This window comes from Streptomyces spinosisporus (genome assembly GCF_022698145.1).
GTDB lineage: Bacteria > Actinomycetota > Actinomycetes > Streptomycetales > Streptomycetaceae > Streptomyces > Streptomyces spinosisporus.
The window spans coordinates 225,327-337,385 of record NZ_JALDAX010000010.1; the positions used below are offsets into that span (position 1 = coordinate 225,327).

General features: G+C 69.4%; 112 protein-coding genes, 1 tRNA gene and 1 pseudogene (2 of these 114 running past the window's edge). 71 read left to right on the plus strand and 43 right to left on the minus strand.

Annotated features, from left to right (window positions below):
* The 4 genes from MQN93_RS25765 to MQN93_RS25780 form a co-directional block, all read right to left on the minus strand.
* A protein-coding gene (locus MQN93_RS25765) for an SH3 domain-containing protein (RefSeq protein WP_242711429.1) crosses the window boundary here: on the minus strand, positions 1-204 show its start. Its footprint begins 243 nt before the window's first position; the window shows 204 of its 447 coding nt (coding positions 1-204); the start codon lies at positions 202-204; its stop codon lies beyond the left edge, outside the window.
* Between the two features lie 114 nt (positions 205-318).
* The gene (locus MQN93_RS25770; protein ID WP_016437988.1) at positions 319-1,557 is read right to left on the minus strand and encodes an ATP-binding protein; all 1,239 of its coding nucleotides are present in this window, start codon (positions 1,555-1,557) and stop codon (positions 319-321) included.
* Entirely contained in the window at positions 1,554-2,333 is a 780-nt protein-coding gene (locus tag MQN93_RS25775; RefSeq protein WP_242711430.1) for a hypothetical protein, read from the minus strand. Before MQN93_RS25775 ends, MQN93_RS25770 begins: the two co-directional genes overlap by 4 nt.
* A 69-nt stretch (positions 2,334-2,402) precedes the next feature.
* The gene (locus MQN93_RS25780) at positions 2,403-2,909 is read right to left on the minus strand and encodes a protein-tyrosine phosphatase family protein (protein WP_242711431.1); all 507 of its coding nucleotides are present in this window, start codon (positions 2,907-2,909) and stop codon (positions 2,403-2,405) included.
* 99 nt (positions 2,910-3,008) lie between these two features.
* Between MQN93_RS25780 and MQN93_RS25785 the strand changes: the two genes are divergently transcribed.
* Complete coding sequence (locus tag MQN93_RS25785) at positions 3,009-3,812, plus strand: nuclease-related domain-containing protein (protein WP_242711432.1); 804 nt, start codon at positions 3,009-3,011, stop codon at positions 3,810-3,812.
* 193 nt (positions 3,813-4,005) lie between these two features.
* Here the strand turns inward: MQN93_RS25785 and ligD are convergent, their stop codons facing one another.
* Entirely contained in the window at positions 4,006-4,887 is an 882-nt protein-coding gene (ligD, locus tag MQN93_RS25790; RefSeq protein ID WP_242711433.1) for a non-homologous end-joining DNA ligase, read from the minus strand.
* A 62-nt stretch (positions 4,888-4,949) separates the two neighbouring features.
* Here ligD and ku point away from each other — a divergent pair, with 62 nt between their 5' ends.
* Positions 4,950-6,005 carry a non-homologous end joining protein Ku gene (gene ku, locus MQN93_RS25795; protein WP_443064711.1) on the plus strand — a complete coding sequence of 352 codons (1,056 nt, stop codon included), beginning with the start codon at positions 4,950-4,952 and terminating at the stop codon, positions 6,003-6,005.
* Here ku and meaB (MQN93_RS25800) read toward each other — a convergent pair.
* The 4 genes from meaB (MQN93_RS25800) to MQN93_RS44255 form a co-directional block, all read right to left on the minus strand.
* Entirely contained in the window at positions 6,002-7,024 is a 1,023-nt protein-coding gene (gene meaB, locus MQN93_RS25800; RefSeq protein WP_242711435.1) for a methylmalonyl Co-A mutase-associated GTPase MeaB, read from the minus strand. The two genes, ku and meaB (MQN93_RS25800), sit on opposite strands and share 4 nt — an antisense overlap.
* Positions 7,025-7,029: 5 nt before the next feature.
* Positions 7,030-9,192, minus strand: a complete 2,163-nt coding sequence (gene scpA / locus MQN93_RS25805; protein ID WP_016437995.1) for a methylmalonyl-CoA mutase — start codon at positions 9,190-9,192, stop codon at positions 7,030-7,032.
* A complete protein-coding gene (locus tag MQN93_RS25810) occupies positions 9,192-11,009 on the minus strand; it encodes a methylmalonyl-CoA mutase subunit beta (protein WP_242711436.1) in 1,818 nt (605 codons plus the stop codon). The genes scpA and MQN93_RS25810 overlap by 1 nt, the downstream gene beginning before the upstream one ends.
* 223 nt (positions 11,010-11,232) lie before the next feature.
* Complete coding sequence (locus MQN93_RS44255) at positions 11,233-11,535, minus strand: hypothetical protein (RefSeq protein ID WP_308404407.1); 303 nt, start codon at positions 11,533-11,535, stop codon at positions 11,233-11,235.
* On the opposite strand from MQN93_RS44255, the gene MQN93_RS44260 reads away from it, so the two are divergent.
* Positions 11,501-11,743, plus strand: a complete 243-nt coding sequence (locus tag MQN93_RS44260; protein ID WP_308404406.1) for a DUF3761 domain-containing protein — start codon at positions 11,501-11,503, stop codon at positions 11,741-11,743. The genes MQN93_RS44255 and MQN93_RS44260 overlap by 35 nt on opposite strands.
* Before the next feature lie 47 nt (positions 11,744-11,790).
* On the plus strand, positions 11,791-12,153 hold the full coding sequence (locus MQN93_RS25820) for a hypothetical protein (RefSeq protein WP_242711438.1): 363 nt from the start codon (positions 11,791-11,793) through the stop codon (positions 12,151-12,153).
* A gap of 25 nt (positions 12,154-12,178) precedes the next feature.
* Here MQN93_RS25820 and MQN93_RS25825 read toward each other — a convergent pair whose 3' ends face one another.
* Both MQN93_RS25825 and MQN93_RS25830 read right to left on the minus strand, forming a co-directional pair.
* The gene (locus MQN93_RS25825; protein WP_242711515.1) at positions 12,179-12,472 is read right to left on the minus strand and encodes a DNA-binding protein; all 294 of its coding nucleotides are present in this window, start codon (positions 12,470-12,472) and stop codon (positions 12,179-12,181) included.
* A gap of 158 nt (positions 12,473-12,630) precedes the next feature.
* The gene (locus MQN93_RS25830; protein WP_242711439.1) at positions 12,631-13,137 is read right to left on the minus strand and encodes a hypothetical protein; all 507 of its coding nucleotides are present in this window, start codon (positions 13,135-13,137) and stop codon (positions 12,631-12,633) included.
* 328 nt (positions 13,138-13,465) lie between these two features.
* Here MQN93_RS25830 and MQN93_RS25835 point away from each other — a divergent pair.
* Positions 13,466-14,322: pseudogene (locus tag MQN93_RS25835) on the plus strand (nuclease-related domain-containing protein).
* Between the two features lie 386 nt (positions 14,323-14,708).
* Entirely contained in the window at positions 14,709-15,635 is a 927-nt protein-coding gene (locus MQN93_RS25840; RefSeq protein ID WP_242711440.1) for a phosphotransferase family protein, read from the plus strand.
* Between the two features lie 16 nt (positions 15,636-15,651).
* On the opposite strand, the gene MQN93_RS25845 is transcribed toward MQN93_RS25840, so the two are convergent.
* Positions 15,652-17,016, minus strand: coding sequence for an NsdA family TPR-like regulatory protein (locus MQN93_RS25845; protein ID WP_505016695.1), 1,365 nt, complete (start codon positions 17,014-17,016; stop codon positions 15,652-15,654).
* Between the two features lie 288 nt (positions 17,017-17,304).
* Between MQN93_RS25845 and MQN93_RS25850 the strand changes: the two genes are divergently transcribed.
* The 3 genes from MQN93_RS25850 to MQN93_RS25860 are packed head-to-tail and all read left to right on the plus strand — an operon-like array spanning position 17,305 to position 18,500.
* Entirely contained in the window at positions 17,305-17,865 is a 561-nt protein-coding gene (locus tag MQN93_RS25850) for a bifunctional DNA primase/polymerase (protein ID WP_242711442.1), read from the plus strand.
* On the plus strand, positions 17,855-18,175 hold the full coding sequence (locus MQN93_RS25855) for a hypothetical protein (protein WP_242711443.1): 321 nt from the start codon (positions 17,855-17,857) through the stop codon (positions 18,173-18,175). The genes MQN93_RS25850 and MQN93_RS25855 overlap by 11 nt, the downstream gene beginning before the upstream one ends.
* A 4-nt stretch (positions 18,176-18,179) precedes the next feature.
* A complete protein-coding gene (locus tag MQN93_RS25860; protein ID WP_242711444.1) occupies positions 18,180-18,500 on the plus strand; it encodes a hypothetical protein in 321 nt (106 codons plus the stop codon).
* Between the two features lie 292 nt (positions 18,501-18,792).
* On the opposite strand, the gene MQN93_RS25865 is transcribed toward MQN93_RS25860, so the two are convergent.
* Entirely contained in the window at positions 18,793-20,391 is a 1,599-nt protein-coding gene (locus MQN93_RS25865; RefSeq protein ID WP_242711445.1) for a restriction endonuclease, read from the minus strand.
* Positions 20,392-20,587: 196 nt separating this feature from the next.
* Positions 20,588-20,710, minus strand: a complete 123-nt coding sequence (locus tag MQN93_RS44580) for a DUF3761 domain-containing protein (protein ID WP_505016696.1) — start codon at positions 20,708-20,710, stop codon at positions 20,588-20,590.
* Positions 20,711-20,788: 78 nt separating this feature from the next.
* Here MQN93_RS44580 and MQN93_RS25870 point away from each other — a divergent pair, with 78 nt between their 5' ends.
* On the plus strand, positions 20,789-21,106 hold the full coding sequence (locus tag MQN93_RS25870) for a hypothetical protein (RefSeq protein ID WP_242711446.1): 318 nt from the start codon (positions 20,789-20,791) through the stop codon (positions 21,104-21,106).
* 551 nt (positions 21,107-21,657) lie between these two features.
* Here MQN93_RS25870 and kilB read toward each other — a convergent pair.
* Complete coding sequence (gene kilB, locus MQN93_RS25875) at positions 21,658-22,122, minus strand: plasmid transfer protein KilB (RefSeq protein ID WP_242711447.1); 465 nt, start codon at positions 22,120-22,122, stop codon at positions 21,658-21,660.
* 617 nt (positions 22,123-22,739) lie between these two features.
* On the opposite strand from kilB, the gene MQN93_RS25880 reads away from it, so the two are divergent.
* On the plus strand, positions 22,740-23,456 hold the full coding sequence (locus tag MQN93_RS25880) for a DUF8453 domain-containing protein (protein WP_242711448.1): 717 nt from the start codon (positions 22,740-22,742) through the stop codon (positions 23,454-23,456).
* A 51-nt stretch (positions 23,457-23,507) separates the two neighbouring features.
* Here the strand turns inward: MQN93_RS25880 and MQN93_RS25885 are convergent, their stop codons facing one another.
* The 4 genes from MQN93_RS25885 to MQN93_RS25900 all read right to left on the minus strand — a co-directional run bounded on the left by MQN93_RS25885 (position 23,508) and on the right by MQN93_RS25900 (position 29,062).
* Entirely contained in the window at positions 23,508-24,074 is a 567-nt protein-coding gene (locus tag MQN93_RS25885; RefSeq protein WP_242711449.1) for a hypothetical protein, read from the minus strand.
* A 1,681-nt stretch (positions 24,075-25,755) separates the two neighbouring features.
* Positions 25,756-26,733, minus strand: coding sequence for a RelA/SpoT domain-containing protein (locus MQN93_RS25890; RefSeq protein WP_242711450.1), 978 nt, complete (start codon positions 26,731-26,733; stop codon positions 25,756-25,758).
* The gene (locus MQN93_RS25895; RefSeq protein ID WP_242711451.1) at positions 26,714-27,823 is read right to left on the minus strand and encodes a nucleoid-associated protein; all 1,110 of its coding nucleotides are present in this window, start codon (positions 27,821-27,823) and stop codon (positions 26,714-26,716) included. Before MQN93_RS25895 ends, MQN93_RS25890 begins: the two co-directional genes overlap by 20 nt.
* 498 nt (positions 27,824-28,321) lie before the next feature.
* Positions 28,322-29,062 (minus strand): GntR family transcriptional regulator, encoded by a 741-nt coding sequence (locus tag MQN93_RS25900; RefSeq protein ID WP_242711452.1) that lies wholly within the window; start codon positions 29,060-29,062, stop codon positions 28,322-28,324.
* A gap of 202 nt (positions 29,063-29,264) precedes the next feature.
* On the opposite strand from MQN93_RS25900, the gene MQN93_RS25905 reads away from it, so the two are divergent.
* The 9 genes from MQN93_RS25905 to MQN93_RS25945 all read left to right on the plus strand — a co-directional run bounded on the left by MQN93_RS25905 (position 29,265) and on the right by MQN93_RS25945 (position 35,641).
* Positions 29,265-29,612 (plus strand): SCO3933 family regulatory protein, encoded by a 348-nt coding sequence (locus MQN93_RS25905; RefSeq protein ID WP_242711453.1) that lies wholly within the window; start codon positions 29,265-29,267, stop codon positions 29,610-29,612.
* Entirely contained in the window at positions 29,612-30,931 is a 1,320-nt protein-coding gene (locus MQN93_RS25910) for an FtsK/SpoIIIE domain-containing protein (RefSeq protein ID WP_242711454.1), read from the plus strand. Before MQN93_RS25905 ends, MQN93_RS25910 begins: the two co-directional genes overlap by 1 nt.
* Positions 30,932-30,943: 12 nt before the next feature.
* Positions 30,944-31,138 (plus strand): hypothetical protein, encoded by a 195-nt coding sequence (locus tag MQN93_RS25915; RefSeq protein ID WP_108014878.1) that lies wholly within the window; start codon positions 30,944-30,946, stop codon positions 31,136-31,138.
* A gap of 32 nt (positions 31,139-31,170) precedes the next feature.
* Positions 31,171-31,461, plus strand: a complete 291-nt coding sequence (locus tag MQN93_RS25920) for a hypothetical protein (protein WP_242711455.1) — start codon at positions 31,171-31,173, stop codon at positions 31,459-31,461.
* Positions 31,462-31,565: 104 nt separating this feature from the next.
* Complete coding sequence (locus tag MQN93_RS25925; RefSeq protein WP_242711456.1) at positions 31,566-31,826, plus strand: hypothetical protein; 261 nt, start codon at positions 31,566-31,568, stop codon at positions 31,824-31,826.
* Positions 31,823-33,193 carry a replication initiator gene (locus tag MQN93_RS25930; RefSeq protein ID WP_242711457.1) on the plus strand — a complete coding sequence of 457 codons (1,371 nt, stop codon included), beginning with the start codon at positions 31,823-31,825 and terminating at the stop codon, positions 33,191-33,193. Before MQN93_RS25925 ends, MQN93_RS25930 begins: the two co-directional genes overlap by 4 nt.
* Positions 33,183-33,395: a helix-turn-helix transcriptional regulator gene (locus tag MQN93_RS25935; RefSeq protein WP_242711458.1), complete on the plus strand. Its 213-nt coding sequence runs from the start codon at positions 33,183-33,185 to the stop codon at positions 33,393-33,395. Before MQN93_RS25930 ends, MQN93_RS25935 begins: the two co-directional genes overlap by 11 nt.
* Positions 33,392-34,777, plus strand: a complete 1,386-nt coding sequence (locus MQN93_RS25940) for a tyrosine-type recombinase/integrase (protein ID WP_242711459.1) — start codon at positions 33,392-33,394, stop codon at positions 34,775-34,777. Before MQN93_RS25935 ends, MQN93_RS25940 begins: the two co-directional genes overlap by 4 nt.
* 147 nt (positions 34,778-34,924) lie before the next feature.
* Positions 34,925-35,641 (plus strand): 8-oxoguanine DNA glycosylase OGG fold protein, encoded by a 717-nt coding sequence (locus MQN93_RS25945; protein ID WP_242711460.1) that lies wholly within the window; start codon positions 34,925-34,927, stop codon positions 35,639-35,641.
* A gap of 159 nt (positions 35,642-35,800) precedes the next feature.
* Here MQN93_RS25945 and MQN93_RS25950 read toward each other — a convergent pair.
* Positions 35,801-35,872 (minus strand) — tRNA-Arg (locus tag MQN93_RS25950).
* Between the two features lie 525 nt (positions 35,873-36,397).
* On the opposite strand from MQN93_RS25950, the gene MQN93_RS25955 reads away from it, so the two are divergent.
* The 25 genes from MQN93_RS25955 (at position 36,398) to MQN93_RS26075 (ending at position 62,633) form a co-directional block, all read left to right on the plus strand.
* Complete coding sequence (locus MQN93_RS25955; protein WP_372504458.1) at positions 36,398-36,847, plus strand: response regulator; 450 nt, start codon at positions 36,398-36,400, stop codon at positions 36,845-36,847.
* A gap of 145 nt (positions 36,848-36,992) precedes the next feature.
* Complete coding sequence (nrtL, locus tag MQN93_RS25960; RefSeq protein WP_242711462.1) at positions 36,993-38,009, plus strand: ArgS-related anticodon-binding protein NrtL; 1,017 nt, start codon at positions 36,993-36,995, stop codon at positions 38,007-38,009.
* Between the two features lie 129 nt (positions 38,010-38,138).
* Positions 38,139-39,530, plus strand: a complete 1,392-nt coding sequence (gene lysA / locus MQN93_RS25965; protein ID WP_016438256.1) for a diaminopimelate decarboxylase — start codon at positions 38,139-38,141, stop codon at positions 39,528-39,530.
* Between the two features lie 165 nt (positions 39,531-39,695).
* Complete coding sequence (locus tag MQN93_RS25970; RefSeq protein ID WP_037783806.1) at positions 39,696-40,988, plus strand: homoserine dehydrogenase; 1,293 nt, start codon at positions 39,696-39,698, stop codon at positions 40,986-40,988.
* A 6-nt stretch (positions 40,989-40,994) separates the two neighbouring features.
* Positions 40,995-42,053 carry a threonine synthase gene (gene thrC / locus MQN93_RS25975; RefSeq protein WP_242711463.1) on the plus strand — a complete coding sequence of 353 codons (1,059 nt, stop codon included), beginning with the start codon at positions 40,995-40,997 and terminating at the stop codon, positions 42,051-42,053.
* A gap of 288 nt (positions 42,054-42,341) precedes the next feature.
* The gene (gene thrB, locus MQN93_RS25980; RefSeq protein ID WP_016438253.1) at positions 42,342-43,259 is read left to right on the plus strand and encodes a homoserine kinase; all 918 of its coding nucleotides are present in this window, start codon (positions 42,342-42,344) and stop codon (positions 43,257-43,259) included.
* Positions 43,260-43,673: 414 nt separating this feature from the next.
* On the plus strand, positions 43,674-45,707 hold the full coding sequence (gene rho, locus MQN93_RS25985; RefSeq protein ID WP_242711464.1) for a transcription termination factor Rho: 2,034 nt from the start codon (positions 43,674-43,676) through the stop codon (positions 45,705-45,707).
* A 340-nt stretch (positions 45,708-46,047) separates the two neighbouring features.
* A complete protein-coding gene (locus MQN93_RS25990; protein WP_016438251.1) occupies positions 46,048-47,187 on the plus strand; it encodes an LCP family protein in 1,140 nt (379 codons plus the stop codon).
* Between the two features lie 148 nt (positions 47,188-47,335).
* Positions 47,336-47,557 (plus strand): 50S ribosomal protein L31, encoded by a 222-nt coding sequence (gene rpmE / locus MQN93_RS25995; protein ID WP_016438250.1) that lies wholly within the window; start codon positions 47,336-47,338, stop codon positions 47,555-47,557.
* A gap of 103 nt (positions 47,558-47,660) precedes the next feature.
* Entirely contained in the window at positions 47,661-48,737 is a 1,077-nt protein-coding gene (prfA, locus tag MQN93_RS26000; RefSeq protein WP_016438249.1) for a peptide chain release factor 1, read from the plus strand.
* A 39-nt stretch (positions 48,738-48,776) separates the two neighbouring features.
* Positions 48,777-49,622: a peptide chain release factor N(5)-glutamine methyltransferase gene (gene prmC, locus MQN93_RS26005; RefSeq protein WP_016438248.1), complete on the plus strand. Its 846-nt coding sequence runs from the start codon at positions 48,777-48,779 to the stop codon at positions 49,620-49,622.
* A gap of 52 nt (positions 49,623-49,674) precedes the next feature.
* On the plus strand, positions 49,675-50,322 hold the full coding sequence (locus MQN93_RS26010; protein ID WP_016438247.1) for an L-threonylcarbamoyladenylate synthase: 648 nt from the start codon (positions 49,675-49,677) through the stop codon (positions 50,320-50,322).
* A complete protein-coding gene (locus tag MQN93_RS26015; RefSeq protein ID WP_242711465.1) occupies positions 50,319-50,999 on the plus strand; it encodes an arsenate reductase/protein-tyrosine-phosphatase family protein in 681 nt (226 codons plus the stop codon). The genes MQN93_RS26010 and MQN93_RS26015 overlap by 4 nt, the downstream gene beginning before the upstream one ends.
* A gap of 91 nt (positions 51,000-51,090) precedes the next feature.
* On the plus strand, positions 51,091-52,332 hold the full coding sequence (glyA, locus tag MQN93_RS26020) for a serine hydroxymethyltransferase (protein ID WP_016438245.1): 1,242 nt from the start codon (positions 51,091-51,093) through the stop codon (positions 52,330-52,332).
* 150 nt (positions 52,333-52,482) lie between these two features.
* Positions 52,483-53,787: an MraY family glycosyltransferase gene (locus MQN93_RS26025; protein WP_016438244.1), complete on the plus strand. Its 1,305-nt coding sequence runs from the start codon at positions 52,483-52,485 to the stop codon at positions 53,785-53,787.
* 341 nt (positions 53,788-54,128) lie between these two features.
* Complete coding sequence (locus MQN93_RS26030; protein ID WP_016438243.1) at positions 54,129-54,581, plus strand: hypothetical protein; 453 nt, start codon at positions 54,129-54,131, stop codon at positions 54,579-54,581.
* A 294-nt stretch (positions 54,582-54,875) separates the two neighbouring features.
* Entirely contained in the window at positions 54,876-55,682 is an 807-nt protein-coding gene (gene atpB, locus MQN93_RS26035; RefSeq protein ID WP_016438242.1) for a F0F1 ATP synthase subunit A, read from the plus strand.
* Positions 55,683-55,766: 84 nt separating this feature from the next.
* Positions 55,767-56,012: an ATP synthase F0 subunit C gene (gene atpE, locus MQN93_RS26040; RefSeq protein WP_016438241.1), complete on the plus strand. Its 246-nt coding sequence runs from the start codon at positions 55,767-55,769 to the stop codon at positions 56,010-56,012.
* A gap of 37 nt (positions 56,013-56,049) precedes the next feature.
* Positions 56,050-56,595: a F0F1 ATP synthase subunit B gene (locus tag MQN93_RS26045; protein WP_037783816.1), complete on the plus strand. Its 546-nt coding sequence runs from the start codon at positions 56,050-56,052 to the stop codon at positions 56,593-56,595.
* Positions 56,592-57,407, plus strand: a complete 816-nt coding sequence (locus MQN93_RS26050) for a F0F1 ATP synthase subunit delta (RefSeq protein ID WP_016438239.1) — start codon at positions 56,592-56,594, stop codon at positions 57,405-57,407. The genes MQN93_RS26045 and MQN93_RS26050 overlap by 4 nt, the downstream gene beginning before the upstream one ends.
* 149 nt (positions 57,408-57,556) lie before the next feature.
* The gene (gene atpA, locus MQN93_RS26055) at positions 57,557-59,149 is read left to right on the plus strand and encodes a F0F1 ATP synthase subunit alpha (protein WP_016438238.1); all 1,593 of its coding nucleotides are present in this window, start codon (positions 57,557-57,559) and stop codon (positions 59,147-59,149) included.
* 21 nt (positions 59,150-59,170) lie between these two features.
* Positions 59,171-60,112 carry a F0F1 ATP synthase subunit gamma gene (locus MQN93_RS26060; RefSeq protein WP_016438237.1) on the plus strand — a complete coding sequence of 314 codons (942 nt, stop codon included), beginning with the start codon at positions 59,171-59,173 and terminating at the stop codon, positions 60,110-60,112.
* Positions 60,112-61,548 (plus strand): F0F1 ATP synthase subunit beta, encoded by a 1,437-nt coding sequence (atpD, locus tag MQN93_RS26065; RefSeq protein ID WP_016438236.1) that lies wholly within the window; start codon positions 60,112-60,114, stop codon positions 61,546-61,548. Before MQN93_RS26060 ends, atpD begins: the two co-directional genes overlap by 1 nt.
* Positions 61,549-61,658: 110 nt before the next feature.
* The gene (locus MQN93_RS26070; RefSeq protein ID WP_016438235.1) at positions 61,659-62,033 is read left to right on the plus strand and encodes a F0F1 ATP synthase subunit epsilon; all 375 of its coding nucleotides are present in this window, start codon (positions 61,659-61,661) and stop codon (positions 62,031-62,033) included.
* A 153-nt stretch (positions 62,034-62,186) separates the two neighbouring features.
* Positions 62,187-62,633: a DUF2550 domain-containing protein gene (locus MQN93_RS26075; RefSeq protein ID WP_016438234.1), complete on the plus strand. Its 447-nt coding sequence runs from the start codon at positions 62,187-62,189 to the stop codon at positions 62,631-62,633.
* A 14-nt stretch (positions 62,634-62,647) separates the two neighbouring features.
* Here MQN93_RS26075 and MQN93_RS26080 read toward each other — a convergent pair whose 3' ends face one another.
* From MQN93_RS26080 to MQN93_RS26090, 3 genes are all read right to left on the minus strand, one after another.
* The gene (locus tag MQN93_RS26080) at positions 62,648-64,474 is read right to left on the minus strand and encodes a glycoside hydrolase family 18 chitinase (protein WP_242711466.1); all 1,827 of its coding nucleotides are present in this window, start codon (positions 64,472-64,474) and stop codon (positions 62,648-62,650) included.
* 123 nt (positions 64,475-64,597) lie between these two features.
* Entirely contained in the window at positions 64,598-65,248 is a 651-nt protein-coding gene (locus tag MQN93_RS26085) for a response regulator (RefSeq protein WP_242711467.1), read from the minus strand.
* Positions 65,245-66,417 (minus strand): sensor histidine kinase, encoded by a 1,173-nt coding sequence (locus tag MQN93_RS26090; RefSeq protein WP_242711468.1) that lies wholly within the window; start codon positions 66,415-66,417, stop codon positions 65,245-65,247. The genes MQN93_RS26085 and MQN93_RS26090 overlap by 4 nt, the downstream gene beginning before the upstream one ends.
* 161 nt (positions 66,418-66,578) lie before the next feature.
* Here MQN93_RS26090 and MQN93_RS26095 point away from each other — a divergent pair, with 161 nt between their 5' ends.
* From MQN93_RS26095 to MQN93_RS26115, 5 genes are read left to right on the plus strand one after another with little or no spacing between them, the layout of a single operon-like run.
* A complete protein-coding gene (locus tag MQN93_RS26095) occupies positions 66,579-67,157 on the plus strand; it encodes a hypothetical protein (RefSeq protein ID WP_242711469.1) in 579 nt (192 codons plus the stop codon).
* An 11-nt stretch (positions 67,158-67,168) separates the two neighbouring features.
* Complete coding sequence (locus MQN93_RS26100) at positions 67,169-67,861, plus strand: response regulator transcription factor (RefSeq protein WP_242711470.1); 693 nt, start codon at positions 67,169-67,171, stop codon at positions 67,859-67,861.
* Between the two features lie 7 nt (positions 67,862-67,868).
* A complete protein-coding gene (locus tag MQN93_RS26105; RefSeq protein WP_242711471.1) occupies positions 67,869-69,347 on the plus strand; it encodes a sensor histidine kinase in 1,479 nt (492 codons plus the stop codon).
* Between the two features lie 55 nt (positions 69,348-69,402).
* The gene (locus MQN93_RS26110) at positions 69,403-69,810 is read left to right on the plus strand and encodes a hypothetical protein (protein ID WP_016438227.1); all 408 of its coding nucleotides are present in this window, start codon (positions 69,403-69,405) and stop codon (positions 69,808-69,810) included.
* Positions 69,810-70,028, plus strand: coding sequence for a hypothetical protein (locus MQN93_RS26115; RefSeq protein ID WP_242711472.1), 219 nt, complete (start codon positions 69,810-69,812; stop codon positions 70,026-70,028). Before MQN93_RS26110 ends, MQN93_RS26115 begins: the two co-directional genes overlap by 1 nt.
* A 6-nt stretch (positions 70,029-70,034) precedes the next feature.
* Here MQN93_RS26115 and MQN93_RS26120 read toward each other — a convergent pair whose 3' ends face one another.
* From MQN93_RS26120 to MQN93_RS26130, 3 genes are read right to left on the minus strand one after another with little or no spacing between them, the layout of a single operon-like run.
* Positions 70,035-70,607, minus strand: coding sequence for a cob(I)yrinic acid a,c-diamide adenosyltransferase (locus tag MQN93_RS26120; protein WP_242711473.1), 573 nt, complete (start codon positions 70,605-70,607; stop codon positions 70,035-70,037).
* A 13-nt stretch (positions 70,608-70,620) separates the two neighbouring features.
* Positions 70,621-71,370, minus strand: a complete 750-nt coding sequence (locus MQN93_RS26125; RefSeq protein WP_242711474.1) for an ABC transporter permease — start codon at positions 71,368-71,370, stop codon at positions 70,621-70,623.
* A 44-nt stretch (positions 71,371-71,414) separates the two neighbouring features.
* The gene (locus MQN93_RS26130; RefSeq protein WP_242711475.1) at positions 71,415-72,197 is read right to left on the minus strand and encodes an ABC transporter ATP-binding protein; all 783 of its coding nucleotides are present in this window, start codon (positions 72,195-72,197) and stop codon (positions 71,415-71,417) included.
* An 81-nt stretch (positions 72,198-72,278) separates the two neighbouring features.
* Here MQN93_RS26130 and MQN93_RS26135 point away from each other — a divergent pair, with 81 nt between their 5' ends.
* From MQN93_RS26135 to MQN93_RS26150, 4 genes are all read left to right on the plus strand, one after another.
* Positions 72,279-72,920 (plus strand): TetR/AcrR family transcriptional regulator, encoded by a 642-nt coding sequence (locus tag MQN93_RS26135; protein WP_242711476.1) that lies wholly within the window; start codon positions 72,279-72,281, stop codon positions 72,918-72,920.
* A gap of 134 nt (positions 72,921-73,054) precedes the next feature.
* A complete protein-coding gene (locus MQN93_RS26140; protein ID WP_016438221.1) occupies positions 73,055-73,903 on the plus strand; it encodes a 3-hydroxyacyl-CoA dehydrogenase family protein in 849 nt (282 codons plus the stop codon).
* A gap of 170 nt (positions 73,904-74,073) precedes the next feature.
* Positions 74,074-74,397: an STAS domain-containing protein gene (locus tag MQN93_RS26145; protein WP_016438220.1), complete on the plus strand. Its 324-nt coding sequence runs from the start codon at positions 74,074-74,076 to the stop codon at positions 74,395-74,397.
* A gap of 267 nt (positions 74,398-74,664) precedes the next feature.
* Positions 74,665-77,208 carry an ATP-binding protein gene (locus tag MQN93_RS26150; protein ID WP_242711477.1) on the plus strand — a complete coding sequence of 848 codons (2,544 nt, stop codon included), beginning with the start codon at positions 74,665-74,667 and terminating at the stop codon, positions 77,206-77,208.
* 212 nt (positions 77,209-77,420) lie between these two features.
* On the opposite strand, the gene nucS is transcribed toward MQN93_RS26150, so the two are convergent.
* A complete protein-coding gene (gene nucS / locus MQN93_RS26155; RefSeq protein WP_016438218.1) occupies positions 77,421-78,092 on the minus strand; it encodes an endonuclease NucS in 672 nt (223 codons plus the stop codon).
* A 277-nt stretch (positions 78,093-78,369) separates the two neighbouring features.
* Between nucS and MQN93_RS26160 the strand changes: the two genes are divergently transcribed.
* Positions 78,370-78,762 carry an SCO5389 family protein gene (locus MQN93_RS26160; protein ID WP_016438217.1) on the plus strand — a complete coding sequence of 131 codons (393 nt, stop codon included), beginning with the start codon at positions 78,370-78,372 and terminating at the stop codon, positions 78,760-78,762.
* Between the two features lie 82 nt (positions 78,763-78,844).
* Here MQN93_RS26160 and MQN93_RS26165 read toward each other — a convergent pair whose 3' ends face one another.
* Positions 78,845-79,876, minus strand: a complete 1,032-nt coding sequence (locus MQN93_RS26165; protein WP_242711478.1) for an LLM class flavin-dependent oxidoreductase — start codon at positions 79,874-79,876, stop codon at positions 78,845-78,847.
* Between the two features lie 223 nt (positions 79,877-80,099).
* Between MQN93_RS26165 and MQN93_RS26170 the strand changes: the two genes are divergently transcribed.
* Complete coding sequence (locus tag MQN93_RS26170; protein WP_242711479.1) at positions 80,100-80,441, plus strand: Rv1322 family protein; 342 nt, start codon at positions 80,100-80,102, stop codon at positions 80,439-80,441.
* A gap of 16 nt (positions 80,442-80,457) precedes the next feature.
* Here the strand turns inward: MQN93_RS26170 and MQN93_RS26175 are convergent, their stop codons facing one another.
* The 7 genes from MQN93_RS26175 to mce form a co-directional block, all read right to left on the minus strand.
* The gene (locus MQN93_RS26175) at positions 80,458-81,333 is read right to left on the minus strand and encodes an ABC transporter permease (protein ID WP_016438214.1); all 876 of its coding nucleotides are present in this window, start codon (positions 81,331-81,333) and stop codon (positions 80,458-80,460) included.
* Positions 81,330-82,556, minus strand: coding sequence for an ABC transporter ATP-binding protein (locus MQN93_RS26180; RefSeq protein ID WP_242711480.1), 1,227 nt, complete (start codon positions 82,554-82,556; stop codon positions 81,330-81,332). Before MQN93_RS26180 ends, MQN93_RS26175 begins: the two co-directional genes overlap by 4 nt.
* Before the next feature lie 113 nt (positions 82,557-82,669).
* Complete coding sequence (locus MQN93_RS26185; RefSeq protein WP_242711481.1) at positions 82,670-83,440, minus strand: ABC transporter permease; 771 nt, start codon at positions 83,438-83,440, stop codon at positions 82,670-82,672.
* Positions 83,437-84,429 (minus strand): ABC transporter ATP-binding protein, encoded by a 993-nt coding sequence (locus tag MQN93_RS26190; protein ID WP_016438211.1) that lies wholly within the window; start codon positions 84,427-84,429, stop codon positions 83,437-83,439. The genes MQN93_RS26185 and MQN93_RS26190 overlap by 4 nt, the downstream gene beginning before the upstream one ends.
* Positions 84,430-84,579: 150 nt before the next feature.
* Positions 84,580-85,515 carry a coiled-coil domain-containing protein gene (locus tag MQN93_RS26195; RefSeq protein ID WP_016438210.1) on the minus strand — a complete coding sequence of 312 codons (936 nt, stop codon included), beginning with the start codon at positions 85,513-85,515 and terminating at the stop codon, positions 84,580-84,582.
* 183 nt (positions 85,516-85,698) lie between these two features.
* On the minus strand, positions 85,699-89,544 hold the full coding sequence (gene scy, locus MQN93_RS26200) for a polarized growth protein Scy (RefSeq protein ID WP_242711482.1): 3,846 nt from the start codon (positions 89,542-89,544) through the stop codon (positions 85,699-85,701).
* A 211-nt stretch (positions 89,545-89,755) separates the two neighbouring features.
* The gene (mce, locus tag MQN93_RS26205) at positions 89,756-90,196 is read right to left on the minus strand and encodes a methylmalonyl-CoA epimerase (RefSeq protein ID WP_016438208.1); all 441 of its coding nucleotides are present in this window, start codon (positions 90,194-90,196) and stop codon (positions 89,756-89,758) included.
* 149 nt (positions 90,197-90,345) lie between these two features.
* Between mce and MQN93_RS26210 the strand changes: the two genes are divergently transcribed.
* From MQN93_RS26210 to MQN93_RS26220, 3 genes are all read left to right on the plus strand, one after another.
* Positions 90,346-91,548, plus strand: coding sequence for an acetyl-CoA C-acetyltransferase (locus tag MQN93_RS26210; protein ID WP_242711483.1), 1,203 nt, complete (start codon positions 90,346-90,348; stop codon positions 91,546-91,548).
* Between the two features lie 35 nt (positions 91,549-91,583).
* Positions 91,584-92,540, plus strand: a complete 957-nt coding sequence (gene meaB, locus MQN93_RS26215) for a methylmalonyl Co-A mutase-associated GTPase MeaB (protein ID WP_016438206.1) — start codon at positions 91,584-91,586, stop codon at positions 92,538-92,540.
* Between the two features lie 156 nt (positions 92,541-92,696).
* On the plus strand, positions 92,697-93,938 hold the full coding sequence (locus MQN93_RS26220) for an MFS transporter (protein WP_242711484.1): 1,242 nt from the start codon (positions 92,697-92,699) through the stop codon (positions 93,936-93,938).
* A gap of 410 nt (positions 93,939-94,348) precedes the next feature.
* Here the strand turns inward: MQN93_RS26220 and MQN93_RS26225 are convergent, their stop codons facing one another.
* On the minus strand, positions 94,349-94,963 hold the full coding sequence (locus MQN93_RS26225) for a PepSY domain-containing protein (protein ID WP_242711485.1): 615 nt from the start codon (positions 94,961-94,963) through the stop codon (positions 94,349-94,351).
* A 116-nt stretch (positions 94,964-95,079) separates the two neighbouring features.
* Between MQN93_RS26225 and MQN93_RS26230 the strand changes: the two genes are divergently transcribed.
* Positions 95,080-95,745, plus strand: a complete 666-nt coding sequence (locus MQN93_RS26230; RefSeq protein WP_037783811.1) for a response regulator transcription factor — start codon at positions 95,080-95,082, stop codon at positions 95,743-95,745.
* Positions 95,742-97,244, plus strand: a complete 1,503-nt coding sequence (locus MQN93_RS26235; RefSeq protein WP_242711486.1) for a sensor histidine kinase — start codon at positions 95,742-95,744, stop codon at positions 97,242-97,244. Before MQN93_RS26230 ends, MQN93_RS26235 begins: the two co-directional genes overlap by 4 nt.
* On the opposite strand, the gene MQN93_RS26240 is transcribed toward MQN93_RS26235, so the two are convergent.
* From MQN93_RS26240 to MQN93_RS26255, 4 genes are all read right to left on the minus strand, one after another.
* Positions 97,241-97,717 (minus strand): MarR family winged helix-turn-helix transcriptional regulator, encoded by a 477-nt coding sequence (locus MQN93_RS26240; protein ID WP_016438201.1) that lies wholly within the window; start codon positions 97,715-97,717, stop codon positions 97,241-97,243. The genes MQN93_RS26235 and MQN93_RS26240 overlap by 4 nt on opposite strands.
* A 94-nt stretch (positions 97,718-97,811) precedes the next feature.
* Positions 97,812-98,606, minus strand: coding sequence for an AIM24 family protein (locus MQN93_RS26245; RefSeq protein ID WP_242711487.1), 795 nt, complete (start codon positions 98,604-98,606; stop codon positions 97,812-97,814).
* Between the two features lie 2 nt (positions 98,607-98,608).
* Complete coding sequence (locus MQN93_RS26250; RefSeq protein WP_242711488.1) at positions 98,609-99,259, minus strand: AIM24 family protein; 651 nt, start codon at positions 99,257-99,259, stop codon at positions 98,609-98,611.
* Between the two features lies 1 nt (position 99,260).
* Entirely contained in the window at positions 99,261-99,893 is a 633-nt protein-coding gene (locus MQN93_RS26255) for an AIM24 family protein (protein WP_037783801.1), read from the minus strand.
* A 205-nt stretch (positions 99,894-100,098) separates the two neighbouring features.
* On the opposite strand from MQN93_RS26255, the gene MQN93_RS26260 reads away from it, so the two are divergent.
* On the plus strand, positions 100,099-100,443 hold the full coding sequence (locus MQN93_RS26260; RefSeq protein ID WP_016438197.1) for a DUF3817 domain-containing protein: 345 nt from the start codon (positions 100,099-100,101) through the stop codon (positions 100,441-100,443).
* Positions 100,440-100,733: an MTH1187 family thiamine-binding protein gene (locus MQN93_RS26265; protein WP_242711489.1), complete on the plus strand. Its 294-nt coding sequence runs from the start codon at positions 100,440-100,442 to the stop codon at positions 100,731-100,733. The genes MQN93_RS26260 and MQN93_RS26265 overlap by 4 nt, the downstream gene beginning before the upstream one ends.
* Before the next feature lie 218 nt (positions 100,734-100,951).
* Here the strand turns inward: MQN93_RS26265 and MQN93_RS26270 are convergent, their stop codons facing one another.
* Positions 100,952-101,935: an ArsR/SmtB family transcription factor gene (locus MQN93_RS26270; RefSeq protein WP_242711490.1), complete on the minus strand. Its 984-nt coding sequence runs from the start codon at positions 101,933-101,935 to the stop codon at positions 100,952-100,954.
* An 85-nt stretch (positions 101,936-102,020) separates the two neighbouring features.
* Between MQN93_RS26270 and MQN93_RS26275 the strand changes: the two genes are divergently transcribed.
* The 4 genes from MQN93_RS26275 to icmA all read left to right on the plus strand — a co-directional run bounded on the left by MQN93_RS26275 (position 102,021) and on the right by icmA (position 106,014).
* Positions 102,021-103,304, plus strand: a complete 1,284-nt coding sequence (locus MQN93_RS26275) for an MFS transporter (protein WP_242711491.1) — start codon at positions 102,021-102,023, stop codon at positions 103,302-103,304.
* Between the two features lie 10 nt (positions 103,305-103,314).
* Positions 103,315-103,824, plus strand: a complete 510-nt coding sequence (locus MQN93_RS26280; protein ID WP_016438193.1) for a MarR family winged helix-turn-helix transcriptional regulator — start codon at positions 103,315-103,317, stop codon at positions 103,822-103,824.
* 43 nt (positions 103,825-103,867) lie between these two features.
* Positions 103,868-104,206, plus strand: a complete 339-nt coding sequence (locus MQN93_RS26285; RefSeq protein ID WP_016438192.1) for a DUF3817 domain-containing protein — start codon at positions 103,868-103,870, stop codon at positions 104,204-104,206.
* Positions 104,207-104,313: 107 nt separating this feature from the next.
* Entirely contained in the window at positions 104,314-106,014 is a 1,701-nt protein-coding gene (gene icmA / locus MQN93_RS26290) for a coenzyme B12-dependent isobutyryl-CoA mutase large subunit (RefSeq protein ID WP_242711492.1), read from the plus strand.
* Between the two features lie 22 nt (positions 106,015-106,036).
* Here icmA and MQN93_RS26295 read toward each other — a convergent pair whose 3' ends face one another.
* A complete protein-coding gene (locus MQN93_RS26295; protein ID WP_242711493.1) occupies positions 106,037-106,666 on the minus strand; it encodes a TetR/AcrR family transcriptional regulator in 630 nt (209 codons plus the stop codon).
* Between the two features lie 209 nt (positions 106,667-106,875).
* On the opposite strand from MQN93_RS26295, the gene MQN93_RS26300 reads away from it, so the two are divergent.
* From MQN93_RS26300 to MQN93_RS26315, 4 genes are all read left to right on the plus strand, one after another.
* On the plus strand, positions 106,876-107,856 hold the full coding sequence (locus MQN93_RS26300) for a tetratricopeptide repeat protein (RefSeq protein ID WP_242711494.1): 981 nt from the start codon (positions 106,876-106,878) through the stop codon (positions 107,854-107,856).
* Positions 107,857-108,502: 646 nt separating this feature from the next.
* Positions 108,503-109,135 (plus strand): DUF6230 family protein, encoded by a 633-nt coding sequence (locus MQN93_RS26305; RefSeq protein WP_016438188.1) that lies wholly within the window; start codon positions 108,503-108,505, stop codon positions 109,133-109,135.
* A gap of 131 nt (positions 109,136-109,266) precedes the next feature.
* A complete protein-coding gene (locus MQN93_RS26310; RefSeq protein WP_016438187.1) occupies positions 109,267-109,824 on the plus strand; it encodes a DUF6114 domain-containing protein in 558 nt (185 codons plus the stop codon).
* Positions 109,814-111,133 (plus strand): hypothetical protein, encoded by a 1,320-nt coding sequence (locus tag MQN93_RS26315; RefSeq protein ID WP_242711495.1) that lies wholly within the window; start codon positions 109,814-109,816, stop codon positions 111,131-111,133. Before MQN93_RS26310 ends, MQN93_RS26315 begins: the two co-directional genes overlap by 11 nt.
* A gap of 108 nt (positions 111,134-111,241) precedes the next feature.
* Here MQN93_RS26315 and pyk read toward each other — a convergent pair whose 3' ends face one another.
* Positions 111,242-112,059: the 3' portion of a pyruvate kinase gene (gene pyk, locus MQN93_RS26320; RefSeq protein WP_016438185.1), read on the minus strand. The gene runs 610 nt beyond the window's last position; the window shows 818 of its 1,428 coding nt (coding positions 611-1,428); its start codon lies beyond the right edge, outside the window — the gene reads right to left on this strand; it ends in the stop codon at positions 111,242-111,244.

Sequence of the window (112,059 nt, forward strand, 5' to 3'; positions counted from 1 at the left end):
GTGGTCACCGCCCTGGTTCCAGTCACCTGACTGCCCGGAGTCGCCCTGGTTCCAGTCGCCGGACTGCCCGGAGCCGGGGTCGCCGCCGTCGCCGCCACCGCCCCAGTCGTCGTCCGCGAGCGCGGGCGCGACGGCCACGGAGGTGATCAGGGCGCCGGCGGCGGTGGTTATCGCGAGTCGGGTGAGAGCGGAGCGCAGTGACATGGCCGATACCTCCACGAACGGGGGTGAAGCTGACTATCCGCCACGTTAGGAGCAGTACCGGGGCGTCGCTCGTCCGGTTGGGCCAGTGGAGCGCCCCGAAGAGGGGCGGGGAACCTAACCGAGCGTCAGCACGGCGACGGCCCCGCCGTCCGCCGCGTTCGCGAACGTCAGGCGGGCGCTCAGTACCTCCGCCTGCCCGACCGCGATGGTCAGCCCGAGCCCGTGCCCCTTCGCACCGCCCTCGGTGCGGAACCGCTGCGGCCCGTGCTCCACGAGATAGTCCGGATACCCGTCCCCGTGGTCCCGGACGGTCACCACCGGCCCGTCGACCGTCAACGACACCGGCGGGCGCCCGTGTTTGTGCGCGTTCGCGACGAGATTGCCCAGCACCCGCTCCAGGCGCCGCCGGTCCGTCTCCACCCGCGCGTCCCGCAGCACGACGACCGCGGTGTCGGTGCCGGACGCGCGCACCACGCGCTCCGCCAGCGCGGCCAGCCCCTCCGCGTCGACCTCCAGCCGCTCGCGTCCGGTGTCGAGGCGGGAGATCTCCAGCAGATCCTCGGTGAGCGTGCGCAGCGCGGCCACCCGGTCCTGCACCAGCTCCGTCGGCCGCCCCGGCGGCAGCAGCTCGGCCGCCGCGTGCAGCCCGGTCAGCGGGGTGCGCAGCTCGTGCGCCACGTCCGCGGTGAACCGCTGCTCGCTCAGCAGCTTGCCCTGCAGCGAGGCCGCCATGGAGTCCAGCGCGGCGGCGACCGCGGCCACCTCGTCCTGGGGGTGCGTCGGGTCCTTCGTACGGGGATCGTCGACGCGCGCGTCCAGGTCGCCGGCGCTGATCCGCCGGGCCACCTGCGCCGTGGCCTGCAGCCGCCGGGTCACCCGGGTCACCGCGAACGCGCCCACCAGCAGCGTCACGCCGATCGCGAGGCCCGACGACCACAGGATCGCCCGGTCGAGTCCCGCGATCGTGCGGGACTGCTGCGAGTAGTCGACCTCGACGGCCAGCGCCCGGCCCCGGTCGGCCGGGCCCGCGGCCCACATCGTGGGACGCCCGTGGCGGTCGGAGACCATGGTGCCGCGGCTCCCGGACCGCGCCAGCCTGCGCAGGTCGTCCGGCAGCTCCGGGGGATCGACGCCCGTGCCCGGCAGCAGCGTGTCCCCGGCCTCGTACGCCTTCGTCGCGTCCGACAGCCGGGACAGCGCGAGATCGCGGGCCTGGCCGACGGTCTGGTTCGTCACCGAGACATGCACCAGCACACCGAGCATCGCGGCCAGCGCACAGCACATGACGGTGATGAAGACGGCGGCCTTCACGGCGAGCGTGCCGGCCCACTGGGGCAGCCCGAGCCTCGTCATGGGGTCGCCGAGGGGGAGAGGGAGGGAGAGGCGCCGGTGGTCGTGGAGGGCGATGTGCCGGCGGACGCGGAGGGCGATCCGGACCGGCTTGCCGACGGCCGCTTCGGCGGCTGCTCACGCTTGCCGTTGTGCAGCATCTCGTCGTGGGTGAGCAGCATGACCTTCTGCTCCGGGTCCCAGGTCCACTGGAAGCGGTACTCGTAGTCCGACAGGTCGGACGGCGCGTGGATGATCACCGAGCGCCCGGCCAGCTCCACCCCGCTCACGGCGTCGTTGTTGGACATGACCTGCACGACCCGGTTCCCCTCGACCGTGTAGACGCGCACGGCGGTCTGGTTCCCGGGCAGCAGCCGGAAGCCCAGCGTGAGGTCGGGGTGCCCGTCGCCGGTGATGTCCCGGTAGTAGGGCCTGAGCAGGGGGCACTTCGCGTCCGCCGGGCGTTTGCCGCAGGAGTCCATCCGGCGCACGGTCTCGCGGTACGGCGCCTTCGAGCCGGCGTAGTCGTCCGCGTGCTGGGCGATCTCCGCCCGCACCAACCTCGCCGGATCCACCTTGCGGATGTCGCCGCCCGGAGCGGTGACGCCCTTCATCGTCTCGGACTCGCCGTTGTCGTAGTTCCAGGCGGGGCTGGACGCGGGCGTCAGGCTCGGCCACAGCTTGGCCGGGCTGGTCGCGGTCGGGGTGGACCCCGCGCCCTGCAGCCCGCCCGCGTCACCGCAGCCCGCCACCAGGGCGAGCGCGGCGAGGGCGGTGCGTGCGGCGCGGGAGCGGGGCACTGTACTCCTGTGACTGAGAACGATCGGTGACCCGGTACACCCTATTCGTCCGGGGAAACGATCACCTTGCTACTCCGCCAGCTCCTCCAGCAGCCGGGCCGTCGGCAGCCCGGCCCGCAGATAGTCCACGAAGAGGTCGTTGTGCAGTGCCCAGGGCGAGCGGCGGGAGCGGATGAGGCGGATCGCCTGCTCGGCGGAGTGGCCCCGGCGCACCAGGGTGTGCGCGACCACGAGCCCCGAGCGGTTGTACCCGTGGTAACAGCGGACGAGGACCTTGCGGCCCTCGTCCAGTGCCTCGCCCGCGGCCCGTGCCAGACGGATCACGCCCGCGAGCTGGGTGCCGTCCAGCGGGCCGTCGGGGATCGGCCACACATGGTGCTCCACGCCCGGGTCGGGGCCGTGTCCCGGCAGTCTGAGCAGGGTCTGCACAAGATCGAACTCGTCGCGCACCACAGCGAACTCCAGATCACCGGTGCCGTTCCTGAACTGGTGTCCGCCCATCCACAGTCCGGGCACGATCTCGCTCCATGGACTGGCCGGAGCCGGTACATCGGGTTGCTTCCTGCGGGTACGCAACGACGCCTCCCCAAGTGCCCTCCCAACTCCTCCCAAAGGTAACCGTCTTCTTGCCTGGGGAGCACCCCGCCTGTTCCCATGGTCAAGGGGTGATGGCGCATGACCGGACTGCGAGTCATACCGTCCTGGCGGCACGGCCAGGAGCGGCTCTACGTTTGCCACAGGGACGGGCGCAACGTCGCCTGGTACGACCGCGAGGCCGCACGGGTCAACCTGCTCAACGACAGCGAGGAGGAGCGCGTACTGAAGGCGCTCGGCCCCTTCCTCACCGGCCCGGTCACCGTCGGCCCGCCGCCGGTCCCGACCCCGGCCGAGCTGGCCCGGCTCTCCCTCCACCCCGACGACGACCTGGCGCCCAACCGGCCCGGCGAGGCGCTGCTGATCGCCCTGGACCGGGAACCGGGCCCCTCCCACCGGCTGCGTCCCGACCCCCGGCGCAGGGCGCTGACGGCGGAGCAGACGATCGGTGAGGCCCTCGACCGCCTCGACGGCGCGGGCTGGCACACCCTGCACTCGGTGCCGCTGCCCGGCGGCGACCGCATCCACCACCTGACGATCGGCCCGGGCGGCCTGTTCGCCGTCCACACGCTCTACGCCCGCAAGCAGAAGGTGACGATCACCGACCCCATGGTCACGCTCGGCCGCCGCGAACCCCAGCCCCTGCTGCGCCGCGTCCGCGCCGACGCCGACCGCGCCTCGTACGCCCTGACCGCCGAGGTCCACCCGGTCCTGGCCCTCCTGGAACCCACGGACGTCACGATCCCGACCCCACTCCGCGAGGTCCGCGTCATGAAGGACACGGACTTCGACGACCTGACACGACTCGGCGGCGTCCTGAAACCGGCGGACGTGGAGGCACTGCACGCCATGGCACGGGATCGGGGGACGTGGGGGCGGGTGTGATGCGCCGGGGGCGCGTGCTGGATGCGTTCAGGGGAGTGGGCCGGGTGCCCTGCTGAGCCGTCTCCAGGGGAGCGGGCCGGGTACCTGCTGAGCGGGTTCAAGGAGGGGGGCCGGGCTGCCCGCGGAGCGTGTTCAAGGAGGGGGCCCGGGCTGCCCGCCGAGCGTGTTCCAGCGGGCGTACTGAGTGTGTTGTTCAGGGAAGTGCCCCAGCGTCCTCCGCGTCGAGCAGTGGCGACAGCAGGTCGCCGTAGTCCTGTACGCGGGGGGCGAGGTCGGGGGCTCTGAAGGTGAGTTGGTCGGGGGCGCCGCACTCCTCGACCTCGCTCCAGGTCACCGGGGCGGAGACGGTGGGCTCGCTGCGGGCGCGGAGTGTGTAGGGCGCGGCGGTGGTCTTGCGGGCCGCGTTCTGGCTCCAGTCGACGAACACCTTGCCGGGCCGCAGACTCCGCGTCATCCGGTGCAGAACCAGCCGGGGCATGGCCCGCTCGGCCTCCACGGCGAGCTCCTTGGCGTACTCACTGACCCGGTCGGACGGGGTCGGCCGTACGGCGGCGAGCAGATGCAGCCCCTCGGACCCGGAGGTCTTGGCGCAGGCCCGGATGCCGTCGGCGGCGAGCCGCTCCCGCAGCCAGAGCGCGACCTCGCAGCAGTCGACGACGCTCGCGGGCGCGCCGGGGTCGAGGTCGAAGACGATCCGGTCGGCGACGCCCGGGTCGGCGATGACCCACTGGGGCGTGTGCAGCTCGGTGACGAGATTGGCCGCCCACATCAGACTCGGCAGGTCCTGCACGAACACCATCCGCGCCGGCCCCTCCACCCGCGGCACCTCGGCGGTCGTGACCCAGTCGGGCGTACCGGGCGGCACGTTCTTGGTGAAGAAGACCTGACCGTCCGGCCCGTCGGGATACCGCAGGAACGACACGGGACGATCCCGCAGGTGGGGCAGCAGGACCTCGGCGGTGGTGGCGTAGTAGTGCAGCACCTCGCCCTTGGTGAACCCGGTGGCGGGATAGAGCACCTTCCCCAGGTTGCTGAGGGCGAGACGTCTCCCCTCCACCTCCGTGATCGGCGTCATACGATGAGAATCTCACGCAAACCGCAAAGGAGCGGAGCAAACCGGGTGAAAGGGTGCTACACGTGCGATCCATATGGAACGGCGCCATCTCGTTCGGTCTGGTCAGCATCCCGATCAAGCTGGTGAACGCCACCGAGAGCCACTCGATCTCCTTCCGCCAGATCCATGTGGAGGACGGCGGCCGCATCCGCTACCGCAAGGTCTGCGAGCTGGAGGAGAAGGAGGTCAGCGGCGCGGAGATCGGCAAGGCCTACGAGGACGCCGACGGCTCGATGATCCCGATCACGGACGAGGACCTGTCCCATCTGCCGCTGCCCACGGCCAGGACGATCGAGATCGTGGCCTTCGTCCCGGCGGACCGCATCGACCCGCTCCAGATGGACGCGGCGTACTACCTCGCGGCGGGCGGGGCCCCGGCGGCCAAGCCGTACACCCTGCTGCGCGAGGCGCTCAAGCGCAGCAACAAGGTGGCCGTCGCGAAGTTCGCCCTGCGCGGCAAGGAGCGCCTGGGGATGCTGCGGGTGGTCGGAGACGCCATCGCGATGCACGGCCTGCTGTGGCCGGATGAGGTGCGCGCCCCCGAGGGCGTCGCCCCCGACACGAACGTCACCGTCAACGACAAGGAACTCGACCTCGCGGACGCCCTGATGGACACCCTCGGCGAGATCGACATCGAGGAGCTGCACGACGAGTACCGCGAGGCCCTGGAGGAGGTCGTCGCCGCGAAGGCCGCCGGCGAGGCACCCCCGCAGAGCCCCGAACCGGCCCGCGGCGGCAAGGTGCTCGACCTCATGGCGGCCCTGGAGAAGAGCGTGAAGGCCGCGAAGGAGTCGAGGGGCGAGGAGGCCGCCGAGGAGGACGGCTCCCAGGAGGACGCCGAGGTCACCCACCTCCCGGCCCGGAAACGGACGGCCAAGAAGACCGCCGCCAAGAAGTCGACGGGCAAGAAGACCGCTGCCAAGAAGACCACGGCCTCGTCCTCGTCCTCGGCCAAGAAGACGGCATCGAAGTCGTCGCAGAGCACGAAGAAGACGGCGGCCAAGAAGTCGACGGCGAAGAAGACCACCACCAAGCAGCAACCGGCGAAGAAGCCGGCGTCACGCAAGCGCTCGGCCTAGATCGCCGCGTCCCCGAACCGCGTGCTCGCGTCCCCGTCCGCCCCGCGGAACGCCTCAAGAATCCGCTCCGCCGCCAGCGTCGCCGTCAACTCACCCTCCCTGACCTGCTGTTCGAGGGACGGCGCGAGGGCGCGTACGGCGGGATCGTGGTGGAGGCGGTCGAGGAGTTCGTCGTGGACCATGCCCCAGGTCCAGTCGACCTGCTGGGTGCGGCGCTTCTCCGCGAGACGCCCGGTGGTGTCGAGGAGGGCGCGGTGCTGTTCCAGGCGCTCCCAGACGGAGTCCAGGCCGGACGACTCGCGGGCGCTGCAGTGCAGGACCGGCGGGGTCCAGAACGCGTCCTTGCCGTGCATCAGCCGCAGCGCGCCCGCCAACTCCCGTGCGGCGGCGCGGGCGTCGCGTTCGTGCGGTCCGTCCGCCTTGTTGACGGCGATCACGTCGGCCAGCTCCAGGACGCCCTTCTTGATGCCCTGCAACTGGTCGCCGGTGCGCGCCAGCGTCAACAGCAGGAAGGAGTCGACCATGTTGGCCACCGCGGTCTCCGACTGCCCGACACCGACCGTCTCCACGAGGATCACGTCGTAGCCCGCCGCCTCCATGACGACGATCGACTCCCGGGTCGCCTTGGCGACACCCCCCAGCGTCCCCGCCGTGGGGGTGGGGCGGATGAACGCCGCGGGGTCCACGGCCAGGCGCTCCATGCGCGTCTTGTCGCCGAGGATGGAGCCGCCGGTGCGGGTGGACGAGGGGTCCACGGCCAGCACCGCGACCCGGTACCCGAGCCCCGTGAGCATCGTCCCGAACGCGTCGATGAAGGTCGACTTCCCGACGCCCGGCACCCCGCTGACCCCGATCCGCCGCGCCTTCCCGCTGTGCGGCAGCAGCTCGGTCAGCAACTGCTGCGCCAGCACCCGGTGTTGAGGCCGGGTCGACTCGACGAGCGTGATGGCGCGCGCGACGATCGCCCGCTTCCCGTCGAGCACGCCCTTCACATACGTGTCGAGTTCGATCGCTGCCATGGCCGCTACAGCTCGTGCCCGAGGCCGGCCGCCAGCCGTCGTACGAGATCGTGGGCCGCGTCCGGGATCACCGTCCCCGGCGGGAAGACCGCCGCCGCACCCATCTCCAGCAGCGTCGGCACGTCCTGCGGCGGGATCACTCCGCCCACCACGATCATGATGTCCTCGCGCCCCTCCTCGGCCAACTGCTCACGCAGCGCAGGTACGAGGGTGAGGTGCCCGGCCGCCAGCGACGACACCCCGACGATGTGCACGTCCGCCTCGACGGCCTGCCGCGCCACCTCGGCCGGCGTCTGGAACAGCGGGCCGACGTCCACGTCGAAGCCGAGGTCGGCGAACGCGGTCGCGATCACCTTCTGGCCCCGGTCGTGGCCGTCCTGGCCCATCTTGGCTACCAGGATGCGCGGACGGCGCCCCTCGGCCTCCTCGAAGTCGGACACGAGCGCGCGGGTGCGCTCCACGGACGGGGACTCGCCGGCTTCGTTGCGGTACACGCCGGTGATGGTACGGATCTGGCTCGCGTGCCGCCCGTACACCTTCTCCAGGGCGTCCGAGATCTCGCCCACGGTCGCCTTCGCGCGAGCGGCGTTCACCGCCAGCTCCAGCAGGTTGCCCTCGCCGCCGGCGGCCCGGGTGAGCGCGTCCAGCGCGTCCTGGCAGGCCCGCTCGTCGCGCTCCGCCCGCAGCCGCCGCAGCTTCTCGATCTGCTGCGCCCGTACGGAGGAGTTGTCGACCTTGAGCACGTCGATCTGCTCGTCACTGTCGACGCGGTACTTGTTGACGCCGATGACGGGCTGACGCCCGGAGTCGATGCGCGCCTGGGTCCGGGCCGCGGCCTCCTCGATGCGCAGCTTGGGGATGCCCGCGTCGATCGCCTTGGCCATGCCGCCCGCCTGCTCGACCTCCTGGATGTGCTGCCAGGCCCGCCGGGCGAGGTCGTACGTCAGCTTCTCGACGTAGGCGCTGCCGCCCCACGGGTCGATGACCCGGGTCGTGCCCGACTCCTGCTGGATCAGCAGCTGCGTGTTGCGCGCGATCCGGGCCGAGAAGTCGGTGGGCAGCGCGAGCGCCTCGTCGAGCGCGTTGGTGTGCAGCGACTGCGTATGGCCCTGGGTGGCCGCCATCGCCTCCACGCACGTGCGCGTGACGTTGTTGAACACGTCCTGCGCGGTGAGCGACCAGCCCGAGGTCTGCGAATGGGTGCGCAGGGAAAGGGACTTGGCGTTCTGCGGGTCGAACTGCTTCACCAGCTTCGCCCACAGCAGCCGCGCCGCCCGCAGCTTGGCGACCTCCATGAAGAAGTTCATGCCGATCGCCCAGAAAAAGCTGAGGCGCGGCGCGAACGCGTCCACGTCCAGGCCCGCTTCACGGCCCGCGCGGATGTACTCCACCCCGTCCGCGAGCGTGTACGCCAGCTCCAGATCGGCCGTCGCACCCGCCTCCTGGATGTGATAGCCGGAGATGGAGATGGAGTTGTAGCGCGGCATCCGCTGCGAGGTGAAGGCGAAGATGTCGGAGATGATCCGCATCGACGGCTTCGGCGGATAGATGTAGGTGTTGCGGACCATGAACTCCTTGAGGATGTCGTTCTGGATGGTCCCGGCCAACTTCTCGGGCGCCACGCCCTGTTCCTCGGCCGCCACGATGTACAGCGCCAGCACCGGCAGCACGGCACCGTTCATCGTCATCGACACGGTCATCCGGTCCAGCGGAATCCCGTCGAACAACTGCCGCATGTCGTAGATGGAATCGATGGCCACGCCCGCCATGCCGACGTCGCCCGTCACCCGCGGGTGGTCGCTGTCGTACCCCCGGTGCGTGGGCAGGTCGAAGGCGACCGACAGGCCCTTCTGACCGGCCGCCAGATTGCGCCGGTAGAAGGCGTTGGACTCCTCGGCCGTGGAGAAGCCCGCGTACTGACGGATCGTCCAGGGCTGGTTGACGTACATCGTCGGGTACGGCCCGCGCAGATACGGCGCCATGCCCGGGTACGTCTCCAGGAAGTCCAGGCCCTCCAGGTCACGGCCGGTGTACAGCGGCTTGACCGCGATGCCCTCCGGGGTCTCCCAGAAGGTTCCGTCGTTCCCGGCCGCCTTGCGCCAGTCGTCGAGGCCGGCGTCGGTCCTCGGCTCCCCGAGCTCGATCCCGGAGAAGTCGGGGATTCCCATCAGGACACTCCCATGCGGTCGAGGGTGGCGGACAGCACGGCGACGGCGTCACAGCCCGCGAAGACGTAGGCGTCGACACCCGTGTACTGCCCGGGGCGGCCCGCGAGGAACACGTGCGTGGCGCCCGCCGACCTGAACTCGGCGGCCACGGATTCGGCCTGCTCCTCGTAGAGAGCGTCACTGGAACACAGACACACCTCGCTGGCGCCGCTCTCGGCGAAGGTGCCCTCCGTGACGGGCTCGATGCCGCCCGCCTGGAACAGGTTCGACGCGAAGGCCAGGCGCGCGGTGTGCGCGGCGGCCGGACCGAGCGCGGCCAGGAAGACACGGGGCCGGGAGCCGGTCGCGGCCAGATGCGCGTCGGACCGGGCACGCAGGGCCTCGTACGCCTCGTCCCGCCGGACGCGAGGAAGGCCGCCGGACGGAGGCGCGGGGGCGGGCTCCCGCTCCACGGCCGGCTCGGCGAGATTCGGGAACTCGCTGACACCGGTGACGGGTTCGCGCCGCTTGGCGAGCTTGGTGGTGCGCGCTTGCCAGGTGTCGGTGAGGGTTCGGCTCAGCTGCCCGGAGCGGAGGGCGGCGGCCTGACCACCGGCGCGCTCGATCTGCTGGAAGAACTCCCAGCCCGCATGGGCGAGTTCGTCCGTGAGCCGCTCCACGTACCAGGAGCCGCCCGCCGGATCGATCACCCGCGCCAGGTGCGACTCCTCGACGAGGATGGTCGAGGTGTTGCGGGCGATACGTCGCGCGAACGCGTCCGGCAGGCCGAGCGCGTGGTCGAAGGGCAGTACGGTCACGGCGTCGGCGCCGCCGACCCCGGCGGCCAGCGTGGCGATCGTCGTCCGCAGCATGTTCACCCAGGGGTCCCGGCGCGTCATCATCACCGGCGAGGTGACGACGTGCTGCACCTGGGCGCCGGGCGCCCCGCACACCTCGGTGACCCGCGCCCACAGCCGGCGCGCGGCGCGCAGCTTGGCGACGGTCAGGAACTGGTCGGCGGTGGCGGCGTAACGGAACTCCAGCTGGGCGAGGGCCTGTTCGACGGTCAGTTTTCCGGTACCGGCGCCCGCTTCTGTGAGCTCGCGCAGATAGGCGACTCCGGTGGCGAGCGAGCAGCCGAGCTCCTGGGCGGCGGACCCCCCGGCCTCGTGATAGGGCAACGCGTCGACGGTGAACGCGCGCAGCCCCGGGTACTGCTCGGCACACAGCCGGGCGAGGGGGACGAGGGACGCGAAGCCGAGCGCGCGACCCGTACGGGCCTCATGCCCGAGCGGATCGGCCCCGAGATTGCCGCGAACGGCATCGTGGGCGACCCCGCGCTCGTCATGGATCCGCATCAACTCGCGCGCAGCGGCCTCTACTTGCTCTCCGGCATCGAGAACGACAGGAGCAAGGTCAAGATAAACACCGTCGAGAGCTCGCCCGAGTTCGGAGACCGGGATGCCGCCCTCGCCGAGGACCAGCCACAGCGAGGTGACGCCGTTCTCCAGGTCGGCGAGCACGACCCCGTCGGAGGCCGAGGTGTGCCGCTGCCGCAGATCCCAGCCGCCACCGGTGTTGCCCTCGGGGCGCCCGCCGCGGACGTACGGGGCGAACCCGGGCAGCCCGGGATCGGGCGCGGCGTCGTGCGCGGTGTAGAGGGGGCGGGTGCGCAGCCCGTCCTCGAGCGCGGTGGACAGGGCTTCTTCCGCAGCCGACCCCGAGACGTCCTTGCCCGACTTCCGCAGCACACCCTCCACAAGGTGTTGCCACTGTTCACGAGTCGCGTCAGGGAACTCGGCGGCCAGCGAGAGCCCGTCGTCAGGCAGGACCGTCATGCTCGGATGCTAGGCCAGAGGTCCAAAGGAGCAGCAGGGGGAAGGGCTGTGACCTTGTTCTCTTGGGGGTTGTGATGTGGGTCTCGGGGCTTTCGACCGAGGTAGTTGAGTCTTGCAGTATTACAACTCAATCACCATCTCCATCAATCCATCACATCCGGCGTGCCCGCACGGATAGTTTCACCCCCCACGTACCGCTAGACCCGGGGGATCCCATGAGCCACTACCCGCCCCAGCCGTCGCCGTGCTCGCCGCCGCCCGGACCGCCGGCCACCCGCCCCGCACCCAAGTGGGCCCGCAAGCGCTTCGTACTCCCCGCCCTGGTCCTCGCGTTCGCCCTGGGCGCGGCAGGCGCCGGCGCGGACAGCGGGAACACGAACACCGACACGACGAAGACGACCGCCGCCGACAAGGCCGAGCCGGCGGCCACAGCCACGGTCACCGCAACAGCCACGGCAACGGAAACCGCCAAGCCCGAGCCCGCCCCGACGGTGACGAAAACGGTCAAGGTAAAGGTCACGGTCACGGCTCACGCCGCATCCTCCGGTTCCGGATCGAGCGGCAGCGGAACCTCCGGCGGCTCGTCATCCAGCGGGGGCTCCACCTCATCAGGGGGCTCCACCTCCGCAGGCAACGGCGCAACAGCCCGATGCAACGACGGCACGTACTCGTACGCGGCCCACCACCAGGGAGCTTGCTCGCATCATGGGGGTGTGGCGGTCTTCTATCGGTGAGCGGGCCTTCGGGCAGGCTGAGCAGTGTCCACGCGGGGGGGGGAACAGTGAGGATCAAGGACCCGGAATACCCGGCAGCGGTCGAACTGGCGGTAGAGATCCTGCAGAAGCGGGCCCGGGAGGGGCAGACCATCACGTACGGAGAGCTGAGCGCCGAGCTGAAAAAAGGAGGCTACGACTCCATCCCACCTCACCGCGGGATCATGACGTACCTGCTCAAGGACGTCTGCCTCCACCGCAACGAAGACGGCCGAGCACCGATGCTCTCGGCAATCGTCGTGAACCAGGCCAGCAGGGAGCCATCCGGCCAGTTCTCCAGCCTCGCCAGAAGCCTGCCCTTCTCCCATCCGGAGAACTGGAGTTGGCAGGACGAGCAACAGCGGGTGTTCGCTCGGCACCGCGAGGGGTGACGTCGTTACGGCGTAACGACTGGGGTCAGACCTTGATGACGATGGCGCGTGTTCCGCACAGGGCCGCGAGATCTTCGGGGTCCGAGGTGAGCACGGTGACGGGCCCCGGGGCGGCGAGGGCCGTCGCGCTGAGCACGGAGTCGATGGCGTACTTGTGCCCGCGCAGGCCGGCATCGGTGAGCAGGGCGGCAGCATAGCGCGCGACCGCGTCGGTGACCGGCTCCACGACGAGACGGGAGAGCGTCCACTCCAGGGCCGGGCGGTTGATGCCAGGGCGGACGGCCTCCACCAGAGTGGCCGACGACGTGATCACACGCAGGTCATCGGGCCCAGCAAACGGGCTCGGACCCCGACCTCACCGAAGCTGCGGGCGTGGTTCTCTCGGCACTCGTAGGCCCCTACTGGCGGGTGCGTTGGTTGAACGCGAGGGTGCTCATCTCTGAGGTGGCCCTTTCAGGTTGCCCTCTTCGACTGCGTCTACTTCTTGCCGACTCGCGCTAGAGAGGCGCTTTGGTAACTGCCAAGGTCGTTCTTGATGTGGGTGGACATCCCAGGTCCATAGCCAGGGCCGCCGTACACACTCTGCCTGATCTTGTGGGTGAGGTCTCGCGGGACCTCAGCGCCGGGCTGGGTGATTTCCATGGCCTGGTAGAGGTCGGAGCGCAGCTCGTAGAACTTCGCGTAGACGGGCTGGGAGAAAAAGACGCCACCTTCCAGGTTGAAGTCCATGAGTTCTTGGGCGTACTGCTCAGCCCATTCGCGGGTCTTGGGCTGACCTGAGAGAGTCCAGTTGGTTTCGTAGCGAATGTGGATCTTCCAAAGCTTGGGGTAATACTCGATCCGCCTCTTGATGATCTCTTGGAACTGTGTCTGGACTGCTGCGTTGTGGTTGGTCTGCACGGTGGCGCGGACAGTTAAGAGGGTTCCGACCACGGACACCACTGCCGCTATGAGAGCGACGGCCGCTGGAGAGTTGAGATCCATGGGCACCTTCTATCTCGGGTGCTGCGCCCTTGCCGCTGGTTTGGAGGATTCACCTCGTCGATTTCGCCCGCGGGCGAGTCGCGTCGGCTGGTGGCGCTCAGCTCTTGCTCCGGGGGCGGCGAGTGAAGTGGCGTTGCGGCCACTGCACTTGGTGCCTGCGCCGACCCCTTCTGTTCCCGATCGCTCTGTTGGAGATGATCCACTACCACCGCTGACCCGCTAGGCGCAGGAGCGAGCGGAGCCATGCGGCTTGTTCTGCCTTCTTGTGGCCGTATCTCGCTTGCTGCTGCCATGGCGGAAACGCCGGCGCGAAAGTACAGGGGGCCTTGTGGAGCTGCACATCACGCGCTGGAAGCGGTACGGACATGACCGTCTGTACGCCAACCTGCCTGAGGGCCCTGCGGTCGGTTGGGCGGACGTCACGTCAGGGGAGATCACGGTCTTGCGGGCCGAGTACCGCGATGACGTAACCGCTGTGCTGACACAGCACTTACAGAAGCTCGACGAGACAGCCCCGCCAAACAGGACGCCCGAGACAACAGCGCGTCGTCCGGTGCTGCCGCCTCTGACTGAGGCCGACGATCTGGCCGTGAACCCTCCCGGGGCTGCCTTGCGTGATCTGCTGGACGAAACCGGTCCGGGACTCGTGGAGCGAGGGGTCTCACGCCTTCTTCGACGGCCCACGGAGTGGGACACCTGGCGCAAGGGGTTGGCGGGAGAGCGGCGCGTGGGCGCCGAGCTGAACCGATTAGCGCGCCACGGTTGGCACGTCCTGCATTCCGTTCCCTCGGCCAACCAAGTGGACATCAATCACTTACTGATCGGGCCTGGTGGGGTGTTCAGCATCAATACGAAGCATCACCACAGGAAAGCCGTATGGGTCGGCGACGATTCCGTGAAAGTCGACCACGGAAAACCGGCGCCTACGCACGCAAGCGCCGGGCGGAAGCCAAGCGAGTAGCCCGAGTGCTCGCGTACTACTGCGACTTTCCAGTGCCGGTGGAACCGGTGCTCGTCTTCGTCGGCGTCACCGACCTGAAGGTCGTGGCCACGCAGCTCACCGTGCGGGTGTACAAGGAACGCCAGGTATCGGCCCTGGCGCCGCTCTCAGGCGTACTGACAGTCGACCAGGTTGAGCAGGTGTACAGCGTCGCTCGCCACCGTCAGGCCTGGAGCCAGGCCTGAGCCGCGGCGCTCGGCCTTCGACGCCCGACGTCGGCGTGAGCCTCGTCATCCGAGAGCTCACCTGGGGCGATGCCTCAAGATCCCGTCCACGCCTCGTCCACAGGCCCCGACATACGGCCGCTTCGGGCCGCATACGGCTGCACATACGCGAAGACCCCGGCCTCAGCGTTTCCGCTGGTGACGGGGTCTTTGGGCACCTCATGCTGGGTGCCCCCGGCAGGATTCGAACCTGCGCACACGGCTCCGGAGGCCAGGGGAGACCGTTGCGCCATTTGGGAGCTGACCTGCACGGGAAGGGTGGTCTCGGTTGCGGTGGGTGAAGATCATTACGCCCCTATTACGCGGGCGGCCTGTCGGGCGGTGGGCCCGGCCCGTATGGTCGAAGCATGATCTCGGGCAGCAGCGGGGGAGCGGACGGCGGCGCGGAGTTCACGGCGGAGGGCCTGGAACCTGTCCTTCGCGAGGCATGCGCAATGGTCGAACTCGACTCCCGCGGTGCCGAGTTGCTGCGGCTAGGCTCGAACGCGGTCTACCGCCTGGCGTCCTTGCCGGTCATCGCCCGCATCGCGCGTGATCCGGCGGTGCTCGGCGAGATGGAACGGGCAGTGAGCGTGGCCCGCTGGCTTGAGACGCAGGACTTCCCGGCCATGCGCGTGCCGGCGTCGGTCGCTCAACCGCTCGTTGTCGGCGGCCTGGTGGTGACCCTCTGGGAGAGCGTTCAGGAGAACGAGGAGTACGGGACGGTTGGGGAACTCGCGGATCTCCTCCGTCGCTTGCACTGGCTTGAAGAACCCGAGTCTCTGCACTTGCCGTACTTCGACCCGTTGGCCAAGGTGGCGGCGTCCCTCGAAGGGTTGGACGGCATCTCGGCGGAGGACCGAACGTTCCTCGAAGAACGAGCATCGAGCCTAGGTAAGGACTACGACCGGCTGGACTTCGTCCTTCCCTTCGGCATGATCCACGGCGATGCCAGTATCGGAAACATCCTCCGTCACCGAGACGGGCACGCAGTGCTCATCGACCTGGACGGTTTCGCTCTGGCGCCGCGTGAGTGGGACCTAGTTCAGACGGCGATGTTCTACGAGCGGTATGCGTGGCACAGCAAGGCGGAGTACGCAGAGTTCGTGCACCGGTACGGCTTCGACCTGATGAACTGGCCCGGGTACGAGACGCTCGCTGACCTGCGTGAGCTGATGATGGTCGCCTGGCTCGGTCACCAGGTCACGAGCAGCGACCGGGCCGCCACCGAGTTCGCTCGGCGAGTGGGGTCCCTTCGTACTGGTGAGGGCCGAGACGAATGGGGCCCGTTCTGACCGAGACGTTGGCGCGTCAGGAATCGGCCTGACCGCCAGCGGCGAGCCACAATCTGTGGTCTCTGACCTGATCGGTGAGGGTCTGTACGTCCCTGTTGCTACCGACACCTGCAAGGTTCTGCCGGAACTCCGCGAGGTAGCTGATGCAGCGAGCCGACTTCAGTTGCTCGCCCAGGTCGAGGGCATCAAGGGCGACACGACAGGCTTCCTCGACGTCGCCGGCGCGCAGGTGGGCGTCCGCCAGCACCATGGTCGCGAAGAAGTCGCTTCGTACGTGGCTTCCGCTCATGGCATTCTCGGCGTGGGCGACGGCCTTTCGGGCGCTGTTGACGTCGCGGAAGCAGTGGGCGGCCTCGGCAGCAAGTTCAGCCTCGTCGAAGTAGCTGATCCATTCGGGCTCGTCGTCGCTGTTCCGGCTCTCCAGCGCCTTCGTGGCTGCGGTCAGGGCCGCTTCGCATGCCCGAACGTCGCCGGTGCGGGCAAGTGCGCGAGCCTCCATGGCATGAAACTGGGCACGCAGTGTCGGCGTGGCCACGGGGGAGATGCCCATGAGCGCCGCGCGGGCGAGCGTCGCGGCCTGCGTGTAGCGACCGAGGAACGTCGCCTGGTGGCTCATGGCGGACAGGATGCTTCCGGCGAGCCGACGATCGTTGGCGTCCTGGGCCAGCCGGAGGGCCTGGAGGAAGTACCGCTGCGCCAGACCGTGGCGGCAGGCGTCGTAGGACATCCAACCTGCCAGGAGGGTCGCCTCTGCCACAGTAGAAAACAGCGCTCGACCCACCTGCTCTCTGTACTGCCCGCGTAGGAGTGGCGTCACTTCCGTGCTGAGGTACTGCACGGCTGCATGCCGAGCGTGGTCGCCTCCGAACCGGTCGTCTAACTCGGCGAACATGTCCGCCGTGGTCTTGACGGCGGCGACGTCTCCGAAACCGACGCGCATTCCGTCTCGACGCTGCCTCGGAACGGCCGGCTCGGGCGCGACCAGCCAACGAAGCGAGGCTTCGTTCCACGCGGGCTCGGACGGCTCGGCATGCAACAGGGGCTCGTACCGGTTGAGATCAGCGCGCCACAGCTGACCGACCGTATCGATCGCGCCCTCGGGGCTCGCCGGATAGCTGGCGTCCAAGAGCCCGGTGTCGCGCTCCCCCTCGTGGTTCAGCCCCAGCTCGGCGGCGCTGAGGGTGTACGCCTCGCACAGCAACCGACCGTAGAAGTCGTCCGGCGCGCTGTGGCCGTTCTCCCAACTGGCGATACGACGCTTCACGCTGGCGTCTGACGGGAGTTGGTGGCCGCGGCCGAGCGCAACCTGACGCAGCTCGCGTACCAACCTCGGCTGACTCCAGCCTCGGCCCGTACGGGCTTGCCGTAAGCGAACGCTGATCGGCTCTAGCGAAGACGTGACCGTTCCCTCCCCACCTGAGCACGGGTGCGACTTCTGGGGCGCACGACTCTTCGGCTTCACGATCGAATGTACGCGCAGTTCTTTGCCGCGCGCTGCAAGTAACCGTAGATCGAGGGTTGTTGATCGGTGACGGGGGATGACGCGTCCGCGCCTGACCCGTCATCCCCCGTCACCTCTCGTCATCTGCCCTGGCCAGGGTGGTGTCCCCGAGCCTGGACACAGGGCGGCATCGCGGCCGCAACCCAGTCTCGACCGAGGTGAGATGGCGTGCAGAGGATGACCAGGAGCGGCATGCAATGGCTGTCGGCGGCAGCGGACAACCCCATTGAGTGCCGGCAGGTGTGGGCGGACGATCCCCGCATGCCGTGCCTGCTGCCGACCGGCCGCTACTTCGACGTGCTGAGCGTGGAACAGCGCCTCGGGATGGAGATGTTCGATCGTCTCTTGCGGAGCGCGATGCCGTTCGGACCAACGGTCGTCGACCGCAAGGCACAGCGAGTCGGATTCTTCCTCTCCTCGCGGAGCCGCGAGACCTTCACGCACTACCTCGAACGCGAAACGTCCTCGCCACCGCCGTACCGATACCTGAGCAAGGACTGTGCCGTCGTCGTGCCGGGCCCCATCTCGCTGGCCGACGACCGCTATCAGTGGCTCCGCGCGCCTACGCGTCGGCCGGAAGCCAATCCATTGCGTCCCGTCGCCCTGGCCACTGCGCTGGTCGCTTCCGCGGAACTGCTGGCAAGGATCGACCGCTTCGACGAGCAGTACCCGACGCCGTACGCGGCGGTCGCCGCGCTCCCCGAGGAGTCGAACACGGATGCCGAATGAGCCGACCGACGGGCGCGACGCTGCCGCGTGGTCGCCGCTTGACAGCGACGGCTGGTACGCGGCCCGAAACGCCACCACCGCACTGCGAGACGTCCTCGTGCGCGCCGGCCTGGAGAAGGGCTTCCCCTACCTGCGCGCGGACTTGAACGCCTTCGGACACGGCCTTGTCGAGCTGGGCCGAGTGTCTCCCGCCACGGCCGAGCGCATCGCAGAGCTCCTGCGCCTGGCCCTGGCAAGCGGATTCGGCCGAGACCATAACGACGACGGCGACGAACCGACCGTCGCTGAAGAACGCCAGGGAAGGGCCTGACATCATGACCGACCGGCGCGGAGTAGTGGCCAAACGAGCGGAGAACCTGTCGCCGGGCGTCCCGTACGTGCGCGGCTGGAACCGCGCACGACAAAGCGCCGGCGCTCTGGCTGATCAGCTTGTGCTGCTCGGGCTGGACTCGGACTTCCCCGACCTGGTCGCCGACGTCAACGTTTTCGGTGACGGGCTGGTGCAGCTCGGGGCCGTTCGTCCTGAGGCGGCTGAGCTGCTGGCGAGGCTGATCACGGCCGGACTAGCGGCGGAATCGGCGGACACGACGACGAACGTGCCCCCGCTCCCTCCCCAGGAAGCGCCTGCGGCTTGAACCGCTCCTCGGCGTCCTGTTGCCCTGCCGCTCGGCCGGGACCGGCGCCCCAGCGCCGCAGCCCGGACGAACGGCAGGGCAACCGGCATCAACTTGGGAAGCTGCGGGCATTTGAGGCCGGTTCTGGTGCTGGCCTGGGCGAACGGCCGAACGTGGGGCTCGGTAGCTTGGCTGCTTTCACCGTGATTCCGCCGTCCCCGCTGGATCTGGTGCGTTTGTGGTGCGGCAGCCATCGAAGGACGAGGCATCGGCCGGCATATGCGGCCCGGGTTCGCCGGCCTGGAGCGCGTTGTCAGGCGCGACGCTTTGGTGGAACCGGCCCCGGAATCACGTCCTTTCCGAGGTGCTCTTTGATGAGGTACTTCAACTCGGGACCTTCGATGAGCTGAAGGCGGCCGTGCTGCCGGGCGAACTCGTGGCTTGCCCTGCCGAACCACGACGTCGTGATCAGGACACCCTTCGCGGCTCGCTTGTGTTCCACGACCCCGGCAAGGGCCTGGACGGATTCCACTCCGACGAGCTTGCTGTAGCGCTTCGCCTGGATGATGCACTCACCGTTGAAGACGGGGTCCTTGCTGACGGCTACGGCGTCGACGCCTTCGTCCTTCGACGCCTGGGTGTTCCAAGCCTCCATGCCGATCGCTTCGAAGAGCTGGCGGATCAGGTGCTCGAACTCGGTCGGCGACAACTGCACGAGTACCGGCCTGCTGTCGAGGCCCGCGACGACGTCCATGCTGTCCATCAGCCTGTACTTCGACAGGTCGAACTCGATGATGGGCCGGACAGGCTCCAGATCGTACGGATTCGGCGACACCAGGGCGTTGAGATGCTTCAGACAGTGGACCGGGTCAACCTGGCTCAGTCTCAGAGTCGCGAACTGATCTCTGCTCGTACTGAGCGTGATTAGGCAGGGGGATACCTCTTGCCCAGTGGCGCGGTCGACAGTCTTCACATGACCATTGAGCGTTACACCAGTGATGATCTTGTCCGTGTCACTGGCCAAGACCTCGTGCACGGTGCGCAGCGCGATTTGGGCGAGCACCGACGCGTACGTTTCTTTGCGCTCCTTCTCCGGACGTGGCACCGCCGTCGTTTCATCACGAGACTTGATGTACTTGTAGCCTCGTGCGGCCGGAACGCACTCCTCCAGGGGCAGCTGAATCTCGATTAGTACGTCACCGGTTGCTGCGCGGAACGCAATGCGATGCCCCCTTGGGAATCCTGCTGGATATGTGGAGGCGTCCAGCACCTCTCCCAGAAACCATTCAACTGCCTCGGCATCCCCAGTGCGGTATCTCTCGCGCCGCTGGCCTAAAGCCTCGTTGAACTCCTGAGCCTCTCGAGCCGCCTGAACCTCCCTCAGGTCGTGCGCGACCCGCTTACGCTCCAACGCGGTGCGTCGTTTCTCCTCCGCGCGCTGATGGTGCTCCTGTGCCTCACGGAAGCGTTCCTGAGAAGCTGCCAGTTCGGTGTCATATCTCTTCTTGCCCAGCCCGAGGAGCGCTGACAGCTTCCCCGGCTCCGGTGGGGCGAAGTCTTCCCACCGCGGCGCGAGTTCCGGGCGAGACCAGGGACGCTCATCGAACGCCATCGGTGTGTGCACGCGACGGAGCCGCTCGAAGGAGGTCGGCGCATCACCTACCAGGGCGTCGCGCAGCAACTGTCGTAACTGCTCCGCTTCATGCTCGACACCGATGGTTCGAGCCTGCGCAAGCTCTGCTTGCCGCTGCTCGTAGGCGACCTTCTGCTCCCGCTCCCGCCGTTTACGATCCGCCTCAGCGGCCTTGCGTGCCCGCTCAGCCTGCTGTTCCTGCTGACGCTGTGCGCGCTGCATCGCCTGCTGCTGCCGCTGATACTCACTGTGCCAATTGTTGTTCCGACGCTGAGCCATTGGACCCCTCCCCCTAGCTGCCGACCACCATGGGTCACGCTGTGCATTCCCGCAGGAAGGCAGAGAATCACCAGCAACTCGCGACCACCTTGGAGCTGTCAAGCAGGGCCCTGCACCACACTGCTTTCTGATCTTCAGATCCCTAGCCATACAGAGATCCGTCCTTGAAGGTCATGTGGGCTACCGCCGTGAGCGATCAGTCGAAGAACAGGGTGGCCCATGGGCGTGCGTCGACGACGCCGCCGTGATGCGAGCATGCACCTTGTCGGCCGATAGAGCTGGACGGCCACCCGTCGCTGCAGTGAGCGGGTGACGGCATCTCCACCCTGCTGACCTCGGTAGGCGCTTGGTCTATAAGGGAAGCCTCGGCGATGAAGTCTGAGTCGAAGCACTCCCGGTGATCGAGAACGATTCGTGCAGCCTGTCCAGCAAGGTCGCGCTTCTCGGAGTATGCCGTCGATATGTCCAACTCAGTGGCGGATGCGGCGCCGATGCTTCCGAGGGGATCGTCGGGGAGTTTGCCCCCGAGTTGCAGGATGCTTACGGTCGCGTCTCCGGCGAAGACGAGGGGAATTCGCACCGCCTGGGCTTTGTCACTCAGCGCCAGAGCATGAGTTCGGTATGGACGGCACCCAGCCTCGTGCTGATCTTCTTTCCAGGCGTTCCAGGTGCAGGACCCCAGGCCGGCCAGCAACGTCAGGGTGACGAGAACTAGTCCGGCACGGATCGTCCGCTGTTTCCGTTCCGCCCGTTGTCTCGCTCTTTCGGCCCGCGCCCGCACCGCCTCGGCGGCGGCTTCGCGCTCAGCCCGGGTGGCGTGATGGCGGCACCCTCGGCCGATTTCCTTGGGCAGCTTGCACGGCGTCCCCTTCTTGGTAGGACGTCCGCAGCGGAGCGTTGTTGAGCGTCTTCGAGGGCGGCGGTACCTGGACGGCATACCGCGCATTGTGAACCATCTACTCATACCGCTGTAGGGAGAACGACTGATAGTGGTTCGACAACACACAACCCCCGGTCAATGACCTGGAGGTTCACAGTGGAACGTGTGGCGAGAATCGAACTCGCGCTCTCGGCTTGGGAAGCTGCGGGCGTTCGGGGCTGGTTGGGGCGCTGACCTGGGCGAACGGCTGGCCTGTGTCCTCGTCGAGCCTAGGCCTTCACCGTGATTCCCCGCTGTTCCCCGCTCAATCTGGTGCGGCTGTAGTGCGAGCGGTCTGGGAGCGGCATGGGCGGGCTGGTCGCACAAACAGGCGTGTCGACGCCGATTCAGAGGTGTTGCCTGGCCGACCTGATGAGTCGTCTGATGGTGATACGGGTCCGTTCTCTCAGGTCTTCGAGCTCGTTTCTGCTCTCGGCCATGGCTAGGGCGTTGACGTCGTCGAGTAGGGAGTCCGCAGCCTGGCTCAGCGTCTCGTCGTCCGTGAGTATCTGGACCTTGAACAGTGCCTCTTGCGCGCTGGTACGCAAACTATAGGCGCGGATCCGCACCGTCTCGGGGTCCTCAAGCGGCGGTTGCTCGTGCTCGCAGAACCAGAGATGTATCAAGCAGCGGCGATAGTTGATCAGCACCCCACCGTAGGCGGAGTAAGCGTCGAGTCGTTCTTGGCGGACCTTCTCATCGCGGGTGAACTGGTGGCTTCTGTCAGTGGCGCGCTGCTGAAACGCCAGGGTGAGTCCCGCGCCGAGTAGGGTTCCCAGGACAGCTAAGACACTGGCGATGATGGTTGCCATCCACCAAGCGGAGCACGCATCGGCGCCGTTGGAAGGTCTCCAGGCCCAACTTGGCACCTCCAACACGCTTTCCAACTGTGGTGGTGGCTCCTGAGGCCGCGTCCGGGGGCGTTCACCTGGGTTCATGGGCGGCCCGCTCGTGGGCTGTGTCCGGCTCCTGGTCCCGCCTGAACGGCCGTGAACGGGGCTGAATGAGACGGAAACTGAGACGGATCTCGCTGGACCTGGAGCGAGACCAACGGGGCTACAGACGCCGAAGCGCCTCGTACAGATCGTCGTAGGCGCTCCAGCAGTCGACACTGGTCGTTCAGAGTGCCCACGTACCAGTCCTCATCGTCGACCGACTTCACCAGACACAGCCCATGGAACCCCAGGAAGAACTCGGGGTGGAGCCGTTCGTCTTCCCTAGGCCGGCCCACCCACGTCACGACGCGGCGGTGGGACGGTTGCCCCACCTACACCCAGACCTGTTGGTTGAAGCAGCTGCAGACCACACGGCGAGTTTGGCTGTCGTCTTCCTTGCGGCAGCAGAGTGCAATGCAAGGGTGCAGCGGACGGGTGGCCCAGATTTTCTACTTTCTGCTGTATCCGCCGTCGCTCCGTTCTAACGTGTCGCTATGGATGCGCTGCCTGTTGCTGCTCTCGCGGTTTCCACTCTCGGGCTTGTTATCTCCGGGGGGGCCGCAACCTTCGCTCGCCAGCAGGCAAGGTCGGGGCGTGAGCAAGCGAAGGCGGCGAGCGATCAAGCCAAAGCGGCAAGCGATCAGGTGGTGGCAGCTCAGCAGCAAGTCGTCGCAGCGCAACAGCAGGTGTCCGCTGCCAATCAACAGATCGATGTTGCGAGGCAGCAGTTGGCAGCCGCCGAGAGGGCGCAACGCGAAGCCACTGAGCCGTACGTGGTCGTGGATATTCGCGCGCGTGTACCGGGCTCTCAGCTTCTTTGGTTTGTTGTTGAAAACATTGGACCTACCCTTGCTAAGGATGTCCGGATCGCTGTTACGCCACCCCTGGCTACCAGTCGCGGTGACGAAGCTACGGCGAAGCTGAATGCTGCCGCTTCGCGTGTGATCCCAGTAATCCCGCCCGGTCGGATGTTCGGTTACACGATGGATGTCGGGTCCGGTTTCTTTGCAGACCCTGAACTGCCGCGGGTGTACACGGTGACTGTCGACGCGAAAGGGCCGCGTGGCCCGGTCGAGACTCTCACATATGTAATTGACCTGAATATTCTTGCAGACAGTGCCCTGAATGCTGACTCCATTGAATGGAGCACGAAGAGAATTGCAGACGAGCTCAAAAGGATGAGAGAGTTTCAGGCGAAGAATCGCCACTAAGTTCTTTCTTTGGTGTCAAGAGCTGATGTTAGGGCATCGGAGTGCCATCAATCAGTTTTCATCTCCTGGGGCAGAACCATCAGAACCGAGATTCAAGTCACCACTTTGAATCAAACGGTACAAACGTTCCGTCGACAGGCGCCGCTGTATTTGCGCATGCGTGAAGACGTCATCGCGGGAGACCTGAAGGACTGAGCCAGGGTCGAGCAACCACCTCGCAAGGTCGTGGTCGTCGCGACGGACGGCGTCCTCAACCTGTTGCTGCAGCCGCCTCATCAGGTCGCCAAACGACCCATAGAAGAAGTCATCGTTAGATGTAGGTGGGATCTTCGCCATCGCTCGATAGGCGGATTCCCTCAACTCATCGGCTCGGGCCGTGAACGCTGGCTCATCAACGCGCTGGCCGTCAGCTAGCCGTGCGCATGTGCGCAGGAGGTATTCAATCCACGCCTGCCCTGTGGCCCGGATCTCCCCAACCAATTGGGCGTCCCGCGCCTTGCGAGCCATGTTGGCCTCAGCAGCGTTCTTCCTCACCTTCCACACCTGAACGGCCGAGGCCGCTCCTCCCACGGCGAGACCAGCCGCTCCGCTGACGATCGCGGTCATGAGTTCACTCACGAGGGGAGTCTGACATGTAACGACCGATGGCCGTAGACAGCAGAAGGGGTGAGGGCTTTGAACCTGGGCGTTCGTAGTGGAACGGGAGATGAGCATCGAGCTCTCAGCTTGGGAAGCTTGGGTTCCTTAGCGGTGATCGACGGGTTGACCTGGGGTGGAAGGACCTTCCAGTCTCGGCGGATCAGCTGTTTGGTCTCCGCTGTTCCCCGTGAGTCCCCGCAGGGTCTGGCACGCGGATGGCACGACCTCGGCCCTTCGTCCCGAATCGCCGCGGGGGCTGGGGCTCGTAGGGCGCCATCCCGCCGTGGCCTACCTAGCCTGCCGAGTCAACAGGCGGTGTATCCGCGGCGGGTGGCAGCTCGCGGCTGCCCTCCAACGCCTGGCCGAAGCTCTTGCAGAACTCTGTGAAGCTCCACTGGGCGCCGGGAGCCGGTGCAAACGAAGCGAACGATCCAACGCGCTCACCTCCCACTGCTACGTCCAAGGTGCCTTGCTCGCCGATGCGTGCGCTCGGACACTCCCGAAGCTCCTGGGCGAACATGGGTTTGGTCTGTCTCCCCTGTCCTAGCCATGCACCCCAGTAGATGGTCCGGTCGGTGAGGAAGAGGACGCCATCCTGAGGACCGTCCCACAGGTTTCGCGCGGGCGAACTGGCAATTCTCCGTTCGCCAGGGCCAAGCACGGGTTCAATGCTCTGCCAGTACTCCGCCTGCGCTTTGTCGTAGCGCCGCTGTGCCCAGCGTCTAAACATGGCCATGGTCCCCTCCCTCAAGTGCGTCCAGTATGCAGCCCTTTATGGCGTCCGTCCCTGGGTTCGATTGATATCGCGACCGGCCTCGTAGGGACGAGCGCCGGCTGGGGAAGGTGCTTGCGGTGCCCGGCTATGGCTCGTCTGCCACCGTGGGTCGCTGTTGAGTGGTCTCAAGGTAGCCTCGCACAGCCCAGAGACGGCCCAACACTGCCCAGCACTAGTACTGCACGGTCCACTGCCAGACGCTACCAACGGAGTAAAACTCCGGGCTCTACAGCCAGAGCATGCCGTAATGGGCGCTACTTGCACCGGAGGGCTGGTGAGGGTGGGCGCGATGGCCTCTAATTGCTTGGCGTCGCGATTGGGGTAACGCGAGCGGAGACTATGTCGCTTTGCAGCTTGATTTGTTTGTACGAGCTCTTCACTATGCTTTTCCAGGAAAAGAACGAACCCGCAGTCAATGCGATCCCAAGAATGGTGACGACTGTCATAGACGCGACAATATTAAGCTTGTCCCCATGCCGGATAAGGTTACCGTCGGCAGCCAATGTCAACAAGGCCCCATTAACTACCCAACCGCGACAGACTCGCATGCGGCTTCTAGCGTACTCTGTACGCGCCAAAAAATAGGGAACTGTGGAAATGCGTTCGCGGGCAACCGTGTAGTCGCGGGAGTTCGGGAAATAGGTCGCCTTGTATGTCTCGCTAAGAGGCTTAAGGAGCAGGTCCGCCGCACGATCAAGAACTATTCCTGCCGCGTATGAAAGGGTAAGGCCACAGGACAATATGAAGCCTGTATCAGCTTCTAGTATCTTAGAAATCGTTTGCCCGTCGAGTGCGCAAAACAAAAATCCGACGCTAGCCAGAGTCGCTCCAATGCCAATGACTAGCACCTCTGCGAAAAGGGCAGTAACCGATATGCCCGACCCCTCATTCAAAAGCTACTCCCCACACGCTTGAAAGCTCGTCTAGCCAGTCGTCGGGTAACGCTTGACGCCATGCAGCCGCGAGGCGAAGCGGCATCTCTTCGAGTAGCTGGAAAATGATTACACTTTCGGGCTGACCTACCAAAACATACTGTCCCGATTGGCCGACCTCACTCATTGGTCCGTACTCTCGGAAAGTGTCATCCAGCTTAGCGAACCGGTGGCGCGAAAAGTCAACCAATCTATTCCCGTAGGATTCAGTGTCCTCGATCAACGAGGTTAGTACAGGCATAATCTCCTCTGAAATGGAGATTTCATAGTCAGACGCCACGAAAAGATGAAATACTCGTTCGGCGTGACGCAGTAGTTGGACCTCTCGAAAATCTGGATTGGACTCCATTTCTTCGACCCCCCGGGCCACTTCCGAGTCGTACAACTCGACCAGTGCTAGGAGACGATACAGGGAGCGTCTGACAACGGGCGTGGACGGAACGGCTGGTTTGTAGAGAAGAGTATGCGACATGCGGGACCAGAGATCCTGTGCCCGAGTCCTGACTTGAATCTCACATTCCAGCGGTGAAGTATCACTTGCCGGATCATGACTGGGGTCGACGATCTGCAGGTGGATCTTGGGATAGATCAAACGCGATTCGTTTTCAGGCTGATCGCGCTCATCTTCTTCATGCAATACAGTGAAGGCGGCTCGGATTACTTCGAGCACTTCATCAACGTCGTTGCTGTGCTCAAGTATCACTCGAACCCCGGCTTTATCGGTTATCTCTTCCCAGGGGTTCGCATATCTTTTTTTGAGAGCCTTTCTAACGAAACTTGCTACGTCCTTGCTTCGCCCCTGAACCTCGCATGTGATCCCATTGGCGGCCGCCTCGGTGCGTATAAGCTCTGTTACGTTCGACGCTAGAGTGTCGAATATGGATTTTTCTCTTATGTACCTGAGTCTCGCCTCATTCTGGACCTGATCCATCAGAGCTTTCCAGATCGCGCGGCCTGTTTGATCGGCGTCCGCCGCTGCCTCGGCTCTTCATCTCCTTGAGATGGTCAAGAACCTCGATTCGACTCAGACCATCGTCGTCGTCGACAACGTGAACTATTCCTTCCGTGAGCGCGGATGGCGGGACAATTACTACTGTTCCGCTATCGAAGGTGTACTGAATCTTGGCAAGCTTACTTTCGACAAGGTAAAGATCCTTCTCAAATGGCGTCTTGGGTACACCCGATTCACTCATCAAGTGAACGTAAGCGTCACGATCTTCTTCGTCGAGATGGGAATTGGCGAATCCGCGCATGGAAATGCTTCGACGGTTGCTTTGAAGTTCAGACAGCAATGCAACCGTGTACCTCGTTTGTTTTTCTGAACTAGTACTGAAGGAGTCTATCCATTTGCCCGATGATTCGAAAAAGCGCAGCGTCAGCTCTTCTGGCTGTTCTTTCGGGCGGCATCCAAGATAATCCTGGAGGAAGAATCCAGCAATGCGAGAGCCGGGAGTCTGTTTGTCTGAGACGAACCCTTCGAGTGCGTGCTCGTCATCCTGAGGCTGTAGAAAAAGTCCCGCCTTGTAGACCTGAGCTTTTCCCGCGAATAGTAGGTCGTTCAGGTATACGACCTGAAAGGTGTCCTTTCCGTTAACCGAGTCAAACGTTGCACGCATCCCATTTTCGTTTGCCAGTTTCACGATTAGTAGCGCACGTTTTTCCGCAATGGAGGCGCTGGCCACCAAGAGCAAGCCGCCTGAATTGGCGCCATCTTGGGATGCCCTGAGTGCTTCGGCAAGGTCCTGCGAAACGAGAACGAAATCGGATTCGTCGCCGTCTAGGTAATCGCGTACGATGTCTGGTACTTTGGAGGAGCGTGGGGAGTCCTCTACGATTTCCCGCCCGGAGTGGGCCAAATCCCCCCGAAATTTCACCTGTAAGTTTTTGAGAACCTCAGGCGTTAGAGGGCTAGATACCTGACTCAGGCGCAAGGGGGCGGGATTGGTCTCGCGCCTGAAGACCTTGGGGACCTCGTGAACAATCACTTCTCGGATTTTGAGCAACCCAAAATCGATACTCATAACGCCCCCCTGACCACTCGGCTCCAACCCGTGAGCCGGTAAGCACTCCATGTTACGACAGCGAATAGGGTGCTGCTAGGGGGAGCTCAGGTCAAGTTCCCTGCGGAGATTGGCTCTTCGTCGAAGAGGTCGGCGGAGCGGGTTTGGCCGGTGGCCTGCCCGGTCTGGGGTCGAGCATGACCAGGGGGCCGTACGCTGGTTGGCAACTCGGGCAGGCTTTGGGCCTGACCGCAATGTGCACGAGTGGCCCCCTGGTCTTGCTCGACGCGGGACCCGGACCGGGGAGGTGGCTAAAGCCGTGGAGCCGACCGCCCCAGCCACGATGTACCCCTTCTCTGGCATCAGGTCACTGATTGCTGTGCGCGCGGTACGGGCGCCGGCCGGGCTGGAGCGGGGCGGAGACAGGAGCGCAGGCCCGGCCGGGGGCCGGGCCGCGCGCGGTGAGCGGAGCGAGCCGCCTTGATTACGTGAAGAAACTCTGAGCCAACTCGGGTACGGCTACAGCCTGAACGACAGCTCCAACTCGTCGCCTGGCAGGTGGAACTCTTCCAGGGCCAAGGGCTTGTCCGCCGCCGCGAGCGTCACGCGGATGACGTGCAGGAGAGGCACACCATCCGCGAGTCGGAGGGCCTGGGCCTGGTCCGGTAGAGGCATGCGGGTGCGAACGTACTCCGTGAAGCGGAGTTCGTGGCCCAGGTCTGCGAGTGCCGTGTAGAGCTCCGGCGCCGGCGGCGGTGCCTCCTCCTCGTACTTGGTGTCGATCAGGACGGAGAACGGCACGTACGTCCGGTGGAGTTGGCGGAGATGGCCGTGGTCTGCCGTTTGTAGGGCGTCGTACGTGAACATCGGCTCGCCCGGCGGGATGCGGAGTAGGTCCGCCAGGGCCAACGGGGCGTCGGTGCGAGTGGCCACGGGGGGCTCGGCGTCGGTCCAGCGGATGCCGTCGGCCTCGATGTAGCGGCCGTCGGGTGCCCTGCGTACGCCGCGCGGGCGCGTGTGGCTGGGGCGGCCATGAGGTGAGCGGGCGAAGGTGCCGCGGCCCATGATGGCCTCGACGAGACCGGACGCCCGTAGCTCGGAGAGGCCCTGACGGACTGTGGGGCGCGTCACGCTGAACTGCTTCGCCAACGCCTCCTCGGACGGGAGCGGTTGGCCGGCCGGGAAGGTGCCGTCCAAGATGCCATCGCGCAGGTAGTCGGCGATCTGCCGATACTTCGGCTGCGTGTCCTTCGGCGGCATGCGGGCCCTCCACGGCAGGGGTTGTTGCTTCTTCCTTCCATGGATGGAAGTTCCATCCGCGGACGGAAGTAGCTTCTCCCACTCGAAGGCGGTTGACAACCCGTACTACGGGTTGCACTCTTGTCCGCGTCACCCGTACTACGGGTGGTCTAGCAATCCGGAGGATCGGCCTTCGGGTGCCAGAGATGAGGAGATCCGAACAGTGGCAAGCCTTCCGATCGACACCGCGAAGTACACGGGGATCATCTGCGCCGTACCCCCGACTCCGCGGGTCGCCAACCGTGAGACAGGTCAGCTCCGCGTCGACCGCGACACGGGCAAGACCATGTATCAGGTCGGACTCTGCTTGATGGCAGGGTCGTCGGCCGACGTCGTGAACGTGAGCGTGGCCGGTGAGCCGGCCGGTGTGCAGCTCGGCATGCCCGTGGCCGTGCGGGACCTGGTCGCCACGCCGTGGGAGAACGAGGGGCGGCACGGAATCGCGTTCCGTGCTGCGGAGATCCGGCCCCTGAACACTCCCGCCCCGGCGGGCAAGGGGGCCGCGCAGTGATGAACCTGGCCTCCACCACTTCGGCCCATGCGACCGGGCCGAATTGGGTCCTGGTGGTGGCCGCAGCGCTGGTCTCGGGCCTGCTTCTCGCGGGCCCGGCCCTGCGCCGCCGCTACCCCGTCGCCGGGTGGCTGTTACTCGGCTTCCCGGTCGCCGCCTTCCGTGTCATGCAGACCTGGCGGCAGCTCATGGCCGGGTGTGGACTCGCCGTGAGTCGCCGGCCCGCGCTGACGGTCGTGTCCGGGCTCATCGGCAACGGGGCGCCCCCGCCTCAGCCGCGGATGCCGCGTCGCGGGCTCATACGCCCTACCTCCGGCGGCTTCGTACTGCTGGCACGGCTGTTACCGGGCCAGGTGCCGGAGGACTTCGTCAAGGCTGCGCCTGCCATGGCGGAGGACTGGCAGGTCCACGCGGTGCGGGTGACCTCCTGGAAGCCGGGGGTCGTGCGGATCGTCGCATCGGCGGCTGACCCGTTGGCGGATCCTCGGATACCGAAGCAGCGGGGCCCTGGTCATCTGCTCCGGGTGACGGTGGGCGCGCTGGAGACCGGGGCCGCGTGGGTGCTCGACCTGCGGCGCATACCGCACTGGCTGATCGTCGGGGCTACCCGTTCAGGCAAGTCCACGCTGATCAACGCCCTCGTGGCGGGCCTGGCTCCGCAACCCGTCGCCCTGGTCGGCATCGACTGCAAGGGCGGCATGGAACTGTCCCTGTACGGGCCGCGGTTGTCCGCCCTCGCGACGAACCGTGAACAGGCGGTCCGACTGCTGGCCGCGCTCGTAGATCTGACCCTCGACCGCATGACCGTCTGCCGGGCGGCTCGCGTGCGCAACATCTGGGGTCTGCCGGACAAGGAACGCCCGGTCCCCGTCGTCGTGATCGTCGATGAGCTCGCGGAACTGTTCCTCGTCGCGAGCCGGAGCGAGAAGGACGAAGCTCAGGCGGCCGGTACGGCGTTGATCCGGCTGGCCCAACTCGGCGCGGCCCTCGGGGTGTTCCTCGTAGTCGCCGGCCAACGCGTCGGCTCCGACCTGGGGCCCGGCGTCACAGCGCTGCGGGCCCAGCTCGGTGGTCGGGTCTGTCATCGCGTGGCCGACCCCGGTACGGCCGAGATGGCGCTCGGCGACCTCAATCCTGACGCGCTCAAGGCGGCGCAGGCCATCACGCCCGAACAGGCCGGTACGGCCGTCCTCGCTTCCGGGGACGGCTGGGAACGGGCCCGCTCACATCTGATCACGGAGACCGAGGCGGAAGCCGTTGCCGCCGAGTACGCGCACCTGACTCCCGTCCTGTCCGAACTGCACGTCGAAGCGCCGTGAAAGGGGCCTGCCGTGCTGGTGTCCATGTCCGCCGTCCTGCTACTGGGCCTGCTGATCTGGTTCCTGCTGCGCATCCGGTACCTGCGGTGGGCCGACGCGCTGCTCTGCGGAGCCTTCGGCTTCCTGCTCTCCAAGACCGTGGCCGCGCCGTTCGCTCAGGCATTCCTCGACGGCGTGAACGGCTTCCTCGGCCAACTCCGCTTCTGAAACGACCCGTTGACCCGAGAGGGGTACATCCCGTGTCCGCATACGTCATCCGCTCCGGTGACCGCGCCGCGTTCCTGGCAGGTCTGCGGGAGCTGGTCGACTTCCTCACCGCCAACCCTGCAGTCGTCGTACCGCACCGCGCATCCATCGCCGTCCTGGTCGACGCACCTGACTCCGCCACTCGTCGCGAGGGAGTGGAGTCCGTCGCCGCTCCGCTCGGCGTGCCAACGGAAGACCTCGGACAGGGCTACTTCGACGCACGCCGCGAATTCGGGCCGATCGCATACGTAGCCGTCGCCGTTCCGCCCAAGGACCGGCAGTGATCGCCCGTACGAAGGGCTCCCGACGGGGCGCGAAGTCGCCAAACCCGACCCCGTCAGGAACCCACTCCATCCGCCACATGAGCAGTGAAAGGAGCACTCACACTTTGTCCAACGCGCATCATTCGCGCAAATCCCCGCTGCCCGACTGCGAACTCAGGCAGCGCGACCCGGACGTCTCGACTTGCGCCGGCCGGGAACAGGTCGTCCTCGTCGGGCTCGACGACACCGAGCAACGCCTGTGCCCTGCGCACGCCGCGGCGCTCTGGCTCACCGACCCAACGCTTCGCTTCAGCGCCAAGACCCGGCCCGAGGGCATCTCGGCCGTGATGGCGCACGCGTTCGGCGGCGGGGGTGGTCACCGATGACCACGACCCTCATGAAGGACTCTGCTGCCCTGATCGCCAGGGCGTCAGAGTCGGAGTTCGCGGCCTGGCGTCGGAACATCGTCCGTCTCGGCGGCTGCACCAACCCGATCCACCTGGTCGGCGCGGCGACCGTCTACGACACGACTACGGGCGCGGCCTTGCTCTCCTACGGGTCGGACGTCTACGGCGGTCGCCTGCTTGTCGCGTGCGGCAACCGGCGCGCGACGGTCTGCCCGGCCTGCTCGGGCTTGTACCGAGCAGACACGTATCACCTCGTCCGGGCCGGACTCGTCGGCGGCAAGAATGTCACGGAGGCGGTGAGCGGGTACCCACGCGTGTTCGCCACGCTCACCGCTCCCGGCTTCGGCCTGGTGCACACACGGCGGGAAGACGGCGGGCGGGTACGGGCCTGCCGCCCCCGCCGGGCGGGGGAGTCCTGCCCCCATGGCCGGCCAACCGGATGCCGCGAGCGTCACTCGACGGACGATCTCCGTCTTGGCGAACCGCTCTGCCCGCGCTGCTACGACTACGCGGGCGCCGTCCTCTGGCACGCGTTCGCCGGTCGGCTCTGGCACCGGTTCGGCCTGGAGCTGCGACGGGAGGTCGCACGCCGTGCCGGGCTGTCGCGTACGGAGTTCGCGGAAGTCGCGCGGCTCTCGTACGCGAAGGTCGCCGAGTACCAGCGGCGCGGCCTGGTCCACTTCCACGGCGTGATCCGACTCGACGGACCGGACGGACCCGACTCGCCCCCGCCCGGCTGGGCGACTGTCGCGCTCCTGATGGACGCCGTACGGACGGTGGCCGGTCGGGTGCGGCTGTCCGCTCCGGGGGCGAACGTGGTCGGCCCGCGGGAGCTCCGCTTCGGTACGCAGGTCGACGTACGGCCGGTCACCTCGTACCGGCGGAATGCGGGGGAGCGGCCTGCCTTCGCGGCGGCCGTGGCGGGCTACATCGCCAAGTACGCCACCAAGGGAGCCGAGTCCGCCGGCGCGGTCGACGGCCGGATCCACCACGCGCGGGACATGGTCATGTTGCCTGTACGTGCACACGTGCTGCGCATGATCGGTACGTGCTGGTGGCTCGGCGGCCTGCCGGAGTTCGAGCCACTCGGGCTGCGTCGTTGGGCTCACATGCTCGGGTACGGCGGGCATTTCTCCACCAAGTCACGCCGCTACTCGACAACGCTGACCGCGCTCCGGCAGGCGCGCGCCGATCACCGCGCGGAACAGCAGCGGGCGTCGCTCGGTCTGGTCGACGGTCCGACGGTGACGGTTGGCCAGTGGCGGTACGCGGGTCGCGGCTACTCGCCGGCGGCTGCGCTCCTGGCCGCATCCGTGCGGGAGGGCGGTGGTCTCCATGGCGCGTGACAGCCGCGCGAAGACGGCCGAACTGCTCACGGTCCGCCAGGTGCTCGACGAACTGGGCGGCATCTCCCGACGCACCTTCTACCGCTGGCGGGAACTGCGCATCGCGCCACCCTGCATCCGGCTGCCGAACGGGGAGCTCCGGGTTCGGCGGGACGTGCTCAACGACTGGTTGGAGGACCGGGCAGAGGGGGCTGCGTCGTGAAGTCGTACAAAGTCTCCGTCTGGAAGATCTCGGTCAACAAGACAACCAAGAAACCGACGTACCTCGTGCGCTGGGTCGTCGACGGGCAGCCGTTCAGCGAGTCGCACAAGACCAAGGCGCTTGCCGACCGCTTCCGGGCCAAGCTGATGCGGGCACTCGACAAGGGCGAGCCGTTCGACACGGTCACGGGTCTGCCCGACTCGCTACGCGGGGGCAAGGCTGCCTTGTCGTTCCTCGACTTGGCGGTGAAGTACCTGGACGCGCGTTGGCCGGAGGCGTCGGCCAAGCAACGGGACAGCATGACCGATGCGCTGGCGACGGTCGTTCCCGTCGTGGTCAAACCGGCACGGGGGCGGCCTGCTCCGGAGGTGCTTCGGAAGGCGTTGCGCTCGTACGTCCTGCCGGTTCCGCGAAGGGAGCGGGAGCAGCCTGAGGAGATCGCCACGGCCGTGCGGTGGATAGAGAAGGCGTCGCTTCCGGTGGGGGAGCTTCAGGAGATTGTCCGGGTGCATGAGCTGATCGATGCGCTCGGCCGGAAGCTGGACGGTAAACCGGCTGCGACTCAGACCTACCGGCGACGGCGCGCGGTGGTGTTCAACGCTCTTGAGTACGCAGTGGAGTTGGAGCACCTTACGTCGAATCCACTGACGCGGGTCCGGCGCAAGCGCGGGAAGAGGGCGGTGCAGGAGGTTGACCGGCGAGTGGTGGTCAACCCTCGGCAGGCTCGGGAGCTGCTGACGGCGCTCACGTATGTAGGCGGCTACGAACGGGCGAGCGGTCGGAGGCTCCGGGCGTTCTTCGGGTGCCTGTACTACGCGTCGATGCGACCGGGGGAGGCGCTGGGGCTCCGCCGCTCCGACTGCACGCTTCCGGCCTCCGGTTGGGGCCGCATCGAGCTGGCGGAAACCCGTCCCACGGCGGGCAAAGCCTGGACGGACTCCGGAGAGGCTCACGATCGGCGCGGCCTGAAACAGCGAGCCCAGGGCGAAGTGCGCATCGTGCCGATACCCCCTCCGCTCGTGCGCCTGCTCCGTGAGCACCTGAAGGAGTTCGGTACGGCGAAAGACGGCCGGCTGTTCTCCAGCGAGCGGGGCAACGTGATCGCGGCCTCGTCGTACTCGCGTGTGTGGAAACAGGCTCGGGAGCTGGCGCTCATCCCGGATCAGGTCTCGTCGGTCCTGGCCTTCCGGCCGTACGACCTCCGTCACGCGGGCGTGTCCCAGTGGCTCAACTCCGGCGTTCCCGCCCCGGAGGTCGCCGCTCGGGCCGGTCACTCGGTGGATGTCCTTCTGAAGATCTACGCCAAGTGCATCGACGGCCAGGAGAAGGAGATGAACGACCGGATCATGCAGGGCCTGGGGGAGGAGGGCGCCAACGGATAGCGTTTCGGTCCGATGGACTGTGAGCGCTGTGGGCCCCGGAGCGATCCGGGGCCTTCGTCATGCTCTCCGGGTACCTGAAATCGATGGTCGACGACGAAACCATCAGATCGATGAACATAGGCTGATCAGGTACGGAATGCTGGGGCCATGAATCCGCCGACACCGCTGCCGGAAGGGCTGTGCCCTCTTGTCGATGAGCACCGTGAGCGTCGGCAGGAACCTGTGCGCTTCCGGCCTGAGATTTGGCGTGTCCGGCTCGAACCGCATGGGGTGGCCGGTGTCCTGGAGATAGGCAGGGCTGGGTCCAAGGCCGGGGAGCGATTGATCAGTCGTGAGGATCTGGCACGCCTGCGCGATGAGGTCGGTGCGGATCCGGACGGTCTTCGGGGGCTGTTCGCGGCTGTGATGATCTGGGGTTCGGGCACGACGAATGGGCGTGGACCGCGCTACACCGAGGCGGCCCTGGACGACCGTCAACGACTCCTTTCGGCGCTCGTCGGTACGCGCGCCAAGGTGTGTGCGGGTGATCTGGATGGCGCATACCGGGGATTCCGGGTCAATGGCGTGGGACGTTCGTTCTTCACGAAGTGGTTCGCGGTGGTGGACGACGGCTCGGCCGAGGAGCGGGCGCTGATCTTGGATGACCGGGTCTTCCAGACGCTGAACGCTCTTGGGTGGGTGAGTTGGCGAGCCGCAGGTACTCGGAACAGGGCTGCCCGCTACGTGGCGTACGTGCGGGACATGCATTCGTGGGCGAAGACGCTCGACGTAGCACCAGCCTGGCTGGAGTGGCTCATGTTCGACCTCAGTGGCAATGTGCGGCCACAGGGAGGATCTCGGACTGCTGCGGCGGAAGACGATTAAGGGCTGCTGACCTGCTGCAAGGCCCCTCAAGATCAACACGCTATTACAACGTGATCACTGGCAAACGGCTGCTTCCGGCAGCATCCGCCTGCACATACGCGAAGACCCCGCACTCAGCGAATGCGCTGGTGGCGGGGTCTTTAGGCACTTCATGCGAAGTGCCCCCGGCAGGATTCGAACCTGCGCACACGGCTCCGGAGGCCGTTGCTCTATCCCCTGAGCTACGGGGGCGTGTCGGCTGCGCTGTGTGCGCGGCGACGGGTAGAACCCTACCAGCTGATCCAGGGTGTTCATGAACGGGTTTTGTGGGGTCGTCCCGAGGGGCATCGCCTGGCTGCGGCGCCCGTGTTGCCCGGTTCGGGTTCCCTGTTGGTGGGGTGCGCTGTGCGTTCGTCCCCCGCCTTGTTGCCGGCTGTGCTGTGGAGTCCGTTCGTCCCCGCCCGCGCCTCACTCAACCTGCCTCCTGGCATCCAGTGCCGTCACTGGGGGTCCTGGTCCCCCGTCCTGCCGCCCACATCCCGCCAACCCGTTGCGCCCCCTTCGCCCCAGCAGTTCGCGTTCGTCCCCTCAACCCGCAACTCCATCGTCCCGTCGGCGCCCGCAGACCCCCGCACCACCGAATCCCGTGCCCCCGCTGCCGTCACCCCCCACCCCCGCCCCCACCCCTGTCCCCCGCGCGGGCCAGAAGTGGGGAAAAGCCGGACGCGGTGGCCGGTGTCGACCTACTCTCGAGTTGTGCCAGGCGCGTCGGGTCGGGTGCTTGTTGTGGACGACAACAAGGTCATCCGGCAGCTGATCAGGGTCAATCTCGAGCTGGAGGGTTTCGAGGTGGTGACCGCGGCTGACGGTGCCGAGTGTCTGGATGTCGTTCATCAGGTGCGGCCCGATGTGGTCACCCTCGATGTCGTGATGCCCCGGCTTGACGGACTTCGTACCGCCGCCCGGCTGCGCAGCGATCCACGTACCCGTGATCTTCCCCTCGCCATCGTCAGCGCCTGCACCTCGTACGAGATCGACGCCGGGCTCGACGTCGGCGTCGACGCCTTCCTCGCCAAGCCCTTCGAGCCTGCCGAACTCGTGCGTCTCGTGCAGCAGTTGGTCGAGCGGAAGAGGGGTGGGGGGAGCCGCGACGAGGACGACGACTCCGAGCTGGGGAGCGTTCTCGGGGTCGGTGAGGCCGAGCGGGCCGGGCGTGCCGGCGCCTGAACCCGGCAAACCTGACAGCAACCTGACAGCAATCTGACAGCAACAGGCCTCACCGCGGCGGCGCCGTAGTCCCCCCCGTCCACATCCCGGACCCCCACCCCCACCGACTCGCCTCCCCACCCCCCTCCTCCCATACGCTTGACCCGTGACCCCCGTAGAGCTCTCCCGCACCGTGCTGCGCGCGGTGTGTCGTGCTGTGGATGAGGGGGAGCTGAGGGTGGCCGTGCCGGGGAGGGTTGTCGTGGCGCCGCCCGGTCCTGGGGGCTGCGGGGACTACGCCACCAACATCGCGCTGCAGCTCGCCCGGCCCGCCGGGCAGCCGCCGCTGCGGGTTGCCGAGATCATCAAGGGGCATCTCGCCGACGCGGACGGTGTCGCCGACGTCGTCGTCACCGGACCCGGCTTCCTCAATATCAGCCTGCAGCCCGCGGCGGCATCCGCGGCCGCCCTGACCCGCGAGATCCTCGACGCCGGCCCGGCCTACGGGCACGGCGACTCCCTCGCCGGGCAGGTCGTCGAACTGCGCATCCCGTACGAGGTCCGGGCCGAAGTCGTCGCGGACGCGCTCGTGCGGATCGTCGGTTCACAAGGGGGGCGTGTCGAGGTCGACCACCGCGAACCCGTGAACCTCCGGCCCGTCCCGGCCCCGGACGACCCCGCCCCGCTCGGCCCCGACGCCGCCCGCTGGGCGCTGCTGCACCCCGCCGCCCACGACCGGCCCCGTATCACCGCCGATCATCTGGTCCAGCGCGGGAGCAACCCTCTCTTCCGCGTCCGTTACGCCCACGCCCGCACCCGGGCCCTCCGCCGCAACGCCGCCGCCCTGGGCTTCACCCCCGCCCCCGGTGACGTAGACGAACACGTTCATGGCGGACACCTGCCAAGGGACCCGCACACCACCTGGTCCCCCCTCCTCACCCCCCTCACCGACCACCCCCGCATCCTCGCCCGTGCGGCAGCTGACCGCGCGCCCGACCGTCTCGCCCGGCACCTCGTCACCGTCGCCGATGCCGTGCTCCCCGTCCTGCCTACCGTGCTCCCGCGCGGCGACGAGAAACCCTCGGCCGCCCACCGCGCCCGGCTCGCGCTCGCCGAAGCCGCCGGGACGGTGCTGGCCGGCGGCCTCTCCCTGCTCGGCATCCACGCCCCCGATCACCTGTGAGGCAGCGGGCCCCCCGCCACCGGTGGCGCAAGACGCACCTCACCCCGGTGACACACGACGCACCGCATCACCGGTGACGCAGGAACCGCCCCACTGCCCGTGACGCACACAGAAAGCCACTCCGAACCCATGAGCCGTTCCGCACACCCCGCCGGCCCCCGTCACGCCGACGTCCTCCCCGAGGGCCACTACTCCGCCCCGCCCGCCGACCTCAACGCCCTCGACCCGAAGGTGTGGGCGCAGACGGTCACCCGCGACGTGGACGGGGTGGCCACCGTCGGCGGCTTGGACGTGAAGACGATCGCCGAGCAGTACGGCACCCCTGCCTATGTCCTCGACGAGGCGGACTTCCGGGCCCGGGCGCGGGCCTGGCGCAGTGCCTTCGGGGCCGATGCCGATGTCTTCTACGCCGGCAAGGCGTTCCTGTCCCGTGCTGTCGTGCGGTGGCTGCACGAGGAGGGGCTCAATCTCGACGTCTGCTCCGGCGGCGAACTCGCCACCGCCCTGTCCGCTGGCATGCCCGCCGACCGCATCGCCTTCCACGGCAACAACAAGTCCGTCGCCGAGATCCACCGCGCCGTCGAGGCCGGTGTCGGCCGTATCGTGCTCGACTCCTTCCAGGAGATCGTGCGCGTCGCCCACATCGCTCGGGAACTCGGCCGACGGCAGCGCGTGCAGATCCGGATCACGGTCGGTGTGGAGGCGCACACCCACGAGTTCATCGCCACCGCGCACGAGGACCAGAAGTTCGGCATCCCGCTGGCCGGCGGGCAGGCCGCCGAGGCCGTGCGGCGGGCCCTGCAGCTCGACTCGCTCGAGCTCATCGGCATCCACTCCCACATCGGTTCGCAGATCTTCGACATGTCCGGCTTCGAGGTCGCCGCGCACCGCGTGGTCGGGCTGCTCAAGGACGTCCGGGACGAGCACGGTGTCGAACTGCCCGAGATCGACCTCGGCGGTGGCCTCGGCATCGCGTACACCAGCGACGACGACCCCCGCGAGCCGCACGAGATCGCCAAGGCGCTCACCGAGATCGTCACGCGTGAGTGCGAGTCCGCCAGGCTGCGCACTCCGCGCATCTCCGTCGAGCCCGGGCGCGCCATCGTGGGCCCCACCGCCTTCACGCTCTACGAGGTCGGCACCATCAAGCCCCTCGACGGACTGCGGACGTACGTCTCCGTCGACGGCGGCATGTCGGACAACATCCGGACGGCGCTCTACGACGCCGAGTACAGCGTCGCGCTCGTCTCGCGCACCTCGGACGCCGAGCCGATGCTCGCCCGGATCGTCGGCAAGCACTGCGAGAGCGGGGACATCGTGGTCAAGGACGCGTTCCTGCCCTCCGACCTGGCGCCCGGCGACCTGGTCGCCGTGCCCGCCACCGGCGCCTACTGCCGCTCCATGGCGAGCAACTACAACCACGTCCTGCGCCCGCCCGTCGTCGCCGTGAACGACGGCGAGGCCCGCGTCATCGTGCGCCGCGAGACGGAGGAGGACCTCCTGCGCCTCGACGTCGGCTGAACCCCAGGGCGAAGAAAAAGAGGCCCGGCAAAAGGGCGGAAGATCTCCTGTCCTCCACCCCGGTACAAATGAAATCGATGTCTCACGATCCGGACATGGCATAGAAACTCCGGTCCGGTGAGTGAGACTGGTCCAACCGTAGACGGTATGAGGAAACGAGGTCGGATGATGCGTACGCGTCCGCTGAAGGTGGCGCTGCTGGGCTGTGGGGTCGTCGGCTCAGAGGTGGCGCGCATCATGACGACGCACGCCGCCGACCTCGCCGCCCGGATCGGCGCCCCCGTGGAGCTCGCGGGCGTGGCCGTACGCCGTCCCTCCAAGGTCCGCGAGGGCATCGCGCCCGAGCTCGTCACCAGCGACGCCACCGCTCTCGTCAAACGCGGCGACATCGACGTCGTGGTCGAGGTCATCGGCGGCATCGAGCCGGCCCGCTCGCTCATCACCACCGCCTTCGAGCACGGCGCCTCCGTCGTCTCCGCCAACAAGGCGCTGCTCGCCCAGGACGGCGCCGCTTTGCACGCCGCCGCCGAGGAGCACGGCAGGGACCTGTATTACGAGGCCGCCGTCGCGGGTGCGATTCCGCTGATCCGGCCGCTGCGCGAGTCCCTCGCCGGCGACAAGGTCAACCGCGTGCTCGGCATCGTCAACGGCACCACCAACTTCATCCTCGACAAGATGGACTCGACCGGCGCCGGGTACCAGGAGGCGCTCGACGAGGCCACCGCCCTCGGGTACGCCGAGGCCGATCCCACCGCCGACGTCGAGGGCTTCGACGCCGCCGCCAAGGCCGCGATCCTGGCCGGCATCGCCTTCCACTCCCGAGTGCGCCTCGACGACGTCTACCGCGAGGGCATGACCGAGGTGACAGCGGCGGACTTCGCCTCCGCCAAGAACATGGGCTGCACCATCAAGCTGCTCGCCATCTGCGAGCGGGCCCAGGACGGCGGCTCGGTCACCGCGCGCGTGCACCCCGCCATGATCCCGCTGAGCCACCCGCTCGCCTCCGTCCGCGGCGCGTACAACGCCGTGTTCGTCGAGTCCGACGCGAGCGGACAGCTCATGTTCTACGGCCCCGGCGCGGGCGGCGCGCCCACCGCCTCGGCCGTGCTGGGCGACCTGGTCGCCGTCTGCCGCAACCGGCTGGGCGGGGCGACCGGCCCCGGTGAGTCGGCGTACGCCGCGCTGCCCGTGTCGGGCATGGGCGAGGTGGTGACGCGCTATCACATCAGCCTCGACGTAGCGGACAAACCGGGTGTTCTCGCCCAGGTTGCGACCGTGTTCGCCGAGCACGGGGTGTCGATCGATACCGTTCGGCAGCAAGGCAACAACGGCGAGGCCTCCCTCGTCGTCGTCACCCACCGCGCGTCCGACGCCTCCCTGTCCGGGACCGTCGAGGCGCTGCGCAAGCTCGACACCGTGCGGGGTGTCGCCAGCATCATGCGGGTTGAAGGAGAGTAACCAGCAATGACCCACCAGTGGCGCGGAATCATCGAGGAGTACCGGGACAGACTGCCCGTCTCCGACACCACGCCGGTCGTGACGCTCCGCGAGGGCGGCACGCCCCTCGTGCCCGCGCAGGTGCTCTCCGAGCGCACGGGCTGCGAGGTCCACCTCAAGGTGGAGGGTGCGAACCCCACCGGTTCCTTCAAGGACCGCGGCATGACCATGGCCATCACCAGGGCCAAGGAGGAGGGCGCCAAGGCGGTCATCTGCGCCTCCACCGGCAACACCTCGGCGAGTGCGGCCGCCTACGCCGTGCGCGCCGGCATGGTTTCGGCCGTTCTCGTGCCGCAGGGCAAGATCGCGCTCGGCAAGATGGGCCAGGCGCTGGTGCACGGCGCCAAGATCCTCCAGGTCGACGGCAACTTCGACGACTGCCTCACCCTCGCCCGCTCGCTGAGCGAGAACTACCCCGTGGCGCTGGTGAATTCGGTCAATCCGGTGCGTATCGAGGGCCAGAAGACGGCCGCCTTCGAGATCGTCGACATGCTGGGCGACGCCCCCGACATCCATGTCCTCCCGGTCGGCAACGCGGGCAACATCACGGCCTACTGGAAGGGCTACCGGGAGTACGCCGCCGACGGCCCGGCCACCCGCACCCCCCGGATGTGGGGCTTCCAGGCGTCCGGCAGCGCCCCGATCGTGCGCGGCGAGATCGTCAAGGACCCCTCGACCATCGCCACCGCGATCCGTATCGGCAATCCCGCCTCCTGGCAGTACGCACTGGCCGCGCGGGACGAGTCCGGCGGCTTCATCGACGAGGTGACGGACCGTGAGATCCTGCGCGCCTACCGGCTGTTGGCCGCCCAGGAGGGTGTCTTCGTCGAGCCGGCGTCCGCCGCGTCCGTGGCGGGACTGCTGAAGGCCGTCGAGCAGGGCAAGGTCGACTCGGGCCAGCGCATCGTGTGCACGGTGACCGGAAACGGCCTGAAGGACCCCGACTGGGCCGTCGCCGGCGCCCCGCAGCCGGTCACCGTCCCGGTCGACGCCGTGGCCGCGGCCGAGCGCCTCGGTCTGGCCTGACGCCGAGCGCCTCGGTCCGGCCCGAGGGTCCGGCCCGACGGGAACTCCCGCCAAGGGGTGCACGGGGGGCTTGCGGTACGCATCGTGCGCCTCCTGTGCGCCCTATGTCGCCACAGAAGCATCCTTCGATAGGCTGTACCGAACCCGCCCGCCGCATATGCCTCCGCACATGGAGCATGTGGTCGGTGCCGCGCCGCGCCCGAACGGCCCGAGGGTCTCCGCGTACGTATCCGGTGTCGTATCGAACGTCTTCGACCATCACGCAGCTCTAAGGAGAGTCATCGAGAGATGGCCGGTCCCGCATTCCGCGCCGCAGCCGTAAGGGTGCGCGTCCCCGCCACCAGCGCCAACCTCGGCCCCGGCTTCGACGCCCTCGGCCTGTCGCTGGGGCTCTACGACGACGTCGTCGTCCGGGTCGCCGACACCGGGCTGCACATCGACATCGCGGGCGAGGGCAGCGAGACGCTGCCGCGTGATGAGAACCACCTGCTCGTACGGTCCCTGCGCACCGCCTTCGACCTGCTCGGCGGGCAGCCGCGCGGCCTTGAGATCGTGTGCGCCAACCGCATCCCGCACGGCCGCGGCCTCGGCTCCTCCTCGGCCGCCATCTGCGCGGGCATCGTCGCCGCGCGCGCCGTGACCATAGGCGGGGAGTCGAAGCTCGACGACACGGCCCTGCTGGAGCTCGCGACCGAGATCGAGGGCCACCCCGACAACGTGGCGGCCTGTCTGCTCGGCGGTTTCACCCTGTCCTGGCTGGAGGCCGGCGCCGCACGGGCGATCAGGATGGACGCCGCCGATTCCATCGTTCCGGTGGTTTTCGTGCCCGGGAAGCCGGTCCTCACCGAGACCGCGCGCGGCCTGCTCCCGCGCACCGTGCCGCACGTCGACGCCGCCGCCAACGCGGGCCGTGCCGCCCTGCTCGTCGAGGCCCTCACCCGGCGCCCCGAGCTGCTGCTGCCCGCCACAGAGGACCGTCTCCACCAGGAGTACCGTGCGCCCGCCATGCCGGAGAGCGCCGCGCTGGTGGAGCGGCTGCGGGCCGACGGAGTCCCGGCAGTCATCTCCGGAGCAGGACCCACCGTGCTCGCGCTGGCCGACGCCGACAGCGCCGACAAGGTGGCCGATGTGGCAGGCGAGGGCTGGGCCGCGAACCGGCTCGAGCTCGACGCCCAGGGGGCGAGCGTGCTGCCGCTCGCCACCTGACACACGGTTGCCGGATTTCGAGAGGGGGAATGTTTGTTGGATCCGGTAGTGTTAACCTCAAGTCTGCACCCGACCCCACCATGGCGAGGTGCTTCGTGTCCCAGTCCGGGACAGACATTCTTCCGGGAGCCTCCCAAGCCACTCTGTGTTCCGTACGACGTATGTGGGCAGTACGTCGTACGCGGGCGCTGAGCGACTTGCCGGGCACGCTCCGGAATCGGTGCTACCGAGCCACGTGACACTGACACCGGGTGCCACGGCCCAGGTTCCGGGAAGCGCCATCCCAGATATTGCCTCCGCCGCCATGTGGCGGACCACCGCCCCGGCACGGTCCAGACAGCAAGGGCCGAAGTCGGAAGCACAACCGGTCGCCGAGCCAGACAGGCCGACGTCCGCTCCAGGGAAGGACCCTTCGTGAGCGACACCACCGATCTGATGGGCGCACGTGTCGAGGAGACTGCTGCCGCGCCCGCCACGGACGCCTCCGCGCCTGCCACCGGTGCAGGCTCCCGGCGGCGCCGCGGTACCGGCCTCGACGGCATGGTGCTGGCCGAGCTGCAGCAGGTCGCATCCGGCCTCGGCATCAGGGGCACGGCGCGTATGCGCAAGAGCCAGCTGATCGAGGTCATCAAGGAGGCGCAGGCCGGGGGAGGTGCCGCCGCTCCCGCCAAGTCCGCGGACGCCGCCGCCGACACCAAGCCCAAGCGCCGCGCCACCTCCAGGTCCCGCACGGGCGACGACGCGGCCGACGCCGCGGAGAAGAAGGCGGCCGCCCCGGCCGAGAAGGCCACGGCCCAGCAGCAGATCGAGATTCCCGGCCAGCCGGCCGGCGGCCCCTCCCGCGACGCGTCGGAGGACGCTCCCGCCGAGCGCCGCCGCCGTCGCGCCACCGCCGAGGCGGGCAGCCCCGAGACGGTCACCGCCGAGGCCAAGAGCGAGCCGAAGGCCGAGACGCCCGCCCCGCAGACGCAGGGCGAGAGCAGGGGCGACGCCGGCGGTGACGGCGAGGGCCGTGGCCGCCGCGACCGCCGTGACCGCGGCCGGGACCGTGACCGCGGGGACCGCGGCGATCGCGGTGACCGTGGCGATCGCGGTGACCGCCGTGGCAACAAGGGCGACGACCAGCAGGGCCAGCGCGGCCAGCAGAACCAGCAGGGCGGCGGCCGTCAGGACCGCCAGCGCGACAACGGCCCGCAGGACGACGACGACTTCGAGGGCGGCCGCCGTGGCCGTCGCGGCCGCTACCGCGACCGTCGTGGCCGTCGCGGCCGTGACGACATGGCCGGCGAGCCGCAGATCTCCGAGGACGACGTCCTGATCCCGGTCGCGGGCATCCTGGACATCCTCGACAACTACGCGTTCATCCGGACCTCCGGCTACCTGCCGGGCCCGAACGACGTGTACGTCTCCCTCGCCCAGGTCCGCAAGAACGGTCTGCGCAAGGGCGACCACATCACCGGTGCGGTCCGCCAGCCCAAGGAGGGCGAGCGCCGCGAGAAGTTCAACGCGCTGGTGCGTCTCGACTCCGTCAACGGCATGGCGCCCGAACACGGCCGCGGCCGCCCGGAGTTCAACAAGCTGACCCCGCTCTACCCGCAGGACCGCCTCCGTCTGGAGACGGACCCGGGCGTGCTGACAACCCGCATCATCGACCTCGTGTCGCCGATCGGTAAGGGCCAGCGCGGTCTGATCGTGGCCCCGCCGAAGACCGGCAAGACCATGATCATGCAGGCGATCGCCAACGCGATCACGCACAACAACCCCGAGTGCCACCTGATGGTCGTCCTCGTCGACGAGCGTCCGGAAGAGGTCACCGACATGCAGCGGTCGGTCAAGGGCGAGGTCATCTCCTCGACCTTCGACCGCCCGGCCGAGGACCACACCACGGTCGCGGAGCTCGCCATCGAGCGCGCCAAGCGCCTGGTGGAGCTGGGTCACGACGTCGTCGTACTGCTCGACTCCATCACGCGTCTGGGCCGTGCGTACAACCTCGCGGCGCCCGCCTCCGGCCGCATCCTGTCCGGTGGTGTCGACTCGACCGCCCTGTACCCGCCGAAGCGCTTCTTCGGTGCGGCCCGCAACATCGAGGACGGCGGCTCGCTGACCATCCTCGCCACCGCGCTGGTGGACACCGGGTCCCGTATGGACGAGGTCATCTTCGAAGAGTTCAAGGGCACGGGCAACGCCGAGCTCAAGCTCGACCGCAAGCTCGCCGACAAGCGGATCTTCCCGGCGGTGGACGTCGACGCGTCCGGCACCCGCAAGGAGGAGATCCTGCTCGCCAGCGACGAGCTCGCCATCGTCTGGAAGCTGCGCCGGGTGCTGCACGCCCTCGACCAGCAGCAGGCGGTCGAACTGCTCCTCGACAAGATGAAGCAGACCAAGTCGAACGCCGAGTTCCTGATGCAGATCCAGAAGACGACCCCGACGCCGGGCAACGGCGACTGAGCCTCGGCTTCTGTCGAAAGGGCGCTCCCGTGACGGGGGCGCCCTTTTGCGTGGTCCTTTGCGTCACCGACTCGCGAGATCTTTGCCACAAGAGTCCTGGTGGGCGGCGTTTCCGGCAGTGCGACCACGGTGGCTGAAACCGCAGGTGAGAAAGTTACAGCCGTAAACATATGTGACGTTCTGTGCCCAGGCGTCCACGGTATGGGCACAGTGCGCTGTGCAACCCTTTCTCGGGTTTCTCCGTCTGACCGGATGGAGTGACGATGGTGCGATACGACCCGTATCGACCGGCCTGACCCAGGCTTCAGGGGGTAATCGACCGTACGAGAACGAGGAGCACATGTCCGCCGAGAGCACGCCGGGACCCGGCATACCGGGAACCCCCGGCACCAACGGCCCGCGCAACAGCGCCAAGGGCCGTCGCCGCAAGCCCCGCAGCAGGCGCCAGAAGGGCCTCATGATCACGGCCTGGGTCGCGGCGGGGATCGTCGTGCTCGGCGGTACGGGCGCGGGGTACGTGTACTTCAAGCTCAACGGCAACATCAAAAGCGTCGACATCGACTCGGCGCTCGGCACGTCCCGCCCGACGAAGGTCGACAACGGCTCGGAGAACATCCTCGTGCTCGGCTCGGACTCCCGCGCCGGCGGCAACAAGAAGCTCGGCGGCGGCGCGGACGACGGCTCGGCCCGCTCCGACACCGCGATGGTCGTGCACGTGTACAAGGGCCACAAGAGGGCCAGCGTGGTCTCCATCCCGCGCGACACCATCATCGACCGCCCCGAGTGCACCGACACCCACGGCGACACGCATCCCGCCGCCCAGGGCGTGATGTTCAACTCCGCCTATTCCACGGGCGGTGCGGCCTGCGCGGTCAAGACCGTCGAGTCCCTCACGGACATCCGCATGGACCACTATCTCGAGGTCGACTTCAAGGGCTTCGAGAAGCTCGTCGACGAGCTCGGCGGCGTCCCGGTCACCACGACCAAGGACATCAAGGACCCCGAGAGCCATCTGGACCTCAAGGCCGGCACCCACACGCTCGACGGCGAACAGGCCCTCGGTCTGGTCCGCACCCGGCACGGCGTCGGCGACGGCTCCGACCTCGGCCGCATCCAGCTCCAGCAGGCCTTCATCAAGGCCCTGGCCGACCAGGTCAGGCACCTCGGCGTCTTCACCAACCCGAAGAAGCTCTACGACCTCGCCGACACCGGCACCAAGACCGTCACCACCGACTCCGACCTGGGCTCGGTCAACTCCCTGATGTCCTTCGCGAACGGCCTCAAGGGCATCAGCTCGTCGAAGATGACCATGGTCACGATGCCGGTCCAGTACGACCCGGCCAACCGCAACCGCGTCATCGTCGAGCAGACCAAGGCCGACCAGGTCTGGACGGCCCTGAAGCACGACCGGGCCATCCCGAGGTCGGCGACCGAGGGCACGGCCACGGGCGATGCGAAGGGCGTCGTCGACGCCGGCTGAGGGCCCCTGCGGGCCGTACGGAATAGAACACCCGAACCCCCGGTTTTGGGGGATGGCCCCAGTCCTGGCAGACTGGTACGTCGGCTCCGGTTCACGTGGCAGCAATCCGCGGCTGCGACCCGGCGCCCTCCCGAAACTAGGAGACACCTTGAAGCGCGACATCCACCCCGAATACGTCGAGACGCAGGTCAGCTGCACCTGTGGCGCGTCGTTCACCACCCGCAGCACGATCTCCAGCGGCACCGTCCGCGCCGAGGTCTGCTCCGAGTGCCACCCGTTCTACACGGGCAAGCAGAAGATCCTCGACACCGGTGGCCGTGTGGCCCGCTTCGAGGCCCGCTTCGGCAAGGCTGCCGGCTCCAAGAAGTAGCGAGCTCCAATCCGCCGGTCCACGGCCGCGCCCTTCACAGGCGTGCCGGGACCGGCGTTTTTGGTCGCCCGCCTTTCCGCCGTACGTATTTCAGGAGCCCAAGATGTTCGAGGCCGTCGAGGAACTCATCGGTGAGCACGCCGACCTGGAGAAGAAGCTCGCCGACCCGTCGGTCCACGCCGACCAGGCCAACGCGCGCAAGCTGAACAAGCGCTACGCCGAGCTCACCCCGATCGTCGCCACGTACCGCTCCTGGAAGCAGACCGGCGACGACATCGAGACCGCGCGCGAACTCGCCGCCGACGACCCGGACTTCGCCGCCGAGGTGAAGGACATGGAGAAGCAGCGCGAGGAGCTCACCGAGAAGCTGCGCCTGCTGCTGGTCCCGCGCGACCCCAGCGACGACAAGGACGTCATCCTGGAGATCAAGGCCGGTGCCGGCGGTGACGAGTCCGCGCTCTTCGCCGGGGACCTGCTGCGCATGTACCTGCGCTACGCCGAGCGCGTCGGCTGGAAGACCGAGATCATCGACGCCACCGAGTCCGAACTGGGCGGCTACAAGGACGTCCAGGTCGCCGTGAAGACCAAAGGCGGCCAGGGCGCCACCGAGCCCGGACAGGGCGTGTGGGCCCGACTGAAGTACGAGGGCGGCGTGCACCGCGTGCAGCGGGTGCCGGCCACCGAGTCCCAGGGCCGTATCCACACCTCCGCCGCGGGCGTCCTGGTGACCCCCGAGGCCGAGGAGGTCGACGTGGAGATCAACCCCAACGACCTCCGCATCGACGTCTACCGCTCCTCCGGGCCCGGCGGGCAGTCCGTGAACACCACCGACTCCGCCGTGCGCATCACGCACATCCCGACCGGAGTCGTCGCCTCCTGCCAGAACGAGAAGAGCCAGCTGCAGAACAAGGAGCAGGCACTGCGTATCCTGCGCTCCAGGCTGCTCGCGGCGGCGCAGGAGGAAGCGGAGAGGGAGGCAGCGGACGCCCGCCGCAGCCAGGTCCGCACCGTCGACCGCTCCGAGAAGATCCGCACGTACAACTTCCCGGAGAATCGCATTTCGGACCACCGCGTGGGCTTCAAGGCGTACAACCTTGACCAGGTCCTCGACGGCGACCTCGACGCGGTCATCCAGGCCTGCGTCGACGCGGACTCGGCGGCGAAGCTGGCCGCCGCATAACGTCCGTACGCACGACCCAGTACGACACGGAGGACTTGCGTGAACCTGCTGCTCGCAGAGGTGGCACAGGCCACCCAGCGGCTGGCCGACGCCGGCGTGCCCTCGCCGCGCAACGACGCGGAGGAGCTCGCCGCGTTCGTGCACGGCGTGAAGCGGGGCGAGCTGCACTCCGTGAAGGACGCGGACTTCGACGCCCGCTACTGGGAGGTCATCGCCCGGCGCGAGCAGCGTGAGCCGCTGCAGCACATCACCGGGCGGGCCTACTTCCGCTATCTGGAACTCCAGGTCGGCCCGGGCGTGTTCGTGCCGCGGCCGGAGACCGAGTCCGTGGTCGGCTGGGCCATAGACGCCGTGCGCGCCATGGACGTCGTGGAACCCTGCATCGTCGACCTGTGCACCGGCTCCGGCGCCATCGCGCTCGCCCTCGCCCAGGAGGTCCCGCGCTCGCGCGTGCACGCCGTGGAGCTGTCCGAGGACGCCTTCGGCTGGGCCCGCAAGAACGTGGCGGGCTCCAGGGTCGACCTGCGCCAGGGCAACGCCCTCGACGCCTTCCACGACCTCGACGGCCAGGTCGACCTGGTCGTCTCCAACCCGCCGTACATCCCGCTGACCGAATGGGAGTACGTCGCCCCCGAGGCCCGGGACTACGACCCCGAACTCGCCCTGTTCTCGGGGCCGGACGGGCTCGAACTCATCCGCGGTCTGGAGCGGACCGCACACCGGCTGCTGCGCCCGGGCGGCGTCGTCGTCATCGAGCACGCCGACACCCAGGGCGGCCAGGTGCCGTGGATCTTCACCGAGGAGCGGGGCTGGGCCGACGCGGCCGACCACCCCGACCTCAACAAACGCCCCCGGTTCGCGACCGCCCGCAAGGCGCTGCCGTGACCGCCCCGCAGACCCTTTCCCGGATGTACGTGTACGAGGAGGCCCGCTAGACATGGCTCGGCGATACGACACCAACGACGCGACCGACCGCACCACCGGTCTGCGCGAGGCCGCGTCCGCCGTGCGCCGGGGCGAACTCGTGGTCCTCCCGACCGACACGGTGTACGGCATCGGCGCGGACGCCTTCTCCTCGGAGGCCGTCGTGGACCTGCTGGAGGCCAAGGGCCGCGGCCGCAACATGCCCACCCCGGTGCTGATCGGCTCCCCGAACACCCTCCACGGTCTGGTCACGGACTTCTCCGAGATGGCCTGGGAGCTGGTCGACGCCTTCTGGCCGGGCGCGCTCACCCTCGTCGCCAAGCACCAGCCGTCGCTGCAGTGGGACCTGGGGGACACCCGGGGCACGGTCGCCGTGCGCATGCCACTGCATCCGGTCGCCATCGAGCTGCTCACCGAGGTCGGGCCGATGGCCGTCTCCTCCGCCAACCTCTCCGGGCACCCGGCGCCGGAGGACTGCGACGCCGCGCAGGAGATGCTCGGCGACTCCGTCTCCGTCTACCTCGACGGCGGCCCGACCCCCGGAAACGTCCCGTCGTCCATCGTCGACGTCACGGGCCGGGTGCCGGTGCTGCTGCGCGAGGGCGCACTGTCGCCGGAGGAGCTGCGCAAGGTCGTACCCGACCTCGAGGTGGCCAATTGACAGCCCCTGACGCGGGGCGTGGCATAGGCAACGGGGAACGGGCGACGGAGATCACGACAACGTTTGTCGGACTCCCACGCGACTGCTTCCGCATCCTCCACGTCAGCACCGGAAACGTGTGCCGCTCGCCCATCACCGAGCGGCTGACCCGGCATTACGTGACGCAGCGCCTCGGCGTCCTGGGCGGCGCGCTGATCGTGGAGAGCGCGGGCACCTGGGGCCACGAGGGCGCGCCCATGGAGACCAACGCGGAGCGGGTGCTCGCCGAGTTCGGCGCGGACGCGACCGGCTTCACCGGCCGTGAGCTGCTCGACGAGCACGTCATCATGGCCGACCTCGTCCTGACGGCGACCCGCGACCACCGTCAGCAGGTCATCTCCATGGGCCACTCGGCGGGCCTGCGCACCTTCACCCTGAAGGAGTTCACCCGCCTGGTGCGGGCGATCGACCCCGCGACCCTGCCCCCGCTGGAGGACGGCGTGGTCGCGCGCGCACGCGCCCTGGTCCGCGCCGCCGCCGCTCTACGCGGGTGGCTGCTGGCCCCGACCGCCGAGGCGGACGAGGTCTACGACCCCTACGGCGCCCCGCTGACCTTCTTCCGCTCCATCGGCGACGAGATACACCAGGCACTGGATCCGGTCGTCACGGCGCTCACCGGCGTACGCGCAAGGATGTAACAACCGCGCGGCACCAGGTTGACGGGCCTACATTGGTCGTACGTCACCACGGAGGCGAACCGCCCGCAATCCCCGTCGCCGGGAGCCCACCATGCCGGTCACCCACGCCCCTGAGACCGCCGACGCCCTGCTGCGGCAGGACCCCGAGCTGGCCGAGATCCTGCTCGGGGAACTCGACCGGCAGTCGACGACGCTGCAGCTCGTCGCCGCCGAGAACTTCTCCTCGCCCGCGGTCCTCGCAGCCCTCGGCTCCCCGCTCGCCAACAAGTACGCCGAGGGCTATCCGGGCGCCCGGCACCACGGCGGCTGCGAGATCGTCGACGTGGCCGAGCGCCTGGCCGTGGAGCGGGCGAAGGCCCTGTTCGGCGCCGAGCACGCCAACGTCCAGTCGCACTCGGGCTCTTCGGCCGTCCTCGCCGCCTACGCGGCGCTGCTGCGGCCCGGCGACACCGTCCTCGCCCTCGGCCTGCCCCACGGCGGCCACCTCACGCACGGCTCGCCCGCCAACTTCTCCGGCCGCTGGTTCGACTTCGTCGGCTACGGCGTCGACGCCGAGACCGGGCTCATCGACTACGACCAGATGCGCACCCTCGCCCGCGCCCACCGCCCCAAGGCGATCGTGTGCGGGTCCATCGCCTATCCGCGCCACATCGACCACGCCTTCTTCCGCGAGGTCGCCGACGAGGTCGGGGCGTATCTCATCGCCGACGCCGCGCACCCCATCGGCCTGGTCGCCGGGGGAGCGGCGCCCAGCCCGGTGCCGTACGCCGATGTCGTGTGCGCGACCACGCACAAGGTGCTGCGCGGGCCGCGCGGCGGAATGATCCTGTGCGGCGCCGAGCTCGCGGAGCGGGTCGACCGGGCCGTCTTCCCGTTCACCCAGGGCGGCGCGCAGATGCACACCATCGCCGCGAAGGCCGTCGCGTTCGGCGAGGCGGCGACGCCGGACTTCGTGACGTACGCCCATCAGGTGGTCACCAACGCACGGGTGCTCGCGGCCCGGCTCGCGGCGGAGGGCCTGGTCGTCACCACCGGCGGCACCGACACCCATCTGATCACCGCCGACCCGGCGCCCCTGGGCGTGGACGGGCGCACCGCGCGCGGGCGGCTCGCGGCGGCCGGAATGGTGCTCGACTGCTGCGCGCTGCCGCACGGCGACGCCCGCGGCCTCAGGCTCGGCACGGCCGCGGTGACCACCCAGGGGATGGGAGAGGAGGAGATGCAGTGGATCGGCGCCCTGTTCGCAGCGGTGCTGCGGGGCGAGACGGAGACCCAGAAGGCGCGCGACGAGGTGCGTGAGCTGACCGGTAGATTTCAGCCGTACACCAGCTGAGCGAGGGTATGCGCACCTGTGTGCACCCGGGTGCAGCCTGCGTGCACAGGCACGCGTGCAACCATCGTCGCTACCCGGAAGTCCCCACTCATATGCGTCCCTCGCTAGGGTGTGGGGCTGAGATGGCCAGCGAGACCTGTGGGGAAGCCTGTGCGTGAATACCTGCTGACGCTCTGCGTCACGGCCGCGGTGACCTACCTGCTGACAGGGCCGGTACGGAAGTTCGCGATCGTGGCCGGAGCCATGCCGGAGATCAGGGCCCGTGACGTGCACCGGGAACCCACTCCGCGCCTCGGCGGTATCGCGATGTTCTTCGGCCTGTGCGCGGGCCTGCTGGTCGCGGACCATCTGACCAACCTCAGCGAGGTCTTCGAGAAGTCGAACGAGCCGCGGGCGCTGCTCTCCGGAGCGGCGCTCATCTGGCTGATCGGCGTGCTGGACGACAAGTTCGAGATCGACGCCCTGATCAAGCTCGGCGGCCAGATGATCGCCGCCGGCGTCATGGTCATGCAGGGCCTGACGATCCTGTGGCTGCCCATCCCGGGCGTCGGCAGCGTGGCGCTCACCCAGTGGCAGGGCACCCTGCTGACGGTGGCGCTCGTCGTCATCACCATCAACGCGGTCAACTTCGTCGACGGCCTCGACGGCCTCGCCTCCGGCATGGTGTGCATCGCGGCCTGCGCGTTCTTCCTGTACGCCTACCGGATCTGGTACTCGTACGGCGTCGAGGCGGCCGCTCCGGCGACGCTGTTCGCCGCGATCCTCATGGGCATGTGCATCGGCTTCCTGCCGCACAACATGCACCCCGCGCGGATCTTCATGGGCGACTCCGGCTCGATGCTGATCGGCCTGGTGCTGGCGGCCGGCGCGATCTCCATCACGGGACAGGTCGACCCGGACGCCCTGAAGCTGTTCGTCGGATCCGAGAAGGCGGCCGTGCACCAGACGGTGCCCGTCTACATCCCGCTGCTGCTGCCGCTGACGATCATCGCGGTGCCGACCGCGGACCTGGTGCTCGCCATCGTGCGCCGCACCTGGCGCGGCCAGTCGCCGTTCGCGGCCGACCGCGGGCATCTGCACCACCGGCTGCTGGAGATCGGCCACTCGCACAGCCGGGCCGTGCTGATCATGTACTTCTGGTCGGCGCTGATCGCGTTCGGCGCGCTCGCCTATTCGGTCAACTCGGCGTCCATGTGGATCGTCCTGGGCGTCGTGATTCTCAGCGCGGTGGGCCTCGCCCTGCTCCTGCTGCCCCGCTTCACGCCGCGCGCCCCGCGCTGGGCCGAGCACTTCGTGCCCCCGCGCTACCGCCGCAGCACGGCGGTGGCGGACCCCGAGCCGGAGCCGGCGCAGGCCGCCGAGTCCGAGGAGGAGCGCGCCCCGGTGGCCGCGGGGGTGGCCTCAGTCAACGGAGCGACGGCCCTGGGCCGGCGGAATGCCGGAACCTCGCGCTGACTTCGGCGTCGACTCGGCAAGGTAAGAATCTGACTAGAGCATTGCCAAGTCGTGGGGGAGCAAAGTTCCCTAATACCAGACAAAGCACCCCGGTTTCTGCACAGACGCGCGCTATCACTCTCATGTGTGACAGCTGGCACACCTTCTAGGTAAAGACCGCATCAAATAGTTTGTGATAGCGTTCACTACCAGTTGAAGGAAGCGCCGAAAGGCCTTGGCGGAACGGTCCTTTGGCCCGAAGCGCCCACACCTCCTCGCGTTAGCCTCTGCACTGCACCGGGTGACCGACCAGTGACACCCGGTCACCAGTCTCGACCCCCACTTCCGTTGGAGCCGTCCGCATGCAGCCAAACGACGTCCGGATCCTCCGGGGAGCAGCGATCATCGCCGCCCCCGTGGGCATCGTCGCCACCGTTGTCAGCGCGGTCGTCGCCGGTGAGAAGGGTCTCGTCGGCGGACTGGTGGCCCTCGCGGTGGTGGCCGGCTTCTTCGGACTCGGCTCCGCCGCCCTGATGCGCCTCACGCAGGACAAGCCCCAGGTGGCGATGACGGCCGGACTGCTCGTCTACACCGTGCAGATGCTGCTCATCGGTGTCTTCGTCATCGCCTTCAGCGACACCACGTTGTTCAACGGCCGGGCCTTCGCCCTGAGCCTGCTGGCCACCGCCCTGGCGTGGGTCGGCGGACAGGTGAAGCAGAGTCTCACCAGCCGCATGCTCTACGTGAACCCCGAGCCGTCCGTGCCTGCCAAGGAGGCGGACCCGGTCAAGGCGGAGTCGCGTGATGCGGCGTAGGGGGCACGTAAAGGCGATACATGCCTATCTGCTATCGTCCGGAAGCGCTTCCGGTGGGGGGTCCTTCCGCTTCTCGAGCGGGGCAGGACACAGCCTCCACGGCCGCCGGCGCACTCGGACCGTCAGCTGTGATGACAGCACGGAATCCGAGCGGCCGGGCCCTCGGCGGATGCGCCCCACGGACTGCGGCGGCACCGTCACACCACCACGTCCCCAGTGCCGATCAGCGGCCTCACCAGCCGCGCTGACACACAAGGTTGCCGTTACTTATGCGTCACGACGAAGGAGTCACGGGTGAGTGCCCACATGCTGCTCGCTGAAAGCGGCTGCCACATCAATGCTGACTGTGCCTTCCCCGCGCCGGGCCTTCACTCGTTCAACTTCGAGCCGATCTTCAGCGTCGGCGGCTTCGACTTCACGAAGCCGATGCTCCTGACGATCATCTGCATGCTGGCCGTGATCGGCTTCTTCGCCGCCGCGTTCCGCAAGCCGAAGCTGGTCCCCGGGAAGATGCAGCTCGTCGGCGAGATCGGTTACAACTTCGTCGCCCGCAGCATCGCCCTCGAAGTGATCGGCAAGAAGGGCAGCAAGTACGTCCCCTTCCTCACGTCGGTCTTCTTCTTCGTGTGGATCATGAACGTGATGTCCATCATCCCGCTGGCGCAGTTCCCGGCGACCTCGCGCTTCGCGTACCCGGTCGTGCTCGCCGCGCTGGTCTACGTCACGTACATGTTCCTGACGTTCAAGACGCACGGGTTCAAGGGCGGCGTCAAGAACCTGGTCTGGCTGGACGGTCTGCCCAAGCCCCTCATCCCGCTGATCGTCCTGCTCGAGTTCTTCTCGAACGTGATCCTGCGCCCGTTCACCCTCGCGGTGCGGCTGTGGGCCAACATGTTCGCCGGCCACATGCTGATCGTGATGTTCAGCGTGGCGACCTGGTACCTGCTCACTCCGTCGATCATGTCGGCCGTCGCCGGTGGTTCGTTCCTGCTGGCGCTCGCCATGACCACCCTGGAGGTTCTGATCCAGTTCCTTCAGGCGTACATCTTCACGCTCCTCGCCTCGATCTACATCCAGGGAGCGCTGGAAGAGGGTCACTGACCCGCACTGCATCCCCGTATCACCGCCGCTGGGAAGCCCTCCCAACGGACCGCATCGCACACATCACAAAAGGAAGACAGGGAAATGTCTGCCGAGCTCGTTAACCTTGCTGCCGCTTCCGTCGCGGGTCGTATGGGCGCCATCGCCTACGGTCTCGCCGCCATCGGCCCCGGTGTCGGCATCGGTCTGGTCTTCGGTCACTCCATCGAGGCCATGGCCCGTCAGCCCGAGGCCATGCCGATCATCCGCACCAACATGTTCCTGGGCTTCGCGCTCTGCGAGGTGCTGGCACTGCTCGGCCTGGTCGTCCCCTTCGTCTTCAGCAGCTGACGACCAGTAGCCACTCTCGACGAAAGGTTCAGACATGATGGCCTTCCTGGCTGCGGAGGGAGCGGAGAATCCGCTCATCCCCGCCACCCCGGAATTGATCGTCGGCCTGATCTGCTTCTTCATCGTCTTCGGCGTCCTCGGCAAGAAGCTCCTGCCCAACATCCAGAAGACCCTGGAGGAGCGGCACGACGCGATCGAGGGCGGCCTGGAGCGTGCGGCGGAGGCGCAGGCCGAAGCCACGCAGATCCTTGAGCAGTACCGGGCTCAGCTGGCCGAGGCCAGGCACGAGGCCGCACGCCTGCGCCAGGAGGCGACCGAGCAGGGCGCCACGATCATCCAGGAGATGAGGGCGGAAGGCCAGCGGCAGCGCGAGGAGATCATCGCCGCCGGGCACGCCCAGATCGAGGCGGACCGCAAGGCCGTGGTGGCCGCGCTCCGTCAGGACGTGGGCAAGCTCGCCACGGAGCTGGCCGGCAAGCTGGTCGGTGAGTCCCTCGAGGACCACGCCCGGCAGAGCCGTACGGTCGACCGCTTCCTCGACGGTCTCGAGGAGAGCGCGGCGAAGGCCGAGGCCAGGCCATGAACGGAGCTAGCCGCGAAGCGCACGCAGCCGCGCGAGAGCGTCTGGAGGCGCTGACCGACTCCTCGTCGGTCGACGCCGGGCAGCTCGCCGAGCAGCTGGCCGCCGTCACCGAGTTCCTCGACCGCGAGGTCGCCCTGCGGCGCGTCCTGACCGACCCGGTGCAGTCCGGCGAGGCCAGGGCCGAGCTCGCGACCCGGCTGCTGACCGGCCACGTCGACGGCCCCGCCCTCGACCTGGTCACCGGCATGGTCCGGGCCCGCTGGTCGCGCTCGCGCGACCTCGTCGACTCGGTGGAGGAGCTCGCTGCCTCCGCCGACCTGACGAAGGCTCAGCAGGGCAACACGCTCGACGACGTCGAGGACGAGTTGTTCCGGTTCGGCCGGATCGTCCAGTCCAGTGCCGCACTGCGTGCCGCGCTGACCGACCGGGCGGCCTCGACCGAGGCCAAGAGCGAGCTGCTGCACAGCCTGCTCGGCGGCCGGGCCAACCCGGTCACGGAGCGCCTGGTCGTGCGCCTTGTGACTCGGCCGCGGGGACGTAGCCTGGAGGCAGGCCTCGAGGCCATGTCCAAGCTCGCCGCGGCGCGCAGGGACAGGGCGGTGGCCGTCGTCACCTCGGCGGTTCCGCTCACGGACGGACAGAAGCAGCGTCTCGGCGCTGCGCTGGCGAAGCTGTACGGACGCCAGATGCATCTGAACCTGGACGTGGACCCCACGGTCCTCGGCGGGATCTCCGTACGGGTCGGCGAAGAGGTCATCGACGGCACGATCACGGAACGCCTCGCGGAGGCGTCCCGGCGGTTGGCCGGCTGACGGCCACCCGACCGACAAGAAGAACAGCGGCCCGGTTGGGTCGTGCAGAAATTGCAGAAGATTGCTGGGGGCCCGCGGCACAGCCGCTGAGGGAAACAGCCCCAGACCCCCAAAGACTTCGGGCCCAACAAGGAGAGCAGGGAACCCAGATGGCGGAGCTCACGATCCGGCCGGAGGAGATCCGGGACGCGCTGGAGAACTTCGTCCAGTCGTACAAGCCGGACGCGGCCTCGCGCGAGGAGGTCGGTACGGTCACCCTTGCCGGCGACGGCATCGCGAAGGTCGAGGGCCTTCCCTCGGCCATGGCCAACGAACTGCTGAAGTTCGAGGACGGCACCCTCGGTCTTGCGCTGAACCTGGAAGAGCGTGAGATCGGTGCGGTCGTCCTCGGTGAGTTCAGCGGCATCGAGGAGGGCCAGCCGGTGCAGCGCACCGGTGAGGTGCTCTCGGTCGCCGTGGGCGAGGGCTACCTCGGCCGCGTCGTCGACCCGCTCGGCAACCCGATCGACGGTCTCGGCGAGATCGAGACCAGCGGTCGCCGCGCCCTCGAGCTGCAGGCCCCCACGGTCATGCAGCGCAAGTCGGTGCACGAGCCGATGGAGACGGGCTACAAGGCCGTCGACGCGATGACCCCGATCGGCCGCGGCCAGCGTCAGCTGGTCATCGGTGACCGCCAGACCGGCAAGACCGCCCTGGCCGTCGACACGATCATCAACCAGCGCGACAACTGGCGTACCGGCGACCCGTCGAAGCAGGTCCGCTGCATCTACGTCGCCATCGGTCAGAAGGGCTCCACGATCGCCTCCGTGCGTGGCTCCCTCGAAGAGGCCGGCGCGCTGGAGTACACGACCATCGTCGCCGCCCCGGCGTCCGACCCGGCCGGCTTCAAGTACCTTGCGCCGTACACCGGTTCGGCCATCGGTCAGCAGTGGATGTACGAGGGCAAGCACGTCCTGATCATCTTCGACGACCTGTCGAAGCAGGCCGACGCCTACCGCGCCGTGTCCCTGCTGCTGCGCCGCCCGCCGGGCCGTGAGGCCTACCCCGGTGACGTCTTCTACCTGCACTCCCGTCTGCTGGAGCGCTGCGCGAAGCTCTCCGACGACATGGGCGCCGGCTCGATGACCGGTCTGCCGATCGTCGAGACCAAGGCCAACGACGTCTCGGCGTTCATCCCGACCAACGTCATCTCCATCACCGACGGCCAGTGCTTCCTGGAGTCCGACCTGTTCAACGCCGGCCAGCGCCCGGCCCTGAACGTCGGTATCTCGGTCTCCCGAGTCGGTGGCTCCGCCCAGCACAAGGCGATCCGCCAGGTCTCCGGCCGACTCCGTGTCGACCTCGCCCAGTTCCGTGAGCTGGAGGCGTTCGCCGCCTTCGGTTCCGACCTGGACGCCGCCTCCAAGGCCCAGCTGGAGCGCGGTCAGCGCATGGTCGAGCTGCTCAAGCAGCCGCAGTACCAGCCGATGGCCACCGAGGACCAGGTCATCTCCATCTGGGCCGGCACCACCGGCAAGATGGACGACGTCCCGGTCGGCGACATCCGCCGCTTCGAGAAGGAGCTCCTCGAGTACCTGCACCGCAAGGAGCAGGGCCTGATGACCTCCATCAAGGAGGGCGGCAAGATGTCGGACGACACCCTGCAGGCCATGGCCGACGCGGTCGCGGAGTTCAAGAAGCAGTTCGAGACCGCCGACGGGAAGCTGCTCGGCGAGGACGCTCCTGCCGCTGCCGCCAAGTGACGTAAGGAAGGGACCTGACTCATGGGAGCCCAGCTCCGGGTCTACAAGCGTCGCATCCGATCCGTCACCGCGACCAAGAAGATCACCAAGGCGATGGAGATGATCGCCGCCTCGCGCGTCGTCAAGGCGCAGCGCAAGGTGACCGCCTCCACGCCCTACGCGACCGAGCTCACCCGCGCGGTCACGGCCGTCGGTACGGGTTCGAACACCAAGCACCCGCTGACCACGGAGGTGGAGTCGGCGAGCCGCGCCGCGGTGCTGCTCCTGACGAGCGACCGTGGCCTGGCCGGCGCCTTCAACTCCAACGCCATCAAGGCGGCGGAGCGCCTCACCGAGCGTCTCGAGGCCGAGGGCAAGCAGGTCGACACGTACATCGTCGGCCGCCGCGGCATCGCCCACTACAACTTCCGCGAGCGCGCGATCGCGCACACGTGGACCGGTTTCACGGACGAGCCCTCGTACGCGGACGCGAAGGAGATCGCGGGGCCGCTCATCGAGGCCATAGAGAAGGACACGGCGGAGGGCGGCGTGGACGAACTCCACATCGTCTACACCGAGTTCGTCTCGATGATGACGCAGACGGCGGTCGACGGCCGCCTGCTGCCGCTCCGCCTCGAGGACGTGTCCACCGAGTCGTCGGCGGCCACCGGCACGGAAGCGCCCGCCAAGGGCCAGCCCCGTCCGCTCTACGAGTTCGAACCGTCGGCGGAGGACGTCCTCGACGCCCTGCTGCCGCGCTACGTCGAGAGCCGTATCTACAACGCGCTGCTCCAGTCGGCTGCCTCCAAGCACGCCGCCACCCGCCGCGCGATGAAGTCGGCGACCGACAACGCGGGCGAGCTGATCAACACGCTCTCCCGCCTTGCCAACGCGGCCCGCCAGGCCGAAATCACCCAGGAAATCAGCGAGATCGTCGGTGGCGCCAGCGCCCTGGCCGACGCGACCGCGGGGAGTGACAAGTAATGACGACCACTGTTGAGACGGCCGTTGCCACGGGCCGCGTCGCCCGGGTCATCGGCCCGGTCGTCGACGTGGAGTTCCCCGTCGACGCGATGCCGGAGATCTACAACGCGCTGCACGTCGAGGTGGCCGACCCGGCCAACGCCGGCGAGAAGAAGACGCTGACCCTGGAGGTCGCCCAGCACCTGGGTGACGGCCTGGTCCGCACCATCTCCATGCAGCCCACCGACGGTCTGGTCCGCCAGGCCACGGTGACCGACACCGGCTCGGGCATCAGCGTCCCGGTCGGCGACTTCACCAAGGGCAAGGTGTTCAACACCCTCGGTGAGGTGCTGAACGTCGACGAGTCCTACGACGGCGAGCGCTGGTCCATCCACCGCAAGGCCCCGGCGTTCGACCAGCTCGAGTCCAAGACCGAGATGTTCGAGACCGGTCTGAAGGTCGTCGACCTGCTGACCCCGTACGTCAAGGGCGGCAAGATCGGTCTGTTCGGTGGTGCCGGTGTCGGCAAGACCGTGCTGATCCAGGAAATGATCATGCGTGTCGCCAACCTCCACGAGGGCGTCTCCGTCTTCGCGGGCGTGGGCGAGCGCACCCGTGAGGGCAACGACCTCATCGCGGAGATGGAAGAGTCCGGCGTTCTGGACAAGACCGCGCTGGTCTTCGGTCAGATGGACGAGCCCCCGGGCACCCGTCTGCGCGTCGCGCTGGCCGGCCTGACCATGGCCGAGTACTTCCGTGACGTCCAGAAGCAGGACGTGCTGTTCTTCATCGACAACATCTTCCGCTTCACGCAGGCCGGTTCCGAGGTCTCCACGCTGCTCGGCCGTATGCCGTCCGCGGTGGGTTACCAGCCGAACCTGGCCGACGAGATGGGTCAGCTGCAGGAGCGCATCACCTCCACGCGTGGTCACTCGATCACCTCGATGCAGGCGATCTACGTCCCCGCGGACGACCTGACCGACCCGGCCCCGGCCACCACCTTCGCCCACCTCGACGCGACGACGGTGCTCTCCCGTCCGATCTCCGAGAAGGGCATCTACCCGGCCGTGGACCCGCTGGACTCCACGTCCCGCATCCTGGACCCGCGCTACATCGCGCAGGACCACTACGACGCCGCCATGCGCGTCAAGACGATCCTGCAGAAGTACAAGGACCTCCAGGACATCATCGCGATCCTCGGTATCGACGAACTGGGCGAGGAGGACAAGCTCGTCGTCCACCGTGCCCGTCGTGTGGAGCGCTTCCTGTCCCAGAACACCCACGCCGCCAAGCAGTTCACCGGCGTCGACGGGTCGGACGTCCCGCTGGACGAGTCGATCGCCGCGTTCAACGCGATCTGCGACGGCGACTACGACCACTTCCCCGAGCAGGCGTTCTTCATGTGCGGTGGCCTGGAGGACCTCAAGGCCAACGCCAAGGAGCTGGGCGTCTCCTGAGCCGCAGGCTCACTGGAGGGGGCGGGCGCGTCCCGCCCCCTCTGTCACGCCCACTAGACTTGTAACCGACACCCGGCGAAACCGCCGGGTGGTGACCAGAGGAGCCACCCTTGGCTGCTGAGCTGCACGTCGAGCTGGTCGCTGCCGACCGCCAGGTCTGGTCCGGTGAGGCCCGTCTGGTCGTCGCTCGCACCGCGTCCGGCGACATCGGAGTCATGCCCGGTCACCAGCCGCTGCTCAGCGTGCTGGAGTCGGGCCCTGTGACCATCCGTACGAGTGATGGTGGAACGGTCGTTGCCGCGGTGCACGGCGGTTTCATCTCGTTCGCGGACAACAAGCTGTCGCTGCTGGCGGAGGTCGCCGAGCTCGCGGACGAGATCGATGTCCAGCGTGCCGAGCGGGCGCTCGACCGCGCGAAGTCGGATGCCGACGCCTCCGCCGAGCGTCGCGCGGACGTCCGACTGCGGGCGGCGACGGCGCGCTGATACCGCTGCAGGTGTGAACACATCACTCAGCCGCGGCCGGCCCGGAGCAATCCGGTGCCGGCCGCGGCTGAGGCAGATGTAGGTGTCTTTTCCGTTTCATTACCTAGTGTCGAACGTAGTTCCACTACCTGGGAGACGAGGAGGTCGGTGTCGATGGTCCTCGCTCTGACTGTGTGCGGAATCGTCGTGGCCCTGGTGGTGCTGGGGCTGTTCGTCTTCGGCCTGCGCCGCAGACTCATCCAGCGCTCCGGCGGCACCTTCGACTGTTCGCTGCGCTGGGACGTCCCGGAGAAGCCCGACACCAGCGGAAAAGGCTGGAGTTACGGCGTCGCCCGCTACAACGGCGACCGCATCGAGTGGTACCGCGTCTTCTCCTACGCCTACCGCCCGCGCCGCACCCTGGAGCGCGCCGCCATCGAGGTCGTCGGCCGCCGTCTGCCGGAGGGCGAGGAGGAGCTGGCGCTGCTCTCCGACTCCGTCGTCCTGACCTGTCTGCACCGGGGCACGCGCCTCGAACTCGCCATGAGCGACGACGCGCTGACCGGTTTTCTCGCGTGGCTCGAAGCAGCCCCGCCCGGTCAGCGCGTCAACGTCGCCTGAGAGCCGTAACTCCCTTACGACAGACCGCTGTTGATGGCGCTCACCAGCTCGCCGTTGCTGGTGTCACCGCTGAACTCCCAGAAGAACGCGCCGCCGAGGCCCTGGGACTTGGCCCAGCTCATCTTCCCGGCGATCGTCGACGGGGTGTCGTAGGACCACCAGTTGCTGCCGCAGTGCGCATACGCCGTTCCCGCGACCGTGCCGGTGGCCGGGCAGGACGTCTTGAGCACCTTGTAGTCCTCGATGCCCTGCTCGTACGTGCCGGCCGCCGGACCCGTCGCCGTGCCGCCCGGGGCGTCCTGGGTGACGCCGGTCCAGCCGCGGCCGTAGAAGCCGATGCCGATGAGCAGCTTCTTCGCGGGCACGCCGATCGCCTTGAACTTGGCCATCGCGTCGGCCGTGGTGAACCCGGCCTTCGGGATGCCGGAGTACGAGGTGAGGGGGGAGTGCGGGGCGGTCGGGCCCTGCGCGTCCCAGGCGCCGAAGAAGTCGTACGTCATGACGTTGTACCAGTCGACGTACTGGGCGGCGCCCGCGTAGTCCGCGGCCTCGATCTTGCCGCCGGCCGAGCCGTCCGCGGTGGTGGCCGCGGTGACCAGGTTGTTGGAGCCGAACTTGGCGCGCAGCGCCTGCATCAGGTTCTTGTAGGCCGCGGCGCCGCTGGTGTCGCAGCTCAGGCCGCAGGCGTTGGGGTACTCCCAGTCGATGTCGATGCCGTCGAAGACATCGGCCCAGCGCGGGTCCTCGACCAGGTCGTAGCAGGACTGGGCGAAGGCGGCCGGGTTCTTCGCGGCCTCGCCGAAGCCGCCGGACCAGGTCCAGCCGCCGAAGGACCACAGCACCTTGATGTTCGGGTACTTGGCCTTGAGCTGGCGCAGCTGGTTGAAGTTGCCGCGCAGCGGCTGGTCCCAGGTGTCGGCGACGCCGCTGACGGACTGGTCGGCGGTGAAGGCCTTGTCGTAGTCGGCGTAGGAGTCGCCGATCGCGCACTTGCCGCCGGTGACGTTGCCGAAGGCGTAGTTGATGTGGGTGATCTTCGCGGCCGAGCCGGACGTCACCAGATTCTTGACGTTGTAGTTGCGGCCGTAGATGCCCCACTCGGTGAAGTAGCCGAGCTTGACCTTGTCGCCGGTGGTGGGCGGCGGGTCGGTGGTGCCGCCGGTGGTGTGCACGGCGACGGCGCCGCTCGCCGGGCCGGTCTGGTCGGCGGTGTCACGGGCCCGGACCGTGTAGGAGTAGTCGGTGCCGGCGGTGAGGCCGGTGTCCGTGTACGAGGTCGTGGTGACCGTGGCGACCTTGGCTCCGTCGCGCAGGACGTCGTAGTTCTTGACGCCCTTGTCGTCGGTGGCCGCGCTCCAGGAGAGCTTCACCGAGGTGTCGGTGACGGAGGAGGCGGTGGGGGTGCCGGGCGCGGAGGGTGCCGCGTCGCCGGGGACCGTGGTGCCGTCACAACTGTCGCCGTTGAGCTTGCAGTTGGAGGGGGAGCCGGAGCCGGTGCCGTTGAAGCCGAAGGAGACGGAGGCACCGGGTGCGAGGGTGCCGTTGTAGGACTTGTTCTTGGCGGTCCAGTGGGTGCCGGAGCTCGTGACGTCCGCGTCCCACGCGGAGGTGACGGCCGTACCGGAGGGGAAGTCCCACTCGACGGTCCATGAACTGATGCTGCTGGTCCCGGTGTTCTTGACGGTCCACTGACCGCCGAAGCCGGTGCCCCAGTCCTGGGTCTTGGTGTAGGTGGCGGTGGCGTTCGCCGCGGCCTCGGCTGGGCTCGCGAGGCCGACCAGGCCCGCCAGGGGGAGCAGCAGGGTCGCGAACCCTGCCGCGGCTCTGTGTCTGAAGCGCATACTGCGCCTCCCTCGTGTAAGGGGATGAGGGCGCAACTGAGCCTTCGCGCCCACGGTGCCGCGAGAATAGAAAGGTCTGGACCACCGGTCAATAGGTCTGTACCAATTGACGGATGTATCGCGTCAGATCCCCAATTCCTGGGCCAGCACCGCCGCTTGCACCCGGCTGCGCAGCTCCAATTTGCCGAGCAGCCGACTGACGTGCGTCTTCACCGTGGCCTCCGCCATCTCCAGGCGTACCGCGATGTCGGCGTTGGACATCCCCTCGCCCAGGCAGGACAGCACCTCGCGCTCGCGCCGGGTGAGCGACTCCAGTACGGCGGGATCGGCGGCCGGCTTCCGCGCCGGCCGGGCGGCGAACTCGGCGATGAGGCGTCGGGTGACGGCCGGGGCGATAAGGCCCTCGCCGCGCGCGACCGTACGGACCGCCGCCAGCAGGTCCTTCGCGTCGGTGTTCTTGAGCAGAAAGCCCGCGGCCCCCGCGCGCAACGCCCCGAACACATACTCGTCGAGGTCGAAGGTGGTCAGCACGAGAACGTCCGCGAGGCGCTCCTCGACGACCTTCCGGGTCGCCGACACCCCGTCCAGACGCGGCATCTGAATATCCATCAGGACCAGGTCGGGGCGCAGCTCCCGGGCAAGCGCCACCGCCTGCTCGCCGTCCCCCGCCTCGCCGACCACCTCGATGTCGGGTGCGCTGCGCAGGATCAGGACGAGTCCCGCGCGGACGGCGGACTGGTCCTCGGCGACCAGCACCCTGACGACACGGCTCATTCCAGGTCTCCTTCGGTCACGGGAAGCGTGGCGTGCACGGCCCACAGGGAGCCCTCGGGGCCCGCCTCGAACGTGCCGCCCAGCAGCGCGGCCCGCTCCCGCATCCCGGTCAGACCGGCCCCGGAACCGGGGGCGCGCGGACCGTCCCGGTGGCCGTACGGGCTGGTCACACGGACGTCGAGCACATCGTCCCGCTGGGCGAGGGCCACCGTGACGGGTCCGGGGCAGGCGTGCTTGAGGGCGTTGGTCAGCGACTCCTGGACGATGCGGTAGGCGGCGAGTTCGACCGGCGCGGGGACCTCGCCGTGCTCGGCGTCGAGCGTGATGTCCAGGCCGTTGGCGCGGGCGCCGTCGACGAGGGCGGCGAGCCCGTCGAGGGTGGGGGCGGCGGCCGGTTCCGCGGCGGCGCCGGCGTCGCGCAGGAGGCCGATGAGCCGGCGCATCTCGGCGAGTCCCGCCACGCTGTTCTCCCGGATCACGGTCAGCGCCTGCCGGGCGGTGGCCGGTTCGTCGATCGACAGCGCGGCCGTGGAGTGGATCGCGATCGCCGAGAGGTGGTTGGCGACCATGTCGTGCAACTCCCGTGCCATCCGCGCCCGTTCCGCGGTGACGGCCTGCGTGCGGTCCATCTCCGCGAGCAGCGCGGTCTGTTCGGCGCGCAGCCGGGCGGCCTCGGCGGCGTCGCGGTGGTCGCGGACGATCCAGCCGGTCGCCGCGGGCGCGAAGGAGACCAGGCCGATCAGGACACCGATCAGCAGGGCCTCGGGCTCGCGCCACACCGCGAACGGCACCAGGGCGCCCGCCACCGTGAGCAGCCCGGTGATCCGGGGGATGCGGCGGGCCGAGGCGGGCGGGCCGTACAGGACGGCGGCGTAGACGAGGTCGGTGAACATCAGGACCGTGGCGATGTTCCCCTGGGTCGTCTGGTCCGCGACGATCGCGGCCGTGCCGGTCAGCAGGGCCGTGCGCGGGGCGGTCCGGCGCAGCAGCTCGCACCCGGCCGTGACCGTCAGCGGCACCAGGACCGGCCAGAAGCCCTCGAAGAGGGTGACCGGATCGCCGGACGACCGTGTGTGCAGGCCGGCGGCCATCAGCAGCAGACCGCCGAGCAGACCGCCGACGGCGACGTACACGTCGAACCGGTGCGGGCGGGGAAGTCGCAGGGCCATGACTCCATCCAACACGGCACGGGCGCCCGGCGCCTGATCCCCGGGAAGGGTCCCCAGCTGCATCTTTCGATGTACCGCGACTTCGTCACCGGTGACGACGTATCGCCCGCGCGCCGCCGCGAGCCTGGAGACATGACCGCAATTCCGGTGAGGAGCGAACCGTGATCGTCGCACTGATCATCGCCTGCGAGGTCGGCTTCTGGGTCCTGCTCGCGGCCGGCCTTGCCGTGCGCTACCTGCTGGAACGACGCCGTACGAGCGTGGTCCTGCTGCTGTGCGAGCCGGTCCTCGAACTCGTGCTGTTCGTGGTGACGGCCGTGGACCTGAGGAACGGCGCGGAACCGAGCTGGGAACACGGCCTCGCCGCCCTCTACATCGGCTTCACCGTCGCCTACGGCCACTACACGATCACCTGGCTGGACGGCCACGCCGCCCACCGTCTCGCGGGCGCCCCGCGTCCGCCCCGGCCCCCGCGCTACGGCCTGGCCCGCGCCCGGCACGAGGGCCGGCTGTGGCTGCGCACCCTCCTCGCCGCCGCGGTCGCCTGCGCCCTGCTGCAGGCCGCCATCTGGTACGTCGGCGAGGGCGACACCTCCTCGCTGCGCATGTTCCAGTGGGTGGCGCTCCGGGCCCTGGGCATCCACGGGCTGATCGCGCTGACGTATCTGATCTGGCCCAAGAAGGCCCCGGCCGACGCTGCCGCACGCTCCAAGGAGGGCCGTACCCTGACCGGACGATGAGGGAGGGGTGCATGAGTGAGACGGGCGGCCCCGGCGGTGTGCTGGTCGTGGACGACGATCCGGCCATCCGCCGTTCGCTGGAGCGCGGCCTCAGGCTGAGCGGCTTCAAGGTGCGCACGGCGGAGGGCGGTCACGAGGCGCTCGCGGCGATCGGCCAGGCGCCGCCGGACGTTCTCGTCCTCGATGTGTCGATGCCGGAGATGAGCGGCATCGAGGTGTGCGAACGGCTCCGCGGGGACGGCCAGGACCTGCCCGTGCTGATGCTCTCGGCGCTCGACGAGACGTCCGACCGCATCGCCGGGCTCCAGGCGGGCGGCGACGACTACCTGGTCAAGCCGTTCGCGCTGCAGGAACTGGTGCTGCGGCTGCGCGCGCTGCTGCGCCGCCGGCCGCCCGCGGGGGAGGTGCTGCGGGTCGCGGGGCTCGTGATCGACCCGGCCGCGCGCACCGCCGAGCGGGACGGACGGCCGCTGGAGCTGACCCGGCGCGAGTTCGAACTCCTCGAAGTGCTCGCCCGCAACACCGGGCTCGTCCTGACCCGCGACCAGCTCCTGGAGCGGGTGTGGGGCTACGACTTCGACGTCCGCACCGACGCCGTGGACACCTTCGTCAGCTATCTGCGGCGCAAGCTGGAGGCGGGCGGGCGGCCCCGGCTCGTGCACACCGTCCGCGGAGTGGGCTTCGTGCTCCGGGACGAGACGTGAGGCCGTCGTGAGGCTGTCCACCCGGATCGGCATCGCCGTCGGGGTCACCGTGCCGCTGCTGGTGCTGGCCAGCGGCTGGCTGCTGCTGCGGCTGGTCGACCACGATCTGCACACCGCCGAGGACGACCATCTGCGGGCCCGCGCCGCCGCCGTGGTCCCCGACGCCCGGGCCCTGCTGCGGGCCAGTGCGGGCGGGCGGCCCAAGGCCGCCGACAACCGCGAACGGCAGCTGTACACCGCCGCCCTCGACGTCGGCGTCCGCGTCGTCGGCCCGGACGGCACCTTCAGCGGGGGCCCGCAGCCGGACGCCTCGGTGCCGCTCCCCGCGCGCAGGAACACGCCGGTCACCGTGCGGGACGGCGCCACCAGCTGGCGCGCGCTGACCGTTCCGGTCAGGACGGGACGCGGCCCCGGGACCCTGACGGTCTTCTCGCCCAACGCCGCCGACCAGGCCCAACTGCGGCTCGTACGGCGGCGGGTGCTGTGGACGACGCTGCTCGCCGTGCCGCTGTCGGGGCTGCTCGCCTGGGGCATCGCCACCGGCGCGAGCGGCCCGCTGCGCCGGCTCGGCCGCCGTACCGCCGGACTCGACCCGCGCACCAGCACCGCCCGGCTGCACCACGAGCCGACCGGCGTCACCGAGGTCGACGACCTGGCGGCCACCCTGCAAAAGGCCCTCGCCCGCTACGACGAACAGGCCGCGCGCACCGCCGAGGCGCTGGACACCGCCCGTTCCTTCTCCTCGGCGGCCTCCCACGAACTGCGCACCCCGCTGATGAGCATGGGCACCAACCTCGACATCCTGGCCGGCCACCCCGGTCTGCCCGAGGCGGAGCGCGCCGAGGTGCTGGCCGATCTGCGCGCCGAACACGCCCGCCTGCTGAACCTGCTGGTGATGCTGCGTGAACTGGGCCGCGGCGACTTGGTCGAGGCGGAGGCCTTCCGGACGGTGGACGTGTCGGAGACGGCGGACGCCGCGGTCGCGGAGGCGCGGGCGCGGGTCCCGGACGCGCGGATCACCCTGGACGCGGTGCCCGGGGCGACGGTCCACGGCTGGGAGCCGGGACTGCGGCTGCTCCTGGACAATCTGCTGGCCAACGCGCTGGCGCACGGACGGGACGCGGCGGGCCGGGCGAGTGTGGCGGTCGGTGTACGGCGTGTGGCCGAGGCGGGCGCGGGCGACCAGGTCGTGGTGACCGTCGACGACCGTGGCCCCGGAGTGCCGCCCGAGGCCCGCACCCGGATCTTCGAACGGTTCCGGCGCGGCCCCGGCAGCGCGGGCACCGGCCTCGGCCTGACGCTCGTGGCCCAGCAGACGGCGCTGCACCGGGGCACCGTCACGGTCGCCGACGGGCCCGGGGGGACCGGCGCCCGCTTCGAGGTACGGCTGCCGTCCACGGGCGGCACGCTGCCCGCCCAGCGGGACTGGCTGATCACCACCGCCGGGACAAAGCGGTCACAGAGTTTCCCCAAAGATGCTTCCTAGCCTCCCTGCGACCCGGACGGCCGAAGGTGGTCGTCCGCGAAGTACGGAGGCTGAGATGGACGTACGACGACGCAGGCGCACCCTTCTCGTCGGGATGGCCGCCGCGGCACTCGTGGCGACCGGCACCGGAGTGGCCGCGGCCGAGAGCGCGCCCTCCCCGGCGGCGGCACCGACCGGCGACGGGGCGCACAGGCTGTGCAAGCGGCTGCCGAAGATCGACCACCGCATCGACCGCGCCCTGAAGCGGCTGGACGCCGGCGCCGCCACACGCGGTTCCGTCGCCCGGCTGCAGGCACGCGTGGACAACGCCAAGAGCGCGGGCCACGACGAGATCGCCACCTATCTGCAGGACCGGCTCACCTTCCGCAAGTCGCTGATCACCACGCTCCAGCAGCGCGAGAAGGACCTGGCCGACGTCCGGACGTGGTGCTCGGACCACGACAACGGCGCGAAGGGCAAGTGATGCGTGCCCGTGCGGCGGCGGCCACGACCCTGCTGGCCGTGACCCTCCTCGCCGGCTGCGCCGGGGAACACGGCTCGACGGCCACTACACCCTCGTCGTCCGTCACTCCCTCGACGAGCCCCTCCGGCTACGCGGACATGGAGAAGAAGGTGGCCGCGGCCGAGTCCGCACTGGCGCAGGCGGACAAGGACGCGGCACGGGACGACACGGACCGCTAGCGCGGCTCAGCGCTCCCCGCCCGGCACCCACAACACATCCCCCGTCTCCTTGTTCGCCACTCGGGCCAGGATGAAGAGCAGGTCGGAGAGGCGGTTGAGGTAGGTGGCGGTGAGGGGGTTCATCGTTTCGCCGTGGGCCTCCAGCGCCGCCCAGGTGGAGCGTTCGGCTCGGCGGGCCACTGTGCAGGCCTGGTGGAGCAGGGCCGCGCCGGGGGTGCCGCCGGGGAGGATGAACGAGCGGAGCTTCTCCAGCTGCTCGTTGAAGCGGTCGCAGTCCGCCTCCAGCCTGTCGACGTAGAACTGTTCCACCCGCAGCGGCGGGAACTCGGGTTTCTCCACCACCGGCGTCGACAGGTCGGCGCCCACGTCGAAGAGGTCGTTCTGGACGCGGGTGAGGACCGCCACGACCTCCGCGTCCAGACCGCCCAGCGCGATCGCGGTGCCGATCACGGCGTTGGCCTCGTTGGCGTCGGCGTACGCCGAGATCCTGAGGTCGGTCTTGGCGACCCGGCTCATGTCACCGAGGTTGGTGGTGCCGCGGTCGCCGGTCCGGGTGTAGATGCGCGTCAGATTGACCATGTGGCCAGCGTAATTACGCTCGGGCCGTCCGGAACACGCGTGTGCCCACTGTCACGGCGAGGCCGGACAGACCGAGGGCGACCAGCACGCCGTAGAGCATGTGTCCGGTGGTGTACGAGCCGACGTAGGCGTCGCGCACCGCGTCCACCAGATAGCGGAACGGCATCAGGTGCGAGAGCACGTCCAGCCAGGCCGGGGCGAGGCTCATCGGCAGCATCAGGCCGGACAGCAGCATCGACGGCATGGTCATGGCGTTGACCAGCGGCCCGAACTCCTGCGGAGTGTGCACCTTCATCGCCATGGCGTACGACAGCGAGCCGAGCGAGACCGTGAGCAGGGCGACGAACGCGAAGCCGATCAGAACCCCGCCGAGCGGCGCGCGCAGCCCCATCGCCACCGCGGCCAGCACCAGCAGCACCGCCTGGAAGACGAAGACGGTGGTGTCGCGCAGCACCCGGCCCAGCAGCAGCGCCAGCCGGCTGACCGGGGTCACCCGCATCCGCTCGACCACGCCCTGGCTGTTCTCGATGATGATCGAGAACCCGGCGAACGACGCCCCGAACAGGCCGAGTTGGAGTAGCAGCCCGGGCACGAGCAGCTGCCACGAGCTGCCCCGCCCGCCCAGCGGCAGACCGGTCAGCAGCGGCCCGAAGAAGCAGAGGTAGAGCAGCGGCATCAGCAGCCCGAAGAGCAGCGCGAAGCGGGAGCGCAGGGACTGACGGAGATAGCGGCCGTAGATGAGGGCCGTGTCCTGGAGCAGCATGGTGGGAGGGATTCCTTTATGGCTGACGGCTGACGGCTGAACGGCTATACGGCTACGGGGGTGGCGTCGACCGGCGCGGGGCCGCGGCCGGTGATCGCGAGGAACGTGTCCTGGAGGCTCGCGTCGATCGAGCCGCCGTGCTCCAGCTTGAGCGCGCTCGGTGTGCCGTCGGCGACGACCACGCCCCGGTCGACGATGACCAGGCGGTCGGAGAGCGCGTCGGCCTCGTCCAGGTAGTGCGTGGTCAGGAAGACCGTCGTGCCGTGCTCGTCGCGCAGCCGGCGGATCAGGTCCCACAGGTCGGCCCGGCTGCCGGGGTCGAGTCCGGTCGTCGGCTCGTCGAGGAACAGGACCTTCGGGCGGTGGGTGAGCGCCATCGCGATGTCCAGCCGGCGCCGCTGTCCGCCGGACAGCGCGGACGTCTTGCGGTCGAGGAGCTCGTCCAGGCCCAGCTCGCGCGCCAACTCCCCGGCGCGAGCGATCGCCTGAGGCTTCGTCAGGCGGTAAAGGCGGCCCTGGGTGACGAGTTCCTCGCGCACGCTGATCTGCGCGTCGACCCCGCCCGACTGGGCGACATAGCCGCAGGCCCGGCGGACGCCGGCCGGATCGGCGGCGAGGTCGTGCCCGGCGACGGTGGCCGCGCCGCCGGTGGGGGCGAGCAGGGTCGTGAGCATGCGCAGGGTGGTGGTCTTGCCGGCGCCGTTCGGACCGAGGAAGCCGAGGATCTCGCCCTCGCGCACGGTCAGGTCGATGCCGCGGACGGCCTCCACGGGGCCGCGTCTGGTCTGGAAGGTGCGGGCCAGTCCGGCCGCGCTGATGACTGCCATGCCCCACAGAAAAACAGAGACTCACCAATTTTGCAATGACCCCAAGTTTTCAGTGAGGCCAGTCAAAGCTAGGATTCGGTCATGGCAGAGGGGCTCAGGGAGCGGAAGAAGCGGCAGACCCGCCAGTACATCTCGGACGTCGCCACCGGCCTGTTCGTGGAGCGGGGCTTCGACGCCGTGACGGTCGCGGAGATCGCCGAGGCCGCTGACGTCTCCGTCAACACCGTCTACAACTACTTCCCCGCGAAGGAGGACCTCTTCTTCGACCGCTCCGCCGGCCTCGTGGACCGGATGGCCCGCTGGGTGCGCGGCCGGAACAAGGGGGAGTCGGCGGCGTACGCCGTCCTGCGGGAGCTGCGCGAGGAGGTCGAGGCGGTCTCGCCGCGGATCGGTCTGATGTCCGGCTACGCCGCCTTCATGCGCGTCATCGAGAACGCACCCGCGCTGCGCTCCCGGCTGTGGGCGATCGGGCAGGAGGTTCAGGCCAATCTGGAGCGGACCCTGCGCGAGGAGACCGGCGCGGCCGACGACGACCCGATGCCGCATCTGATCGCCGGTCAGCTCGGCTGGGTGCACAGCACTGTCATGGGCGTCATCGGCCGCGAGATGGTCAAGGGGCGCAATCCGGGCGAAGTGTCCCGAGAGGTACTGGTCCTTCTTGACGACATGGAGGAGCTGTTGGGAGAGAAGGTCCTCAACTACGCCGTCCGGAGCACGGAATGACCCGAGCCGGTGTGATGTCCGTCAGATGAGACGTGACGCGCATTACTTACCGGTCACACAGCACCGACAGAGCGCTAAGGTCCGCCGCAGAGAGATAAACAGCGGGTAAGGCGTTTCAAAGGGGAGTCGCAACAGTGGCACGGAAGCTTGCCGTCATCGGCGCCGGCTTGATGGGTTCCGGCATCGCCCAGGTCTCCGCCCAGGCGGGCTGGGAGGTCGTCCTGCGAGACGTCACCGACGAAGCCCTCGACCGTGCCGTCGGCGGCATCCAGGCGTCGTACGACAAGTTCGTGAGCAAGGGGAAGCTGGAGGCGCACGACGCCGACGCCGCCCTCGCCCGCATCACCACGACCACCGACCTGGACGCCGCCGCGGACGCCGACGTCGTGGTCGAGGCCGTCTTCGAGAAGCTCGAGGTCAAGCACGAGATCTTCCGCGCGCTCGACAAGATCGTGCGCCCGGAGACCGTGCTCGCCTCCAACACCTCCGCGATCCCGATCACCAAGATCGCGGCGGCCACCGAGCACCCCGAGCGGGTCGTCGGTGTCCACTTCTTCTCGCCCGTGCCGATGATGCAGCTCGTCGAACTCGTCCGCGGCTACAAAACCAGCGACGAAACCCTCGCCACCGCGCGGGAGTTCGCCGAGTCCACCGGCAAGACCTGCATCGTCGTCAACCGCGACGTCGCGGGCTTTGTGACGACCCGTCTCATCTCGGCGCTCGTCGTCGAGGCGACCAAGCTCTACGAGTCGGGCGTGGCGAGCGCCGAGGACATCGACCTCGCCTGCAAGCTGGGCTTCGGCCACGCGATGGGCCCGCTGGCCACGGCGGACCTGACCGGCGTCGACATCCTGCTGCACGCCACCGGAAACATTTACACCGAGTCACAGGACGAGAAGTTCGCTCCGCCGGAGCTGATGCGCCGCATGGTTGACGCCGGCGACATCGGACGCAAGAGCGGGCGGGGCTTCTACACGTACTGAAAACATCAGTACGTACCGCCACTGAGACCGCACAAGCCCCTGGAGCATCACCCGCAGGGGTGAATTGGGTATCGGTTCGCTTACAGACGGCAACCTCGTTGCCGCTGAAGCAGTCAGACGTTGCACAGCCACCGTCACGGAGTACGCCACCGCATTCACGGGGAGCGCATATGTACATCAGGGGCGACCACGCCGAGCTGGTCGTCGGGGGCCGCCTCGACGTCCGCAGCGCGGCGGACGCCCGTACGGTCCTGCACTCGGCTGTCGACGACGGAGCCGGCGACCTGGTGCTCGACCTGTCCGAACTGGACTCCTGGGACGCCACCGGACTCGGGGTGATCATGGGTGTCCACCGGCGGGCCGGCCGGTGCGGCCGGCGCCTGGTGCTGCGCGACGTACCGCCGCAGATGCAGCGCCTGCTGGTGGCCACCCGGCTGCACCGGATCCTGGCGATCGAAGGGGGCATCGGGGTGGAGTCACTGCCCCGCGTGTGACACCCCGGATTGCTGTGATGCGGGATGCGGGGGAGCACCGGACGCACCGCGGCGCAGGACATGTCACGTGCAATCCTCACGAGACTGTGACGTCTGGCACGGAGCGATACCCCGGGCTGTCGTAGATACTGAGCGAAGGTTTAGGGTTCGGTCGCCCGCTGCCTGATGTCCCTGCGAGCGGGTCCGGACCAGAAGCGACAGCGCGGTGTGCAGCAAGGCCGGGAGGGGCTAGAGGCACACACGACGCTTTTGGGGGGCTTGAAACCTATGGACCCGAACAGCCGGGGACCCGAGGAGTACGGCCATGACGGCGGCGGCGACACGCCACGCCAGCGCCCGCCCAGGGACCCCCTCACACCCGACTTCGGACAGCACACGCCCGCGCTCGCACGCACGGTTCAGCTGGTCACGGGCGACTACCTGCTCACCGTCAACCCCGTCGACGGCAGCGAGATAGAGCCCTGCCCGCCGGGCGAGCGCCCGGGCCGGCCCGAGAAGCTCACCGCGGCCGGACGCGCCGAGGTGGAACGCGCCGCCAGACCGCCCGTCCCGCCGGGCCCGGCCCCCGTGGCGCTGCCGCTGCTGGAGCGCCAGGACGAGCGCGAGCGGCTCGTCCGTCTCCTCGCCCGCGGCCGCTCGGTCCGCCTCACCGGACCGGCCGGCTCCGGCCGCACCAGCCTCCTCGACCTGATCGCCGAGGACTGCTCGGACCTCGCCCCCGACGGCGTGATCCGCCTCAGCGGCTACCACCGCACCGCGGACGAACTCCTCCACGACCTCTTCTACGCCGTCTACGACGCACCCCTGCACCGTCCGGAACGGGACGAACTGCTCGCCCACGTGCGGGAGATCGGCGCGGTCGTCGTCCTCGACGACATCGAGTTCGGCGGCGCCGGGCTCGACGAACTGCTGGACGCGACGCCCGAGTGCGCCTTCGTCATCGGTGCCACCCCCGACGTTCCCGCGCCCTCCTCCGGCTCCGAGCTCGAAGAGGTCTTCCTCGGCGGCCTGCAGCGTGCGGGCGGTGTGGACATCATCGAGCGCACCGTCGGCCGGGCCCTGACCGAGGAGGAGGCCAACTGGGCCGGCGACCTCTGGTTCGAGTCCGAGGGCCTGCCGCTGCGCTTCGTGCAGGCCGGCGCCCTGCTGCGCCAGCGCGACCGGCTGCGGGCCGGGACCGACGCCGTGGACGAGTTCGGGGTCTTCGAGGACGCCCTGCCCGTCGACGCGCCCTTCGAGGTCGAGGCCGGCGACGACGTACCCCTGCCGTCGCTGGGCGAGGCCGCCGCTCCCGCGCCGCTGCTGGCCTCCCGGCTCAGCGCCTCCGCGCGCGCCACCCTGCGGTTCGCCGTCGCGCTCGGCGGCGAGGTGCCGCACCAGGCGCACCTGCCCGCGCTCGTCGGCGACACCCACGCGGACGCCGCGCTGGGCGAGTTGGCGTCCTGCGGACTCCTCTCACCGGTCGGCTCCCGCTACCGCCTCGCGGCCGGGGTGCTGCAGCAGCTGGAGGCGGCGGGCTACGGCGACGACATCGAGACCCGCGCCCTGACCGCCGCCCAGCACTACGCCTGGTGGGCCGGGCACCCCTCGGTCACCCCGGAGCGGGTGTGCGCCGAGGCCGACGCGGTGCTCGCCGCCCTCGGCATCCTGGTGCCGGCCACCACGGCGCCGGCCGAGGGCGAGGAGAGCCTCACCGTGCAGCTGGCCCGCACGGCGGCGCCCGCGTTCGCCGCGGGTCTGCACTGGAGCGCCTGGGAGCGGGCCCTGCGGTCCGGTGCCGAGGCCTCCCGGCTCTCCGGCGAGGTGTCCGAACAGGCGTACTTCCACCACGAGTTGGGCATCCTCGCGCTCTGCGGCGGGCAGTTCGACCGGGCCCGCGCCGAGCTGGAGGCCTCCATCGGCCTGCGCGGCGCCCTCGCCGACAAGCGCGGCACCGTCGCGGGCCGCCGCGCCCTCGCCCTGGTCGCCGACCGCACCGGCACGACGCCGGGCCTCGGCACGACGCCGGCGCTCGGCTCGACCGCGGGCGAGGAGGTCCCCGACGCGCGTCACGAGGAGTCGCAGTCGCCCTCCGGGGGAGTGGTGGCCGCCGCGCTGCCGGGCGTACCGCGGCCGCTGTCCGCCGAGGAGTCCACGCTGGTCGTCCACCGGTCCGCGTCCGGTGCGGCGCCCAAGCAGCACCGGGCCGGGATCCGTGGTCTGGCCCGGCGCAACCTGGTCGCGGCGGGCGCGGGCGCGCTGCTGGTGGCGGTGCTCGGCACGGTCGTGACGCTCGGCGCGACGTCCAACAACGACGCCAACACCCCGTCCGACAACGTCGGCGTCAACCCGTCGGCCAGTCAGGGCCTTGACGACGGCAGCCTGGGCGCCGACAAGCCGAAGAGCGACACCGGCAAGGGCGACACCGGCACCGCGACCAGCCGCCCCACCGACCCGGGCCCCGACGGCACCTACGGCACGTCCGACGACCCGACCCCACCGTCCGACTCGGGTCGGCCGTCGGACAGCCCGAGCGGTACGAAGGGTTCGGGGGGCAGTTCGTCGCACTCGCCGTCCAAGTCGCCGACGAAGAAGCCGCCGACGAGCCCGACGACCAAGCCGCCGACGAGCTCCAAGCCGCCGACGTCCGAGCCGCCCACCTCCGAACCGCCGACGTCCGAGCCGCCGACCTCGCCCCCGCCGTCGTCACCGTCGACCTCGGACTCGGCCAGCGGCCCGGCCTCCAGCGCCCCCGCATCGTCGAGTGCGCCGGCCACGACCAGCAGTTCGGTGAGCGCGCCTGCGAGCAGCAGTGCGGGCGGGCTGATCTGAGGTCGCACGCAGAGGTGAGGGCCGACTCCGCTCGACGATCCGGCCCTCCTCGGTGTGCGGCCGTGGCTCGGAACAGCCGGCCGGACACGATCAGCGGTTCGGCGCGCACGCCCGAGCGCGGCAGTCCCGGTGGGCTGATCTGCAGCTCCGTGCAGCCGGTGAGGGCCGGGTCCGTCCGACGGACCCGGCCCTCGTCGTCGTAGAACCGTCTCTCAGAACAGCCGCAGCTTGTCGTCCTCGATGCCGCGCAGTGCGTCGTAGTCGAGCACGGCGCAGCCGATCCCGCGGTCCGTGGCGAGGACGCGGGCCTGGGGCTTGATCTCCTGGGCCGCGAAGATGCCGCGGACCGGGGCGAGATGCGGGTCGCGGTTCAACAGCTCCAGATAACGCGTGAGTTGCTCGACGCCGTCGATCTCGCCGCGCCGCTTGATCTCGACCGCGACGGTCTGCCCCTCGGCGTCCCGGCACAGGATGTCGACCGGGCCGATGGCGGTCATGTATTCGCGCCGGATGAGGGTGTAGCCCTCGCCGAGGGTCTCGATGCGGTCGGCGAGGAGTTCCTGAAGGTGTGCTTCCACGCCGTCCTTGATCAGGCCGGGGTCCACGCCGAGTTCGTGCGAGGAGTCGTGGAGGATCTCCTCCATCGTGATGATGAGCTTCTCGCCCGCCTTGTTGATCACGGTCCAGACGCCCTCCTCCCCGTCCGCGCCCTCCTTCAGGGTGCAGGGCGGTGACATCCAGTTCAGGGGCTTGTAGGCGCGGTCGTCCGCGTGGATGGAGACGCTGCCGTCGGCCTTCACCAGGATCAGGCGGGGCGCCGAGGGGAGATGGGCGGTGAGCCGGCCCGCGTAGTCCACGGAGCATCGGGCAATGACGAGACGCATGGTCGGCAACGCTACTCGACGCGCGCGCCCCGGCGCGATCCGCCCTCCGGGCCGCCCCTGTTGTCCCGGAACACCCGAGACCACCCTTGTTCATTGGTGGCTGATTGTGGGCCCAATGAGGCCTCTCCATGTACGCATTTTTGTGGTGCGGTCACCGTCCGTTGCTTACCGTAGTAAACGGGAGGTCGCGAGACGGGTACTGAGCGTGTTCGGTATCGCGAACTCCCTTATCTGTCCGGCAACCCCTGTCGACCACGGGGGTGCGAGAGGAGAACCCATGTCGCTCGACGTCTCACCGGCCCTACTCGAGAAGGCCGAGCGAGGCGAGGTCGACGAATCCGAATTCGTCGACTGCGTCCGGACCTCCCTGCCCTACGCATGGGAGATGATCAGCTCCCTGGTGGCCCAGCTGAAGGTCGACGGCGGCACCTTCGCCGACAACCAGACGCCTCCGCCGGACGAGCAGGCACGCGGTCAGTTGCTGCGTGCGCTCGCGAGTGACGCGATACGCGGCGCGCTGCAAAGGCACTTCGGTGTGCGGCTGGCCTTCCAGAACTGCCATCGGGTGGCGGTGTTCCCGCTGGACGCCTCGGTCGACGAGACGCTGGCCCGCTTCACCTCGGTCCGCAGTCAGGTGCTCAACCAGTCCCCGGAGTTCAGGGACTGCTGAGAGCAAGCCGCTTGCTTGCCGCTCCGTACGCGGGAGGTGCATTCAGTACTGGGGCGGCAAGCTCCTTGCAGGGCCGGTCCGTTCACCCGAGGTGCGGGAGCACCTCGGCGCCCAGCCGCCGGACGTTCTCCTCGGTGGCCGCCAGATCTCCGGAGCCCTCCACCAGCAGGGCGAACCGGGAGATGCCCGTCCGCTCGCTGGTCGCCGCGAGCCGGTCGGCACACAGCCGCGGGGTCCCCACCGGGTGCAGCCCGCAGAGCAGTTCGGTGTACGCCAGCGGGTCGCGCATCTGCCGGATCCGGCCGTCCACCGTGACATGGGCCTCGAGTCCCTGCTTCAGCCAGCCCGGCATCGCCTTCGTCAGCGCCTCCACCGCGTCCGTGCGCCGGTCCGCGATCTGGCAGACGCCGGCCGAGACATGGGCGGCGCCGAGGACGACGTCCGCCGGGTGTCCGCTGGCGCGCGCGTGCCGCCGCCACAGGGACACCATCTCGGCCTTCTCCTCGTCGCCCACATGCATCCCGAGCAGCATCGCCAGACCGTGCTCGGCGGCCCGGCGCACACTCGACGGCGAGGTGCACGCCACGACCACCTCGGGGCCCTCCGCCTCCGACAGGGACTCCGACGGCCTGGGGACGACGGGGACTTCGCGGAAGGGGAAGCGGCTCCCCGGGGGACCGGCGACCGACGGCTCGCGCAGCCAGCGCAGCAGCAGGTCGAGTGATTCCCCGAACCCCTCCTCGTAGGCCTCGATGCCCGAGCCGAAGACCTCCAGGTCGACCCACGGCCCGCCGCGGCCCACGCCCAGCGAGAAGCGCCCGCCGGAGGTGATGTGCAGCAGGGCGGCCTGCTCGCCCACCTTCACCGGGTGGGCGGTGGGCAGGACGGTGACCGCCGTGCCCACACGGATCCGCCGGGTCCGGCCGAGCAGCAGGGCCGCCAGCGTGATCGCGGACGGGCAGGTGCCGTACGGTACGAAGTGGTGCTCGGCCAGCCAGACCGAGTCGAGTCCCGCTTCCTCGGCGACCTCGGCCGAGCGGACCGCGCGGTGCAGCGCCTCCCCCTGACCCTGACCCGGGAACTGGGCCGCCAACACAAAACTTCCAACGCGCATTGTTCTGCCTGCTTCCTTGGCCCCGACGCGGAGCTCCCCCACACCCGCATAACCGTCTGACACGTGCCGAGGACACGGCCTGGCGGAGAGATTTCCGGATTTTCTGCAGAATGGGTACAAGTGGCGGAGGGTTCGGCGCCGACCGGTCCTGTACGCGTACCGTCTCCGAGCCCCGTAGGCTGGACACGACCCGTGCTCCCTGTATAGCCCCGTGAGGTGTCCTGTGTCCCCGCGTCGCAACCGGCCCAAGGGAGCCGGCCCGTCGGGTACGTCCGGCCGCAGCGCCGAGGACGACCGCTCCGGCCGCTACGGCGGCTGGCAGTCGACCGAGAGCTGGCAGGGCGAGGACTGGAACGTACGGCACGTGGCGGGCGCCAGTGCCCAGGGCAAGACCTACCGCTGCCCCGGCTGCGACCAGTTGATCCCCTCGGGCGTCCCCCATGTCGTGGCCTGGCCGGAGCACGCGGGCGTCGACGACCGCCGCCACTGGCACAAGGCGTGCTGGAACGCGAAGGACCGCCGCACCACGAGGGTGCAGCGGTCCCGCAACGCGCCGAGGTTCTGAACCGGGCGACCCGTCGCTACACGTCGCGCTTCTGCAGCAGGGCGACCGCTCCGGCGAACGCCGCGGCCGTCACGCCCAGGGCGATCCACAGCGGGTCCCAGCCGCTCGGGCCCGAGTCGCTGAGGGAGTTGGTGTAGAAGACGCCCAGCTGGTTCGGGATCGAGTAGTCGAACAGCGCCTGGCGCACGTCCTCGAGCGCCGAGGAGACCATGAACAGCGCGATCACCAGCGGCGCCAGCACCAGGCCGATCATGAGGGTGATGGCGCCCGCGGAGTGCCGGATGACCGAGCCGACGACGAGCGAGAGCAGCCCGAGAAGCGCGATGTAGAGCGAGATGCCGAGCGTGCCCTTCAGCCACTCCGAGCCGGTCGGCTCCTTGGCGCCCTCCAGCAGGGCCACGTCGGCGAGGGCGACGACCAGCGCCGAGACGAAGGTGACGACGAAGGCCACCAGGAAGAACACGATCGCCTTCGCGGCCAGCACCCGCGGACGGGAGGGGCACGCGGTCATCGTCGTCCGGATCATGCCGGTGCCGTACTCGGAGGCGGTGGTCAGCACGCCGAGCGTGATGATGCACATGCTGCCGAGCAGCAGTCCGAAGACGCCGAAGGACAGCGGGTTCTCGCCCGCCAGGCTGCCCTCCGACTCGTTGGCGGCGACCAGCGAGGCGGTCAGCAGGCCGATGCCCATGACGAGCAGCACGAACACGCCGAGCGTCCACATCGTGGAGCGCACCGACCTGATCTTCGTCCACTCCGAGGCGATCGCGTGCCCGAGGTGCGTGCGCACGACGGGGATCGGCGAGGTGTAGCCGGGATACGGCGAACCGGACGCCGCCGCCTGCCAGTCGGGTGCGGCGGTCTGCGGCATCGGGGGCTGGGGCGTGCTCATCGGGCGTCCTCGGGCTTGGTCAGGTCGGCGGGGGCGGGCGGCTGCTGGGGCGCCTGGGGCGCGGCGGGCGCCGGCTGGGCGTACGGGTTGCTGCCGTCCGCGCCGGGCGCCGACGGGGCGCCGTAGGGCCCCGGCTGGGGCTGCCCGGCGCCGCCGTACGGACCCTGGCCCTGCGGCATCGCGAACGGCTGCCCGCCCTGCTGGGGCGGCGGCGGGGCGTACCAGTCCGGCTGGCCCTGCCCGGGCACCGGCATCGGCGGCTGAGCGCCCGGCGGCAGGGGCTGCATCAGCCCCTCCTTCTGGTCGATCGTCGAGCGGTAGTCGACGGCCCCCTGAGTCATCCGCATGTACGCCTCCTCCAGCGAGGCCTGGTGCGGCGACAGCTCCCACAGGCGTACGTCCGCCTCGTGCGCGATGTCGCTGATGCGCGGGAGCGGCAGTCCCGTGATCCTGAGGGCGCCGTCCTGCTCGGGCAGCACATGCCCGCCCGCCTCGGTGAGCGCGGACGTCAGCTTCTCGCGCAGCTGCGGCTCGCCGTCGGGGGTGCGCACGCGCGCGAAGTCCGCGGAGTTGGCCGAAATGAAGTCCTTGATGCTCATGTCCGCGAGCAGCTGACCGCGCCCGATCACGATCAGGTGATCGGCGGTCAGCGCCATCTCGCTCATCAGATGGGAGGAGACGAAGACCGTACGGCCCTCCGCGGCGAGTGCCTTCATCAGGTTGCGCACCCAGAGGATGCCCTCGGGGTCGAGGCCGTTGACCGGCTCGTCGAAGAGCAGCACCTGCGGGTCGCCGAGCAGCGCGGCGGCGATGCCGAGCCGCTGTCCCATGCCGAGCGAGAAGCCCTTGGAGCGCTTCCTGGCCACGTCCTGGAGCCCGACCACACCCAGCACCTCGTCGACCCGGCGGGCCGGGATCCCGGAGAGCTGGGCCAGGCACAGCAGGTGGTTGCGGGCCGAGCGGCCGCCGTGCACGGCCTTGGCGTCGAGCAGGGCGCCCACCTGGCGGGGGGCGTTCGGGAGCCTGGGGTACGGGTAGCCGCCGATCGTCACCTGCCCCGCCGTGGGGTTGTCCAGGCCGAGGATCATCCGCATCGTCGTCGACTTGCCCGAGCCGTTGGGCCCGAGGAATCCGGTGACGGCACCCGGTCGCACCTGGAAGGAAAGGTTGTAGACGGCGGTTTTGTCGCCGTAGCGCTTGGTCAGGCCGACAGCCTCGATCATGCTCCGCACCCATCGAAAGGATCAGGACAGCGGGGCACACGCCCCCGTAAGGGTTAGGAGGATATCCATGCGCTGACGGTTCCGCTCAAGAGGAAGTAAAAGACCGGCCCCGATCACGCGTCGCGTCGCTTCAGCAACACATAGCCGCCGAGGAGCGCCGCGATCACCCACAGCGCCATGATTCCGAGGCCGCCCCAGGGGCCGTAGGGGGTGTCGTCGTCGAGCGGCGTGACCACCTGCATGATCCTGCTGCCGGCCTGGTCGGGCAGATACTGGCCGATCTTCTTCGTCGCGTCGACGTTGCCCAGGATGTTGGAGATCAGGAAGAAGAACGGCATCAGGATGCCCAGCGACAGCATCGGCGAGCGCAGCATCGCGGCGACGCCCATCGAGAAGACCGCGATGAGGGTCATGTAGACACCGCCGCCGATCACGGCCCGCAGCACGTGCGCGTCGCCGATCGAGGCCCGGTGCGAGCCGAGCATCGCCTGGCCGAGGAAGAACGCGACGAAGCTGGTGACCAGCCCGACGGCCAGGGCGAGCACGGTCGCCACGGCGATCTTGCTGAACAGGAAGGTGCCGCGCTGCGGCACGGCGGCCAGCGAGGTGCGGATCATGCCGGTGCTGTACTCGTTCGAGACGACCAGCACCCCGAACACGATCATCGCGAGCTGGCCGAGGCTCATGCCGGCGAAGCTGATGAAGGTCGGGTCGAAGGAGAGCCGGTCCCTCCTGCTCATGTCGTCGAACTCGTTGCTCGACAGCGCGGAGATCAGCATGCCGAGCGCGACGGTGACGACCACGGCGAGGGAGAGGGTCCACACCGTGGACGCCACCGACCGGATCTTGGTCCACTCGGACCGTACGACCTGGACCGCGGTCATCGCCTGCTCCTGTTCCAGTCGTCGCCCCACTGCTGCGGCGGCTGCGGTTGCTGTGCGGCGGGCGGCGGGACGTCGTAGGGCGCGTCGGTGTGCGCGTGGTACTCCACCGACCCCGCGGTCAGCTGCATGAACGCCTCCTCCAGGGAGGCCTGCTGGGGGCTCAGCTCGTGCAGCACGATCTGGTGCTGCGCGGCCAGCTCGCCGATCTGCTCCGCCCTGCCGCCGTCCGCCTCCAACACCCCGCTGCCGGACTCGACGACGGTGATGCCGGCCAGATGCAGCACGTCGAGCAGCCGCTCGCGCTGCGGGGTCCGGATGCGGACGTACGACCGCGAGTTCTGCGCGATGAAGTCGGCCATGGAGGTGTCGGCGAGCAGCCGTCCCTGTCCGATGACGACGAGGTGGTCGGCGGTCAGGGCCATCTCGCTCATCAGATGGGAGGAGACGAAGACGGTACGGCCCTGCGCCGCGAGGGACTTCATCAGATTGCGGATCCAGTGGATGCCCTCGGGGTCCAGGCCGTTGACGGGCTCGTCGAACATCAGGATCCGGGGGTCGCCGAGCAGGGCGCCCGCGATGCCGAGCCGCTGCCCCATGCCGAGCGAGAACCCCTTGGCCTTCTTGCGGGCGACGGCCGTGAGGCCCACCGTGTCGAGCACCTCGGCCACCCGGCGGCTGGGGATGCCATTGCTCTGCGCGAGGCACAGGAGGTGGTTGCGGGCGCTGCGGCCGCCGTGCATGGCCTTGGCGTCCAGCAGGGCGCCGATGTACTTCAGCGGGTCCTTGAGCCGGTCGTAGTGCTGTCCGTCGATCCGGACGTCCCCGGCGGTGGGGCGGTCCAGGCCCAGCATCATGCGCATGGTCGTGGACTTGCCGGCCCCGTTCGGACCGAGGAACCCGGTCACCATGCCGGGTCTGACGGTGAAGGTGAGGTTGTTGACCGCCAGCTTCTCGCCGTACCGCTTGGTCAGGCCCTCCAGCTCGATCATGCGGCCACGCTAAGACCCGGGTTGGGCGACTGCCACCCGTACGGCCAAACAGAGTCCGGCAGCCCGGCCGGGAGCGGCCGTGCTCATGGCGAAGGGCCCGCGCCGTTCGGGGGAGAGGGCGCGGGCCCTTCGGGGTGCCGTCAGGCTGTGTTACCGGGACTGCTGGGCAGGAACCCCACGGGTGATCGGCTCGTCCTCGGCCGGCGTGCCGGCGGCGGCCACCGCGGCGCCCGTGAGCGTCGCGAGCATCTCGCGGACGTTCGTCAGCTGGGCGTTGATGCTGTCGCGGCGGTTGGTGAGGGCGGCCAGCTCGCGCTCGGATTCCGAACGGATGCGGTCGGCCTTGGCGTTGGCGTCGGCCACGATGTCCTCGGCCTGGCGCTGGGCCGTCTCCACCGTCTGGCGGGCGCGGCGCTCGGCGTCCGTGCGCAGCTTCTCGGCCTCCAGGCGCAGCTGCTCGGCGCGGTGCTCGATCTCGGCGAGGCGCTTCTCGGCCTTGGCCTGACGGGACGCCAGGTCGCGCTCGGACTGCTCGCGGCGCTTGGCGAGGTTCGTCTCGAAGTCGGCCGCGGCCTGGGCGGCCTTGGCGCGGGTCTCCTCGAAGAGAGCGTCCGCCTCCTCGCGCTTGGACTGCGCGTCCTTCTGCGCCTCGGCACGCAGCTGCGAGGCGTCGCTCTTGGCCTTCTCGACGATCCGGACGCCTTCGTCCTCGGCCTTGGCCTTGCGCTCCGCCGCGAACGATTCTGCGTCGTTGCGGACCTGCTGGGCCGCCGACTCGGCGAGTTCGCGGTGCTGCTCGGCCGCGCGCCTGGCCTCCTCGCGCAGATCCTTGGCCTCTTCCTCGGCGAGGCGGAGGATCTTCTCGACACGCGCGCCGAGGCCGGCGTACGACGGCTCGGCGTCGGTCACCTGAGCCTGGGCGTTCTGCGTCTCGAGGTGGAGCTCCTCGATGCGCTTTTCCAGAGCGGTGATGCGGGCGAGAGCACTGTCACGGTCGGAGACGAGCTTCGAGATCCGTTCGTCCACCTGAGCGCGGTCGTACCCACGCCGCACAAGCTCGAAGCCGTAGGGGGAAGTGTCGCTCATGGGGTTCCTGTCAACTGAGACCGGTGAGGTGATAGGGGGAATCCTAGGGGCCGAAGCGGTGTGTCATCGAGCGGATACGTGTTTGATCTGGAGAATGACACCCCTTTTGAGTGGCTGACGGACGGACCACTTGCCAAAAACTCGGTCAAAGGCCCCGGACGGCACCGGATATGGGCCTGTCGATCAGCTGTCCGACGGCTTACCCGAACGAGGGGCGCCGACCGTGGCTCCGGCCTTGACGCCGCCGTCCTTGCCCGCCCCCGGGGCCTCAAAGGACTCCAACGCCTCCAGCACGTCCTGGACACGGGAGATCTCGGCGTTGATGTCCTCGCGGCGGCGCACCAGGATCTCCAGCTCGCGCTTGCCCTCCTCGACCGTGCGCTTGGCCTCACGGACCGCCTCGGCCTTGAGCTCCTCGGCCTCCTTCACGAGCGCCGACTTCTTCTGCTCGGCCTCCTTCAGCAGCCCCTCGGCCTTCTTGACGGCGGCGATACGGACCTTGCCGGCCTCCGAATTGGCCTCCGAGACCAGCTCCTTGGCCTTCGCCTGCGCCTTGGCCAGCTGCTCCTCGGCGGCCTTGATGAGCGCGTCGCAGCGGTCGCCCGCCGACTTCATCGTCTCGGCCGACTCGCGGCGGGCCCGCTCGTGCAGCGCCTCGATCTCGCCCGTGATGCGGTCGCGCAGCTCCTCGGCCCGCTCGCGGATCGAGGTGGCGTCCCGGCGGGCGCCGACGAGCAGCTCGTCCGCGTCCGTACGCGCCTTCTCCACCCGGGCGTTGCCCTCGACCGTCGCCTCGGACACCAGGCGTTCGGCCTCCGTGCGGGCCGCGCCCACCATGGTGTCGGCCTGCGCCTCGGCGTCGGCGGTGGTCTTGTGGGCCTGCTGCTGAGCCTCCGTCAGCAGCTTGTCCGCCTCGGCCGTGGTCTCCGTGATGAGCTTGTCGACCTGCTCGGCCACGTCCTGGCGCCGCTTGCTGGCCTCCTTGCGGACCTCGTCGAGCGTCCGGTCGGCCTCCTCGCGCGCGGAGTTGACCAGTCGTTCGGCCTCCGCCTCCGCCTCGGAGCGCAGCCGCTCGGCCTCGCTGCGGACCCGCTCCGCGTGCTGCTGGGCGGAGCCCACCGTCTCGGCGGCCTCGGCGCGCAGCCGCTCCGCGTCCCCCGTGGCGTCCGCGATGAGCTTCTCCGCCTTGGCGACCGCCTCGGCCCGCAACCGGTCCGCCTCGGTGACCGTCTCCGTGGTGAGCCGCTCGGCCTCGCTGCGCGCCTCGGTGATCAGGGCGTCCGCCTGCTCGGCCGCGTCCGAGCGGATGCGGTTGGCGTCGTCGCGGGCCTCGGCCCGGGTGCGCGTCGCCGCCTCGTCGGCCTCCGCGATCGCGTCCGAGGCCTCCGTGCGCACCCGCTGGGCGTGCTCGGCCGCCTCCGAGCGCAGCCGCTCCGCCTCCGCGATCGCCTCCGAAACGGTGCGCTCGGCAAGCGACTTGGCCGCTTCCGTCTCCCCGGCTGCCTCGCGCCGCAGCCGGCCCGCGTCCTCGCTGGCCCGCTCGCGCTCGGCATAGGCGTCGGCGCGGACCCGGTCGGCCTCCTCCTGGGCCTCGCGCCGGGTGCGGTCCGCCGCGTGCTCGGCGGCACTGCGCAGCCCGGTGATCTCCTCCTGCGCCTGCTCGTGCAGACCGGACACCGAGTCCCGTACCTGCTGGGCGTGCTGCTCGGCCGCCGAGACCATCTCGTTGGCGCGCCGGTCGGCCTCCTCGACCAGGCGGACCGCCTCGGCCTGGGCCTCCTCGACGCGGTTGCGCGCCGAGGCCAGCAGCTCCTCGCTCTGCTCGCGGGCCCGCTCGCGCTCCTGGTCGGCCTCGGTGCGCGCGGCGCCGAGGAGTTCCTCCGCCTCGCGCCGGCGCCGTTCGGCCTCCTCCTGGGCGGCGGCCAGCGTCTCCGAGGTCTCCGTCGCCAGCCGCTCGGCGGCCGCCTGGGCCTCCGCCCGGATCCGGTCGGCGGTGTCCTGCGCCTCCGCCTTGAGCCGCTCGGCCTCCGAGGCGGCCTCCGAACGCAGCCGTACGGCGACGGCCTCGCCCTCCGCCCGGGACGCGGACGCGTCCGATGCGGCCTCGGTGCGCAGCCGCTCGGCCTCCGCCTCGGCCTGCTGCTGCAGCGTGCGGATCCGCTCGGCGGCCTCGCTGCGCAGCCGCTCGGTCTCCTCGGCGGCCTCGCGGCGGATGCGTGAGGCCTCCTCGCGGGCCTCGGTCAGCGCCTGCTCGGCGGCGGCGAGGCGCTCCTCGGCCTCCGTGTGCAGCCGCGTCAGCTCGTCGGCGGCCTCCGCGCGGCGGGCCGCTATCGCCCGCTCGGTCTCCTCGTGCAGCTCCCGTGCGGCCCGCTCGGCGTCGGCCTTGATGCCCTCGGACTGCTCGACGACCTCCTCGCGGTGCCGCTCGGCCTCCTGCCGGGTGCGCTGCAGCGTCTCCTCGGCCTGCCGGCGCAGCGTCGTCGCCCGCTCGATGGCCTCGGTGCGGACCTTCTCGCTGTCGGTGGTGGCCTTCTGGCGCAGCTCGTCGGCGTCCTGCCGGGACTTGGCCAGCAGCTCCTCGGCGGTCTTGGCCGCCTCCTCGATCTGCTGGACGGCCTCCTTGCGGGCCTCCGCGCGGATCTTCTCGCCCTCGGCGACCGCGTCGGCGCGCAGCTGCTCGGCCTCGCCGCGCAGCCGGCGGGCCTCCTCCTGCAGCTCGACCGTCTTGGCGCGGTACTCCTTGGTGTCGTCCTTGGCCGCGCCCTTGAGCTGCTCGGAGATGTCGTGCGCCTCGGCCCGCAGCCGGTCCGCCTCGGCCTCCGCCTCCCGGCGGATCCGCTCCGCCTCCTCGGCGGCGGCCTTGGTGGTGTTCTTCGCGTCCTCCTGCGCGCGGTTGAGGACGTCCTCGGCGGTCTTGGCCGCCTTCGACAGCTGGGTCGCGCTCTCCTCTGCGGTGATCGTGCGGGCCTTCTCCGAGGCCTCGGCGACGATCCGCTCGGCCTGGGCGCGGGCGTCGGCGACGACCTCCTCGGCGGCGGAGCGGGTGGCCTCGGCCTCCTTGGTGGCCTCCTCGACCAGCCGGGCGACCTGCTCCCGCGCCGTGCGCGTGCGCTGTTCGTTCGCCGACTCGGCGCTGGCGAGGGCCTTCTCGGCCGACGCCGTGGCCTCGGTGATCAGCTTGTCGGCCTCGGACTGCGCCTTGCGCAGCGTCTCCTCGGCCTCCGCCATCCGCTGCTCGGCGGCCCGACTCAGCTCCTGCGCCTGGCGCCGGGCGCTGTCCGACTCCGAGACGGTGGAGGTGCGCAGCTGCTCGGCGTGGTCGGTGGCCTCCTGTGCCTGGGTGGAGGCGGCGTTCAGCAGCCGCTCGGCGTCCGTGCGGGCCCGGCGCAGGATCTGCTCGGCCTCCGCGCGGGCCGCCTCGGCGTCGCTCGTCAGGCGTTCGCGGGCCTCGGTGGTCAGCCGCTCGGCCTCCGCGCGCGCCGCGGCCATGGCCTGCTCGGCCTCGGCGCGGGACTCCTCCAGGAGCCGGCGGGCCTGGGACTCGCTGCGGGCGCGCAGCTGCTCGGCCCACGCCACGTTCTCGTTGACGTGCGACTCGACGGTCTGGCGGCGCTCGGCGAGTTCCTGGTCCAGCTGCTGGCGGCGGGTGACCGCCTCCTGGTGCAGCTCGGCCTGCAGCCGGGCGGCCTGCTCCGCGTGCTCCTGGAGGATGCGCTGGGTCTGCGCGCGCACCTGGCTCAGCTCGCGCTCGGCGTCCTGGCGCAGCTGGTCGGCCTGCATCTGAGCGTTGCGGAGCAACTGCTCGGCCTGGTAGCCGATGTCACCGCCGTCGAAGGAGGGCCGGGACATGAGGGTGCGGCGCGCCTCGTGCAGCTTGGCGCGCAGCACCTCGACCTGGTAGCCGAGGTCCTCGGCGTGCTGGATCGCCTTCTCCCGCTCGGTCTTCAGCCGATCCATCTCGGCCTCGAACCGAGAGAGGTGGTCGACGTCAGCCGCCGGCTCTCGCTCCTGGCGTTCGTAGCCCCGCACTGCGCGGTCCCATCCGTCCCCTGGTCGCAAGTCTGGCCAAACGAGCTCCGTCCGTCCGACGGACGGGGCCCCCGGGGGAATGGTGTCAGATCAACGGCGGAGCATGGGCTGCTGCCCCGACGCTCGCCCCCCGAAACCCGGACCCCGGCATGTGGCCACCCCGGTTCGAGGAGCGACCGCCCCCAACCCTACCGGCCCATATGTACGAGGGTCAGTGCTCAGGTGACTCAACAGGCGCCGAAGTGACCAGTTCTGTCAGTACGCCATGGCAATCCTTGGGGTGCAGGAACGTGATCCGTGACCCCATGGAGCCGCGTCGCGGCTCTTCGTAGAGCACGCGGACGCCCTTTTCCCCGATGCCGGCGGCCTCCGCGTCCACGTCGGCCGTGCCGAAGGCGATGTGGTGGACGCCCTCGCCGTTCTTGTCGAGCCACTTCGCGACGGTCGAGTCCGGCCGGGTCGGCTCCAGGAGCTGCAGATACGACGCGCCGCCGTCGGAGGTGTCGTTGATCTTGAGCATGGCCTCGCGCACGCCCTGCTCCTCGTTGACCTCGGAGTGGAACACCTCGAAGCCGTAGGTGGCCCGGTAGAACTCGACGGTCCTGTCGAGGTCGAAGCAGGCGATCCCGATGTGGTCGATTCGCGTCAGCATGTGTGTCAGTGCAGCGCGCTTCGCAGGGTTGCGCAACGTGCCAGCGATCACATCGACGGCCGGGTGACGGCACGGAGTGCCACTCAGTACATTCGAAGTAAACCCTCGTTCACTCCTCGGCTGTGCAGCCGGTAAGGGGATCGCAGCTCATGTCATCTGGAACGAACACCTCGGTGATCGTCGCGGGCGCGCGCACGCCCATGGGACGGTTGCTCGGCTCGCTCAAGTCCTTCTCCGGCGCCGACCTCGGCGGTTTCGCGATCAAGGCCGCCCTCGACCGTGCGGGGATCGGCGGCGACCAGGTGCAGTACGTCATCATGGGCCAGGTGCTGCAGGCCGGTGCGGGGCAGATCCCGGCCCGCCAGGCGGCCGTGAAGGCCGGCATCCCGATGAGCGTCCCGGCGCTCACCGTCAACAAGGTGTGCCTCTCCGGCCTCGACGCCATCGCGCTCGCCGACCAGCTGATCCGCGCCGGCGAGTTCGACGTGATCGTCGCCGGCGGCCAGGAGTCCATGACCAACGCGCCGCACCTGCTCCCCAAGTCCCGCGAGGGCTTCAAGTACGGCGCGATCGAGATGCTCGACGCCATGGCGTACGACGGCCTGACCGACCCGTGGGAGAACATCCCCATGGGCGAGTCGACCGAGAAGCACAACACCCGCCTGGGCATCGGGCGCGCCGAGCAGGACGAGATCGCCGCCCTGTCCCACCAGCGCGCGGCCGCCGCCCAGAAGAACGGCGTCTTCGAGGCCGAGATCACCCCGGTGGAGATCCCGCAGCGCAAGGGCGAGCCGGTCGTCTTCAGCAAGGACGAGGGCATCCGCGGCGACACCACGGCGGAGTCCCTGGGCAAGCTGCGCCCGGCGTTCACCAAGGACGGCACGATCACCGCCGGTTCCGCCTCGCAGATCTCGGACGGTGCGGCGGCCGTGGTCGTGATGAGCAAGGCCAAGGCGCAGGAGCTGGGCCTGGAGTGGATCGCCGAGATCGGCGCCCACGGCAATGTGGCGGGCCCGGACAACTCGCTGCAGTCCCAGCCGTCCAACGCCATCCTGCACGCCCTGAAGAAGGAGGGCCTGGAGGTCTCCGACCTCGACGTCGTCGAGATCAACGAGGCCTTCGCCGCCGTGGCGGTCCAGTCAATGAAGGACCTCGGGGTCTCCACGGAAAAGGTGAACGTCAACGGCGGCGCGATCGCCCTGGGCCACCCCATCGGCATGTCCGGCGCCCGTCTCGTGCTGCACCTGGCGCTGGAGCTGAAGCGGCGGGGCGGCGGTGTGGGCGCGGCCGCGCTGTGCGGTGGCGGCGGTCAGGGTGATGCACTGATCGTGAGGGTGACCAAGGCCGCCTGAGGCCTCGGTCGGCGAATTCTCGGAACGGAGCTGTGATGCAGGACGTCTCCACCCTGGTGACCCAGGCCAGGGAAGGCCGGCCGCGGGCCGTGGCCCGGCTGATCTCGCTGGTCGAGGGGGCGTCCCCGCAGCTGCGGGAGGTCATGGCGGCGCTGGCGCCGCTGACCGGGAACGCCTATGTGGTCGGTCTGACCGGCTCCCCGGGCGTCGGCAAGTCCACGTCGACGTCGGCGCTGGTGACGGCGTACCGCAGACAGGGCAGGCGGGTCGGTGTCCTGGCCGTCGACCCGTCCTCGCCGTTCTCCGGAGGCGCGTTGCTCGGCGACCGCGTGCGGATGTCCGAGCACGCCTCCGACCCCGGCGTCTACATCCGCTCGATGGCCACCCGGGGCCATCTGGGCGGCCTCGCCTGGTCCGCTCCGCAGGCGATCCGGGTGCTGGACGCGGCGGGCTGCGACGTGATCCTGGTGGAGACGGTGGGGGTGGGCCAGTCGGAGGTGGAGATCGCCTCCCAGGCCGACACGAGCGTCGTGCTGCTCGCCCCCGGCATGGGCGACGGCATCCAGGCGGCGAAGGCCGGAATCCTGGAGATCGGCGACGTCTACGTCGTCAACAAGGCCGACCGCGACGGCGCCGACGCCACCGCCCGCGAGCTGAACCACATGCTCGGCCTCGGCGAGTCCCGCGGTCCCGGCGACTGGCGTCCCCCGATCGTCAAGACGGTCGCCGCGCGCGCGGAGGGTGTCGACGAGGTCGTCGAGGCGCTGGAGAAGCACCGGGCCTGGATGGAGGAGCGCGGGGTGCTGGCCGAGCGCCGCCGTGCCCGCGCCGCCCGCGAGGTCGAGACCATCGCCGTGACGGCCCTGCGCGAGCGCATCGGCGACCTGCACGGCGACCGCCGCCTGAGCGCGCTCGCGGAGCGCATCGTGGCCGGCGAACTGGACCCGTACCGCGCGGCGGACGAACTGGTGGCGGGGCTGACGCAGAGCTGACGGGCGGCAATTCCATGGCCGGCTCCCGGCGGCCGCTGCTACGTTGAGCGGCATGTACCTCCTCATGGCATAGGGCACACCCGAGCCCGCGCGACCGTGTGCACGGCCCGCGCGGCGACCAGGTGTCCCCTTTTCGCCTCGAGTCGAGGAACTCCCGTGTCTTCCACGCCAGTTGTACGGCCGTCGTATGCCGCCGTCCTCCAACTCCCGTACGCCCGCCGCACCTTCGCCGCCGCCCTGCTCGGCAGACTGTCGTACGGCGTCGTCCCCCTGTCCGTGATGCTCGCCGTGACCCGGGCCACCGGGTCCTACGCCGTGGCGGGCACCGTCATGGCGCTGTTCGGCGGCACCAGCGTCTTCCTGTCGCCCGCGCGGGCGGCCCTGATCGACCGTCACGGGCCGTGCCGCGCGCTCGTCCCGATGGCGGCCGCCTACTGCGCGCTGCTCGGCCTGCTGACGGCGCTCGTGTGGCGCCCCGGGTCCGCCTCGCCGCTCGTCGTGGGCGCCGTGACCGCCGCGGCCGGTGCCTGTACGCCGCCGCTGGGCCCGACCATGCGGGCCGTGTGGGGGAGGCTCGCCCCGGACCGGGCGCTGCTGCAGCGCGCGTACAGCCTGGACGGGGTCGCCGAGGAACTCCTGTTCGTGTCGGGGCCGTTGGTGGTCGGCGTCCTCGTGGGCCTCGCCCCGCCGACGGCCGGGATCGTCTTCGGTACGTGCCTGATGGCGGCCGGGACCGCCGGGTTCGTGAGGTCGCCCGCAGTGAGGGGGATGCGTCCCGCGGGGCGGGCGACGGGTGAGCGGCGCCATGAGGCCCCGCGCGGGACGCTGCGCGCCATCCTGCGCCCCGTCGTCGGCGCCACCGGCGTGGGCCTCGCTCTGGGCGCCGTCGATCTCATCGTCGTGGCCTTCGTCGGGCAGCGGCACTACGGCGACGACGCCGTGGCCTGGACCCTGGCGGCCCTGTCGGCCGGGAGCGCCGTGGGCGGCCTGCTGAACGGAGCCGTCCCCTGGCGCACCCCGGCCCGGGTCCGCCTCCCGCTCCTGGTGGCAGGCCTCGGCACGGCCCTGCTCTGCGCCGCCCTCGCCCCCAACCTCGTCACACTCGCCCTCACCCTGGCGACCGCCGGCCTCTTCGTCGCCCCGGCCCTGACCACCGCCTACCTCTCCGCCGACGACACAACACCTCCCGAGTCACGGGTACGGGCCGGCGCCTGGGTCAACACGGGCGTGAACGCAGGCACCACGGCCGGCGCCGCCGGCGCAGGGCTCCTGGTGAGCGGGGTGTCGCTGGCGCTGTGCTTCGCGGCGACGGGGGCGGCGGCCCTACTGACGGCGCCGGCCGTCGCGGGCAGGGCGCGCCGGTCGCCGCGGGAGGTTGCCGGGTCTGTCGGCGCGTGAGGAGGGCCGGTTGGCGTCGCGGTTCGTGGGGACGGTGGTGGGTGTTGCCGGTGGCGGGGTTCTGGTGGGCCGGGGTGTCGACCGCGCGGTGGTGTGGAGCGGCGTGGACGGCGGGCTTGCTGACGGCGCCGGCCGCGACGGGAGGCGGGCGCCTCCGCTGCCGGGCTCCCGGCGGGTGGGGTGCCGCTCCCGCTGTGCTTCGCGGTTGCGGGAGCGGCGGCCTTGCTGAGGGCGCCGGCCGTCGGGGGGAGGTTGCAGCGGTCGCCGCGTTTGTCGGCGTATGGGGACTGTCAGTCGTCGCTGTGTGGTGGCGGGTGCTCGCGCTGTGCCTCGCGGCGGCGGGGCGGCGGTCCTGCTCACGGCCCCGATCGCCGCGGGCGGGCGCCGCCTCCGCCGCCGTCTGAGCAGCGTCAGTCGTCGTCCCGGTCGTCGTCGTCACCGTGACCGCGGCCGTGGTCGTCACCGTGGTCCTTGTCGTGGTCCCGGTCCTGGGTGATCTTGCCCGTGTGGGCGTCGACCTTCCACTCACCGCTGGCCGTCTCGACGTTCCACACCGCCGGGCCGTCGTCGTCCAGGTCCACCTCGGTGACCGTGCCCTTGGGGGCGATGGACTGGGCGGCCTCGCGGGCGTTCACGGTCGTGTTCTTCAGGGTGGTGAGGTCGTGGCGGGCGTCGTCGTCGGCGGCGTCGCGGTGGGTGGAGAGGATGTGGCCGTCGGTGGAGGAGATTTTGACGGTGTATTCGGTGCCGTTGCTCTTGACGACGTCCACCTCCCAGGCGTCCCGTCCGTCGTCCTCGCGGTCGGCGGAGACGGCGGTGCCCGGTGTGTGCTGCAGAGCGGCCGCGACGGCCTCGGCGGCGGTCACCTGCGCGGCGCCCGCCCCGGTCCCGGCGCCGGTGTCCGCACCGGCGGCCTGCACCTTCGTACCGCCGCTGCGCGGTCCGTCGTCCGCGAGGGCGACCGCCGTACCCCCGCCGATCACGACGGACGTGGCGACGGCGGCGATGACGAGCTTGCGCTTCATGGGGATCCTCCCGAGTCGGTTCGGTCTCGACGGGAACCACCGTCGCCGACCGACACTGAGGGGAACCTGAAGCACCCTGAAGATCACTTCAGCTTCGGTTTGCGACCCTGATGCACATGCGCCTGCTGATCGTGGAGGACGAGAAACGCCTCGCCCTGTCCCTGGCCAAGGGACTGACGGCCGAGGGATTCGCCGTGGACGTCGCCCACGACGGACGCGAGGGCCTGCACCGGGCGACCGAGGGGGCGTACGACCTCGTGATCCTCGACATCATGCTCCCCGGCCTCAACGGCTACCGCGTCTGCGCCGCCCTCCGCGCCGCCGGTCACGACGTCCCGATCCTCATGCTCACCGCGAAGGACGGCGAGTACGACGAGGCGGAGGGCCTGGACACGGGCGCCGACGACTATCTGACCAAGCCGTTCTCCTACGTCGTCCTCGTCGCCCGGGTCAGGGCGCTGCTGCGCCGCCGCCCGCGCCCGGGCGCATCCCCCGTGCACGTCCACGGTGAGCTGAAGGTCGACACCGCCGCCCGCCGCGTCTTCCTCGCCGGCGACGAAGTCACCCTCACCGCCAAGGAGTTCGCCGTCCTGGAGCAACTCGTCGTGCGGCCCGGCGAGGTGGTCTCCAAGGCCGAGATCCTGGAGCACGTCTGGGACTTCGCGTACGAGGGCGATCCGAACATCGTCGAGGTCTACGTCAGCGCACTGCGCCGCAAGCTGCGCCCCGGGCTCATCCGGACGGTCCGCGGCGCCGGTTACCGGCTGGAGGCGGAGCGATGAGGCGCCTGTTCGGGTCGGTGCGGGCCCGCGCGACGCTCGGTGCCACCGTCGTCGTCGCCGTGGCCCTGGTCGCCGCCGGGGCCGCCGTACTGCTCTCCCTGCGCTCCAACCTGATCGGCCAGGCCGGCACCCAGGCGGAGCGCACCGCACGGTCGGTCGCCACCGAACTGGCCGTGGGCAAGGCGTACGACCAGCTCTCCCTGGACGAGGACGACGAGCCGGTCCAGGTCGTCGACGAGGACGGACGGCTGGTCGCGGCGAGCAAGGACCTGCAGCGGATCAGCGGCACGGGCACCGACGCGGTCACGCCGCGGCCCCGGCCGAACGCCACCGCGAGCGGCGACGACGACGGTGACGGTGACGACGACGGCGACAACCACGGCGGCGACCACCGGGGCGACGACGACGCATCCACCCTCGAACCCGGCGAGATCGACGAGAACACCACCTTCGCCGGCGGCTCCGCCACCATCGACGGGCACCACGCCGACTACCGCTTCGCCGCCGTGAAGGTCGACGTCGAGGGCAAGGGCGAACTCACCGTCCACGCCGGCGCCCCGCTCTCCGCGGAACAGGGCGCCGTCCGCACCGCGCAGACCGCCCTGCTGATCGGCTTCCCGCTGCTGCTCGGCGTCGTCGCGGGCGTGACCTGGCTGGTCACCCGGCGTGCGCTGCGGCCCGTGGAGGGCATCCGCAGCGAGATGTCCGCGATCACCGCTTCCGAGGACCTCGCGCGCCGTGTCCCGGTCCCGGACACCCACGACGAGATCGCCCGCCTCGCCCGGACCACCAACGAGACGCTGGCCGCCCTGGAGGCCTCCGTGGAACGCCAGCGCCGCTTCGTCGCCGACGCCTCCCACGAGCTGCGCAGCCCGGTCGCCTCCCTGCGCACCCAGCTCGAAGTGGCGCTCGCCCACCCCGAGTTGCTGGATCTTCAGGGCGCCGTCGAGGACACCGTACGACTGCAGGACCTCGCCGCCGACCTGCTGCTGCTGGCCCGGCTGGACGCGGGGGAGCGGCCGGGGCGGGCGCGCTTCGACCTCGGCGCGCTGGCGCGCGAGGCAGCGGCGCGGCGCACAGGGGTGACCGTGGATGCCCAGGCCGTGGAAGTGGCCGGATCGCGGGGGCAGTTGGAGCGGGTGCTCGCCAATCTGCTCGACAACGCCCGGCGGCACGCGCGGTCGGCGGTGACCGTGTCCGTGCGGCGGTCGGACGGGGCGCAGGGAGCGCAGGCGGTGCTGACCGTGGCAGACGACGGGGACGGTGTGCCCGAGGGCGACCGCGAGCGGATCTTCGAACGGTTCGTACGGCTCGACGACGCCCGCAGCCGTGACGACGGCGGGGCGGGGCTCGGTCTCGCCATCGCCCGTGACGTCGCCCTGCGGCACGGCGGCACCCTCACGGTCCGCGACGCGCCGGCAGGCGGCGCCCTGTTCGAGCTCCGCCTGCCGATGGCCGCGTCCGAGGGGCTGGAGAAGCCCGGTGCCGGTCGGTCCTAGGGGCGTCCCCGCTGCCCGCGCAGATGCTGCGCGATGGGCTTGAGGGCCTTGTCGAGTTCCGCCAGGGCCTCGGGGGACAGCAGATCCATGAAGTGCCTGCGCACGGACGCCACATGATGGGGGGCGACCTTCTTCATCGTCTCCATGCCGTGCTCGGTCAGGACGGCGTAGAGGCCTCGCCGGTCCGACTCGCAGTTCTCGCGCCTGACCAGGTCCGCGTTCTCCATCCGGGTGATCTGGTGGGAGAGCCTGCTCTTGGACTGGAGGGTGGCGGACGCGAGGTCGCTCATCCGCATCCGGACGTCCTCCGACTCGGAGAGGTTCACCAGGATCTCGTAGTCGTTCATTGTCAGGCCGAACGGCTGCAGGTCCCGCTCGAGCTGGTACGTCAACAGCCTGTTGACCTCCAGGTGGGTGCGCCAGGCGCACTGCTCCGCATCGGTCAGCCAGCGCGTGGCCGTCTCGGTCTCCATGAATGAAGTCTACCTAAAATGTTGAAAGGCGAACTAATGAGGGTCGTGTGACGGCGCGCGCATACGTTCGACGTCACACTCCGCAGACTACCGCTCACAGCCCGAAGCGACGCTGGAGGTCCCCCAGCTGTCCGGGAAGGCGCGGTGCGCCGGCTTGCTGTGAAGGGCCTGTGTGTGCCCCGCCGCCGGGCACCCCCGGCTCGTGCGGAACCACCCCCGTGGCCTGCTCGGCCATGAGGGTCTCCGAGGACTGGAGCAGGACCGTGCCGGCCCCCACGAACTCGAACTGATGCTCCTCCCCGGAGGCCCCGCCGAGGCCCGTCATCGCATGTAGACCGCCCATCAGGCCGGTCATGTAAGCGTGGTCGTAGTGATGGCACGGCGAGGGGCAGTCGGCCCAGCCGACGAGCGCCTGCGGGTCCACCCGGATCGGGGGTTCCATGAACACCACCGGACCGTTTGATGCAGCCACGAACTTTCCGGTTCCGATGAGGGTCAGAAAACCCGGCACGATCGACTGCTTGAGAGCGAGACTTGGCTGAAAAGCGAGCAAGTTGCCCGAGCGAATGGTCAGGTTGCCGTCTTCGAGGTCGTACGAGTTCACGTCGAAGGCCCGGTCGGCGAGGAGCATCTTGCCCGAGCCCTCCGCCACGACCCACTCGCTCGCGTGCAGTGGCGAATGAAAGGACGTACGGACAAGTCGGTCGAGCCGGCCGTGCCCGATGCCGTTGAACTCCATCGAGCCGTAGTAGGCGATCATCTTCCCCTTCTGCAGGAACCACTGGCTCCCCTTGAGCTCCACGCAGAAGGTGTACTTGTTGACGTTGTCGTCGACCGGCAGGGTCATGGGGTCGTAGACCGTCGGGCCGCCGCCCGGAGCCCCGTACATGCTCACAGCTTCTCCTCCGAGGCCTGGACGTACACCGCGCCGTTGCCGCTGAGCTCCAGCTGGAAGGCCTCGCCGGAGCCGCGTCCCACCATGTCCCGCCAGCCGAGCGCGGTGGACAGCTTGTTGCGTACGTCGCCGTGGTGGGCGACGTAGGCCTGCGGGTCGACATGGACCGGGTGCTGCGGGTTGATGGGGATCTCGAAGACGCCGCCGTGGGCCATCACGGCGACCGAGCCGTGGCCCTTGAGGGTGGTCGTGAAGAGCCCCTGGCCGGTGACCTGGCCGCGCACCATGCCCATCACGCCGCCCTGCGAGCCCATGAACATCGTGCCCTGCTGGAGGGTGCCCTCGAAGGCGAGCAGGCGGTCCGCCTCCACGTAGAGCGTGTCGCCGGTGAGGTTGATCACCTGGACGTGGTGGCCGCCGTGCCCGAACAGGACCGTGCCGCTGCCCTCGACGCTCATCAGCGGGGTGGCCTCATTGGCGACCCGGCGGCCGATCATCGACATGATCCCGCCCTGGCCGCCCTGCATGTTGGGTGTGAAGGTCACCTCGCCCTTGTAGGCGAGCATGGCGCCGCGCTGGCTGAACAGCCGCTGGCCGGGCATCACCGTGGCCTCGACCATCTTGGAGTTGATCTCGCGGAAGGGCATGTCAGACGTCCCCCGCGATCGTGTTCCGCTCGCTCGGCTGCACGTACACCAGCCCGTCCCCCTCGAACCTGATCTGGAAGGCCTCGCCGCCGCCCTCGCCCATGAGGGTGCGGAACGTCACACCGGACTGGAAGGACTGCCGCAGATTCCCCTGGTGCGCGATGTACGCCCCCGGGTCCACGGTCAGCGGGTACTGCGCGCTCACCCTGAGCACCACCGCCGGGCCGTCCGACATGATCGCCGCCTGGCCGTGGCCCTCGACGGTAGTCGTGAACAGCCCGTTGCCCTGTGAGGCGCCGCGCAGTCCGGTGAAGGTCGTGCCGGTCCTCAGGCCGGCGTCGGTCGCGAGCAGATTGCTCGACTCCACATACAGCTTCTCCCCCTGGAGTCCTACGAGGTTGATCTCCGAGGCGCGGTCCGCGAACCAGCACGTGCCGTGCCCCTTCACCTCCATCACCGTCATCTGCTCGCCGGTGAGCCGCCGCGTCACCATGCCGCGCAGCCCCTCACCGCCGCCGCTGAGCTTCTTGAAGGCCATCTGACCGTCGTACGCGACCATCGAGCCGTTCTTCGCCTTCACGGCGTCCCCGGTCATGTCGACGGCAAGCACCTTGCTGCCTTGGAGTCGAAACATCGCCACGCTGCGAAGGTAGCCGCCGGGCGGCTGCGGCGAACAGGGCCCGAAGGGTGGAGAAAACCCCAGACCGGACCCCTAGGGGGCCCGGGGCGGGCCGCTCCGTCCGACCCCCCGGCCGATGTCCGTCCCGCCGTTTGCCAGAATGGACGAACGCTTGTGCTTCTGTTCACAAGAGCGACCCGTCTCCCACCGAAGGTGACCCGTGGACCTCAAGACCGCCACCGCCCTCCGCCGCCTGCGACTCGTCTCGGCCCCCGAGGCCGTCTCCTTCCTGCTTCTGCTGGTCTGCTCCGTGCTGAAGCGGACCACGGACTTCAACGCGGTTCCGGTGATGGGCATGATCCACGGCGTGCTCTTCATCCTGTACGTGATCTTCTGGGCCGACGCCTGGAACCGCACCAAGTGGCCCCTGAAGACCGCGGCGTTCTACTTCGTCCTCTCCGTCCTGCCGACCGGCGGCTTCTTCGCCGAGCGCAAGCTCAAGCGCGCCGCCGAGGACGAGATCATCGCCTCGCGCGCCCGCCAGGAAGGGGTCGTGAACGCATGATCGTCGCCTTCTCCGTGACACCGCTGGGTGTCGGCGAGGACGTGGGGGAGTACGTCGCCGACGCCGTCCGGGTCGTCCGCGAGTCCGGCCTGCCGAACCGCACCGACGCGATGTTCACCAGCATCGAGGGTGAGTGGGACCAGGTGATGGACGTCGTGAAACGCGCCGTCGCCGCCGTCGAGGCCCGCGCCCCGCGCGTCTCCCTCGTCCTCAAGGCCGACATCCGCCCCGGCGTGCACGACGGACTCACCTCCAAGGTGGAGACAGTGGAACGACACCTCGCGGAGTAGCCACCGGGAGGGCGGCACCTCGGCCCGCGCGCGTGAGGCGGGTATCCGTCGCAGGAGGGTCTGCCGCCGCGGTGGTGGGTCTTGGGGCGGTGGCCGGTGGCCCGGCGGGCGGTGCGGCGTGGGGCATGGTGGACGGGTCGGCGCTGACGTTCCCGTGCGCTCCCCCAGACGGGGCGGCGTTGACGCCCCCTTCCGCCCCGCCGGACGGCCCGCCCCCGTCAGTCGCCCCCCGACACCAGTGCCATCCCCAACGGTGTGCGTTCGTAGAGGACTTGGTGGCCGTAGCGGCGGGCGGTGAGGAGGCCGGACTTGCGTAGGAGGGTGAGGTGGGCCGAGACCGATGACGGGGCGAGGTTGAGGCGGTGGGCAAGGGTCGTGGTCGTGGCGGGCTCGTCGAGGGCGGTGAGGACGGTTGCGCGGCCGCGTCCCAGGAGGCGTACGAGGATGTCGGTGGCGTGGCCGGTGGGCTCGGTCCACAGGGAGCCGATGCCGCGGGCCGGGTAGACCAGGGTCGGCTGCCAGGGCGGGTCGAAGGTGCTGACGACGTCGGGCCAGATGAAGACGCTGGGCATCAGGACCAGCCCCTGCCCGCCGAGGTTGCGCTCGTGCTCGCCGCGGGACTCGACGGTCAGCGTGCCCGCGTGCCAGCCGAAGCGGCGGCTGATCTCGGGCAGCAGCCCGCCGAGACCCACCTCCGCGAGCCGCCGCGTGTGGAACGCGACGTCCGCCTCCAGCAGGGCGCGCAGCCGGGGCCAGTCCGGGGCGACCAGGGTGCGCCAGGCCTCCTCCATCGCGTCGGCGAGCTGCTCGATCATCCCGGCCGGGTCCCGCAGCCAGCGCCGGGCGTGCGGCAGGTCGAGGGCGCCCGGGGTGTCGGCGAGCGACTGCGCGGTCTCCGCGCGGGCCGCCTCGGGGTCGCTCGCCCGTACCGCCGCGATCTCCTCCTCGAAGGTCGCCGCCGGCCCGATCGGGGGCGGGCAGAGCCAGTCCGGGCAGTAGCCGACTTGCGGCATCAGCAGCCACAGGTCCGTGAGGTCGAGCGCGGCCGCGGTCCGGCCCGTGCGGCGCAGCCAGTGCGCGTGGTAGCCCTGCCGCTCGGGCCGTTTGAGCGTACGGACGACCTCCTGCGTCTCCCACAACGGGGACAGCGCGAACCGGCACCGCAGGAAGTCGTCCTCCCCGAAGTGCAGACGTGACGGCATGACCACCCCCGGGCGGACGAGCTGGAACATTCGGCCTGTGCCGAATCTCTAGGATGCCCGGTCCCGGCCGAGCACGCTGCTGGTCATGCCGGACCAGCCCGAGGGCACGACCACCCTGCCCACTCCACCTCCCGCCGCCCTGGGCGGCCACCGCCGCTACACGGACGTGTTCCGCGTCCGCGAGTTCCGCGCCGTCTTCGCCGCCCACGCCCTGTCCCTGCTCGGCGTGATCGTCAGCGAGATCGCCCTGTCCGTCCTCGTCTACGACCTCACCGGCTCACCCCTGATGAGCGCGCTCACCTTCGCGCTCGGCTTTCTGCCCTACGTCGTCGGGGGCACCCTGCTCGCGGGCGTCGCGGACCGCTTCCCGGCCCGGCGGGTGCTGGTGGTATGTGACATAACACAGGCCACCTGCGTCGGTCTGATGATCGCCTCCGGCGACCGCATCACCGCCCTCCTCTCCCTGCGCTGCTGCCTCGCCGTCGTCTCGCCGGTCTTCCAGGGCACCCGTATGGCCACGCTCGCCGACATCCTCGGCGACGGCGATCTGTTCGTGCTCGGCCGCTCCCTGCTGCGGATCGTGTCGCAGAGCGCGCTGCTCGTCGGGTTCGGCCTCGGCGGTGTGCTGCTGATCGCCGTCTCGCCGCGGCAGGCCCTGCTGATCACCGTCGGCACCTTCTGCGCCTCGGCCGTCCTGCTGCGCCTCGGCACCCGGCGCAGGCCCGCCCGGACCACCGCGGGCAGCGCCCTGGTGGGGGACTCCCTGCGGGGTGCCCGGCAGGTCTGGGCCCACCGCCGGATGCGGTCCCTGCTCCTGCTGTTCTGGATCCCGCCGATGTTCGCGGTCGTCCCCGAGGCGCTGGCGGCGCCCTACGCCGACGACCTCGCCGCGGGCTCCGTGGGGCTCGGCCTGCTGATGTGCGCGCTGCCGGTGGGCACCATCGCCGGTGAGCTGTGGGCGGGTTCGCGGCTGCGCCCCGCCACCCGCGAACGCATCGCCCTGCCCCTGGTCGCCCTCATGCTCCTGCCCTACCTCGGCTACGCCCTCCACCCCGGCCTCGTCCCCTCCCTCCTCCTGCTGCTGCTCTCGGGGGCGGGATCGGCGTACACGCTGGGCCTGGACCAGTGGTTCGTGCGGTCCGTGCCCGAGGAGCTGCGCGGCCGTGCCATGACGCTGCTCACCGCCGGGCTGATGACCATCCAGGGCGTGGGCATGGCGCTGGCGGGTGTCGCGGCGCAGTTCGCGGGAGTGGCGGCCACCGTCGCCGGGGCCGGCGGGCTGGGCGCGGTGTGCTGTGCGCTGCTGGTGCGCCAAGTCCGCGGTACCGATGGGCGAGACGGGGCTGACCACCATATGACCGGCCGGTAAGGTCTGTGCCGTGCCGAAGCCGCTCAGCCTTCCCTTCGATCCGATCGCCCGCGCCGACGAACTCTGGAAGCAGCGCTGGGGAAACGTGCCGTCCATGGCGGCCATCACCTCGATCATGCGCGCCCACCAGATCCTGCTCGCCGAGGTCGACGCGGTGGTGAAGCCGTACGGACTCACGTTCGCGCGGTACGAGGCGCTGGTGCTGCTCACCTTCTCCAAGGAGGGCGAGCTGGCGATGTCGAAGATCGGCGAGCGTCTGATGGTGCACCCGACCTCGGTGACGAACACCGTGGACCGGCTGGTGAGGTCGGGACTGGTGGCCAAGCGCCCCAACCCCAACGACGGGCGCGGCACGCTCGCGTCCATCACCGACAAGGGCCGTGAGGTGGTCGAGGCGGCCACCCGCGACCTGATGTCGATGGACTTCGGCCTCGGTGCCTACGACGCCGAGGAGTGCGGGGAGATCTTCGCGATGCTGCGGCCGCTGCGGGTGGCCGCCCACGACTTCGACGAGGACTGACCCGGCCCAAGATCTCCCGGAACGGGCGGTTACGCTCGACGGCATGAAGAAGAGCGTGCTGACCCGCTATCGCGTCATGGCCTACGTCACCGGTGTCCTGCTGGTCCTGCTGTGCCTGAGCATGATCGCCAAGTACGGCCTGGACGTCGACGGCGCCGCGGACTTCACCCGCGTCGTCGCCATCGCGCACGGCTGGCTCTACGTCGTCTACCTGATCTTCGCCTTCGACCTGGGCTCCAAGGCGAAGTGGCCGGTCGGCAAGCAGCTGTGGGTCCTGCTCGCGGGGACGATCCCGACGGCCGCGTTCTTCGTCGAGCGGAAGATCAGCCACGAGCTGCAGGCTCGGGTCGGCGACGAGGCTCCCGCGGTCGCCAAGGCCTGAACGACACCGCCGTACGCCCGGGTGCGTACGGCGGTCGCCCTCGGCCGATTTAGTTGGACGTCCTACTACCTCGACATTTACTTGGACGTCCAAGTAAATTGGATGGTATGGACGCTGACGCCATCGAGGAGGGCCGCCGACGCTGGCAGGCCCGGTACGACGCTTCGCGCAAGCGTGAGGCCGACTTCACCACGCTCTCCGGTGACCCCGTGGAGCCCGTGTACGGACCCCGGCCGGGGGACACGTACGACGGGTTCGAGCGCATCGGGTGGCCCGGGGAGTACCCCTTCACGCGCGGGCTGTACCCGACCGGGTACCGGGGGCGGACGTGGACCATCCGGCAGTTCGCCGGGTTCGGCAACGCCGAGCAGACCAACGAGCGCTACAAGATGATCCTGCGCAACGGCGGCGGAGGCCTGTCCGTCGCCTTCGACATGCCGACGCTCATGGGCCGCGACTCCGACGACCCGCGCTCGCTCGGCGAGGTCGGGCACTGCGGGGTGGCCATCGACTCCGCGGCCGACATGGAGGTCCTGTTCAAGGACATCCCGCTGGGTGATGTGACCACGTCCATGACGATCAGCGGACCGGCCGTGCCCGCCTTCTGCATGTACCTGGTCGCGGCCGAGCGGCAGGGCGTCGACCCCGCCGTGCTCAACGGCACGCTGCAGACGGACATCTTCAAGGAGTACATCGCGCAGAAGGAGTGGCTCTTCCAGCCCGAGCCCCATCTGCGCCTCATCGGCGACCTGATGGAGCACTGCGCCGCCGGCATCCCCGCCTACAAGCCGCTGTCCGTCTCCGGCTACCACATCCGCGAGGCCGGCTCGACGGCCGCGCAGGAGCTGGCGTACACCCTGGCCGACGGGTTCGGGTACGTGGAGCTCGGACTCAGCCGCGGGCTCGACGTGGACGTGTTCGCACCCGGCCTGTCCTTCTTCTTCGACGCGCACGTCGACTTCTTCGAGGAGATCGCCAAGTTCCGTGCCGCGCGCCGCATCTGGGCCCGCTGGATGCGGGACGTCTACGGCGCGAAGAGCGAGAAGGCGCAGTGGCTGCGCTTCCACACCCAGACCGCCGGCGTCTCCCTGACCGCGCAGCAGCCGTACAACAACGTCGTGCGTACGGCCGTCGAGGCGCTCGCCGCGGTGCTCGGCGGGACCAACTCGCTGCACACCAACGCCCTGGACGAGACCCTCGCGCTGCCGAGCGAGCAGGCGGCGGAGATCGCGCTGCGCACGCAGCAGGTGCTGATGGAGGAGACCGGCGTCGCCAACGTCGCGGACCCGCTGGGCGGTTCGTGGTTCGTCGAGCAGCTCACCGACCGGATCGAGGCGGACGCGGAGAAGATCTTCGAGCAGATAAAGGAGCGGGGTCTGCGGGCGCATCCGGACGGAAAGCACCCGATCGGTCCGATCACCTCCGGGATCCTGCGCGGGATCGAGGACGGCTGGTTCACCGGCGAGATCGCCGAGTCCGCCTTCCGGTACCAACGGGCCCTGGAGAAGGGCGACAAGAAGGTCGTGGGGGTGAACGTCCACACCGGGTCCGTCACCGGCGACCTGGAGATCCTGCGCGTCAGCCACGAGGTCGAGCGGGAGCAGGTGCGGGCGCTGGCCGCCCGCAAGGCCGCCCGGGACGACAGCGCCGTGCGCACGGCCCTGGACGCGATGCTCGAGGCGGCCCGCTCCGGCGCCAACATGATCGAGCCGATGCTGGACGCCGTCCGCGCCGAGGCCACCATGGGCGAGATCTGCGGAGTGCTGCGGGACGAGTGGGGGGTGTACACCGAACCCGCCGGGTTCTGACCACGGAAGGCAGAGGGGGCCCCTAGTCGGACTGGGAGGCCCCCTTGAGGCCCAGCAGCAGGACGCGCGTGAAACCGCGCGCCCAGTCCTCGTCGGCCGGCTCCGCGCTCACCAGGGTGCGGTGCACCACCGCGCCGGCCACCACGTCGAAGATCAGGTCGACCGTGCGGGCCGCCTCCAGGGGATCGGTCTCCGGGGGCAGTTCGCCGCGCGCCTGGGCGCGCGCCCGGCCCTCCAGAACCAGCCGCTTCTGACGGGTGACGATCGACTCGCGGATGCGCTCGCGCAGCGCCTCGTCGCGGGTCGCCTCGGCGACCACCGCCATCAGGCCGCTCCTGGCCTCCGGGCGGGCCAGGATCGTCGCGAACTGCAAAACCACGCCCTCGATGTCGGCCGCCAGTGTGCCGCGGTCGGGCAGGACGAGCTCGTCGAAGAGCTCCGCCACCGCGTCGACCACCAGTTCGTTCTTGCCCGCCCAGCGGCGGTAGAGGGTCGTCTTCGCAACCCCCGCGCGCGTCGCCACGTCTCCCAGGGTGAGCTTCGACCAGCCCAGCTCCACCAGCGCCTCCCGCGTCGCCGCGAGGATCGCGGCGGCCGCCTCGGCGCTGCGCGGGCGTCCCGAGGCGCGGGTGACGGGGGTGCGGCTCTGCATCTGACGACCATAACCGGCCGTTCTTGTGAGGCAGTGAGGGAGATCACCGGGGGGTGGTCGCGGGAAGGCACCCGGTGCCATTACGCTACGACTCGTAGCGAAACCGCTGGCGTGGCGCGGGGTGGGGACCCGACGCCGGACACAGCGCAGTACGACCGGCTTTCACACGGCTTTTCACACACCGCGGGCGGACGGGGGAGGATAGACGCATGCAGCCACGGAACATGTCCATGAGCGGAGTCGTCGACCTCGCCGCGGTGAAGGCGGCCCAGGAGGCCAAGGCGAAGGCGGAGCAGGCGCGCGCCGAAGCCGCGCGGCAGGGCGGCGGCCCGGGTGCCGTCTCTCCGGCCGACCTGGTGATCGACGTAGACGAGGCCGGATTCGAGAGCGACGTCCTGCAGCGGTCCACCGAGGTGCCCGTCGTCATCGACTTCTGGGCCGAGTGGTGCGAGCCCTGCAAGCAGTTGAGCCCCGTGCTCGAACGGCTCGCCGTCGAGTACAACGGCCGCTTCCTGCTCGCAAAGGTCGACGTCGACGCCAATCAGATGCTGATGCAGCAGTTCGGGATCCAGGGCATCCCGGCGGTCTTCGCAGTGGTCGCCGGGCAGGCGCTGCCGCTCTTCCAGGGGGCGGCCGGCGAGGCCCAGATCCGCCAGACCCTGGACCAGCTGGTGCAGGTGGCCGAGCAGCGCTTCGGTCTGACCGGTCTGACGGTCGACCCGGACGCGGAGCCGGGCGGCGGCCCCGCCGCGGCGGAGAAGGCGCCGGCCGGGCCGTACGACGCGCTCCTCGAGGCCGCCGTGCGGGCCCTGGACTCGGGCGACCTCGGCGGAGCGGTGCAGGCGTACAAGAACGTGCTGAGCGAGGACCCGGGCCACCCCGAGGCCAAACTCGGGCTCGCGCAGGCAGAGTTGCTCCAGCGGGTGCAGGGCCTGGACCCGCAGCAGGTGCGCAGGGACGCGGCCGACAAGCCGGGCGACGCCCAGGCGCAGATCACCGCGGCCGATCTGGATCTCGTCGGCGGTCATGTCGAGGACGCCTTCGGACGGCTCATCGACACGATCCGGCGCACGGCGGGTGACGAGCGGGACACGGTACGCCTGCGACTGCTGGAGCTCTTTGAGGTTGTCGGGACCGATGATCCGAGAGTGGCGTCGTCACGCAGGGCGCTCGCGCGCGCACTCTTCTGACAGGGCGCGGGGCCGGTTCTGACCAGTCGCTAAACGCCGGGGCATGTGATGCCCAAGTGAAAGATTTGCCGATGGAACGTCAGTGCGGCCGTGCTTTACCAAAACTTGGTAAACGCGGCCGCTGTTACTGCCAGTAAGTTCCGGGCGTTGATCTGTCGGTTTCTGTCCAATGATCAACGGTTTTGTCCGCGCCGTTGACAGCACCCTCTGTCGTCGGCCGAGACCTGTGGGTCGTCCGACGGTTATCCGGCCGTTACTACCCAGTAACGAAGCCCCTTGTGCGGGCGGCGAGAATGCACCACGATCGGCGACGCTCGGTCCTAACCCGTACCCCGACAGCCGGTCGGGTCGCGGGAGTTCCTGGGTCCCCACCGAGCAGAGCCGACGTCCCTGACGCCGGCTCTTGGGCAGGGGGGTCTTCGTCCACTCGGCGAAGCCTGTCCAGCAAGGTTGTGCGTGATGCGTGTCAGGCGCGACCAGTGGTTGTCGCTCGGGGGTGATCGCCGGTGATCGGTGCGCGGTTCGCGCCTCCGAGTGCAGGCGCTCTCCTTCCCGAGGACGTAGCACTTCTCCCATCCCTGCCCGGCCGAGCCGCCGACAAAGGGGCGGTCGGGACCAGGAGATGTACGTCCGAGAAGGAGGAAATATGGAGTCCCAGGTGCGTGGCGGGACCAGATGGAAGCGGTTCGCTGTGGTCATGGTGCCCAGCGTCGCCGCTACGGCCGCGATAGGTGTCGCCCTCGCGCAGGGCGCTCTCGCCGCGTCATTCAGCGTGTCAGGCCAGCAGTTCAAGGTGACGGCCGACCAGCTGACCGGCACCGGCTTCTCGCAGTACGGCGCCGTTGACTCGGGGTACACCCTCGACGGCAAGAAGACGGCCCACCCGGTCGCCGTCTCGGCGTTCAAGTCCGCGTCGATCAAGGGCCTGTGCCAGTCCGTGGTCACCCCGGACATCCCGGTGATCGGCACCGTCAGCCTGGTGCTGAAGGCGGGCGGCGGCAGCACGCCGGTCGAGGCCGACAACCTCTACATCGACCTCGATGACCTGAGCGCCGACGCGACGTTCAAGAACATCGACATCGGTGTGGCCGCCAAGGACGCCAGCAAGGGTCCCGGCATCAAGAGCGGTGACACCGCGAACCCGTACGGGTTCGCACAGCAGGCCGACTCGGCCACGCTGAGCGGTGTGAAGCAGACGGCGTGGGCGACCACCGCCGGAACCTTCAAGCTCAGCGGGCTGAAGATGTCCGTGAAGACGGGTACGCACGAGTGCTACTAGGCACTCGTTGACGGGCGGGGGAGCCGATGGCGCCCCCGCCCGTCACCCTTCCAGGACTGTCTTCACACGTACTACAACCCACCACCACAGCACCATCACCACAGCAAAGCCGCACCAGGGAGCTGTATTCCATGAGCGCCGAGACTCCTGCCGAGCCCGCCGGCCAGTTCAGCCGCCGGAGGGTGCAGTTCCGCGCCTGGCGGGGCACGCGGCCGTTCTGGGCCGGCCTGTTCGTCATGCTGGCCGGACTCCCCATCGCCTACTTCCCGTACGCCCACCTCCAGGTGGGGCACCTGACGCTGGCGATGGCCACCACCGCCGGGGCCGGGTCCCTGATCATCGGGGTGCTGCTGGTCGTCCTGGGCTTCAGCCTCTGGTTCCAGAAGCACGTGCGGACCTTCGCGGGTATCGCGGCGATCCTTCTGGGACTGGTGTCCATTCCCGTGTCCAACCTCGGCGGCTTCCTCATGGGCTTCCTGCTCTCGCTGATCGGCGGATCCATGGCCGTGGCCTGGGCGCCGGGCGAGCCGCCCGTCGAGGAGGAGCAGGAGGACACGCCGGGTACGGGCGGCGCCCCGCAGGCCATGGACACGGACACCACCATCCTCAAGCCCGTGGTGGGCGAGCCGCACGATCTGTCAGGAACGAGCCCGGCCAACGGGGTGAACGGGAGGCACAGTGCCGGCTGACGAGGTGATCCACGGGGCTGATGTGGACGAGTCCCGTGAGAGAACCAGGGCCCGCCACGCGGCTCCCAAGAAGCCGTTGTTCACCAGGTTCCACATGCCTGCGGGCAAGGCGATAGCCATGGCGGCGATGCCGACCGCGGTCCTCGTGGGCATGGGCTTCACGTCCTCCCTCGCCCTCGCGGCCGGGGGTGGCGGCACGCCGTCCCCGACGGCGAAGAGCCTGACGGCCGACGAGTACAAGGACTGCGTCGCCGCGCTCGGCGACGACGCCTCGGCCTCGCCGTCGCCGTCCGCCTCTCAGAGCAAGGACGACAAGGCCTCGCCCTCGCCGTCCGCGTCGGACTCCGCGAAGGACTCCTCGAAGAGCTCCGGCTCGGACAAGGCGGGCTCGTCGGACTCCGGTTCGGGCGACAAGGCGACGCCTTCGCCGTCCGCGTCGGACAGTTCGGGCAAGGACGCGTCGAGCGGTTCCACCGCCTCGCCGAGTCCCTCGGAGTCGGAGAGCAGCGGCGGCGGACTGCTGAGCGGCGTCGGTGACGCCCTCGGCGGTCTGCTGGGCGGCGGCAGCGACAAGTCCTCGCCCAGCGCGAGCGCCACACCGTCCGCGTCCGCCTCGCCGAGCGCGAGCGCGTCCTCGGACAAGAGCCTCACGGGCACCGTCAAGGACACGACCAAGAAGGTCACCGACACGGTCAACGGCACCGTGAAGGACACGACCGACAAGGTCTCCAAGGCGGCGGAGGACGCCACCAAGGCGGCCGAGAAGGCGGCGCAGGACGCCACCAAGGCGGCCGACCCCTCGCCGAGTTCGAGCGTGGACGCGGGGGACTGCCCCACCGCGACGGACGACGAGGGCGGCGTCGACAACAAGGTGCCGGTGGCGGACGACCCCTGGTACCTGAGCGCCAGCTCGCTGCTGCTGAAGGGCGCCGACTACCAGGGCGTCGTCAAGGTGAAGACGGCCAACGGCACCACCAAGAAGGTGCTGAAATACGTCATCTCCGACGGCACCGACATCGGCGACCTGCACCAGACGGTCAAGGACAAGCAGCAGGGCAAGACGTACCACGTCCAGGCCGGCTCGGGCACCACGTCCACGATCCGCGACGGCGCCACGACGATGTACACGGAGTCCATCTCCGGGAACCTGTTCGGGCTCATCCCGATCACGTTCAGCCCCGGCTTCCCGCCGCCGCTGAACATCCCGCTGATCTACTTCACGAACGTGCACGTCGTCCAGGCCGCGCAGTTCGGCGGCACCCTGCACGTGCCCGGTATGCACGTGTACACCACCGACGGAATCGGCTGAGCGCCGCCACAGGCCCGTTCGGGAGCCGCACAAGCGCTGAGGGCGCCCCCTGTCGCAGGGGGCGCCCTCAGCGGCGTACAGGAGCCTTCAAGGCCCCGTGCGGATGCGTCAGTTGCTGCCGCCGCCGATGTGGTGGACCCGGAGCATGTTGGTGGTGCCGGGGATGCCGGGGGGCGAGCCGGCGGTGATGATGACGGTCTCGCCCGGGTGGAAGCGGTTGATCTTGGCGATCTCCTGGTCGACCATGTCGACCATCTCGTCCGTGGTGTTCACGAACGGCACGACGTGCGACTCCACGCCCCAGCTGAGCGTGAGCTGGTTGCGGGTGCCCTCGTCGGTGGTGAAGGCGATGATCGGCTGCTGGGCGCGGTAGCGCGAGAGCCGGCGGGCGGTGTCGCCGGACTGCGTGAAGGCCACCAGGCCCCGGCCGCCGAGGAAGTCGGCGATCTCGCAGGCGGCACGGGCGACCGAACCGCCCTGCGTGCGCGGCTTCTTGCCCGGCACCAGCGGCTGCAGGCCCTTGGAGAGCAGCTCCTCCTCGGCCGCGGCCACGATCTTCGACATCGTCTTCACGGTCTCGACCGGGTACGCGCCCACGCTCGACTCGGCGGACAGCATGACCGCGTCGGCGCCGTCCAGGATCGCGTTGGCGACGTCGGACGCCTCGGCGCGCGTGGGGCGGGAGTTGGTGATCATCGACTCCATCATCTGGGTCGCCACGATCACCGGCTTGGCGTTGCGGCGGCACAGCTCGATGAGGCGCTTCTGCACCATCGGGACCTTCTCGAGCGGGTACTCGACGGCCAGGTCGCCACGGGCCACCATGACGGCGTCGAAGGCCATCACGACGCCCTCCATGTTCTGCACCGCCTGCGGCTTCTCCACCTTGGCGATGACGGGGACCCGGCGGCCCTCCTCGTCCATCA

Coding starts and splice junctions, on each gene's coding strand:
- MQN93_RS25890 (WP_242711450.1), bottom strand. CDS start 26,733: ATGGATCAGGTCCAGAATGAGGCGAGACTCAGGTACATAAGAGAAAAA.
- mce (WP_016438208.1), bottom strand. CDS start 90,196: ATGCTGACGCGAATCGACCACATCGGGATCGCCTGCTTCGACCTCGAC.
- MQN93_RS26240 (WP_016438201.1), bottom strand. CDS start 97,717: ATGGAGACCGAGACGGCCACGCGCTGGCTGACCGATGCGGAGCAGTGC.
- MQN93_RS26125 (WP_242711474.1), bottom strand. CDS start 71,370: ATGCTGCTCCAGGACACGGCCCTCATCTACGGCCGCTATCTCCGTCAG.
- MQN93_RS26245 (WP_242711487.1), bottom strand. CDS start 98,606: ATGTACGGGGCTCCGGGCGGCGGCCCGACGGTCTACGACCCCATGACC.
- MQN93_RS26265 (WP_242711489.1), top strand. CDS start 100,440: ATGATCGTCGCCTTCTCCGTGACACCGCTGGGTGTCGGCGAGGACGTG.
- MQN93_RS26075 (WP_016438234.1), top strand. CDS start 62,187: ATGGTCCTCGCTCTGACTGTGTGCGGAATCGTCGTGGCCCTGGTGGTG.
- MQN93_RS26310 (WP_016438187.1), top strand. CDS start 109,267: ATGAGCGCCGAGACTCCTGCCGAGCCCGCCGGCCAGTTCAGCCGCCGG.
- nucS (WP_016438218.1), bottom strand. CDS start 78,092: ATGCGTCTCGTCATTGCCCGATGCTCCGTGGACTACGCGGGCCGGCTC.
- MQN93_RS25860 (WP_242711444.1), top strand. CDS start 18,180: ATGACCGACCGGCGCGGAGTAGTGGCCAAACGAGCGGAGAACCTGTCG.
- MQN93_RS26100 (WP_242711470.1), top strand. CDS start 67,169: ATGAGTGAGACGGGCGGCCCCGGCGGTGTGCTGGTCGTGGACGACGAT.
- MQN93_RS25880 (WP_242711448.1), top strand. CDS start 22,740: ATGGATGCGCTGCCTGTTGCTGCTCTCGCGGTTTCCACTCTCGGGCTT.
- MQN93_RS26300 (WP_242711494.1), top strand. CDS start 106,876: ATGCAGCCACGGAACATGTCCATGAGCGGAGTCGTCGACCTCGCCGCG.
- MQN93_RS25990 (WP_016438251.1), top strand. CDS start 46,048: ATGTCCGCCGAGAGCACGCCGGGACCCGGCATACCGGGAACCCCCGGC.
- scpA (WP_016437995.1), bottom strand. CDS start 9,192: ATGGGAATCCCCGACTTCTCCGGGATCGAGCTCGGGGAGCCGAGGACC.
- MQN93_RS26120 (WP_242711473.1), bottom strand. CDS start 70,607: ATGGTCAATCTGACGCGCATCTACACCCGGACCGGCGACCGCGGCACC.
- MQN93_RS25895 (WP_242711451.1), bottom strand. CDS start 27,823: ATGAGTATCGATTTTGGGTTGCTCAAAATCCGAGAAGTGATTGTTCAC.
- MQN93_RS25830 (WP_242711439.1), bottom strand. CDS start 13,137: ATGGATCTCAACTCTCCAGCGGCCGTCGCTCTCATAGCGGCAGTGGTG.
- MQN93_RS26010 (WP_016438247.1), top strand. CDS start 49,675: ATGGCTCGGCGATACGACACCAACGACGCGACCGACCGCACCACCGGT.
- MQN93_RS25970 (WP_037783806.1), top strand. CDS start 39,696: ATGATGCGTACGCGTCCGCTGAAGGTGGCGCTGCTGGGCTGTGGGGTC.
- MQN93_RS26230 (WP_037783811.1), top strand. CDS start 95,080: ATGCGCCTGCTGATCGTGGAGGACGAGAAACGCCTCGCCCTGTCCCTG.
- MQN93_RS25840 (WP_242711440.1), top strand. CDS start 14,709: ATGATCTCGGGCAGCAGCGGGGGAGCGGACGGCGGCGCGGAGTTCACG.
- MQN93_RS26160 (WP_016438217.1), top strand. CDS start 78,370: ATGTCGCTCGACGTCTCACCGGCCCTACTCGAGAAGGCCGAGCGAGGC.
- MQN93_RS26150 (WP_242711477.1), top strand. CDS start 74,665: ATGGACCCGAACAGCCGGGGACCCGAGGAGTACGGCCATGACGGCGGC.
- atpD (WP_016438236.1), top strand. CDS start 60,112: ATGACGACCACTGTTGAGACGGCCGTTGCCACGGGCCGCGTCGCCCGG.
- MQN93_RS25900 (WP_242711452.1), bottom strand. CDS start 29,062: ATGCCGCCGAAGGACACGCAGCCGAAGTATCGGCAGATCGCCGACTAC.
- MQN93_RS26145 (WP_016438220.1), top strand. CDS start 74,074: ATGTACATCAGGGGCGACCACGCCGAGCTGGTCGTCGGGGGCCGCCTC.
- kilB (WP_242711447.1), bottom strand. CDS start 22,122: ATGGCAACCATCATCGCCAGTGTCTTAGCTGTCCTGGGAACCCTACTC.
- thrB (WP_016438253.1), top strand. CDS start 42,342: ATGGCCGGTCCCGCATTCCGCGCCGCAGCCGTAAGGGTGCGCGTCCCC.
- MQN93_RS26165 (WP_242711478.1), bottom strand. CDS start 79,876: ATGCGCGTTGGAAGTTTTGTGTTGGCGGCCCAGTTCCCGGGTCAGGGT.
- MQN93_RS26295 (WP_242711493.1), bottom strand. CDS start 106,666: ATGCAGAGCCGCACCCCCGTCACCCGCGCCTCGGGACGCCCGCGCAGC.
- atpA (WP_016438238.1), top strand. CDS start 57,557: ATGGCGGAGCTCACGATCCGGCCGGAGGAGATCCGGGACGCGCTGGAG.
- MQN93_RS26085 (WP_242711467.1), bottom strand. CDS start 65,248: ATGAGCCGTGTCGTCAGGGTGCTGGTCGCCGAGGACCAGTCCGCCGTC.
- MQN93_RS26255 (WP_037783801.1), bottom strand. CDS start 99,893: ATGTTTCGACTCCAAGGCAGCAAGGTGCTTGCCGTCGACATGACCGGG.
- MQN93_RS26060 (WP_016438237.1), top strand. CDS start 59,171: ATGGGAGCCCAGCTCCGGGTCTACAAGCGTCGCATCCGATCCGTCACC.
- MQN93_RS25910 (WP_242711454.1), top strand. CDS start 29,612: ATGAACCTGGCCTCCACCACTTCGGCCCATGCGACCGGGCCGAATTGG.
- thrC (WP_242711463.1), top strand. CDS start 40,995: ATGACCCACCAGTGGCGCGGAATCATCGAGGAGTACCGGGACAGACTG.
- MQN93_RS26080 (WP_242711466.1), bottom strand. CDS start 64,474: ATGCGCTTCAGACACAGAGCCGCGGCAGGGTTCGCGACCCTGCTGCTC.
- MQN93_RS26275 (WP_242711491.1), top strand. CDS start 102,021: ATGCCGGACCAGCCCGAGGGCACGACCACCCTGCCCACTCCACCTCCC.
- MQN93_RS26195 (WP_016438210.1), bottom strand. CDS start 85,515: ATGAGCGACACTTCCCCCTACGGCTTCGAGCTTGTGCGGCGTGGGTAC.
- MQN93_RS25785 (WP_242711432.1), top strand. CDS start 3,009: ATGACCGGACTGCGAGTCATACCGTCCTGGCGGCACGGCCAGGAGCGG.
- atpE (WP_016438241.1), top strand. CDS start 55,767: ATGTCTGCCGAGCTCGTTAACCTTGCTGCCGCTTCCGTCGCGGGTCGT.
- MQN93_RS26110 (WP_016438227.1), top strand. CDS start 69,403: ATGGACGTACGACGACGCAGGCGCACCCTTCTCGTCGGGATGGCCGCC.
- MQN93_RS25770 (WP_016437988.1), bottom strand. CDS start 1,557: ATGACGAGGCTCGGGCTGCCCCAGTGGGCCGGCACGCTCGCCGTGAAG.
- MQN93_RS25930 (WP_242711457.1), top strand. CDS start 31,823: ATGACCACGACCCTCATGAAGGACTCTGCTGCCCTGATCGCCAGGGCG.
- MQN93_RS26180 (WP_242711480.1), bottom strand. CDS start 82,556: ATGATCGAGGCTGTCGGCCTGACCAAGCGCTACGGCGACAAAACCGCC.
- MQN93_RS25935 (WP_242711458.1), top strand. CDS start 33,183: ATGGCGCGTGACAGCCGCGCGAAGACGGCCGAACTGCTCACGGTCCGC.
- lysA (WP_016438256.1), top strand. CDS start 38,139: ATGAGCCGTTCCGCACACCCCGCCGGCCCCCGTCACGCCGACGTCCTC.
- MQN93_RS44580 (WP_505016696.1), bottom strand. CDS start 20,710: ATGCCGTCACCCGCTCACTGCAGCGACGGGTGGCCGTCCAGCTCTATC.
- MQN93_RS26045 (WP_037783816.1), top strand. CDS start 56,050: ATGGCCTTCCTGGCTGCGGAGGGAGCGGAGAATCCGCTCATCCCCGCC.
- prfA (WP_016438249.1), top strand. CDS start 47,661: ATGTTCGAGGCCGTCGAGGAACTCATCGGTGAGCACGCCGACCTGGAG.
- MQN93_RS26175 (WP_016438214.1), bottom strand. CDS start 81,333: ATGAGCACGCCCCAGCCCCCGATGCCGCAGACCGCCGCACCCGACTGG.
- MQN93_RS26090 (WP_242711468.1), bottom strand. CDS start 66,417: ATGGCCCTGCGACTTCCCCGCCCGCACCGGTTCGACGTGTACGTCGCC.
- MQN93_RS25945 (WP_242711460.1), top strand. CDS start 34,925: ATGAATCCGCCGACACCGCTGCCGGAAGGGCTGTGCCCTCTTGTCGAT.
- MQN93_RS26225 (WP_242711485.1), bottom strand. CDS start 94,963: ATGAAGCGCAAGCTCGTCATCGCCGCCGTCGCCACGTCCGTCGTGATC.
- MQN93_RS26130 (WP_242711475.1), bottom strand. CDS start 72,197: ATGGCAGTCATCAGCGCGGCCGGACTGGCCCGCACCTTCCAGACCAGA.
- MQN93_RS25855 (WP_242711443.1), top strand. CDS start 17,855: ATGCCGAATGAGCCGACCGACGGGCGCGACGCTGCCGCGTGGTCGCCG.
- MQN93_RS26305 (WP_016438188.1), top strand. CDS start 108,503: ATGGAGTCCCAGGTGCGTGGCGGGACCAGATGGAAGCGGTTCGCTGTG.
- MQN93_RS26235 (WP_242711486.1), top strand. CDS start 95,742: ATGAGGCGCCTGTTCGGGTCGGTGCGGGCCCGCGCGACGCTCGGTGCC.
- glyA (WP_016438245.1), top strand. CDS start 51,091: ATGCCGGTCACCCACGCCCCTGAGACCGCCGACGCCCTGCTGCGGCAG.
- MQN93_RS26285 (WP_016438192.1), top strand. CDS start 103,868: ATGAAGAAGAGCGTGCTGACCCGCTATCGCGTCATGGCCTACGTCACC.
- MQN93_RS26210 (WP_242711483.1), top strand. CDS start 90,346: ATGTCATCTGGAACGAACACCTCGGTGATCGTCGCGGGCGCGCGCACG.
- MQN93_RS25865 (WP_242711445.1), bottom strand. CDS start 20,391: ATGGCTCAGCGTCGGAACAACAATTGGCACAGTGAGTATCAGCGGCAG.
- icmA (WP_242711492.1), top strand. CDS start 104,314: ATGGACGCTGACGCCATCGAGGAGGGCCGCCGACGCTGGCAGGCCCGG.
- MQN93_RS26030 (WP_016438243.1), top strand. CDS start 54,129: ATGCAGCCAAACGACGTCCGGATCCTCCGGGGAGCAGCGATCATCGCC.
- MQN93_RS26135 (WP_242711476.1), top strand. CDS start 72,279: ATGGCAGAGGGGCTCAGGGAGCGGAAGAAGCGGCAGACCCGCCAGTAC.
- MQN93_RS26250 (WP_242711488.1), bottom strand. CDS start 99,259: ATGCCCTTCCGCGAGATCAACTCCAAGATGGTCGAGGCCACGGTGATG.
- MQN93_RS26050 (WP_016438239.1), top strand. CDS start 56,592: ATGAACGGAGCTAGCCGCGAAGCGCACGCAGCCGCGCGAGAGCGTCTG.
- MQN93_RS26190 (WP_016438211.1), bottom strand. CDS start 84,429: ATGATCGAGCTGGAGGGCCTGACCAAGCGGTACGGCGAGAAGCTGGCG.
- ligD (WP_242711433.1), bottom strand. CDS start 4,887: ATGACGCCGATCACGGAGGTGGAGGGGAGACGTCTCGCCCTCAGCAAC.
- MQN93_RS25810 (WP_242711436.1), bottom strand. CDS start 11,009: ATGACGGTCCTGCCTGACGACGGGCTCTCGCTGGCCGCCGAGTTCCCT.
- meaB (WP_242711435.1), bottom strand. CDS start 7,024: ATGGCAGCGATCGAACTCGACACGTATGTGAAGGGCGTGCTCGACGGG.
- meaB (WP_016438206.1), top strand. CDS start 91,584: ATGCAGGACGTCTCCACCCTGGTGACCCAGGCCAGGGAAGGCCGGCCG.
- MQN93_RS26115 (WP_242711472.1), top strand. CDS start 69,810: ATGCGTGCCCGTGCGGCGGCGGCCACGACCCTGCTGGCCGTGACCCTC.
- MQN93_RS26185 (WP_242711481.1), bottom strand. CDS start 83,440: ATGACCGCGGTCCAGGTCGTACGGTCCGAGTGGACCAAGATCCGGTCG.
- MQN93_RS26270 (WP_242711490.1), bottom strand. CDS start 101,935: ATGCCGTCACGTCTGCACTTCGGGGAGGACGACTTCCTGCGGTGCCGG.